Raw genomic sequence first — 115,343 nt, 5'->3', positions numbered from 1 at the left:
TGTAGTACTGAACTGCAAGATGGGGATGTCGTCAGAACAGGCACGAGCGATGCATTCGAAGCACAGATGATTGCGATGGATAGAGTACTGCATAATCATGAACTATACTGCACAGTCTGTGATTTCAACAATGGCAACTGTACCGTCCATAATACAGTCAAACAATTAAAAATCGATCATCAGGCGACCCATCAGTCGCCAAAAGGAGCACCTGTCAACCGCGGGAAGTTCTATCGCTATGATCCTGACCAGTGTATCCTATGCGGCCGTTGCGTACAGGCTTGTCAAAATGTACAAGTGAACGAAACATTAATGATCGACTGGGAACTTGAACGTCCACGTGTCATCTGGGACGGTAATGGATCGACGATGATCGATGAATCGTCATGTGTTAACTGCGGCCACTGTTCAACCGTCTGCCCATGTAATGCGATGATGGAAGTCGGCATGGAAGGTGAAGCCGGATTCCTGACGGGTATGCTTAAAAATGCTTTTCGACCTGCAGTTGACGTAACAAAAGCTGTCGAAACAGGTTACACACCGCTGATGGCGATATCAGACATTGAAGCAGAGATGCGTGAAGATAGAATCAAGAAGACAAAAACAGTTTGTACATACTGCGGGGTCGGCTGTTCATTTGAAGTATGGACAAAAGGTCGAGACATTCTTAAAGTCGAACCGTCACCCGATGCCCCTGCCAATCAGATTTCTACGTGTGTCAAAGGTAAGTTCGGCTGGGATTTCATCAATTCCGGCGAACGATTGACAAAGCCGTTGATTCGTGAAGGCAGTGAATTCAGAGAAGGTACTTGGGACGAAGCCTATGATTTAATTGCTAAAAACTTCATGGATATACTTAAAACTCGCGGACCAGAACGTCTCGCATTCATCACTTCTTCCAAATGTACAAATGAAGAATCCTATTTAATGCAGAAACTTGCCCGTGCTGTAATCGGCACTAATAATGTGGATAACTGTTCGCGCTACTGTCAGTCGCCCGCGACGTTGGGCTTATGGCGTACAGTCGGTTACGGCGGTGACTCTGGTTCTATTACAGATATCGGCAGTGCTGACCTCATTATCGGTATCGGCACTAATACAGCTGAAGCCCACCCCGTCATTGCTACGCGTGTCAAGAGCGCTCAAAAAGTACGTGGTTCAAAACTTATCGTTTCTGATTTACGCAAACATGAACTGGCAGAACGTGCTGATATGTTTATCCGTCCTAATCCGGCTTCCGATTTAGTATGGTTGAATGCTGTTACTAAATACATCATCGATAACGGCTGGCAGGACCAGGCATTTATCGATCAGCATGTTAATCATTTCGATGAACTCGTCAGCAGTCTCGAAAAATATACATTGGATTATGCAGTCAAACATACAGGGCTGACTCAAGAAGAATTAATTGAAGTAGCAACGATGATTCATCAGTCCAAATCTACTGTGATCATGTGGGCAATGGGAATCACTCAGCAGCGCGGCGGCAGCGATGCCTCTACAGCTATTTCAAACCTGCTGCTAGTAACAGGAAATTATATGAAACCTGGTGCAGGAGCTTATCCTCTTCGCGGTCATAATAATGTTCAAGGTGCAAGTGATATGGGCAGCATGCCTGACCACCTGCCTGGTTACCAAAAGATTACGGATGAACAAGCGATAGCTAAGTTCAGCGAAGCATGGGGCGTCACATTAAATACGACTATAGGCCAGAATAACCATCAGATGGTCGATGCCATGCATGCTGGTGAACTAGATGTGCTCTACTTAAAAGGTGAAGATATGGGAATTGTCGATTCGAATATCAACCATGTAAGAGCAGGTTTTGAGAAACTTAAGTTCATGGTCGTCCAGGATATATTCTTCTCTAAAACATGTGAATATGCAGATGTCGTCCTGCCTGCTTCTCCAAGTTTTGAGAAAACGGGCACATTCTCAAATACAGAGCGACGAATTCAGAGATTATATCAAGTGCTTGAACCGTTGGCAGGATCTAAGCCGGACTGGATCATTATTCAGGATATCGCGAATCGTTTAGGGGCTGAGTGGAACTATTCACATCCAAGTCAGATTATGGACGAAATTGCGTCGTTGACACCAATATATGCAGGTGTGACTTATGACCGTCTAGAAGGATTCAATAGTTTACAATGGCCGGTCCACGCTGACGGCACTGATTCACCGCTGCTCTTTACAGATGGCTTCCCATTCGATGACAAGAAAGCACGTCTCTATGCTGTTGACTGGACGCCGCCGACAGATTACGAAGAAGAATATGATATTCATGTTAACAACGGTCGACTTCTTGAACATTTCCATGAAGGCAACATGACTTACAAAGTCGCTGGATTAAAACTGGAAACACCTGAGACATTCCTTGAAGTGTCACACGAACTGGCAGCAGAACGCGGTATTAAAGATGGGACTCTAGTACGTCTTCAGTCACCTTACGGCAAGGTCGAGGTCAAAACCATTGTGACCGACCGCGTATTCGGCAGAGAAGTTTTTTTACCGATGAATGATGCCGGAGATGCCGCTATCAACTTGCTGTCGAGCTCTATCGCCGATAAAAATACGTCTACCCCTGCCTATAAAGAAACAAAAGCAAAAATGACAATATTGGAACGCGGTGGCAGCTCTCCTCTTCCATCGACTAATTTCCGTTACGGACACCCTGTTCCACAGTTCGGTGTGAATATTGCACAAAAGTGGGCTCGTCCGGATTACATTTTCCCAGGAGATATCGTCAAAGAAAGAAGAGGTGAACGCTGATGGCACAGCCGACGAAAATCATCAGAAGATCAGAAGTCGATGTCAATGAATTAAGAGAGCAAGAACTGCACGAACTGGAAGAGCAGCTATTGATGCATAAAGATACTCTACTTAATCTCTTCCGCTTACTTGAACAACTCGATGATCATGAAGTGTTCAATGCACTAAATGCAGCACTTGCCAAAAGTGATCCTATATTAACACGTGTTCTCAAAGCACTAAATGAAACTGAACTCGACAAAGCTATCCGCAATCTCCTGCTTATCAGTCAAGGTCTCGGCAAGTTCAAATTGGATGAACTTGAACCGATGACCTTAAAGATCAATAAAGGATTTGAACGCTCAACAAAACAGCATCAGACAATGGGCATATTCAGCCTGATGAAAGTACTTGTCAGTCCGACTTTTATCAAAGGCGCCTTATTTCTTACCACTTTTGTTCAAGGATTCGGCTATGACGCTGAGCAGTTGAAACAAGAACAAGGAATTGTGGATCCCGTCCAGACAGATACTGGAGATTTAAAACAGCACAAAGTGGAACACACGCGTCGCAACTCGAATGTATGGATGGATGTCACGTTAGGCGCTGCTGTGCTTTCTACAAGTATTCTGCTATACAAAAAGTTCAATCATTAATCAAAAGACGACTCTCGTGTTCCGAGGGTCGTCTCTTTCGTTTATCTGGTTTTATTGACAGGTGTCAGCGGATGTTCTCCGTTGATCACATATCTTGCGTTATCAATACACAGTTGAATCATGGCATCTCTTGTTTCAACAGATGCGCTGCCGATGTGCGGCAGTACGACGATGTTAGGCTCATTTAAGAAGGGATGATCACTATCAATCGGTTCTGCAGCAAGAACATCCAGTCCAGCTGCCAAAATCTCCTGATTTTTGACAGCATGCAGCAGATCTTCTTCTACTACGTGTCCGCCACGTCCGATATTGATGAATATCGCATCACTTTTCATCTGTTTAAATACTTGCTGATCAAATTTGTTTCGAGTTTTCTCTGTCAAAGGTGCTGTACAGACTACATAGTCACTCCTCGCAATCAGTTCATCAAAGTCAGCATACGTGACACCAAGTTCATGCTCTGCTTGCTCATGTCTTGAGCGGTTATGATAGAGAACAGTCATTCCAAAACCAGTACAACGTCTAGCGAACGCCTGGCCGATTGCACCCATGCCGTATATTCCGACTGTTTTGCCGTACACATCTTTACCTGCCATCAAATAGGGTGACCAGCCTGTCCATTCACCGTTCTGAACCATAGCTGCAGCCTCTATAATCCGTCTCGCTGTGACAACCATCAATGTAAATCCAAGCTCAGCTGTCGTCTCTGTCAATACGTCCGGTGTATTGCAGATAACAATGCCTTTTTGAGCAGCATAGTCAACATCAATATTATCATAACCGACTGCCAGGTTGATGACCGCTTTCAGGTCCGGGCAGCTATCCAAATATTCCTTGTCTATTTGATCACTTAACATCGTAATCACAACCGTTTTATCCTTGCTTTGAGCGAGAAGTGCTTCCCGTGGCATCGGCTTCTGTTGTTCTGGATACATCTCAACATCTGCCACTTGCTTCAAGTCAGTCAAAAACCGTTCAGGAACTTCTCTTGTAATCAATACTTTATTCATCAGTATCCCTTCCTTCATAAAAATCAATCACTTCAAGTAGATTTTTAACTGAATAAGTCGGCGGGATCTTTTCCTTCATAATCGCCTCATAAGTGGTGACACCCGTCTGTACATGCAGTGTATCGATGCCACTGTTAATGCCGGACATAATGTCAGTCATGTACAAATCACCGATCATCACTAAATCTTCTTTCGGGAGACCGATTAACTCTACAGCCTTGTTCATAATATGCTGCTCCGGTTTACCGATAAATATAGGGTCAACGCCTGTTGAGACCGCAACTACGCTTGTTAATGCACCATTACCCGGCAGGAATCCGCGCTCTGTCGGAATAGATACATCCGGATTGGTCGAGATGAATTTGGCACCGTTACGTACAGCAAGACAGGCCACCGCATATTTTTCATAACTGATATCTACATCGAGACCGATGACAACATAGTCGACGTGCTCATCATCCTTAAGCACAAGCCCCTCATCTTCCAGAGCTGTTCTAATACCGCTTCCGCCGATGACAAATACACTTGCACGGGGCTTTTCTTCAGCAATATACATAGCAGTTGCCATAGCTGATGTCACTACATTGTCAGGTGAACTTACAAAACCCATACCGGTCAACTTGTCTGATACTTCTTCAGCAGTTTTTGATGCATTGTTCGTGACAAATAAATAAGGAAGGTTATGATTCGCTAAATAATCGATGAATTCCTTTGCACCTTCAATCAATCGTGTCCCTGCATACATTGTCCCGTCTAAATCCAGCAAATATCCTCTATACTTTTTCATGCTCTACCTCCTTTGCCGAACGCAGATACCGGCCCCAGTTCCTTATCAATAAATGTCAGTACAGAAGGTTTAAATGATTCAAAAGCTGAAAGCTGGTCAGCGAATTGCTGTTTAAGTGCTTGATGATTAATCGCTGTATAGTCTCGTACCATCCACTGTCGAAGTGGTAGTGTCTTTGAAATAGCTTGAGCTTCAGTCGTTGTAATGACTTTCTCCATCTCAAGAATATCAACCACATCTTGATAACTTCCAGGATCCCGCATAATGAATCCATCAATAATCATATTGCCGACATCAACGACACTCTCAATCAACATATGACATATACGCTCCAGCCCATACTGCTCTGCTGCGTTGAAGCTTTGAGTGAGCTGTTCAATGTAATCGAGCTTCCGATTCAATTCTTCTCTATCCACAAAATACATACTATCGCCTCCATCACTAGTGTATCAAATTTCATGACTGCCTTCACGATGTATAGGCTCAATGACCACTTAATCATTTACTTAAGTTTAACTCCTGCTTATGTAAGGTATAGATTGAGAAATATATGAAGGAGATGACATAATGGCTCTATCCAATGACATGACAAAAGAAATATTATCAGTGTTAGAACATAACAGTGATTTAGGATTCAGTGATGTTGCAGAAATCAGCAACCGAATCAAAGCAAATAACAGTAGTTTCAACAGGACAGATGCAGAACTGGAACAGGCCTTGAACACATTATATGAGCAACGACATATCGAAAGTATCAAAATGACATTCGGTGAAACAGGACAGAATGATTTTGAAGCAATCGGTTTAACTGACAAAGGAAGACAACTCCTTTCAAATCTGATTTAACGTCATCATTCGTCCCTTTGAAAAATCAATGATTACATTATATAATGTTGAGAACTGGAGGGACTACATATGATTGAGATGTTTTTATATGACGATACAGATAAAGCAAATATCAGATTTGTCAGCTTTATCGGAGAATCGCGCTATGACTTGACTTTAATACAGACAGACCGACACTACGGTAAGACGATTGTGTTGAACACGCAGTCAAACAAATTTGGCATTATTGGCAGAGATGATCTGCAAGAAGACGGCTATGTTGCCTATGCTCTTGGTCTTAATGAGACAGAAGCCTTGGATGTCATTGAGTTTTTATCGGATATTATCTCTTAAAGAACGCGCTGCGTTCTTTTTTTAATAAAAAAAATAGCTGCCTGAGCAGCTATCTTAAAAAATGTTTTAATGTTTTGGTAGAATCATCTGAATCCTCTTGTGCTTCATGATCCTGTGCCTCAAATGTCTGTTCTTCCACAATTTCAGGCGTAGTGAATTCGTCTTTGACAATCGACATTTCCTCTGTATCATCTGCTGTCATTCGAACAACTTCATGCGCTGTCAGTCGACGTAAAACGAAATAAGGACAGCCAAAATTACAGTATTCCATGAGATAATCCTGAATACTTGAAAACCGTTTACTAATATCCGCTTTCTTATTTCGATCTTCATAAAAGCCTTTTAGCCTCAGTTGTTCAAATCCTATATCTCCGACTATGACTGGGTATTTATCCAGCACTTCTGAATAGCGGGATTCGAACTGTTCTGCATTATACGCATCGCGATAATTCTCAATGATTTCGAAGTAGTTAGCTCCTATTTTAATGACCATATATCCACCTATTCAGTGATTTCTCCCATCGCTTGACGCGCTTTAGCCGCTTCATTGACCTGCTCATCAGCATGATATGAACTACGCACCATAGGACCTGCCTGACAATGTTTAAATCCTTTTTCCATTGCTATTTTGCGCAGCTTGCCAAATTCAAGCGGCGTATAATATTTCTGAACTTTTAAATGTTTGCGGGACGGCTGCAAATACTGCCCAATGGTCATAATATCGACATCGTTGGCACGAAGGTCATCCATCACATCAAGAATCTCTTCCCACGTTTCACCAAGACCAAGCATAAGGCTTGATTTAGTTGGAATGTCTGGATAGAGTTCTTTAGAACGACGTAACACTTCAAGTGAACGATCATAAGTGGCACGTGCACGGACTCTTGGTGTCAACCTGCGAACGGTTTCAATGTTGTGATTCAATATATCCGGCTTGGCGTCAAGCAGTGTCACCCAGTTATCAAATGAACCGCCCATATCAGATGGCAGCACTTCAATCGTTGTATAAGGATTACGTTCACGCACTTTACGTATCGTCTCAGCATAGACATGTGAACCACCGTCTTTTAAGTCATCACGTGCCACTGCGGTAATCACGACGTGTTTTAAATTCATCAGTTCCACTGATTCAGCAACGCGTTCCGGCTCTTCCAGGTCCAACTCATTCGGCAGTCCTGTTTTGACTGCGCAGAAACGACATGCGCGCGTACATATGGCGCCCAGTATCATAAAAGTCGCGGTCCGTCGCTCACCCCAGCATTCATGTATATTAGGACAGCGTGCTTCTTCACATACTGTATGAAGATTTTTTTCACGCATCATTTTCTTAAGGCCTGTATAGTTCTTATTGGTGTTAAGTTTGATTTTCAACCATTCAGGTTTTCTGAGTATCTCTTCATTCTTTGTAACCACTGCAACATCCCTCCATTGAATTACACTATCATTATAACGAATATTCAACTAAATATAAATACAATGTTTCCTTTAACAGTTGTCCAGTGCTATTTTCATTACATCTCTCAAAAATTCAGGCATAAAATACTCTTTCTCGTTCTGTACGAACTGAGGGAAAAAACGGCCGAATGTATACATATCTAACGTGGCCAATGTATAGTCTTCATGCGGATCAATCAACCGGCCATTGACAAAATACTGCCGTTCTGACTCCATCATACCGATGTTATCCATCACATACATACCAAAGATATCACCTCTGAATCCAAAGCCTTTGACAATGTCATCACGATATTCATGCTTCATACTCATCGCTATCACTTCCATCAGCTCACGACCTGACAATGTAATTTTCACTGGATTGATCGGATGTGGCAGCATTTGATGTAAATCATATTTAGTAAATTCAGTGCCTTCGTACCCTGTCACAATCAGCCCGGAATTAATGAGTGAACAGTCTGCATCCAGCAATACTCTCAGTTCACGGGCAAGCAATGCCGTAGTATAAGAAGCACTGTACAGTCGTCTTGGCAGCACAATTGCGCCGTTATGGATCACTTCATCCAGCAATACTTTCCCTTGTTCGTAATAATCTTCTTCGCTGTAGGCAAGTTCATCTGTATTAATGAGTGTCGCTTGTTTTTTAATGAGTGTTGTATCATCGAATGTTAATGTCATCTCACCGATATACTCACCGTAACGGCCCGCAGCTCCAATCAGCACCCCATTGACCAAGTCTCCGTTATCAAAGTGATGATGGGTATGCGCCCCTAGTATGATATCAATGTCCGGCACCTCTTCTGCAATACGCTGGTCAGCAAACTTCCCGAGATGACTAAGAACGACAACGACATCACACTTTTCTCTCATGACCTCCACTTGTCCACGTATCGCTTCAATAGGTTCAGTTACTGTCCAACCCAGTGCCTTATAGAAAGGTGTAAATTCTGCCGTTGCTCCGACAAAACCAAATGTAACTCCTTCGATGATTTCCATGACATGTGGTACTATGTGACGCGGCAGCTGTCCATCATGATCAAATACATTACAGCAAGTAATCTGGAAGTCCGCTTTATCGTAGAGCTGTTCCAGATCTTGATGAGTCAATGTAATTCCTTCGTTGTTGCCGATGGTCACTACACCTGCCCCCGCTCTATTCAGTAGTTCAACATTCCCTTTTCCTAATGTTCCTTCTGTATAAGGATGACTACGGTCTACATGATCGCCTAAATCAACATAGTAGGTAGATGGAAGCTGTGCACGTTTATCGTCAAGAAAGCGAATAATTTTTTGATAAGTTGTTAAATGACTATGAACATCATTCGTATGGTATAACTTCAGTTCCATTGTGTTTCACCTCTATAACAGACTCTTAATAATTAAATAGACGCCTAACAGCAGCATGATACTTCTAAGAACGAGAATCACAGTATCAGATTTCATCTTTTTATTAATCTGAACACCGACTTTTGCACCGATATAGCTCGCTATAATCAATATAACCGCATAATACCAGATGACATTTCCTTGTATGATATGACTGACAGCACCAGACAGGCTTGAGAAGAAAATCATCAGCATGCTTGTCCCCACTGCAATATGAGGTGGAAATCTAAACACAATGATCATCAGCGGTGTCATTAAAGCACCGCCGCCAATGCCGAACAGGCCAGTGAGACAGCCGACTAAAAACGTCGCGATAATAGCAGGCACAGGTGCAATGCTGTAATGATGTTCGACACCTGACGAATCGATAAACACACGTTCATTGTTTTTGTTCTGGAACCATTGAATCGGCTTGATTTTATTGCGGATCATTAACACAATACTGATAACTATCAAAAAAATACCAAAGTACAGATTGAAACTATCAAGTGTTAAATATTTGCTTAAATAGGCACCCACTAAAGCACCTGGAACAATCCCTATCAAGAAAAATAAACCAGATTTCAAGTCAACCTGCTTCGCCTTGATGTATCCAACGGTAGCAGACAAACCTGTTGAGATTAATATGACTGTAGATGTTCCAATTGCTTTTTGGGGAGTAATGCCTTCAAGTATTCCCGCCTGCATACCGAGGAATATCAATGTCGGTACAATAATAATACCGCCACCAATCCCGACAATAGCTCCGATAATTGATGAAAATACTCCTAACAAGATTAAAATTATAATGGACATGTCGGACACTTCCTAAAATAGTTTGAGTTGCTGAAAATTAAGACCTCTATATTCTATATCCAATAGCTCTATCATCCGCTTAGCATTGGCCGCGGCATGGCCGCCTGAATTATTGTTGAATATCACGTAGACATCTTCAGCCTTTTGATCTAATATTTTAATTTTACGGGCGAGCTCCTGCAGCTCCTGTTCATTATAATCATACAAATAACGGACCTCCCGCCATTCCTGATCAGTCAGATCTTTCTTTGTCCAACCTGCAACATTGCGCCCATGAAATCTCATCAAAGCCGTTTGATGGGTCACTCGGTTGACCATAGGAATAGAACCGTGTCCACTCTGAGGTTCGTCACAGACCGAATGAATCAGTCCATGCTCATGCAGAAAACTGAGTGTATGTTCTTTCATATCAGCTGTAAACCAGCTGTCGTTTCTAAATTCTATCGCCAGAGGCATCGAAATTAAATATTTCTTCAAATATAGGATATAATTAATATTTGCAGTGCTGCAGTCAAACCACGGTGGAAACTGTATTAACACCATGGCCAGTTTGTCTTCTTCAATCAGCGGTCCTATCATTAAATTGAACTGCTCAATTAACTGCAAACGAGTATCTGCGTAATCTTCGACTGATGCGTGCCCTGTAAGTGCCTGATGAATTTTGACGACAAACTTAAAGCGCTCAGGTGTTTCACTGATCCATTTTCTGATATTGCGCTCAGGCTGTATTGAATAATAAGTAGAATCAAGTTCGACGGTCGGGAAATGACTGCCGTATGCCAGCAATTTGTCTTTTTTGTTGGTCAAATCTGCATACAGTGCATCGTGGTCTCCCCACCCAGTAAGCCCTATTGTTATCATGTTATCACCTGAATTTATCATACCATAAACCATTACTTTATATAAAAAGGAGTATCCTTATGTCAGCCATCGAATTGAAAAATATCAGTTATACAAAAAATGACAGAGACATCCTCCGTCATATTAACTGCACATTCAAATCTGGACGTATTACAGCGCTCATCGGTCCGTCAGGCGCAGGAAAGACATCTCTGCTTAAATTATTGAACGGGCTTCACAGTCCGGTTGATGGAGAAATCTATATAGACGGACACTCAATAGATACAATGAATCTTATTGAACTTAGGAAACAAGTAGGGATGGCGCTGCAAAGTGCACCGATAATCAGCGGCACTGTTTTTGATAATTTAAATCTGCCAAAAGCATTGTTCGATGAATCATTGTCTGAACAAGAAGCACGGCAGCTGCTGAATCAAGTCAATTTGAATGTTCCGCTTAGTCAGCTTGCAAAAGACCTATCAGGCGGACAGAAACAACGGCTGTCCATCGCAAGAACATTAGTCAATCAGCCGGACATACTGCTTCTTGATGAAATTACATCCAGTCTAGATCCCGCAAGTGTGAAAGAAGTAGAAAAATTAATAGCAGCGATCCATCAAAGCTTTCATACAACGATTATCTGGATTACTCACGATGTCAATCAGGCAGCCAAAGTGACGGATGACTATATCATGCTTGAAGACGGCCACTTCATTACGAGCGGTTCTTCTAAAGACATGATGCATTCTCAAAATGAACGGTTGAATCTTTATTTGGCAGGTGAACTCGAATGACACTGCTGCAACTTAGCTTAACGATTATTTTTGTCATGATTCCGCTTCTATTAAGCAGCTATTTGAAGCTTGGACTGGAAAAAGACATAGTCATTGCTACTATAAGAAGTATTGTACAGCTGTTTTTTATCGGCTATTTGCTGACATTTGTATTTGACGGGGAGCATCCTGTCTATATCCTTCTCATGATATTACTGATGATTGCAGCCGCAGCTCAGAATATCATCAAAAAAGGAAAAGGCATTAAAGGTATCACCTGGAAGATCGTACTGACTTTAGTGACAGTTGAAGTGGTCACTATGGGCATACTCCTTAGTTTTCATATCATACCGTTTGAAGCGCGTTATATCATTCCAATCAGCGGTATGATGATTGGCAATTCCATGGTTCTGTCGTTACTCTTCCTCAATCGATTTCTCAGTGAGATCAATGCTTCTGATGAACAAATCGAACTCATCCTGTCATTAGGAGGCAGCAAGAAACAGGCTATACACCGCAGTCTGATGTCAGCTATTCGCAGTTCTATGATACCGACGATAGAAAGTCAGAAAACGATGGGACTTGTTCAGCTGCCCGGCATGATGAGTGGTCAGATCATCGGCGGTGCTGACCCGATTATTGCTGTACAGTTCCAGCTGCTGATTCTCTTCTTACTTCTGACAGCAGCAACGATTTCAAGCATCATGGTAGGATTTTTGAGCTATCCGACACTGTTCAACGACAAAGAACAATACCTGGGTGAATATAGAGCGCCATAATAAAAATTAAAAATATCAGCTTCAATATCATGTTGGAGAGAATAAAAAAACCTGTGTCTCAAATTGAGACACAGGTTTTTGTTAACCGATTGAACCTTCCATTTCAAACTTGATCAGGCGGTTCATTTCTACTGCATATTCCATTGGTAATTCTTTTGTGAATGGTTCGATAAAGCCCATAACAATCATTTCAGTCGCTTCTTCTTCTGAAATACCACGGCTCATCAAGTAGAACAGCTGTTCTTCAGAGACTTTAGAAACTTTCGCTTCATGCTCCAGTGAAATGTTGTCATTCATGACTTCATTGTAAGGGATGGTGTCTGATGTTGATGCATTATCCATAATGAGTGTATCACACTCAATGTTGGAACGTGCACCTTCTGCTTTGCGGCCGAAGTGTACGATACCACGGTAAACAACTTTACCGCCTTGCTTAGAGATAGATTTTGAAACAATCGTTGATGATGTATTCGGTGCCATGTGCATCATTTTCGCACCAGCATCCTGAACCTGACCTTTACCTGCTAATGCGATAGATAATGTCATACCACGTGCACCTTCACCAAGTAAGTAACACGCTGGATATTTCATCGTCAGCTTAGAACCGATGTTACCATCAATCCATTCCATCGTTCCATTTTCGTAAACGAATGTTCTTTTAGTAACTAAGTTGTAGACGTTGTTCGCCCAGTTTTGAATCGTAGTATAACGGCAGTATGCATCTTTTTTAACGATGATTTCAACAACTGCTGAATGCAATGAATTCGTTGTATAGACTGGTGCTGTACAACCTTCAACATAGTGGACACTCGCACCTTCGTCAACGATGATCAATGTCCGTTCAAATTGACCCATATTTTCAGAGTTGATTCGGAAGTACGCCTGCAGCGGTGTTTCAAGCTTAACGTTTTTCGGTACATAGATGAATGACCCACCTGACCATACCGCTGAATTCAACGCTGCAAATTTGTTATCTGCTGGTGGAATGACTGATGCAAAATATTCTTTGAATAAGTCTTCATTTTCTCTTAATGCAGAATCTGTATCTTTGAAGATGATTCCCTGCTCTTCTAAATCTTCCTGCATATTATGGTAAACTACTTCAGATTCATACTGAGCAGATACCCCTGCAAGATACTTCTGTTCAGCTTCTGGAATACCAAGTTTGTCAAATGTCTGTTTGATTTCTTCCGGTACTTCATCCCATGAACGTTCAGTATGCTCAGACGGCTTGACATAGTAAGTAATCTCATCAAAGTTCAGTTCTGACAAGTCACCGCCCCACATCGGCATCGGCATTTTGTAGAATTGTTTCAATGATTTGAGACGGAAGTCCAGCATCCACTGAGGTTCTTCCTTCATTTTAGAAATTTCTCTGACGATTTCTTCGGTCAGACCTCTTTCTGAACGGAATATCGATACATCTTTATCGTGAAAGCCATATTTGTAATCGCCAACATCTGGTGCTTTTTTAGCCATTTGATTCACTCCTTATTCTTCTTCTTTTGTTCCTTTTTCAAGTGCTTTCCATGCGAGCGTTGCACATTTAATTCGAGCCGGGAACTTAGCAACGCCTGATAGCGCTTCAATATCGCCCATTTCTTCGCTGATTTCGTAATCTTCTCCGAGCATCATCTGGCTGAATTCTTTACTCATATGAAGTGCTTCTTCGATAGTATGACCTTTGATTGCCTGTGTCATCATTGAAGCACTGGACATAGATATAGAACATCCTTCGCCTTCAAACTTAGCATCTTTGATGATTTCATCTTCCATATTAAGAGTCAAACGTATACGGTCACCACATGTCGGATTGTTCATATCGATTGTCATCGTTCCATCTTCTATGATCCCTTTGTTACGCGGATTTTTGTAATGGTCCATAATCACAGAACGATATAACTGGTCGAGATTGTTAAAACTCATAACTGAAAAACTCCTTTGTCTTTTTCAGACTGTCAATCAGTAAATCGACTTCTTCTTTTGTATTATACACGTAAAAGCTTGCGCGTGCAGTGGATGACTGATTCAACCATTTCATCAGTGGCTGGGCACAATGATGGCCGGCACGAATCGCGATGCCGTCCGCATCAAGTGCTGTCGCCAGGTCATGTGGATGAACCCCCTCTAAGTTAAAGGTAATTAATCCTGCTCTTTTGTCCGGCCCAGGACCATAAATTTCAAGTCCCTCAACTTCAGACATTCGCTCATAAGCATAACGTGTCAACTCGTGTTCATATTCTAAAACATGAGTCATACCTAGTGACTCAAGATAATCGATTGCAGCATGCAGTCCGATAGCTTCAGCAATCAGCGGTGTCCCTGCTTCGAATTTCACTGGCAGTTCTGTCCATGTTGAATCCTGCAGACCTACAAAATCAATCATATCGCCACCGAATTCAATCGGTTCCATCTGATTCAATAATTTGCGTCGGCCGTATAATACACCGATTCCAGTCGGTCCAACCATTTTGTGTCCACTGAAAGCATAGAAGTCAACATCTAAATCTTGTACATCCACAGCCATATGCGGAACAGCTTGAGCGCCATCTGCTACCATCACTGCACCATGACGATGAGCAGCAGCCGCAATGGCTTTAATATCATTGATAGTCCCTAAGACGTTTGATACGTGAGCAACTGAAACAATTTTCGTTCGATCAGTGATTGCTGATTCGACGTCTGAGAGCTGTATAGTTCCATCTGATTGCAGCGGAATATATTTCAATACTGCTTGTCGACGTTTAGCAAGCATCTGCCACGGGACTAGATTGGCATGGTGTTCCATTTCAGTGATGACGATTTCATCACCTTCGTTGACTACCATATCTCCGTAACTATGTGCTACTAAATTAAGTGCAGTCGTTGTCCCGCGCGTAAAGATGATCTCTTCAAAATATTGCGCATTGATGAAACGGCGTACTGCTTCTCTCGCATTCTCGTAGCCGTCAGTCGCTCTCGTACCGAGCGTATGCACCCCGCGATGAACATTGGCATTCATCGACTCATAGTAACGATTCATAGTATCAATCACTACTTGAGGTTTCTGACTGGTTGCTGATGAATCAAGATAGACAAGTGGATTACCGTTCACCTGTTCTTTTAATATAGGAAAGTCAGCTCTGACTTTACTGCTGTCTAACACGGTCATATTATCAGGACCTTTCTATTAGCTCTAGTTCTTGCTTGTTACCTTCTGTTCGATAACTTCTGTCAACTGACGTTTGACCGCTTCAATCGGCAGATCGTTAACGACTGGTGCGAGGAAGCCATGAATGACAAGACGTTCTGCTTCCTTCTTAGAAATACCACGACTCATCAAATAGAAGAGCTGCATCGGATCTACACGACCTGCTGAAGCTGCATGACCTGCTGTCACGTCATCTTCGTCAATCAGTAGAATTGGATTGGCATCTCCGCGTGATTTTTCAGATAGCATTAAGACACGTGATTCCTGCTGTGCATCTGCTTTTGTTGCACCATGTTTAATATGACCGATGCCATTAAAGATTGATGAAGCAGAGTCTTTCATGACACCATGTTTTAAAATATGGCCTGCTGAATTTTTGCCGTATTGAATAATTTGCGTCGTAAAGTTCAATTTCTGTTGACCGCGACCGACCACTACAATTTTCAGGTCACTTGAAGAATTATCGCCCATCAAGTAAGTCGTATTGTCGTTAATTGTATCTCCGTCGTTCATTAATCCTAATGCCCAGTCAATCGTTGCATCTTTATGTGCAATACCACGGCGAATGACATGACCTGTAAATCCTTTGCTGAGGAAATCTACTGTACCGTATGTGATTTTAGCGTTATCTTTAGCAATGACTTCTGAAATAACATTCAGCTGCCCTTTTGAACGGCCGATAGCTGAAATATAGTTTTCAACATATGTCACTTCGGCGCCTTCATCAGCGACAATCAGTACATGGTTATATAAATTGACTTCTTCATTGTCATGAAGTAAGACCATTTGAATCGGTGACTCGACGATGACGTTTTTAGGTACATAGACAAACAATCCACCGTTCATTAATGCTGCATGCAGCGCTGTCAAACGATGTTCATCTACTTTGACGCCTTCAGTCATGAAATACTGCTGTACTAAATCACTGTGCTCAGCCATCGCTGTATGGATGTCCTTAATGATGACCCCTTGAGCAGCGAGTTCAGGACTTACTTTTAGTAGTGCCGGCGTATTATTGTGCTGCACGTATAAATTATCAATTGTCTCTGTATCGACTAATTTCGTCACTTCTTCCGGCAGCGTATCTACAGAACTATACGCAGCGCTGTCAATCACTGTATGTTTAACAGAATAGAAGTCCCATTTGTCTAATTTTGTTTTATCTGGTTTTGGCATTTCAATAGTATTTAATCGACTGAATGCATCACTACGAACAGCCGTCATCCATGATGGTTCTTTTTTTGATTGTGAAAATTCCTGAATCATGTCCAGGTTCACGTCAAACGTTTGACTCATTTCAAATCCTCCTCGTGGTTTAATCAGATATTATTCAGCGTTGACAGTTTCGTCTTCAATGTTCAATTCTTGTTTGATCCAGTCATAACCTTCTGCTTCAAGACGTTGTGCCAACTCTTCTCCACCTGATTTAACAACACGGCCCTGCATCATCACATGAACATGATCAGGTGTGATGTAGTTCAACAACCGTTGATAGTGGGTAATAATCAAGCAGCCGAAGTTTTCTCCGCGCATTTGATTGATTCCTTTTGATACTACTTTAAGCGCATCAATATCAAGACCTGAGTCAATCTCATCTAAAATCGCAAATTTAGGTTCCAGCATCATTAACTGCAGAATTTCATTACGTTTCTTTTCGCCGCCTGAGAAACCTTCATTTAAGTAGCGCTGTGCCATATCAAGGTCCATCTCAAGAAATTCCATCTGTTTGTCTAATTTTTTGATGAACTGCATTAAGTTGATTTCCTGACCTTCTTCGCGTCTAGAGTTGATCGCTGAACGTAAGAAGTCTGCGTTAGTCACACCAGAAATTTCAGATGGATACTGCATCGCAAGAAATAGACCTGCCTGTGCTCTTTCGTCTACTTCCATCTCAAGTACGTTTTCACCGTCTAATAAGACTTCGCCTTGTGTCACTTCATACTTTGGATGACCCATGATAGCAGATGATAAAGTAGATTTACCTGTACCATTCGGTCCCATGATTGCATGGATTTCTCCCTGCTTGATTGTCAGATTCACACCTTTTAAGATTTCTTTATCTTCGATTGAAACGTGTAAATCTTTGATTTCTAAAACTGATGCCATGTGTATTCCCTCCAGATATATATATAAATTTTCATCTCTATTAGTTTATAATAATTTTAATCTACGGTCAAAGCCAGATAAATTAAATCACAATAATTATTATAACTTAAATATGGTATATAATAAATTAATTGAATTAAAATATAGCTGACGTATTGAGAATGAAGCAGCTGTTATTGAAAATACCGCCATATAACAACAAGCAGCCAAATTTGGCTGCTTGTTGTTATATGGCTTATTTAGCTGGAATGACTGCACCGTCATAATTGTCTTCAATGAATTTAACGATTTCGTCAGATTGAAGAGCTTTGACTAATGCTTTGATTTTAGCATCATTCTTGTGTCCTTGCTGCACTGCGATTAAGTTTGCATATGGTGAATCTTTGTCTTCAAGAGCAATAGAATCTTTGACCGGACTTAATTCATTTTCAATGGCAAAGTTTGAATTGATGATAGTAGCATCGCCCTCACCATTCTGATAAGTTTTAGGAACAAATTCTCCTGCTTGTTTATTATTGAACTTGATATCTTTTTTATTCGTTTTAATATCCTGGAATGTCGCTTTGACTGGATCTGTACCTTCTTTCAGTTCAATTAAACCAGCTTTAGTGAAGAATGATAAGAAACGGCCTTCTTCTGCGGGATTATTAGAAACATATACTGTAGCCCCTTTAGGAAGATCTTCTAAAGATTTATATTTTTTAGAGTAGACCGCCATAGGTTCGATATGGACGTTTCCTGCTGACTCAATCTTGTAGCCTTTTGATTTCTTTTCTGTTTCAAGGTAAGGTGTGTGCTGGAAGAAGTTAGCATCCAACTCTCCTTCATCTAACAGACGGTTTGGCGTTGTATAGTCATTAATGGTTTTGATTTCTAAATCATAACCTTCTTTTTCAAGAATCGGCTTTACTTGTTCAAGGAGTTCAGCGTGAGGTGCAGGTGATGCACCGACAACGATTTTTTTATCTTCCTTAGAACCTGACTTTTTATTTTCTGACTGCTTATCAGATGAACCGCATGCAGTGAGTACAACTGCAAATAATAATGTAAGAACGAGTGCAAATAATTTTTTCATAGTAAGTCTCCTTTATTTTTAATATATTAACGCTTATCGATGCGTTTAGTAATGGTATCACCGATAAACTGTATGACAAAAACAATGACAAGAATTAACACTGTTGATACTAAAATAACGTCGTTCTGGTTTCGAGTGAAACCGACAAGATATGCTAAGTTACCAAGTCCACCGGCACCAATGACGCCGGCAATAGCGGTTGAACCGACTAAAGCGATAGCTGTGACCGTGACACCAGATACAAGTGCCGGCAATGATTCGCGCAGCAGCACTTTCGTAATCAATGTCCAGCGCGTCGCCCCCATCGCTTCCGCTGCCTCTATTACACCTTTGTCGATCTCTTTCATACCGATTTCTACAAGGCGTGCATAGAACGGGGCAGCTCCGATAATCAACGCCGGCAGCGCGCCTTTTACACCGCTGATTGTGTTCATCAGCAGATTGGTGAACGGAATCAGCAGGATGATTAAGATGATGAAAGGAATCGCCCGAAATAAGTTCACTAAAAAGGCTGTGATCTTATAGATGACCTGGGCACCTTTAGATTGACTTCTAGAAGTCAGAAATAAAATAGTACCGATAATCAGACCGAGAAAAAACGTGAAGAACGTTGATACGATTGTCATGTACAATGTTTCATACACCGCTGTCCAGACATCCGGCCAGATGACGTTTTTAAAGCTCAGCATTTCCTTCAGAATGTCAATGAAACTTTTATCCACGTCGTTCCACCTCCACTTTGACGCCGTGCTGCTCGAATTCGTTGAACAACTCTTTTGTCGGTTCAGGTACATGGACAATCATATGACCAAACGCACCAGAGGATGTATGACTGACATTGCCGGATATCACATTGATATCCATATCATACTTTCTGATGATTCTAGAGATAATCGGCTGTTCCGTTGATGAACCGGCAAATTTTAATCTTAAAATCGCACCCGTCGGATATGCCAGCTTAATGTCGTCCATCGCTGCTTCTGATTCGCTGTCTTTTAAGTCATCTTTGACAAATCGCTGTGTGACACTTGACTGCGGATTTTGAAAGACACTGAGTACCGGTCCTTCCTCAACGATGCGACCATTTTCCATGACTGCGACTTTATGACAGATTTTACGGATGACATGCATTTCATGTGTAATCAATATAATGGTCAAACCTATTTTCTTGTTGATGGTGACCAGCAGCTCTAAAATTTCATCTGTTGTCTGAGGATCAAGCGCACTTGTCGCTTCATCACATAGCAGTACTGTCGGATCGTTAGCAAGTGCACGCGCAATACCGACACGCTGCTTCTGGCCGCCGGACAACTGGGAGGGGAAAGCTTTTTCTCTGCCAGTTAAACCTACCATTCGAATTAATTCATTTACCTTTTGGTCTCGTTCTGTTTTACTGACCCCGGCAATCTCCAGCGGAAACGCAATGTTATCGAACACTGTACGGGACCAGAGCAAGTTAAAGTGCTGGAAGATCATGCCGATTTTCTGTCTTTTTTTGCGTAAGTCTTTCATGCCAAGCTGCGCAATATGATCACCGCCGACAACGACATCACCGGTAGTTGGTTTCTCAAGCCCATTGAACATTCGAATCAATGTACTTTTGCCTGCACCTGAAAATCCGATGACGCCATAAATTTCACCATCATGAATTTGCAGATTGACATCATCTACAGCAGTCAATGGTCCTTTTTTTGTTGCAAATTGCTTTACCACTGATTGTAAAGTAATCAATGACTAACCTCCTTTAAACGAATAAAGCGTCTTTCCCATAAAAAGAGAAAGACGCAATGATATAAACGTCTCTCATCTTCTAAAGCACTGGGCTTTATGTGAATTGGCACCATGTCTGACGACGGTTGCCGGGCTTCAAAGGGCACATCCCTCCACCTCTCTTGATAAGAGCTTAACTATTAAATTATTTTCTAATCATAGACCATCCTAATCGTTACGTCAATAATTTGTTGACGATTTCATATAAATTTGTCACAGATTCGAACTTGAACACTTCCGCTGTCACCTTGTCATCATTGACAACAAGTAATACAGGGACGCTCATCACTTTGAATGCCTGTACCAATTCAGGTGTATAATTCATATCGAGTTTGACCACAGGCTGTTTTGTCAAAACTGCGAGAACATCAATCATCCGTTCCGCTACTTTACATGTGCCACAAAGCGGCGTATATCCAAATATTAAATAAGACTCACCAGGCGGACTGCCAGGCAAATACTGTTTGACGCTCATGTGCTACATTCCCATCTTTCACTTCAAATTCATGTTTCATCAGAACTTTCGCTAAATAATCATGAGGACATCGACTGACTTCACCATATTTCGGATCAATGTAAATATGACGGCTCTCGCTTAAATGACGTTTGAACCAGTTGCGAATGATTTTACCTGCTTTGTCAGCGTCAGTCATAATATAGACTTTATGACCAATCAGTTCTTCCAGAATGGCATCTAATTTTGAAATACCCATGGTGCCGTTAGTGCAGATAATATGTACGGGCTCAGATAAGACTTCCTGTAACTTCTTCTTGTCGGATTTACCTTCAACAACGATGACTTTACTAATGACAGCCACACTCATCACCTTCTCATATGCGATTATAAAAAATTCCTTGATAATCAGATTATCAAGGAAATTATAACATTTATGCGTTAATCATTTCATCATATTGTGCTTGGTCTAACAACTCAGTCAGTTCATCGTCATTAGATGCTTCGACTTTGATCAGCCATGCATTGTCATAAGGAGATTCGTTAACAAATTCAGGACTGTCTTCAAGTTCACTGTTCACTTCAACGACTTTACCACTGATAGGAGCGTAAAGTTCTGATACTGTTTTTACAGATTCTACACTACCGAATGGCTGCCCCGCTGTAATTTCATCGCCTGCTTCAGGAAGTTCAACGAAGACGATATCCCCTAGTTCTGATTGAGCAAAATCAGTAATACCAATCGTATTTATATTTCCTTCTGTTCTTACCCATTCGTGATCTTTAGAAAATTTTAATCCTTCTAATGATGCCACAAAAATCCCTCCTCTAAGTTTATATATTAATAATGACATAGCATATATTTTTATTCAATCTTTTTTATAACCATGTGCTCATGTAATCCTGCTCTTTAAATCCTAACGTTATTTTACCATCATTGACCGCAAGCGGACGTTTAACCAGCATGCCGTCTGATGCAAGCAGTGCCAGTTTGTCTTCATAGCTCATATGAACTAGTTTGTCCTTAAGTTGTAATTCACGGAACTTCGTCCCTTGACGGTTAAACAGCTTGTCTACATCTATATCTGTCTGTTTAACAATGCGATCGAATTCCCCAGCTGTCGGTGTATGTTCCTTCAAGTTGATCGGCTGAAAACTGACCCCATTTTCTGTCAGGAACTGACCTGCCTTCTTACATGTTGAACAATTAGGAATCTGAAAAAATTTAATCATGTAGAACCTCCATCTCTGTTGATAATTTAATAGTATCAATATTTGACCATGCCCACAATTAACTTCTTAAAGCAGTCCGTTTAATCATTCAGCAAAAATGGTATATAATATAATAAACTATGTAGAGGAGCATTACTATGAGAACAATAAGTCAGTATGCAGAATTTAAGGAAATTATTAACCAGGACGAGCAGATGATTGTTAAGTTTTTTGCAGATTGGTGTCCCGATTGTGCAAAGATGGACAACTGGATTGACCCGATTGTTGATGAATATCATGACATTACATGGTATAAAATCAATCGAGACCAAGTTCCTGAAGCTGCCACAGAAAATGATGTCATGGGTATACCGAGCTTATTAATATTTGAAAACGGCAAAAAAACAGCACACTTACATTCTGCCAATACGAAAACACCTGAAGCGGTTAAAGCATTTCTACAGGAAAATATTCGCAAATAAAAAAACTCCCGATGTTAATCGGGAGTTTTTTTGTAGATGGGGTCACCATTCAGTCAGGAGTTCTGTATTTTTACGTTCTTTGATTGGTGCTGAGCCATCCGCATCTGTCAAATAGATTAAACTATAAATCATTTCATCCGCTGATATGCTGAGAGCATTATTAAAGCCCGGCACTGTCAATACACCAGGTGTTTTAATACAGCTGCCTATTCCTGATTCATGGAATAATAAGGAGAGGTTCTGAATATAAGCACCAACAGCCAGTACATCTTCAAGAAACTGTTTCTGTCTTCGGTCATATTTACCGACAACAATGAGTACACCACTTAACTGACTAAGCGTTTCAATATGCTTCTCTTTCTTGTCAGGATCGTTCTTAAATGCATGATCGGCGAACAACGCTGCAAATTCAGCAAGCCGATTTTTCTTAATCCAGATGACACGCCACGGTTCACGCATGCCATGGTTAGGTGCATAACTTGCCAGCTGTATCATCTCTTTAATAATTGAGTCATCTGCCGTTGTATGATGATTATATGTCTTACAGCTTCTTCGTTCAACAATCGCTTTTTGTAATTCCACAGAAAAACCCCTCTTATAATTGATAACTATTATCAATTATAAGAGGGGTTCAATAAAATGTAAATCTTTATTGATAAATTTCCATCAAAGACTTAAGTTGTTTCACATGCAGCTGCCCTGGTGCTGCCTCTTTACCGATATGGCCATACGTCAGACTAGAGCCAAAAACACCGCCTGCTAGACGACTCAGTTTCCCTTGTTCTCCCATTGCTATACCGACGATATGATTATCGCAGTCCTGCTTTGTTTCATAGACTGCAAGCAGCAGCTTTAATACATCACGACCATCTTCAGGCATCACAGCAAGTTTGCTGTAATCAGCTCCCAGCTTCTGCATGCGGGCATAGTTCGCCTTCAATTCTTTAATATCCGGCGTATGCTCAAATTCATGATGGGAAATCAACACTTCTACATCGTGGTTTCGTGCTTCGTTAATTAATTCATCCATCAAATCTTCATATAACAGAAGCTCAATATCAATAATATCAATGGCGTCAGCTGACAAAACTTCATTTACAAGTTCGAAGTATGCATTAGGTTCTTTGTCACCGTTACCACCCTGACCTTTTGAGCGGTAAGTAAAGATCAATGGAAGAGTAAACTGCTCTTTTAACATTTTTAACTGGCTGATGTAATCTTCGGGGGTTAATTCACCGCATAAATCTGCTCGGTATTCAATGATATCAATAGATTGAAGATTATCAGTCAGACATTGAATGGTTTCATCCCATTCATTGTTAGCTGCACTTAACGTGACAACAATTTTTGGTGTTACATTACATTTATCCATTACGCGTCCCTCCTGTCACATTAATCATATACCATTGAAATAATAGCTGTAAACGAATAACAATATAAAAAAAACACGCTACTCAACGGTAGCGCGGTTCACATATGGAGACGGCGGGAGTCGAACCCGCGTCCAAAGATCCTGCAATTGATACTTCTACGTGCGTAGTCGCATTGTTAAGGTTTCACTATTAAGCTGACAATGGACAATCTACTTAATAACTAGCCCGATTGATCTCTTCTGTTCAGACTCCAGGCGGAAGTGAACAGCGTATCCTACTTAAGGTTGAACCTCTACATCAGGCACATAGGCGATGCTTGAGAGAGGTGCAGAGTGCGATTAGGCAGCTACTGCGAAGTTGTTTGTTTTGCCAGTTATTATAACTGTTGTGTTGATGACGAAGACAACCCTCCGGCACGCTATACCAACCCAAGTGACCCCTGTCGAATCCGTAACGCCCCCTGAATTATAAGTATTATTTTAACTAGCACCATATAATATAACAAATAGTGAAGACAGGTGCAAATACATTGCACCCGTTTGATTAATATTTCCCTTTTAATGCGCGGTCCATCTCACGTTTTGCTTCTTTCGCTTTCAGACTATGTCGTTTGTCATAATCTTTTTTACCTTTCGCAAGTCCTAATAACATCTTGCAGTAACCATTCTTGATATACAGTTTGAGCGGAATCAGCGCGTAGCCCTGCTCACGCGTTTCTCCAAACAATTTATCAATCTGTTTACGTTTTAGAAGGAGTTTGCGTGTTCTGAGTGGATCATGGTTGAAGCGGTTCCCCTCTTCATAAGGCGCGATATGCATATTATAGACGTACATCTCACCCTGGTAGACACGGGCGTATGAATCTCGGAGATTCGCACTGCCCCGTCTGATGGATTTGATCTCTGTCCCTTTTAACTCTATCCCCGCTTCGATCGTTTCTTCTATTGTATAGTCATGACTCGCTTTTCTGTTCTGAGCGAGTGTTTTGCCACTACCTTTCGGCATTTATCTCACCTCTATTTCTTCTTGGCACGTCCTGCATTTTTCACCGATTTTGCTTTGTAGAACGGTTTATTATTTTTTGAATGACTTCTATTGTTATCTCTACCTTTTCCTCGGCCTTTGCCACGCGGTTTATGGTTATCATCTTTCGCTGGTTTTTTCTCCGTACGGATGACAGTCCCGCGCGATTTGCGTTCGACTTGTCTTGGCTCCATACCGACGATACTGAAATCAATCTTGCGCTCATCGACATTAACACTTAAGACTTTGATTTTTACTTTGTCACCAATGCGGAAAACTTTAGCGCTCCGTTCTCCGATCAGTGCCATCTGACGCTCATCGAAGTTATAGTAGTCATCTGTCATATTGGTGTTATGGACCATGCCTTCAATTGTATTGTCAAGCTCTACAAACATACCGAAGTTCGCAACAGATGAGATGATACCTTCGTATTCTTCACCGACATGCTGCAGCATGTATTCCGCTTTTTTCAGGTCATCTGTATCACGTTCTGCATCGACAGCACGTCGTTCTCGTTTTGATGTATGGTCACTGATTTCAACAAGTGCCTCTTCCCATCTGTCTTTCGCTGCTTCGTCCATAGAACGTTCGATCAAATACTTACGAATCAGTCGATGGACAACCAAGTCAGGGTAACGACGGATAGGTGATGTGAAATGGGTATAATACTGAGCAGACAAACCGAAATGTCCGAGCGACTGTTCAGAATATTTCGCCTGCTGCATGCTGCGGAGCATCAATGTCGAGATGACCATCTCTTCAGGTTTACCTTTAATTTCCTTGGCAATAGTCTGCAGCGTCTTAGGATGAATATTCTCTGTACCACCGCGCACTAAAATACCGAAGTTTGCAATGAATTCAAAGAAACGCTTAATTTTATCTGCTTTCGGTTCTTCATGAATACGGTAGATGAACGGTACTTTCATCTGATGAAAATGTTCTGCTACCGTCTCATTCGCCGCCAGCATGAACGATTCAATCAGACGCTCACCCTTGCCGCGTTCACGAATTGCGACGTCATAAGGCAAGCCGTCTTCATTGACCAGAATTTTTGCTTCCTTGAAATCAAAGTCTACTTCACCGCGGCGTTTACGCATCATCGCTAGAATGGTATTCAGTTCCTGTGCATCTTCAATCATCGGTACGATATGTGCATATTTATCGCGTAATTCTTTATCACCATCCAGAATCGCATTGACGTCAGTATACGTCATTCGTTCGTCGGAATAAATGACACTATCATATATCTCATGACGGACTACTTGACCATTCGGATTAATCTCCATCTCACAGCTTAAGGTCAGACGGTCAGCATGCGGATTCAGTGAACAGATACCATTTGACAGACGGTGCGGAATCATCGGAATCACACGGTCCACTAAGTAGACACTTGTACCACGTTCATAGGCTTCCCGGTCCAGGGCTGATCCTTCTGTCACATAATGACTGACGTCAGCGATACTGACAGTCAGAATATAATTTTCACCTTTACGTTCGATACTGATGGCATCATCGAGGTCTTTTGCATCCGCACCGTCAATCGTAATCGTCAGTTTGTCACGCAGATCACGTCGGCCTTCGATTTCAGACGGACTGATTTCGTCAGGTACTTGTTCTGCTTCTTTAATGGCATCCGGTGCAAAATCAATATTGATGCCGTGCTGATAAATAATCGATAAAATATCAACACCTGGATCGTTTTTATGACCAAGAATCGCTGTGACGTGTCCTTCAGGATTACTTGTCCCGTCCGGATAGGCCGTCAGTTCAACAAGGACTTTATGCCCTTCAACCGCACCGAGATTCTGATTCTTCGGAATAAAGATATCCTGAGTGATACGCTTGTCGTCCGGCAGCACGAAGCCGAAATGCTTGGCTTCTGTATAAGTGCCCACCACTTGAGTAATCGCACGTTCCTTAATTTCCTTGATGACGCCTTCTTCGCGGCCGTCACGCCCTTTAGACACTTTCACGACAACTGTGTCACCATCCATGGCCTGATTGATAGCATTCGGTGGAATGAAAATATCCTCAATGCCTTCCATCAGTGGACGTACGAATGCAAATCCTTTTTTATTCTGACTGATAATGCCTTCTACAAGATCAGAATCATTGAGCATGTAGCGGTCTTCCTTCGTGCGTTTGATTTTTCCCTTTTGTTCTAAATCTACCAGCTCTTTAACAAGCTCTTTAAACTCATCTGCAGTCGATAAATTGAGCAGCTGTTCGATATCACTGATAGACAGCACCTCTTTTTTTCTCGTCTGAAATAATATTAATAATTCATTGTTTAATGTCATAGTCTTCTCCTTTCGTTAGTGAGACCATTCAAGCCCTTCAAGAAATTGATAGTAATCTTCAAAGAGCTGTTCTTTTTCCTTATCTATAGTAATGACGTGGCCGGACTGCTCATACCAGTGAATCTCCTTGACGTCGCTTGATACCTCATTGTAAATAATATTAGCTGAATCCGGATTGATCATCGTATCCAGTTTACCCTGTGCAACGAAAAGGGGCGCGAATACATTATCTACAGATTCTCTCACTTTAATGATCGTCTGCTGCAGTTCTTCCAGCAGCTCCGTCGGATGAAAGGCACTCATCTCGCGCTCAATCAGTTCATCATTCTTACCTTCACGCTTCTTAAATTCACGTGCATACTCAAGAACTCCCTCAAACATATTTCCGGTCGTCTTGATATACATCGGTGAGCACATTGTCGCCACGCTGTTGACATCACGGTTCTGGCTGAGACGAAGAGCAAAATCACCCCCAAGTGATAAGCCTGCCACTGCAATATCATGATAGCCTTGTTCTTTAAGAAAATCGTATGCTTCGAGAACCTGTACCCACCAGATATGTGGACTCGACTTCAGGAGTTCTTCAGGTGGTACACCATGCCCTTCGTAATGCGGTGCATAAGATGTATACCCTTTCTTCTGCAGAAATCGTCCTAATTGTCTGACGTCAGAGGAATTGCCGGTGAAGCCATGCAGCAAGAGTACTGCACGAGGTCCCTCCTCAAAAAAGAATGGTTCAGGAAATCGAATTTTCATGATAATAACTCCTTTTCATGTGTTACTTCTATTGTATGTGTTTTTAATGACTAAGCAAAATAAAAAAGTCCGGTCATGACCGGACTTTGTCTTATAAATCGAAATAAGTTAATGCCAGCATAATCAAGAAAAATAAAACTGACAACACAATTGTCGTACGCAGGAGCACCAGTTCGACACCACGTGTCTTCTGTTTACCGAACAGCGTCTCAGCACCACCACTGATTGCGCCTGATAAACCATTACTTTTACCCTCTTGTAATAAAACGACTGTAATCAATCCGATACAAACAATGACCAATAAAATCATTAAGAACGTATGCATGGTTGGCCCTCCTACTCATAATCACTTTGTCAATTTTATCACAAAGCGAAGTAAAAGGGAATGTTTATACTTTGATCATTATTCAAAAAAGGACACGGCGTCCCGTGTCCTTAAAGCATTTCTATTTTTTTAAGTTATAAAAAGATTTAAGTCCTTCAAACTTAGCTGTTTCGTATAACTCATCTTCAATACGAAGTAACTGGTTATATTTCGCGATACGATCAGTTCTAGATAATGAACCTGTTTTAATTTGTCCAGCATTTGTTGCAACAGCGATATCAGCAATGGTAGTATCTTCTGTTTCACCTGAACGGTGTGAGATGACCGCTGTGTAGCCTGCTTTTTGAGCCATTTCAATCGCTTCAAATGTTTCAGTCAAAGTACCGATCTGATTAACTTTAATCAGAATTGAGTTACCGATTCCTTTTTCGATACCTTCAGCTAATATTTTAGTGTTCGTAACGAATAAGTCATCGCCGACTAACTGTACTCTGTCACCTAAACGTTCAGTAAGTGCTTTCCAGCCATCCCAGTCATTTTCATCCATACCGTCTTCAATAGAGATGATCGGATATTTATTGACTAACTCTTCCAGGAAATCAACCTGTTCAGCAGATGTACGTCTCGCGCCGCCTTCACCTTCGAATTTAGCGTAATCATAAACGCCGTTTTCGTAGAATTCAGAAGAAGCACAGTCAAAACCTAAGAATACGTCTGTTCCAGGCTTAAGCCCAGCTGCTTTGATTGCTTCTAAAATTGTTTCAACAGCATCTTCAGTACCGTCAAATGTTGGTGCAAATCCACCTTCATCACCAACCGCTGTTACTAATCCACGAGATTTTAAGATCTTCGCTAAGTTGTGGAAGATTTCAGCGCCCCAGCGCAATGCTTCTTTGAAGTTTTTAGCGCCGACTGGTAATACCATGAACTCCTGGAATGCGATTGGCGCATCAGAGTGAGAGCCACCGTTAACGATGTTCATCATAGGCACTGGTAATTGAGTACCATTGAAGCCGCCTAAGTATTTGTACAATGGCTGTCCAAGGTAGTCAGCCGCAGCACGTGCTACTGCCATAGAGACACCAAGAATAGCGTTAGCACCAAGTTTACCTTTGTTTTCTGTGCCATCCAGTGCAATCAGCATTTTGTCGATAGATACCTGCTCTAAAACACTGAATTCTCCTTCGATGATTTCTGGTGCGATAATTTCATTTACGTTCTCAACAGCTTTTTCTACACCTTTACCTAAATAACGTGATTTGTCTCCATCACGTAATTCAACCGCTTCATGTTCACCAGTAGAAGCACCAGATGGTACTAAAGCTCGGCCGAATGCACCGCTTTCTGTTAATACTTCTACTTCGATTGTAGGATTCCCACGAGAGTCAAGGACTTCGCGAGCATATACGTCTGTAATAATTGGCATAGTTAAAACTCCTTTGAATGTATTTTCATCTTATATTATTGATGATAGTAGTGAATATAGCAACTATTTAACTTACGATCTTGCGATCAGTGTTTCGCCTGTCATTTCTTCTGGTTTGTTGACATCCAGCAGGTCAAGCAGCGTTGGTGCAAGATCTGCTAATCTACCGCCGCTTCTCAATGTCACATCCTTATCCGTTAAAATAACGGGTACTGGATTCGTCGTATGAGCAGTCATCGGCTGATCGTCCATTGTGATTACTTCGTCTGAGTTGCCGTGGTCAGCAGTAATAACAGCACGGCCGCCCATTTCTAAAATACGGTCAACCACTTCTCCCAGACACTCATCCACTGCTTCAATGGCTTTGATTGTCGGTTCTAATTTACCGCTGTGCCCCACCATATCCGGGTTCGCGAAGTTTAGGAGAATCAGATCAAGATCTCCTTTAGCTAATTCAGCGAGTAAAGCGTCTTTAACTTCATAGGCACTCATCTCAGGTTTCAAGTCGTAAGTAGCGACTTTCGGAGAGTCGATTAATACCCGACGCTCACCATCAAACTCATTGTTGCGACCGCCGCTCATGAAATAAGTGACATGAGGGAATTTCTCAGTTTCAGCGATTCGCAGCTGTTTCATTCCTTGACCAGCCACTACTTCTCCGATTGTATTGATTAAATCTTCTTTTTCAAATACTACTTCCGCTTTCACGTTATCACTATATTTAGTAAATGTAACGAAGTTAATACCTATCAGTCGTTGGTCCATTTCGAAACCGACAAATTCTTCGTGTGTATATATTTCTGACAACTGAGCAGCACGGTCAGGTCTGAAATTGAAGAAAATCATAGAATCGCCATCATTGACTCCCGTGTTCTCTGAACCTGCCTCATGGTCTTTAACGACAAACGGAACAACAAATTCATCCGTTACGCCCTCAGCGTAACTAGCTTTTACGCCTTCTGCAGCTGTTTTAAATTCTTTACCTTTACCATAAGTCATCGCTTCATAAGCGAGTTGTTCGCGTTCCCATCGTTTATCACGGTCCATCGCATAATAACGTCCGGATATTGAAGCGAACTGACCGACGCCCACGTTTTTGAACTGCGCTTCTGTTTCCTCAATGAATTCTAGTGCTGTTTCCTGACCAACATCACGACCGTCTAAAAATGCATGGACATAAACTTTTTCGACCCCTTGATCTTTAGCGAGTTTAAGCAGTGCAAACAGATGTTTGTAATGACTGTGAACCCCTCCGTCAGACAATAATCCCATAAGATGAAGTGCACTGTCATGCTCTTTGACATGTTTCATCGCATTCAGCAGCACATCGTTTTTAAAGAAATCGCCATCTTCGATAGATTTATTGATCCGCGTCAAACTCTGATAGACGACTCGTCCTGCACCAATATTCAAATGGCCGACTTCTGAGTTACCCATCTGTCCTTCTGGTAATCCAACATCCAGTCCGCAGGCCATCAGTTGATTGTGAGGGTATTCTTTATAGTAGCGGTCAAAATTGGGCTTGTTAGCTTGCGCCACGGCATTACCTTTTACTTCATCCCGGCACGCAAAGCCATCAAGAATAATTAAAGCTGTTGGTTTTTTCATTATTTCGCACCTTCTAACAATTTAACGAATGAATCAACTTCTAAAGAAGCACCGCCGACTAGAGCACCGTCGATATCTTCCTGTGCCATATACTCCTTAATATTATCAGGTTTCACTGAACCACCGTACTGAATTCTTACAGCTTGTGCAGCATCAGTTGAAAAATCTTTTTCGACAACTGTGCGGACAAATCGACACATTTGCTCTGCGTCTTCTACTGACGATGATTTACCTGTACCAATCGCCCAGATAGGTTCATAAGCGATTACCGCTTGTTTTACCTGTTCTTCAGAGAATCCTTTTAATGCTGCAGATACTTGATCGCCGACAACTTGCTCAGCAGTATTAGATTCACGTTCTTCCAACGTTTCACCGACACAAATAATAGGTGTCATACCATATTTGAAAACAGCAAGTGATTTTTTATTGACATCTTCATCTGTTTCGTGGAAATATTGACGACGTTCTGAATGTCCTAAAACAACATATTTAACACCAAGGTCCTGCAATGCTGCCGGGCTTGTTTCACCAGTAAAAGCGCCGCTTTCCTCAAAATAAGCATTTTGAGCACCGATATTTAGATTTTCTACATCGGCTGATACAAGTGCATCAAGTTGAATAGCTGGTGCACAGATGACCGTATCTACTTCTTCAGCAGCCGGTAGAGCCGGAAGATTGTTGATGAAATCTTTTGCTTCCGCCACTGTTTTATTCATTTTCCAGTTTCCTGCGATAATTGGTTTTCTCAATGTAAACACTCCTTATTATTTGTCTGAGATAGCTTTGATGCCTGGAAGTTCCTTACCTTCCAGATACTCAAGTGATGCGCCGCCGCCAGTTGAGATATGCGTAAATTGATCAGCAAATCCTAACTCCATCGCTGCTGCAGCTGAGTCACCACCGCCGATAATTGTTGTTGCATCATCTAATGCAGCAATCGCTTCACAGACTCCGATAGTCCCTTTAGCAAAGTTGCTCATTTCAAATACACCCATTGGACCATTCCAGACAACTGTTTTAGCACCATCCAGTTCTTGTTTGAACAGTTCAATTGTGTTTGGACCGATATCTAGAGATTCCTGATCAGCTGGAATATCATCGATGGATACTTCAGTGATTTCTGCGTCATTTGAGAATTCTTTCGTTACTTTGCCATCAACAGGCAGTACAATTTTATCTGCGCCGCGTTCAAGTAAATCTTTAGCGAGATCAATCTTATCTTCTTCAAGAAGTGATTTCCCGATTTCTTTACCTTGAGCTTTCAGGAATGTATAGGCCATACCGCCGCCGATCAATACTTTATCAGCGATTTTAAGCAAGTTTTCAATGACACCGATTTTATCTGAAACTTTTGCGCCGCCCAAAATTGCTACAAACGGGCGCTCAGGATTTTCTACAACGCCGCCGATGAATTTAATTTCTTTTTCCATCAGAAAGCCGGCTGCTGTTTCAAGATGAGACGCAATACCTACATTTGATGCGTGGGCACGATGGGCTGTCCCAAATGCATCATTGACGAACACATCACCAAGTGACGCCCAGTACTTGCCAAGTTCTGGATCATTGCCGCTTTCTTTTTTGCCATCTACGTCTTCAAACCGTGTGTTTTCCACTAAGAACACATCACCAGGTTTTAAGTTGCTTACTGCTGCTTCTAAATTCTCACCGCGAGTTTCAGTTGCAAAGCCGACTTCTGTTCCTAATAATTCAGCTAAGCGAACTGCTACAGGTCGTAACGATAAATTCTTTTTATCTTCTTCTGTTTTGACTTTTCCTAAATGAGAGAAGATAATCGGAATACCACCTTGTTCCACAATATATTTAATTGTCGGAACAGCTTCAACGATACGATTATCGTTAGTAATTTCTCCATCCTTCATCGGAACGTTAAAATCTGCACGTACAAGAACTTTTTTGTCTTTGAGTTGTAGATCTGAAACAATCTTCTTAGCCATTTTGTATGCCTCCAGTTTAGATAGTGATCATAAAAATAAACGGGAGAAGCGTATCTTCTCCCGCTTACTCAATTAAGCAAATATTATTTAGCTTGAGCTTGCTTTGCTAAGTATTCTAATGTACGCACTAATTGTGCAGTGTAACTCATTTCATTATCATACCAAGCTACAGTTTTAACCATTTGGTGTTCTCCAACTGTCATGACACGAGTTTGAGTTGCATCAAACAATGAACCGTAAGTGATACCGATAACATCAGAAGAAACAATCTCATCTTCAGTGTAACCGAATGATTCGTTAGTTGCTTCTTTCATCGCCTGGTTAATTTCTTCAACTGTTACTTCTTTTTCAAGGATTGTTGTTAACTCAGTGATAGAACCAGTTGGTACTGGTACACGCTGTGCTGAACCATCTAGTTTACCTTTAAGTTCAGGAATAACTAAACCGATTGCTTTAGCTGCACCTGTTGAGTTAGGAACGATGTTGTTAGCTGCTGCACGCGCACGACGGAAGTCACCTTTTGGATGTGGTGCATCCAATGTGTTCTGATCGCCTGTGAATGCGTGAACTGTCATCATTAAGCCTTCGATGATGCCGAATTTGTCATGTAATGTTTTAGCCATTGGCGCTAAGCAGTTAGTTGTACATGAAGCACCTGATACGATTTCTTCTGTACCGTCAAGAACATCATGGTTAACGTTGTAAACTACTGTTTTCAAGTCGCCTGTCGCTGGAGCAGAAATCAATACTTTTTTAGCGCCTGCTTTAATATGAGCCTGTGCTTTTTCTTTGTCTGTGAAGAATCCAGTACATTCTAACACTACATCGATGTCAAGATCTCCCCATGGAAGTTCTTCAGGTTTTGGATTAGAAAATGATTTGATTTCGCGTCCGTTAACAAGGAAACCACCGTCAACGACACGTACTTCTTCTTTGAAACGACCTTGAGTTGTATCATATTTAAGTAAGTGAGCTAACATTTCGTCATCTGTTAAGTCGTTTACTGCTACAACTTCAATTCCTTCAACCTCTTGTAATCTTCTGAATGCTAAACGTCCGATACGTCCAAATCCATTAATTGCTACTTTAACTGCCATGAATAATGGCCTCCTTTATTTCTATTAATATTTTTAAAGGCTTTTAACCTTTAATAAATAACTTGCTACTGCTTCGTCTGTAATTAAGATAGTCTGTTCAGGTGCGATTCTCAAATAAGCCTCTATCGCCTCAGCTTTACTCCTGCCGCCCGCAACAGCAACAATATGCTGTTTCGCTGGAAGATCTTCGAGCTGCAGGCCGATTGTTCGCACCTTATGAATGATATTACCCGATTTATCGAAATAATAACCAAAAGCTTCACCGACCGCCTGTTTATCCATCAGCAGTTTTTTAATGTCAGGTGATGTTGACCGGCGTTCAGCCATCTTCATGGCATCTCCAATCCCGTGTATCACTACTTCCGCTGATTTCACCTGCTGCAGAACTTTACTCACTGCAGGTTCCTTGAGCAGACTGTGATAGGTTGAATCGCTGACTAAGTCCGGAACATACAGCACTTCATAAGTTCCGTCAGTTTTAGCCGCCATGCTCGCAACAATGCTGTTAGCCTGCTGCTGCAGGTGCTCCCCGAGTCCGCCACGAGCAGGTGTAAACTTCACCTCAAATGGCATCGGTGTCAGATGCTTAGAAACACTGGCCATTGTTGATCCACCAGTAACAGTGACGACCATACCAGGTACCAGTATCTCCTGCAGACAACGACTCGCTTCACTGCCAAGCTTATCAGCAGCTGTGCTGTCATCATCTGCATTACCTTTGACCACCATGACTTTCTTAAGTCGATACATCTCTTTAAGCTGTCGACCAATGGCACTTAAATTACCGTAGCTCTTCAAGTAATGTGATAGCTGTTCAAGAACATCTTCACCATCTGAAGTGACCGTCATACCTTTTGAATGAATCTCAATTAAATATCCGTCCTTTAATATATTCACTTCAGTCCGCAGTACGCGTTCCGTAAGATTAAGTTGCTCACTTAAGGCCCGCCTCCCTATAGGCTGAAGCTGATATATAGTAGACAAAATATTAAATCGCCGATACATTTTTTCGATTAAATCAGGAATCAGTCGCTGTTGTACTGCAAGAATATTATCCATTGACGTCCTCCTTGCAACAAAGAGTGACCCTACCGTGACACAAATCGACCCGCATGGGACAAAAAAGTACTCTCGCTACAAATTCATCATAACAAGAGCAGACAATTAATGCAAGAAAATAACTTCAGTCTTTAATCAAATTATTCAGTTCTTCAACAACAGTTACAAAATCGATGATTCCTTCTTGAATGATGACATCTTGATATGTAATAACCGGGACCCTGATCTGCCATCGTTCCATCAATTCGTCATCCTGATTGATATCAATTTCACGGTAAGTAAAAGGAATTTCTTCCCTTGCAGCTTCAAGTTGAATTTTGGCGTCATCACACAGACTGCAGTGAGGCTGTGTATACATGATTAGTTCAAGCGGCTGATTATTACTGCTCATAAACCCAGTCCTTTAATTGCTTATTATTATAATTGTCAATATAATCTGCCTCGAACTCATTATCGTGCAGCATCGTTTCGAGCTTCAGACGTCCAGCTTCTGTAATTTCAATGTTTTTCAACACAACAACATCTTCATCAACTATTTCGCCGGATAAAAACCCCTGCTCTTTCATCGCACTTAAAGTACCTTCTAACACATTGACATCAATCCAGCCAAAGAAGTCAGCGAGCACCGTCCCATTTTTCAGCTCATAAAGAATCACAAATTCCAAACGTTCTACATTCATCATCACGTCAACTCCTCTGTTTTTTTTAACTATACCCAAAAACAAAAGAAAAAAGCCTACATCACTGCAGACCTTTAGTTACGCCCTCGGAGGGGATCGAACCCCCATTTTAAGAACCGGAATCTTATGTGTTATCCATTACACCACGAGGGCATGATAAATTCTATTATAACGATACTTTTAAAAAAGATAAATATGCAATAATACAATTTATGCTATGTAATAAACTTTTGTCATCTTTAATTCGTATGAATAAAGGGTAGATACCTATAGAAAAATAATTTTTGAAAGCTGAAGTTTATCTTTTGACTATTTTTGACCTTCCATAGTATATTATAGCTAAACCTATTATCAAGGAGGATTTACAAATGAATTTAATCCCAACAGTCATTGAAACAACAAACCGAGGAGAACGTGCTTATGACATCTACTCCCGCTTACTAAAAGACCGCATTATTATGCTTGGTTCACAAATTGACGATAACGTTGCGAATTCAATCGTTTCTCAATTGCTGTTCCTGCAGGCGCAAGATGCTGAAAAAGACATCTACTTATACATCAACTCACCAGGCGGCAGCGTGACAGCCGGTATGGCAATCTATGATACGATGCAGCATATCAAACCAGACGTCCAAACGATTTGTATCGGGATGGCAGCTTCAATGGGTTCATTCCTTTTGGCAGCCGGCGCAAAAGGCAAACGCTTTGCACTGCCGAACGCTGAAGTCATGATTCACCAGCCATTAGGTGGTGCTCAAGGACAAGCTACTGAAATTGAAATCGCTGCCCGTCATATTTTGAAAACTCGTGAGAAATTAAATCGTATTTTATCAGAACGCACGGGTCAGCCTATCGAAAAAATCGAAAAAGATACGGACCGTGATAATTTCTTAAGTGCTGAAGAAGCAAAAGAATACGGCTTGATTGATGACGTTATGAACCCAACAGAAACAAATAAATAACAATGATCTGCTGACAGTTTAATCACTGTCAGCTTTTTTTATGAAAATTTACATTCTTTTTACACAACAACTGAATATAATTTACAAATAATTGATAGATTATTGTTGTACTTATAAAACTTAGGAGGAATTATTCCGTGAAAACTTTTAACAAGGTCATCGCGTCATCTGTTATTGCTGGTCTCTTCTTATCATCAATGCCTAATGCTGCGTCGCTGCACTCTAAAACAGCAGAAGCTGCCAAGACATGTAAAGTATCATCCAAACAGACTCCAAAGAATATTATCTTCATGATCGGTGATGGCATGGGACCTTCATACAACACGGCTTACCGTTATATGCAGGACAAACCACAGACAAAAGGTTTAGACAAAGTTTCATTCGATAGTTATCTACTTGGAACTCAGCGTACTATTCCTGAAGATGAGCACGAAAACATCACGGACTCAGCGTCTGCTGCAACAGCTATGAGTGCTGGTGTCAAAACATACAATAATGCCATTGCTGTTGATAATGATAAGACGCCTGTCAAGACTGTTTTAGAGCAGGCAAAAGCAGTCGGAAAATCTACTGGATTAGTAGCGACTTCTGAAGTGACTCACGCAACACCTGCTGCTTACGGTGCGCACGATGAATCACGTAAGAACATGTCTGCCATTGCTGATGATTACTTCGATGAAATGATCAACGGTAAACACAAAGTAGATGTGATATTAGGCGGCGGAAAAAATTACTTTAAACGTGACGACCGTAACTTGATCAAAGAATTCAAGAACGATGGTTACAAATATGTCAGCACTAAAAAAGGATTGCTAAAAGCAGCCTCTAATTCAAAAGACAAACAGATTCTCGGTCTATTCTCACCTGGCGGCATGCCGAAAATGATTGACCGTGATGCTCATATGCCATCATTAAAAACGATGACATCTACTGCCCTAAAAAAATTGAGCAAAGACAAAGATGGTTTCTTCTTGATGGTCGAAGGTTCACAGATTGACTGGGCCGGCCATGCTAACGATATTACAGGTGCGATGAGCGAAATGAGAGACTTCGATCTTGCATTCCAGGAAGCTATCAACTATGCAAAAAACGATTGCAATACACTCGTCATCACAACAGCTGACCACTCAACAGGCGGTTTCTCTATCGGGGCGCGCGACGAATATAACTTCTTCGTAGAACCTATCAAACAGATGAAACACACCCCTGAATACTTACGCGCTCAGCTGATGAAAGATGGTGCTGACGTAGACAGTATTCTCAAAGAAAATATTGGTTTCGAATTGACTGCGGATGAAGTTAAATCAGTTAAAGATGCTGTAGCAGCTAAAAATGCAACTGCCATTGAAGATGCGCTTGAACGTCCTGTCGATACGAGAAGTTATACAGGTTGGACAACAGGCGGACATACTGGTGAAGATGTTAATGTATACGGTTATGGTCCAGGCAGCGATTTATGGAGAGGTAACATGGATAATACCGACAGTGCCAAACGAATTTTTAAATTCTTGAAATAATTCATGACTTGTTTCACTTAAGTCTGGGACAATGGTCTCAGACTTATTTATATGATTAAAGGAGTATCCTTATGAAATACATAATAAACATCATCATCCTGCTTGTGTTGACGGGATGTGCGTCGGGAACTATCGACAAACAGCAGACACAACAGCACGTGAAGACCTATCCGCTGACAAAGCTAAAAACAACAAACGTCAACCAAACTGTAAAAGTATTGGATAATGACACTATGATCTATACAGAAGATACGGGTCACGGCATTCCTACGAAACCTGCTGGTGAAGGCCATACATTTCATGCGATATTAAAAATTACCTACAACAATCTGAGTATGTATATGCTGGATGACGGCACATTTATTACAGCGGATCCGAAACATGTTTCCGTTGAACAGCAGAATAATGGCAACCCTACCTATCCTCATTATGAGATGCATGAAGATGACGCAGCATACTTGAACAGTCTGAACAAAAAAGATCGGGATTATAAAGCTTATGAACGCTATGTCAAAGAGTTCGGTAAACGCCAGTTCGATTATCAACGGGAACTGCTGATGCATACTGCCATTAACGCGGTTAATCATCGGACGCCTGACAGTTTTGAAATCCCTAAAGAATCATTTATGTCATTCGAGGCCTTTAAACAGCAGTAAAATTTGATTCAACAAGTTCATTGCTGTATAAAAAACCAGCTGAAAGAAATAATTTCAGCTGGTTTTTCGTTATCCAGAGTGTGTATTCTGTTATTTCTTGAATTCGATGTGTTCGCCGTTTCTCAGTTTATCAGCGATTTCATCAAGTTTTCTTAGACGATGATTGACGCCTGACTTTGAGATAATACCGGTCGACACCATTTCTCCTAATTCCTTCAATGAAATATCTTGATGAAGTACACGCAGCCGTGCAATTTCACGCAGCCGCTCAGGCAGTTCATCAATCCCTATTTCCTTGTCAATGAATTCTATATTCTCTACTTGCCTCATGGCCGCACCAATCGTTTTATTCAAGTTCGCTGTTTCACAGTTAACAAGTCTGTTGACTGAATTGCGCATGTCACGGACAATTCTGACATCTTCAAATTTAAGCAGTGCCTGATAACCACCAATTAAACTTAAGAAATCAGAAATACGCTCTGCTTCCTTCATATAACTGATATATCCTTTTTTTCGTTCAAGTGTTTTGGCATTGAGGCCATACAGATTCATCAGCTTCGTCAAATCTCGTGAATGCTCTTCGTACAGTGAGAATATTTCTAGATGATAGGAGGATGTTTCAGGGTTATTGACAGACCCTCCCGCCAGAAATGCGCCTCTCAAATAACTCCTCTTGCAACAGTCTTTTTCGACGAGAGCCTCATCAATTGAGTGAAGAAATGTCCCATCCACCAATATACCGAGTTCAGAGAGAATATCTCTTGCTCTCGTCTTGATCCGACATATATAGACATTATTCTTTTTGAGCTTCATCTTCTTACGGACAAGCAGTTCTATTTCCACACCGAATATTTTTTTGATCAATGAGAAAATTCGTCTTGCAATAGCCGCATTTTCAGACTGTACATTGATGACCCATTCCCTGTTTGAAATACTCAAATTTCCATTCATACGTATTAAAGCAGCGAGTTCCGCCTTATTACAGCAGTCGTCCGCTTCAATACGTGTTAATTCATTTTTCATTTCAGATGCAAATGACACTGTTAATCTTCCTCTCTCTGAGTGACCTGAATCGTGCTTATCTCAGATAAGGCAAGCTCATAGATCATATCTGCAAGTACTTCATTATTATGTCTGACCATGTAATCTTTATTGACGTGCACCAGCTGATCGTTCGTAATCATCTCGATATCCATCGATTTCACTCTCAGTGTATCACAATTGACAAAAGTCGAATTCCTTCTTGCATAATTCGAAGATATTTTCTTATTGACTGTCTTATGATTGGCAATAACAAATTGTATGAACGGCGCGCCGACATGCTTATGTATCGCTTCTATATGATCAGCCACAGAATATCCAGTGGATTCTCCGGGCTGTGTCATAATATTTGCTACATAGAGCTTCTTTGCTTCGCTATCCAGCACTGCCTGTGCCAGTTCATCAAGCAGCAGGTTTGGGATAATACTTGTATAGAGGCTGCCTGGTCCAAGAACTATCAAATCCGCTTCCAAAAGTGCTGTGACGGCTTCTTTCATCGGTTTAATATTAGCTGGCGTCAAAAATACTGAATCAATTCGTTTATTTTTAAGTGGAATCAGAGATTCACCTACTACAATTTCTCCGTCTTCCATAATAGCATTTAATATGGGACTCTTATTGGTAGAAGGGATAACCGTCCCTTTGACATTCAATATTTTGCTCAGTTCACGCACTGCATGGCCGAAGTCACCTGTCACATCCGACATAGCTGCCAACATCAAATTCCCAACAGGATGCCCTCCAAGCGTATTGGAATCAAAACGGTACTGAAACAGCTTTTCGAGCATCGGCTCGACATCACTTAACGCTGCAAGCACATTGCGGATATCTCCCGGCGCAGGTATATCCATGACGTCTCTAATTCTCCCTGTACTACCGCCGTCATCCGCCACAGTGACGATTGCAGTAATATCTACTGGAAAGGCTTTTAATCCTCGGGCAAGAACAGATAATCCCGTTCCTCCGCCGATCAAGCAGATTTTAAGTTGTCTCATGGTTCAATTTACCTTCGATCATGGCATCTCTATGACTTGTATGAACCTCGAATTCAAAGAATTCTTTTAGATCGTGGCTGATTCGTTCGGCAAGCGCTACTGACCGATGCTGTCCACCGGTGCATCCTATCGCAATCACTACTTGTGATTTCCCTTCTCTCATATAGCCGGGAATAACAAACTTCAGTAAATCCATTAACTTATTATAGAATATGGTAGTTTCTTTCCATTTCATCACGTAGGCGTATACGCTCTCATCGAGCCCTGTCAACGGCCGAAGTGTTTCAATATAATAAGGGTTCGGCAGAAATCTGACATCGAATACAAGATCTGCATCTATAGGAATACTGTGTTTGAAACCAAAGCTCATAACATTGATTCTAAATATATTGTCTTTCCCTTGATTGAACAGCTCCATAATATGCGCTCTTAATTCTTTTGATTTCATTTCAGTTGTATCAATGATATATGTTGCGACACCGCGCAAATCAGCGAGCAGTAATCGCTCTTGATGGATGGCTTCAAGCGGTGCACCACCGTCAGCCAGTGGGTGTGTTCGTCTCGTTTCTTTATATCGTGAAACAAGGACTTTATCCTGTGCATCGACAAACAGCACCTGCACTGCTATATCCGTCAGATTAATAATATTCTGAAGTTCTTCGGTTAAGTTATCGAAAAATTCTTTGCCTCTTAAATCAATACCGATTGCAACGCGTGATAATGACTGATTTCCGTCCTGCATCAATTCAATGAATTTCGGCAGCAGAATCGGCGGTAAATTGTCGACACAGAAATAACCTAAGTCTTCAAGGCTTTGTATGGCAACAGATTTTCCGGCACCACTCATTCCAGTCACTACGACAAGTTTCTTCATTAACATTTCATTCATCGGATACCCCTCCTTACACTTATCACATTTATTTTACACGAATTCATAAAAAGAGACACGCCTGAACGGCGCATCTACTGAAACAATCAACTATTTACTTTATCGTTAAGATGTTCGATATAATGCTGTGCATTTTGAGCAGCTAAACTACCATCCCCTGTTGCCGTAACGATTTGTCGCAATGTTTTATGACGTACATCTCCGGCTGCATAAATACCAGGAATTTTAGTTTCCATCTGATCGTTTGTTTCAATGTATCCTGCTTCGTTCGTAATGCCAAGGTCAACAAATGGTGCAGTCAACGGCTGCATACCGATATAGATAAATACACCGTCTGCTTGAACCTCTGTTTCTTCACCCTCTTTATTGATGAGAGTCACGCTACCTACTTTACCGTCTTTTTCATTGATAGATTTTAATGTTGAGTTCCAGATAAAGTCGACTTTTTCATTTTTAAAGGCGCGGTCCTGCAAGATTTTTTGAGCACGAAGTTCATCACGACGGTGAACTATCGTTACTTTGTCAGCAAATTTCGTCAAGTAGACGCCTTCTTCAACAGCTGAATCACCGCCGCCGATAACCATTAAGTTCTTCTGTTTGAAGAACGCACCGTCACATACGGCACAGTATGATACACCACGGCCGCCCAGTTCTGTTTCTCCAGGAACACCGATTTTCTTATATTCAGCACCGGTTGCAATGATAACGACTTTTCCTACTAATTCTTTGTCACCTAATGAGACAATTTTGTCGTCTCCTTCTACGCGGATGCTTTTAATATCACCGTAAGCATATTCAGCACCAAATTTCTGAGCATGATTAAACATCTTAGTAGATAAGTCAGGTCCAGTAATCAAGTCAAAGCCAGGGAAGTTCTCTACATCAGCTGTGCTCGCCATCTGGCCTCCAGGCATCCCTCTTTCCACCATCACTACAGAGAGATCTGCCCGCCCTGCATATAACGCAGCAGTCATTCCCGCAGGCCCTGCTCCGATAATAATTACATCGTATTTCTTGGTTTCAGTCATAATATCCTCCTATATGAATGTTAGTTAATATAGCATATACCAAATCGCTTCAATTAAACATTATTTTGCTTGAAGAAGTCATATGCTTTTGTAAACTGATATTTTGTTGTTTTGAATAATTCTGCACACTTATCCATCGACATAAAAGGACCATGGACTTTTAAATATAAGTAGTACGTGACAGCTGCATAAGCCTCGTAATTGAGCGGCAGTTTTGCAGCAATTACTTCTTCAGCATGATCGATCCATGAAAGGAGCAATTCATGACTGTCATCGACGTGATAGATGGCCTCGAGCCCTTGATGTATGAAATCGAGTTTCACGAGTTCGAGCTGATGAAAGATATAGGATAAGTAGAGTTTCTCATAGTCGCTCATCTGCTCAAGTTCATCCCATAATTCTTTGGAGATCATCGTTTCCTTGTGCTCAAGCTGAGATATAAGGAAAATACCGAGCAGTCTTTTATGCCCGTCATCACTCCGCAGTAATGGAATTACCTGTTCTTCAAGATAATGCATCCCTTGAAATATTTCATGCGGACTCGGGGTATCGCTTCCTGTCAGCTGAACGAGCAGTCTCCACATCTCATCTGAAGCTGCGCGGTTACCTAGTGCATAATAGTTAAAACTAAGAGCGTGATAGAGCTGCACATTTTTCAGCATCCGCTTTTTGTATATGGGAAGTAACAGCGCCTGCGAAGCAGCATATTGTTTCAAATAGCACAAGACAATGCCAAGTTTAAATGATTCATCTTCATTGATGGGATGAAGTTTGTTCAATCGCTGTAAATAGTGCTGATATTGCTCATGCTGATGCGTGTTATATAAGAGCAGCGTGTAATGACACAGTGCATGAATATCCGTTTCATCTTCTTCCAGAAGTTGAACAAGCAGCGCCTCAGCCTCTTGATAACGGCTCATGAATAAATAGGCCATAGCTTTGAGATTCCGCATCTCTTTACGCGACTGCAGCGCTAGTGGCTGATTGCTGATCCAGTCGATGGATTCATTCATTCTACCTCTTGAGAATAAGTACTGAAAAATCTGCTGTGACACAAACAGGGCACTTTCTGCTTCTACTTCCATCTGACTGCTGTAAACTACGTCAAAAGTCTTTTTAAGCTCAGTCATATAACTCTGATCATCTGTCAGCTGAACATAATACAGTCCGAACAAAAAAGCTTTGTTCGGCTCACGTGCTTTCGTGTAGAGCTGACTCAATAAATAGAAATAGTCTTCAAACGCTTCCTCTTTGACAATACAGTCGTAGAGGTAGCCTGCTCCTGTTTCCACTTGCCCGATTTCGGCATAGCACATCGCGAGATCTTTAATATAATCATTCGACTGTTGATGCTCCAGTGCTTTCTTTAAATAAATGATTGCTTCATTGAATGCCAGCTGACTCATCTTCTTCTTAGCGAGCGTGTGATAACTTTCAGCATCATTTGGCAGGCTGACGATTTTATCGTTCATTGTTTCACCTCACTTCTGATCTGGAGAGGGTTACCGAAGGCGAATGCTCCCGCAGGTATGTCTTTAGATACGACGCATCCTGCCCCGATGACAGCACCGTCCCCAATAGTGACGCCTGGAAGAACTATCGCATTTGCGCCAATCATCACCTCATCACCTATGATAATCGGCCCTGTCCGATATTCATGGACTAAATATTCATGACAGAGAAGCGTTGAATGAAATCCTATCACACAATTGCTGCCAATAGTAATCAGTTCAGGAAACATTATATCCGGAGTCACTTTGTAAGCAATTGATGTATGGGGTCCTATCGACATTCCCGTCAATTGATAAAGCTGTCTCTTCAGCTGCATCGACGGAATCAATCTCCCCGTCTCGATGATAATCGTATTACGCAAAACCTTCAGAAACGACACGGTCTTATATAACCGCCATAATGGGTTTGGTCCATTGACAGGTGTCCTAGTGGTACGTCTCATCGCTGCTTCCTTTTAGCGGAACATTGACATCACCGTATTTTGGCAGATGGTAACGGTATGACCGGTAGAGCCAAGTGATGACAGCTGCAACGATAATGACAATTGAAATGACTTGAGCAATTCTTAAGCTGTCTGTCAGCATCAGGCTGTCAGTCCGCAATCCTTCCACAAAGAAACGACCGATGGAATACCATATACCATACAGCAGGAATGTCTGGCCGATTCTCAAATGTTTTCTTACCAGCATCAAGATCACAAAGCCAGTTAAACTCCAGAGCGATTCATAGAGAAATGTCGGATGATAATAACTGCCGTCGATTTCCATCTGATGGATCATCCATTCAGGAAGCATCAAGTTTTCAAGAAATGTCCGTGATACTTCTCCTCCGTGTGCTTCCTGGTTCATAAAGTTGCCCCATCGACCGATCGCTTGAGCAAGAATAATACTTGGTGCGACGATATCAGCAAGCTGGAAGAACGATAGATTTTTGCGTTTGGCAATGATGAACCCCGTAGCAAATGCGCCAATTAATCCACCGTGTATGGCGATACCACCATTCATGATCATAGGTATCTCTGCTAAGTGCGCTTTGTAGTAATCCCACTCAAATGCTACATAGTAAAGGCGTGCACAAATAATAGCCATGATGACCGCCCAGACGACAATATCAATCAACGTATCATCTTCGTAGCCCTTCTTTATAGATTCGCGCTGTGCAACCAAATAACCGATCAATATAGCGGTCGCAATAATGATGCCGTACCATCTGACTGATAATGGTCCGAGTTCAAATGCAATTGGATTAAGTAATAATGTCATATTAGTTTCCTTTCAAAGACTGACTTCTGATTTGGTCGTTCAGACGGTTGTTGAATTCTTCAGCAGTATTGACACCCAGCGCATTCAACCGATAATTCATAGCGGCGACTTCAATGATGACAGCTAAGTTACGACCCGGCCTTACAGGAATCGTTTTTTTAGTAATCTGAGAATCCAGTATAGTCAGTTTTTCTTCCACCAGACCGACGCGATCATACATTTTATCTTTATTCCATGTTTCCAGGTTGATGTTCAGCATGACACGTTTCTCCTGCAGAATGGAACCTGCACCAAACAATGTCATGACATTGATGATTCCGAGGCCTCTAATTTCAAGCAGATGTTCAATCAGCTGAGGGGGCTTACCCATCAGTACATTTTTAGAGATTTCTTTAATTTCTACATTATCATCTGCAACTAGTCGATGTCCGCGTTTCACGAGTTCTAATGCAGTTTCACTCTTACCGACACCGGAATCGCCGGTAATCAGTACACCGATGCCGTAGACGTCGACTAGTACACCGTGGAGACTGGTTTCTGGAGCAAGCTGCGTCTCAAGAAATGAAGTCAGTTTACTGATAAGACTAGTTGTCGCATCTTCAGAAGAGAGCAGAGGGGTCCCTTTTCGGTCGCACGCAGCAATCAGTTCAGGCGGTGGTTCGATGCCTCTTGTGATGATAATACACGGTGTTTCTTTACGACAGAGTTTGTTCATTCTATCGACTTTGTCTTCCTTGCCCAACATTTCAAAAAACGATGTTTCGGTTGTTCCGAGCACTTGAATGCGGTCAGATGAATAGTGGGAAAAATAGCCGGCCATTTCAAGGCCAGGACGGGAGATGTCCGTGTTCATCACGACACGGTCCATGCCTTGTTCACCCGCTAACACTTTCAGTTTAAAGTTAGCATTAATATCATTACTTGTTATCATGAGAAACCTCCTCGTTACTTTCATTCTAAATAACTTCCGCTCTAATTACAATGAAATGAAGAGCGGTCGTCTCCGCTTATCGTATTCTATACTTTGACATAAAAAAGTGCTGAAACCTATGTTGTTCCAGCACTTATATCATTCTATTCGTCTACTTTATTCAACATAACCTATCAGTTGAACTGCTTATGTACACGTTCAACCAGCTGCTTTAAATATTGTCCTGTATACGATTCTTTCGTCTCCATAATGACTTCAGGTGTTCCTTCGGCAATGATTGTTCCACCGCCCGCACCACCTTCTGGTCCTAAATCAATGATATGATCTGCAGTTTTAATCACGTCTAAATTATGTTCAATGATGATGACAGTATCACCATTTTCTACGAGTTGATGCAATACTTTGAGCAGCCTTGCTACGTCATCTACATGCAGTCCTGTTGTCGGCTCATCCAGAATATAAAGTGATTTACCATTGGAGCGTCGATGAAGTTCTGAAGCAAGTTTTACACGCTGCGCTTCTCCGCCTGATAACGTCGTCGCCGGCTGCCCCATCTTGATATAACCGAGACCCACATCGACAATTGTTTTCAGTTTGCGGTTGATTTTCGGAATATTTTCGAAGAAATGATAGCCGTCTTCAACCGTCATATCGAGTACATCTGATATATTTTTGTCTTTGTAAGTCACTTCAAGTGTTTCACGGTTATAACGCTTGCCGTCACATACTTCACACGGTACATAGACATCAGGCAGAAAGTGCATCTCTATCTTAATGATACCGTCTCCACGACATGCCTCGCATCTTCCGCCCTTAACATTGAAACTAAAGCGGCCTTTTTGGTATCCTCTTAATTTAGCTTCATTTGTCTGACTGAAGACGTCGCGGATATCATCGAACACACCCGTATATGTTGCGGGATTGGAACGCGGCGTCCGGCCGATAGGCGACTGATCAATATCAATGATTTTCTCAATATGCTCTGCCCCTTCAATGGACTGGTGCGGTCCTGGTTTTGCCTTAGCCTTATAAATTTTCTGTGCCAGCCCTTTGTAGAGTACGTCATTGATCAGTGTACTCTTACCAGATCCTGAAACACCTGTTACAACAGTCATCATTCCAAGAGGTATATCTACATCAACATGTTTCAGATTATTGCTTGTTGCCCCTCTGACAGATATATAGCGGCCATCAGGTTGACGGCGGGTCTCCGGCAGTTCAATTTTCTTCTTACCGCTCAAATATTGTCCGGTCAAAGATTTCTTGTCTTTCATGACCTGCTTCGGAGTTCCTTGAGACACTACTTCTCCTCCGTGGACGCCCGCTCCAGGTCCAATATCGATCAAATAATCCGCAGCAAGCATAGTATCTTCATCGTGTTCAACGACAATAAGTGTATTACCCATATCACGCATTGACTGCAGCGTTTGTATTAACCGGTCATTATCCCGTTGATGTAAGCCGATGGATGGTTCATCAAGAATATAGAGGACACCGGTCAGTCGCGAACCGATCTGTGTTGCCAGCCGAATTCTCTGCGCTTCTCCACCTGATAGTGATCCTGCCATACGGTTTAGCGTCAAATACTCAAGTCCCACGTTATTCAAGAATGATAGACGTTCTGTGATTTCTTTTAGGATTAAATTAGCAATCGTCTGTTCTTTCTCAGTCAATACTAACGAATCAAAATATTCAACAGATTCACCTATGGAACGCAGAACAGTCTGCCCGATATGTTCTTCGTTAATCTTTACAGCCATAGCCTGTTCATTCAGACGATACCCATGACATGTCTCGCATGTTTCATCTGTCATATATTTACGCATCTGTTCTCTTGTATATTCAGACGGCGTTTCTTTGAAGCGACGTTCAATATTATTGACGATCCCTTCAAATTCCATACTTCTTGTACGGCTGACACCATTGTCCTGCTTAAACTTGAAAGCGATCGTGTCATCGCCGCCGTAAAGAATGATGTGGCGCTCTTTATCTGTCAGATCTTTGAACGGTTTCTTCATATTAATCTTATAGTGTTTACATGCCTGCTTCAGCAAGTTCGGATAATATTCAGAACTGATCGGCTGCCATGGGACAAGAGCACCGTCCTGCAGGCTTTTAGATTCGTCAGGTACGACAAGGCTGACATCTACGGTCAACTTAGTCCCTAATCCATCACAATCCGGACATGCACCGAACGGACTGTTGAATGAAAACATACGTGGTTCAAGCTTATCAATGGAGAAACCGCAAACCGGGCATGCATGATGTTCTGAGAATTTAATTTCTTGCTCACCGATGACATCGATCAAGGCATTTCCATCTGCAAGCTGCAGCGCATTCTCTAGAGAATCTGCCAGTCTGGTTTCAATACCGTGTTTAACAACCAGTCTATCAACTACCACATCAATATCATGCGCATGTGTTTTAGCGAGGTCAATGTCATCGCTGACATCATACATCTCTCCATCAATTCTCAGTCGTGCATACCCCTTTTTACCGATGTCTTCTATTAACTTCTTATGCGTTCCTTTACGGCCTCTCACGAGCGGCGCAATGACTTGAATCTTCGTCCGCTCTTCAAGTGTCATCACATGGTCAACCATTTGCTGGATGGTCTGTGATTCAATCTTAATATCATGTATCGGACAGTACGGCGTACCGATTCTGGCAAACAACAGTCTTAAGTAATCATAGATTTCCGTTACTGTCGCCACTGTACTACGAGGATTATTGCTTGTCGTTTTCTGATCGATGGAAATGGCCGGTGACAATCCTTCTATCGTATCCACATCTGGTTTGTCCATCTGCCCTAAAAACTGTCTTGCATAGGCGCTGAGTGATTCAACATAACGCCTCTGTCCTTCTGCATATATCGTATCGAATGCAAGACTAGATTTACCGGATCCAGACAACCCGGTCATCACAACCAGTTTATCTCTCGGTATCGTAATGTCTACATTTTTTAAGTTATGGGCTCTTGCACCTTTGACTACAATCTCTTTATTCTTCATGGTCTCACCCTTCAGCCTTAAGTTCAAACAGAATGTCACGCAGTTCAGTCGCACGTTCAAAATCAAGCGCTTTAGCTGCTTCTTTCATTTCATGCTCAATACGTTCAATAGTCTGCTGGCGTTCTTTCTTAGTTAATTTCTTCTTCGTTTTCTTTGGTGCTTCAGTCTCGTCAGTTTCAACAGTAGCACTGATGACATCCCGAATTTTCTTATTGATCGTCGTCGGTGTAATACCGTGCGCTTCGTTATAAGCCTGCTGAGTTTCACGTCGTCGTTTTGTTTCACTCAATGCTATTTCCATCGAACGCGTGATTTTATCGGCATACATGATTACCTTGCCGTGTTCATTACGAGCGGCGCGGCCAATCGTTTGGATCAATGACCGTTCAGAGCGGAGGAAACCTTCTTTATCAGCATCCAGAATAGCTACAAGGGATACTTCCGGGATATCAAGCCCTTCTCTCAGTAAATTAATACCGATCAATACATCATAGACACCCATGCGAAGATCACGAATGATTTCAATACGTTCCAATGTCTTGATCTCTGAATGAAGATAGTTGACTTTGACACCCGCTTCTTTTAAGTAAGTGGTTAAATCCTCACTCATTTTCTTAGTTAATGTCGTGATCAGCACACGTTCATTTTTTGTGACACGCTGCTGAATTTCTTCCATTAAGTCATCAATCTGATGCTCAGATTTTCTGACTTCTACGACCGGATCAAGCAGTCCAGTCGGACGAATAATCTGCTCCACCATCTCATCAGTATGCTCAATCTCATATGGACCAGGTGTTGCCGAAACATAGACAAACTGTTTAGCTTTCTCATCAAATTCATCAAATGTCAATGGCCGGTTATCAAGAGCGCTTGGCAGTCTGAAGCCATGTTCTACGAGCACTTTTTTTCTGGCCTGGTCACCATTGTACATCCCGCGCACCTGCGGCAGACTGACATGTGATTCATCAATCATAATCAACCAATCATCACCGAAATAATCAAGAAGTGTATACGGTGTTGAACCTTTAGGGCGCAATGTAAGATGGACAGAATAATTTTCGATACCGGAACAGAATCCCATTTCGCGCATCATTTCAAGATCATAATTAGTCCGTTGTTCAAGTCGCTGTGCTTCAAGCAGTTTATTTTCAGCTCTGAATACTTTGAGCTGCTCTTCCAGTTCGCGTTCTATACGTTCTATCGCAAGAGTCATCTTTTCTTCACGGGTAACGAAGTGACTCGCAGGGAAAATAGCAAAGTGTTCGCGCTCTTTTAATACTTCACCTGTTAAATAATTGATTTCACGAATTCGTTCAATCTCATCACCAAAAAACTCAATTCTAATACACTGTTCATCACGTGAAGCAGGGAAGATCTCAACAACATCCCCTCTCACTCTGAACGTCCCACGATGGAAATCTATATCGTTTCTTGTATACTGCACGTCCACGAGCTTACGCAGCAGCGTATTACGTTCCATCTCCATTCCGACACGCACACTGACAACCATGTCCTTATATTCTTCCGGATTCCCGAGACCATAAATACAGCTGACAGATGAGATGACAATGACATCGTTTCTTTCAAACAATGCACTGGTCGCAGAATGCCGAAGTTTGTCAATCTCGTCATTGATTGAAGCATCTTTCTCGATAAATGTATCCGTTGAAGGGACATACGCTTCTGGTTGATAATAATCATAATAGCTGACAAAGTATTCCACTCTGTTCTCAGGAAAAAATTCTTTGAACTCACTGTATAACTGTCCAGCAAGTGTTTTATTGTGAGCGATGATCAATGTCGGCTTACCTACCTGCTGAATCACATTGCTCATCGTAAATGTTTTACCTGTTCCTGTTGCACCAAGGAGTGTCTGATGTCTCTTACCTTCCTTGATACCCTTTACAAGCTGTTTGATGGCCTCCGGCTGATCTCCCGAAGGCTTAAATTCTGAGTGTATCTTAAATGGATGTTGTTCCATCATACCCCTCCCTTTTGTTATTTATTTTATCAAAATATTTCATACAGGTACAAACATTTGTTCGTAGACACTAGAGATATGCCGCTTGTCTGTTTAGTACGCTTCTATACTGTACCCTCATTAGATAACCAGCAACAATAGACAACACAAAAACGCGGCCTTCTCAATCATTAGAAGACCACGAAATATCGATCATGATTCATGCAGACGAAACCAATCCACTAGAAGATAACCGATAATTAATGACATCGTATCGATAAAGACAATCATCTCTGAACGAAAGAATCCTTTATAGACAGATACACCAATCACAACAGTGGCAAGCAGCAAGCCCGTATATTTATTTCTGACGGCCATACTGAAGACTACAACCATTAATGCAGGTAAAAATAAAGCAAGAACGTACCACGTCACTCAAGAATCCTCCTTATCCAGAATGGCATGCGTAATTTCTCTCAGCTCTGATCGTGGAATAAATTTCTCCTCAAGCATTTCCGGGACAATATTATCCAAAAAGTCCTGAACGGACACAAGATGATCGAACTGTATGATCGTCTTCAAACTTTTCTCATATATTTCGAAGAACAATGGTTCTGGATTTCTTTTTTGAATTTCACCGAACGACTCATACAGCAGGTCAATCTTATCAGCTACAGATAAAATCTGACCTTCCAGCGTATCATCTTTTCCTTCCTGCAGGCGACTGTGATAAATATCCTGATACTCAGGAGGAAATTCCGTCACTATAAATTTATGAATCATCTGTTCTTCCACTTCATTGAACAGCTGTTTCAATTCTTTGGAAGCATATTTGACAGGTGTTTTAATATCTCCAGTGAAGATTTCCGGATAATCATGATTCAAGGCTTTTTCATAGAGTTTTTTCCAGTCGATTGTATTGCCGTGATATTCTTCTACCGTACCTAAATACTGCGCAATCTTTGTCACTTTGAATGAATGGCTCGCCACGTTATGCTCATGATATTTAAACTTTCCAGGACAGCGCACGAGCTTTTCAAGATCAGATAAGCTTTTGAAATATTGATGGACTCCCATTATGTTCCCTCCTCAATTTGTGCAATCAACTGTTTTAGTTTTTGCTGATTCAGCTCACCAAGATACGTCTTAAGTACATTTCCTTGATCATCTACGAATAATGTCGTCGGTAGATGATTGATCTTATATTGTTTTCTGACTGAATCGTCTGCTGTCAACATCGGATAATCCGGTTGATACTGGTCAATGAACGCGTCTCGTTTTTTCTGTTCATCCTGAATGTTCATTCCGATTACCTGGAGATGATTCGGTTTGTTATGGAAATAATCAATGAGTTCAGGCATCTCCCGGTTGCAAGGCTCACACCACGATGCCCAGAAATTAATGATGTTGATATCACCTGTCAGCTGCGCTTTCAGCGGCTGAGCCTGACCTGCAGAATTATAGGATTCCATCGACAATATGTTTTTACCGTTCAAATAGTGCGGATGACCTGCTATTTGACTTGATTCGTCATCAAAGGTCATTACCTGCCATACACTGTAAGCTGCAGCGGCAAGCAGTGCAGCACTAAAAAAAATAATCATGAACCGTTTCATGATATCCCTCCAAATATAATATGGTTACATTATAACAATCAACACTCTATTAATGAACAAATAATCACAGCATCTGTTCTTAGCAGATGCTGTGATGATATTTGACTAGTAAATGTATTTGTATTGTGCGGCTTTTGATTTGGATAACTTGCGGTAAGTTTTCACACCTTGCCTCGGATAATTCATTTCTGACACCAGTATGCTGCCACTTTGGTAGACGCGTTCAACGACTGCTACGTGTCCATAGTAGCCTGCTGTTGATACCATTACAGAACCGTAGACAGGTTTTCTCTTCACTGTATATCCTGAACGTGATGCATTGCTTGCCCAATATCTTGCATTGCCCCACTTGTTTGATACATATCTTCCCATTTGTGCACGGCGGTTGAATGCATAATAAGCACATGACCCCCAGCTATAATAATTGGCTGCTTTATATTTAATTGGATTTCTATATGTAGCGGCTTCAGCTTGATGAGTCATTTTTACTGGCTTGACGTTCAGCTCACCGGCAATTGAAACAAACATGATAATAGTAAGTAATGATAATATTATTTTCTTCATATGTAAGTTCTCCTTAAGTTTCTTTTGCTATTGAATCTTAACATAATAAAAATGGGTTTAAACCAATGTTATAGTTTTGTAATACAAGTGTTACCTTATGCGAGCAAAAACACTTCTTTGGTTACATTTATTCCAGTAGTAATACAGTTCGATGACAAAATGTATCAAAAAAAGTCTGGATCAATGATCCAGACTTGTAGGATTAGTATCTATAATAGCCAGTGACAGAACCGCTGATGTAGCTTACTGCACGCTGTTTTATGCCTTCTGATGGATTGAGTGCGTCAACCATTTGTCCGTTACCAATGTATACACCTACATGTGATCCACCGTTGAAGAATACTAGATCCCCCGCTTGAGGTGTAGAGACTGGTGTACCAGCTGCCATTTGAGCATAAGTAGTACGAGGAATAGATTTACCCATTGAAGCAAGTACTTGCTGGGCAAATGCCGAACAGTCCACTGCTGAGCCGGAGTTCGCACCGTATACATATGTCTTACCACCAGCGATACTGTTAGCGACTGATGCTACATTACCACTCACTGGTGCAGCTGTTTTTGTTTCAGCAGTTGGACGATTGTCACGAGATGCTGCAGCAGTTGAGGTTTGAGTGACTGGTGTTGCTGCTTCGTTAGTTGTCGTTTCTGGTACTTCTCTGCGATTGTCAGAGGCAGCAGGTGCATCAATCCGTTCTAGTCGATCTGCTTTTACGACATTTGATGTTCTTTGTTCTACCGGTTTCATTGGTGTTGCTGCCACAGCTGGTTTCACAGCAGATTTAGCTTTATGGAAACCTTCTTCTGAGATGATGATTTTCTTACCAGCTTTCAATTCAGTAGATGATAAGTCATTCCATCGCATCAGTTCAGCTGTAGAGACATCAAACTTTTCAGCAGTTTCTTTTAACGTATCGCCTGTTTTGATGACATAGAAATCTTTAGATTCAACTTTGATTTTATCGCCGGCAATAAGCCGGCAATAATCAAATCGCTTGTCAATTCGTTAAGTTCTTTTAATTCAGACACTGAAGTGCCGTTTTCTTTTGCAATCGCCCATAATGTATCGCCTGACTTCACTTCATAATCACTCGCTTGAGCTTGGACTGTCGCTATACCTGTGATAGCAGTCACTACTACTGCTGTTAATATTGTTTTTTTCATAATAAAAAAATCCTCCTGATATAGTAAACGGCCATAACGTTCGTTACATGTCGTTGATTACTATATCATAGAGAATTTTCCATTTTATCTTTGTAATATTTTTGTAATGCAATCGTCACTGTTCATCAATACGTTGCATTTTTCTATATTTTCTGATAATCGATTACTTCTGTTTTGCTAAATATTCAGCAATTTTCGCTGCATCTTCGCCTTCAGCCTGACCTTTAGGCATAGCACCCTTACCATTTTTAATAATATCAAGAATTTCTTCTTCAGAATATTTACTGCCGACTTTCTGTAAGTTCGGACCGCTGGCACCTTCCATATCTCTGCCATGGCAACCGACACATGAGTGCTGCTGAAAGGCAGTCTTGCCAGGATCTGACGATGCATTGTTATCAGTCGTCTTAGCTTCCTCTTTTCCGCAGGCAGTAACTAACAATAATGAACTTAACAATACAACGGATAGTGGTTTTCTCATCAAATGACCCCCTTATATTATAAAACGAATCGCTTGCCGCAATGAATTACAACTGGCTCTTTAAATAGGCATCAATAAAGAGAGAGAGATCACCGTCCATTACTGCTCCAGTATTCCCGGTTTCTGCATTTGTGCGGTGATCTTTGACCATGGAATACGGATGAAACACATATGAGCGTATTTGTGATCCCCAGCCGATTTCCTTCTGTTCGCCGCGGATGGCAAGCATCTCTGCTTCCTGTTCCTCAATCTTCCGCTGATAAAGTTTGGCTTTCAGCATTTTCATCGCCTGTTCACGGTTTTTAATCTGCGACCGTTCATTTTGACAAGTTACTACGACACCTGTCGGCTTATGTGTTATACGGACTGCAGAATCAGTCGTATTGATGTGCTGGCCACCTGCACCACTTGCACGATAAGTATCAATATTCAAATCTTCTGCATTGATTTCAATCTCAATATTGTCGTTATCAAACTCAGGTGTCACTTCACATGATGCAAATGATGTATGACGTCTGCCCGATGAATCAAAAGGTGATATCCGGACAAGTCGATGCACCCCTTTTTCTGCTTTAAGGTAGCCATAAGCGTTATGTCCTTTAATCAACAGGGTGACACTTTTAATCCCTGCTTCATCGCCGGGCAGGTAGTCCAATGTTTCCACTTTGAATCCTTGTTTCTCACTGAAACGCTGATACATGCGGAGGAGCATCGCTCCCCAGTCCTGAGACTCAGTCCCTCCTGCTCCTGGATGGAGTTCAAGAATAGCGTTATTGGCATCATGCTCACCACTCATCAACAGTTTCAGTTCGAACTGATCGACTTCTTCCTTCAGTGCAATCAGCTGTTCACTCACTTCCTGCTCCATGTCAGCATCCGGTTCTTCCTTAATCATCTCAACCATTACTTCTACATTTTCTTTGTCTTCAACAAGTCGATGATAACCATTGACCACTTCTTTCAATGCATTGCTTTGATTGATGATATTCTGTGCTTGATTGGAATCATCCCAGAAGCCGGGTTCTGCCATCATTTCATCAAATTCCTGGATGTTCGTCTCTTTTTCTTCTAAGTCAAAGAGACCCCCTAAATGATTGTAATTTCTCTTCTAACTCTGCCAGTTTGTTTTTTATTTCATAAGATTCCATTATTGTTCCTACTCTCTACCATGACAATTTTTATACTTTTTCCCGCTGCCGCATGGACATGGGTCATTTCTACCGATTTCAGGTTCGTTCTGTTTCGGTTGTTTCTTAACTTTTTCTTTGCCGTCGCTTGCAACCATTGCTTCACCTTTAGCGACCTGCTCACGCTCAACCTGTTCATCTTTATCGATGACAGATTTAAGGATATACTTCGCAACATCATCTTCGATATCTTCAAGCATGCCTTCAAACATGCTTAATCCTTCGTTCTGATATTCACGCAGCGGGTTGATCTGACCGTACGAACGCAGATGAATACCTGTACGCAGCTGATCCATCGTATCAATATGATCCGTCCACTTCATATCAATCGTACGGAGCAGAATCATCCGTTCGAATTCATGCATCTGGTCACCAAGCATTTCTTCCTGACGCTTATACTGGTCATCGATGTGACGCATGACAACTTTGAAGATTTCATCGTTATCGCGGCGGGCAATCTCTTCTTCTTTCAATTCCCCTTCAGGGAGATACATATCTTCCACGAAGTTGATGAAGGCTTGATAGTCGTGGTCCTCTTCTGTAATAAAGTGACCACCGACTGCACGACGTACTGATTCCTCAATCATTGAATGAACCTGCTCTGAACAGTCTTCCTGCTCAAGGATTTCATTCCGTTCCTTATAGATGATTTCACGCTGTTTACGAAGGACATCATCATATTCAAGGACACGTTTACGACTGTCATAGTTATTACCTTCCACTCGTTTCTGAGCAGATTCAACAGCGCGTGACACCATCTTAGATTCGATGGGTGCATCGTCATTCATACCAAGACGTGTCATCATTGTCTGCATTTTTTCTGAACCGAAACGCACCATCAATTCATCCTGCAATGATAAATAGAACCGACTGAACCCTGGGTCCCCTTGACGTCCAGAGCGTCCGCGCAGCTGATCATCAATACGTCTTGATTCATGCCGCTCTGTACCAATGACTGCGAGCCCTCCGAGTTCAACGACACCGTCGCCTAACTTGATATCTGTGCCTCGACCGGCCATGTTTGTTGCAATCGTTACCGCGCCACGCTGACCTGCGTTCGCTACAATTTCCGCTTCCCGCTCATGATTTTTTGCGTTTAAGACATTATGTCTGATGCCGCGTTTTTTCAGCAGACCGGAAATATATTCACTCGTTTCAACAGCAACTGTACCAAGCAGTACGGGCTGTCCTACTTTGTGTCTTGCGATTACTTCTTCCACGACAGCCGCAAGCTTACCCTTTTCTGAAGCAAAGATTAAGTCAGACTTATCTTCTCGGGCCACTGGTTTGTTTGTCGGAATTTGAGTAACTACCATATTATATATGCTGACAAACTCTTCTTCTTCCGTTTTAGCGGTACCTGTCATCCCTGACAGTTTGTTATACATACGGAAGAAGTTCTGGAATGTAATTGAAGCCATTGTTTTAGATTCGTTCTGAATTTCAACCCCTTCTTTTGCTTCAATAGCCTGATGAACTCCATCAGAGAATCGGCGTCCCGGCATTGTCCGTCCAGTAAACTGGTCAACAATGACAATTTCGCCGTCCTGAACCACATAATCAACGTTATTCAGCATAGAGCGGTGGGCTTTCAATGCAATATTGATATGGTGCATCAAGTTGACATTTTTTACATCGTATAAGTTATCAACTTTAAACATTCTTTCGGCTTTATCAATCCCTTTTTCAGTCAACTGAATGCCCTTTGTCTTTTCATCGTAATTATAATCTTCTTCATCTTTCAGCATCTTCACAAAAACATTAGCTTGAATATATAATCCAGTGGACTTCTCCGCTTGACCAGAAATAATCAGCGGTGTCCGCGCTTCATCGATTAAGATTGAATCGACTTCATCAATAATGGCAAAATTAAGCGGACGCATGACGCGTTCTTCTACATATGTCACCATGTTATCTCTTAAATAATCAAAGCCAAGTTCATTGTTAGTGCTATACGTGATATCTGCAGCATAGGCTTCACGTTTTTCTTTTGTTGTTTTGCTGTTCAAGTTAACACCGACTGTCAGTCCGAGGAAATTATACAATTGTCCCATTTCTTCAGCCTGCGTACTTGATAAGTATTCATTGACCGTTACTACATGAACGCCGCGACCAGTCAAAGCATTTAAATAAACGGGCATTGTCGCCGTCAATGTTTTACCTTCACCTGTTTTCATTTCAGCAATATCACCACGATGCAGGACTGAACCACCCATAATCTGTACTGGGTGAGGAAATAATCCAAGGACACGCAGTGCGGATTCACGAACAACTGCGAACGCTTCAGGTAATATTTGATCTAAATATTTTTCCTGTTCTTTATAATCAGTAATTCCTTTTAAGTCATTTTGATATTTGACTGTCATCTCTCTTAGTTCATCATCTGTTTTTGCTGCCATTTGTTCTTTGTAGGATTCAACCTGGTCTGCAATCTTAGATAAAGATTTTACATCGCGCTTTGAGCCGTCAAACATCTTTTTAATAAATCCCATGCTGTTCTCTCCTTTAATTACGAAAAACTTTCGTCTACAACATCTAATAATATCACTTATTAGCCGCATATAAAAATATTTAAACAAAAAAGCACCTTCATTAAATGAAGGTGTTTAAAACTGTTATTATGCTTCAGTTGATGTTTCAATCAGTCCGTATTTACCATCTTTACGACGATAAACAATATTAGTGCCATTTGTTTCCGCGTCGTTGAAAATAAAGAAATCATGGCCCAGCATGTTCATCTGCAGAACTGCTTCTTCTGAATCCATTGGCTTTAAGTCGAACTGTTTAGAACGGATAATTTCAATGTCATCACTGCCTTCATCAGCATCTGCTCCAGGAACTGCTGGAAAGACATCTTTCTCTACGCCTTTTTCACGGAATTTACGATTGACTTTTGTTTTATGTTTGCGGACTTGGCGTTCAAGCTTCTCTACAATCAAGTCAACAGCAGCATATAAATCTGCATGTCGCTCCTCAGCCCGCAATGTCAGATTTTTCAGTGGAATCGTTACTTCGACTTTTGCTTTAGAATCTTGATAAGTCTTGATCTTCACATGGGCATTCGCATCCGGCACCTCTGCAAAGTAACGCTCAAGCTTACTCAATTTCTCTTCAATATAGTTCCGAATTGCATCTGTCACCGTAATGTTGTCACCATGAATTTCATATCTGAACATATTGCATCGCTCCTTCTGAAACCAATTTCTATGATGTTTCTTCCTACTTATAGATTACCAAATATTCAGACTCTTGCAAAGGTTAACACACTGACCTTGCTCACATTTTCTTTTCTCAATGTTTCTGCTGCCCGGTGGACGGTTAATCCTGTCGTATATATATCATCGACCAGCAGAATATTCTGTCCTGTTTCTCCTTCGACATAGAACGGATTACCCTCTTTCAGCCGTTCTGCTTTCGTCAGACCTGCCTGTTTGATCCGGTGCTTAGTCTTAAGCGGCATATGAAAGGGCAGTCCTGTCACTCTTATAATTTCGGTGATATGGTCAAAGCCGCGTTGTCGTATTTTTTCGGGACTTGACGGCATCGGAATCAGCATGTCATAGTCCATCTGCTTCATATGAGGCTTCAACAGTTCAGCGAACACTTCAGCAAGAACGATATCTCTATGGAACTTGTATTTAGCGATAAGTTCTTTCGTCCAGTCATCATAATCGTAGAGACAAATATGCTGATTGAGCGGCATAAATATAGTACTCATAAATAAACAGTCGGTACACGACTCTTCTTCAGGCTGCAGTTTCTTATGGCAATGGGGACACCGCCTGACCTCTTCAAAGCAAAATGATTTCCGGCAATGGCTGCATATTACTGACTGCTGTTTGAAGTATGTGTTGAATGATAACTGTTCATATTCTTCAGTCAGACAAATGTGACAGATCATTTCACCCACCCCCGCTTCTTCGCCTCCTTATTCATCTGTTTGATTTCTGCTGAAGCAGCGCGCATACTTTGGGACACTCCGCTATGAAAGAAGATGACTTCACTATCATAATAGTCGCGCTTTCTATCAACTCGTCCTGCCATTTGAATGAGGCATTCATTTGTGAAACTTCCTGCATCGACCACCCACACACTTAATCCGACCATAGTGAAACCACGTTCAAGAATGGTCGTTGTAAAGACGAGGTGATGACGACCCGCTCTAATGGCCTCTACTTTTTCGTGTCTCAACGCATCACCTGCGTACACTGTCAGCGGATGGTAGGCGCTATATTTGTCTGCTGCTTCTTCCATCACTTCAATGTTGTTGAAAAATACTAGTATGGTGCCTTGCTTTATAGCATTCAGCCGTGCAGTAAGTCCACCTTTCAATATCGATCTCACCGACAGATATTTGAACTGAGGAAGGGGAAGAGGACGGCCGTGATAGCGGGCAGGTAACGTAATGATTTCTTGTTGAGCAAATTGCTTCTTCATAAATTTTGGGGGTGTCGCCGTCAAATAAATCATCGTACTGTCGGTCGCAGCTGCTCGATTGACACATTTCATCAGCCGCGGATCAGCTGGTAATGGGAATGCATCCACTTCATCTACAACAATCAGACCGAAGTGTTGATAATAGCGGTAGAGCTGCTGCACTGTACAAATGACAAAGTGACTGCTGTAAGTTAAAGTCTGCCCTTCGTATAACACATCAATAGCTGTATTAAAGTAAGTATTCATTCTTAAATACAGTTCTTTGACGACATCTACCCGCGGTGAAACGAGAGCAACATTCATCCCTCTACTCCGCGCTGTCTGTATCCCTTTTAGTATCATTTCAGTCTTACCGGCACCTGTTACAGCATGGAGCAGACGCTGTCCTCCGTCTATGACAGCATGCTCAATCAACTGCGAGGCATATTCCTGCTGTTCCGTCAGCTCAAAGCCCAGATGATAATCCAGCAATTCTGGAATCAGTTGTTGTTCCGTCAGCTGATACGTTGTTTCCGTCGTTGACCATGTCATCATAATACAGACTCTGCAGTAAGTGATATCCTTTTGGAACTGATGATGGTAGTAAGTATGAAATAACTGTTGATCTTCATTCAGACAGTAATTACATACATAAGTTTTCTTTTTGACGACACCAGTCATTCCTTCGTCTCCTATTTCAAGCAGCATAATAACCTCCATAAAAAAACAGCACACAAATAATGTGTGCTGTTCGTATAATGAAATTAAAATAAGACGATGAACTACATTAAATATTAAGACGTCGTTTCGTTACACCAAACCCTAATGCTTTCTCACCAAGATGAGTGCCGATCACCGGCCCGAATTCTGTTACAATCCAGTTGATTTCCGGATGTTCAGATTCAAGTTTCTGCTTCCATTCAATGGCAGCTGCTTCATCGTTCGCATGAATAATGCAGGCCGTCACTTCTTCCGCCCCGTCAATAAAAGTTTCAATCAGCGATTCGATTTCTTTCATTGCCTTTTTCTTCGTGCGGACCTTGTCAAAAGGAACAATCGCTGTATCTTTAAAAGTCAAAATCGGTTTCACCTGCAGCATACTGCCGATTAACGCCTGAGCACCATTTAAGCGGCCGCCTTTTTGAAGGTTCTTAAGATCATCTACAAGAAAATACGCTGTAGTATCCCGCTTCATCATGTCAAGTTCTGTCATGATTTCTTCAACTGTATGCGTTTTCTTCATTTCATTTGCACGAATGGCATAAAACCCTTGAGGTGTACATGAAATTTCAGAATCAAATGCATGAACGTTGATTCCGTCCACCATCATTCCTGCTGCGATGGCACTTTGGTAAGTCCCGCTTATACCGCTTGATAGATGAACAGCAATGACATCCGTCACGCCTCCATTCATCAGCTGCTTGAGAAGGTTGACATAATCACCGATGGCCGGCTGACTCGTTGAAGGAAGTTCTTTTTTAGTTTTCATCTGGTGATAGAATTCACTGCTGGAAAGCTCTATTATTTCTTTATATGATATCCCATCAAATAGTACGATGAGCGGTATGACATGGATACCTTCATTCGCTGCCAGTTGTTCCGGCAGATAAGCTGTCGAATCTGTAATAACTGCAATGCTCATGATTTTCCTCCTTACCCACAGTTCAATAATACCATGTTAATCCAAAAAATAAAGCACAAAACATTGTGTGAGTAATTACCTTTGACTATACTGTTGTAAACAAATGAATTAAAGGAATGATCTCTTATGACAGACAATTACATTACTATAAAAGACGAAACTGAATACGAAGAAATCATCAACAAATCACGATTTATCACGAATCTTCATCGTGTCGCCACTGAAGAAGAGGCAAAAGAATTCATCGCGCTGATTAAATCACGGCACAAAGGAGCCAATCATCACTGTTCAGCTTATACGATCGGCACTGAACACCACATTCAAAAAGCCAATGATGACGGTGAGCCTTCTGGAACAGCAGGAGTCCCTATCCTTGAAACATTGAAAAAAGAAGATATTCATAATGTCGTGGCTGTCGTCACACGTTATTTCGGTGGTATCAAGCTCGGCACCGGCGGATTAATACGCGCTTATCAGTCGGGTGTCTCTGAAGCGATCCATCAGGTAGGTAAAACTCATATGCAGCAAGCTGAACGTTACGTCATTACTATGAACTATGAGCAGACCGGTAAATTCGAACATCAAATCGAGGCAACACCTTATGACGTCGTTGATCAGTCCTATACAGATAAAGTGAGCTATACCATTGATGTTGTAACAGAACAGGCAGAAGCTTTTGAAGCATTTGTCGGCAATCAGACAAATGGTCAAGCAGCCATCAAAAAAGAAGCATCACTGATGCTTCCCTTTGATTTATGATTTTTTGAAAATCTTAGCATAACTTTTAAGGAGAGGTCTATAACTCTCATCAATAAGACCTGTCAGTTCGACAATCATCTCAATCGTAATCAATATCATGAAACCAATCAGTACAGCACCCCAGCTTGTTGATAAGTATAAAATGATGGAGGCAATGCTGAATAAAATAGCGATGGAATAAATAAGGATGACGGTCTGCGGATGTGTATACCCCAGCTCCAGTAATTTATGATGGAGATGAGATTTATCCGCCTGCATGATCGGCTTCCCTTGACGGTAACGTCTAATCATCGCAACGAGCATATCGATGAACGGCACAGCAAGAATGATAATCGGGAAGAACAATGAAATCAGCGTAATGTTCTTAAAGCCGAGCAGACTGAGTACGCCGATAATATAACCCAGCATCAATGCTCCATTATCTCCGAGGAAAATCTTAGCAGGATAAAAGTTATAGCGGATAAAGCCGAGAATTGAGCCGATCAGTACACTGCAGATCATCATAATAAATATATTCTGCTGTAATATAGAAATAAATCCTATCGTACAAAGTGCGATCAATGACACACCTGCAGCTAATCCATCAAGTCCGTCTATAAGATTGATGGCATTCGTGACAGCCACGATCCAAAGAATGGTCATCGGAACACTGAAGATCCCGAATTCAATAATAATGCCAAAAGGTAATGTGATTAAATCAAGCGTAATATCGTAATAGACTACAATGGAACTGATAGCGATCTGCCCGATTAATTTGACGATGGGCTTTAAATCGTATAGGTCATCAATCAGTCCTAGAAAATTGATTAATATGGCACCGATCACTATAGGTAAATATTCCCGTTCAAGAGGATGACCGATGACTAGACCGACTAAAAAGGAAATCAGCAGGACGACACCACCGAGCATGGAAACAGGAACTGTATGCACTTTTCTTTTATTAGGTTTATCAAGTGCTCCAATCAATGGAGACACCTTAATCATGAGCGGAGTTATAATTAATGAGATAACAGCCGTTATGAAGATTAATTTTAATGTAAACATAGGCCACCCCAACGTTCAAACTATTATATAATATAGCATATTAAAAACTATTTAGGTATTATTTTTATGATTCAGAAGCTGGGAAAGATTGACGAAAAACAGGATTTGATACATAATAATACGGTTAATATAAATATCATCTGTTGAAGATAAAATCATTAATACATTGACTGAGTAACTATAATCGATGACTGTTAATGACAGTTGACTGTCAAAGAGTAAAGCTCTCGCTTTACTCTATTTTTTAGGGACTAAACATTAAGGGGATACGCATTATGAAAGCTCTGGACTATTTATACACTATCATCGGCTCCATTCTTGTTGCCTTGAGTTACAATTTATTTTTACTGCCTTCACAACTTGCTGCCGGCGGTATTTCAGGTATTAGTACGATATTAAATGAAATGTTCCAAATAGAGCCTTCGATCGTTCAGGCTGTCATCAATATACCGATCTTTATTGCGGGCTGGATCATTCTTGGGCGAGATTTCAGCTTGAAAACGATTGTCGCGACTTTTCTTATTCCATTTATCATCTTTATAACATCTGACTTTGTAGACAACGGCATTCACAATTCATTGCTGGGTGCCATCTATGGCGGCATCATTTTAGGATTAGGCTTAGGACTCGTCTACAGAGGGAATGGTTCCACAGGTGGTACAGCGACACTTGCTCAAATCGTCAAAAAATATACCGGCTTATCCAGTGGCTTCTGTCAGTTGATAGTCGATGCTTTTGTCGTGATCGCCAGTGCCTTTGTCTTCGATTTTGAGCTCGCTCTTTACGCTTTGATCTCCATCTACGTGACCAGCAAGGTCATTGATTTTGTACAGCTGCATGCCGGCGATAACAAACTTGTTTTCATCATTACGGATCAGGAACAGACGGTTACCCAGTTAATCTATGATTCTGTTGAACGGGGCGTGACCCGGGTCAGTTCGTTCGGCAGCTATTCAAATACTGAAAAAGCACTGCTGTTTTCTGTCATGGAACAAAAAGAAGCGATATACTTCAAACAGGCAATCACGCGTACGGAACCCGATGCATTTGTCATATTTCTGAATGCATCTGACATCATCGGCCGCGGATTCACCAAGTCAAAATGGTATGGCACAGATTAAACAGAATTATAATGCTTAGGAGTGGTTTTATGATCGAAGCAGTTATTTTTAATATTGCTGTTGCTATCAGTGGCATCTATCTTTTTCATCGGATGCAGTTCTTCGAAGAAAAAGAAATTGTTTTCTCTAAAAATTATATAACAATACTGATGACATTGATCAGTTTTTTGTTGATGACTTACCCGATTGAATTCCAATCTATCTCATTTAACCTTGCGTTTGTTCCGCTGTTATTTCTTGGACGCTATACCAACGCCTTATATACGTTCACCAGTGCAATTGTTCTGGCAATACTGCAGCTCGTTGTATTTAACGCTGGATGGATCGACAGCTTAGTTCTTTTAGCTATCGGCATTGCTGTGGGTATAGTCGGACCGTTCATTCAAATGAGCCATTTCGCCAGCATCCAATTATTGAACAGTATCGCATTAAGCGTTATATTAATCAGCCTTCTGTTCCGCGATATGGCCGATGGACTGCTATTTGCTGCATTATTGATTTCTATATCATTTATTATGACCATCTGCAGCGGGTTAATGTTCGTTGATATTTGGCAGATTTCAAAGCTCATCCAGCGCTATGAAAATGAAGAATCCATCGATTATTTAACAGGACTCGGCAATGTCCGTGAATTTGACCGCCAGCTCAATGCGACCAGCCGCTATGAACATCAAGCCATCAGTCTGTTGTTGATTGATATTGACGAATTCAAAGAAGTGAACGACCAGCACGGCCACGTAGCCGGTGATGCAGTTTTAAGACAAATTGGTCAAGTGCTCATCAACTATATTCCAGTGCATACACAGGCCTTTAGAAACGGCGGCGAAGAATTCTCAGTGATTCTTGTAGACGTCACACTTGATACAGCGATTAAACTGGCTGAGAGCATTCGTCAAGGGGTCAGAAATACGACATTCCATCTTCCGAATAAAGAAACAATTTCATTGACTGTCTCTATCGGTGTCGGTTATCTTCAAAAAGAAGAAATGAAATCTCACCGTAAAATCTTCAAAGATGCAGATGATATGCTGTATGCTGCAAAGGAACAGGGTCATGATACGGTCATGTTCAATCCCATCATCAAATAACGGAAAGTCACACTTTCTGTTATTTTTTTTATTCATGAGGAGGTTATGATGACGAACTACGATACAAATAAAATTATTGATGTAATTATGCTCGCCGGTAAAATTCTTCTTGAGAACGGCGCAGAAACCTATCGCGTGGAAGACACAATGACGCGTATTGCTTCGCACTATGGATTGAACAATACGCATAGTTTTGTCGTACCTACTGCTATCATCTTCTCGCTGAGCGATAAATCAGAGACGCGGTTGATGAGAATTGATACACGAATCACTGACCTTGAAAAAATAGCCGAGACCAATTCCATTTCAAGGGCCATCACGGCAGACACTATCTCTCTTGACACTGCCAAGCACTCTTTGCAGGAACTGGATGCGGCCGATCTGCAGTTTGCTTTATGGCTCAAGGTTCTGGCTGCTGGACTCGTCAGCTTCTTCTTTCTATTGATGTTTGAAGGCACCTATATCGACTTATTGCCTGCCTTTCTAGCAGGAAGTGTCGGATTTTTACTTGCTGAATTGATACAGATTCATACACGCATCAAGTTCTTCTCTGAATTTGCAGCGGCCATTGTCATTGCGTTGATTGCTCATTTGTTTGTGCTTCAACTGGGCAGTGAATCCATTAATAAAATCATTATTGCAGGCGTCATGCCGCTTGTTCCAGGTGTATTAATTACGAATGCCATCCGCGATTTAATGGCTTCTCATCTGCAGGCAGGCATCATTAAAGGAGTAGAAGCAGGATTAACTGCTTTTGCAATAGGTGCGGGGGTGGCATTATGCTTAACGATATTTTAGCAGTCTCGATTCAAGTGCTGTTTCAGTTTGTCACGAGTTTTTTTGCGACGTTATTTTTCTCAATCATTTTCAATGCACCGAAACGCCTGTTAGTTCCTTGCGGTATTGTCGGAGCAGTGGGCTGGGTCGTCTATTACTTCACCCTGCAGTTGATGACGAATGTCGGTGCATCATTTCTTAGTGCTTTCTGTCTAGGCGCGATGGCCCATCTAATGGCACGCTATTATAAGCGGCCGGTCATCATCTTTTATGTCTCCGGCATCATTCCACTCGTTCCTGGCGGTCTTGCTTATGATGCCACTAAATCAATGATCATCCATAACTACGATGCAGCGTTACAGAAGAGTTTTGAAGCGATGATGATATCTGGTGCCATTGCTTTTGCGTTAATTGTCGTTGAAATTATTTTCCAGTCATATTTTAAAGTGCGAAGAAGAGTGCAATTATATCGAAATCCGATATAATATAATTATCAATGATTAGGGGGCATTAATTTGAAACAGCAAATAATTGAACGATTGACGCGTTATGTGAAAATCGATACACAGTCTGATGCATTCAGTGAATCAACGCCGTCAACAGACAAACAATGGGATCTGCTTCGTCTGCTTGAAGCAGAGATTCAAGCACTTGGTCTTGACGTCTCTATTGACGACAAAGGATATTTGATGGCCACTCTGCCGGCAAATACCGACAAAAAAGTCCCGGTCATCGGGCTGCTCGCACATGTAGATACAGCGACTGATTTCACAGGAACAAACGTTTCTCCACAAGTGATTGACAACTATGATGGTGAAGATATCACATTGTCAAGCAGCCTTGTCATCGATACAGCAACATTCCCGGAACTGAAAAATTACAAAGGGCATACTCTGATGACGACAGATGGAACAACACTTCTTGGTGCTGACAATAAAGCTGGAATTACAGCTATTATGGAATCCGTAATTTATTTACAGGCACACCCGGAAATCAAACACGGTGACATTCGTTTTGCCTTTACACCTGATGAAGAAATTGGCCGCGGGCCCCATCATTTCGATGTTGCACGTTTTGCAGCAGATTTCGCTTATACTATTGACGGGGGACGTCTCGGTGAACTGCAGTACGAGAGCTTTAATGCAGCAGGTGTAGAAGCACGTTTCTACGGCGTCAATGTCCATCCAGGTTCTGCGAAAGACAAGATGATCAATGCATTGACACTCGGTATCGAATTTAACAGTGCACTGCCGGTAGACGAAGTTCCTGAGAAAACTGACAACTACGAAGGATTCTATCATTTAATGGCGATGGAAGGATCTGTAGAAGAAGCAGTGCTCCGCTATATCATTCGTGACCACGACAAAGAAAAGTTTGCTGCACGTAAAACATTGATGGAGCAGGCAGCAAAAGATATCGCCGTGAAATATGGTGATGACAAAGTTAAGTTGACTATTGAAGATCAATACTTCAATATGGGTGAAAAAATCACTCCACATCCTGAACTTATTGAAATCCCGCAGCAAGTGATGAATGAACTTGGTATCGAACCGATTGTTGAACCAATCCGTGGGGGTACAGACGGGTCACAATTATCTTACATGGGATTACCGACGCCAAATATCTTTACGGGTGCTGACAATTTTCATGGACCGTACGAATTTGCTTCAATCGATGATTTGGAAAAGTCAGTTCAGACAATCGTCGGCATTGTTTCTAAGTTTGAAGCTAATGCTTAATATTGCTATACAAAAAAGACATTCAAACAGCGTTTGAATGTCTTTTTGATTTCACATCATTAACTTCAGTATTGTCTTGATAGTGTTTTGCAACTGTATACCGATCTGCAGGTCATTCGTTTCACTAGTCATCTCTGGATAGACATTCAAATGATAGATGTGGTCAGCATCACTAGGCAGCTGACTCCCTGCTGTCAAATAGATATATATTTTATCCGGCTGACTGTGTGCCATGAATGCCTGAGAGACAAGTGAACCTTTTGAAGCAGTCTCTGTACCACCACCAAAAATAATCATATCCGCTTCTTCAATCAGTCCTTCAATATCCGTCTCTCGGAATATCAGTTCTTTTGATGTCAGGACTTCAGCTGACAGCACTTCACTGAATACTGCTCGCAGCCCCCCGCCATCTCCACCGTCTGATGGTCGAGTAAGATTAATACCTATTTTCTTGAACTGTTCATTCAAATACCAGATAGTGTTATCGATACTTTTCTGATCTTCTTCATCGATCGTCAAATCTGCTACATGGCTGTGATTACCATATAAATAATAGGACCGGTCGCTGATAACAGTGAACTTGCTCGTATGAAGCCGGTCATCCAAATAAGAGAGATCAATATTTCTGATTTTCTTAATATCAACAGCAGATAACGGTCCAGTCATCTGATCTCCGTTCATATCATAAAATCTCGCTCCTAACAGCTCGAGCATACCTACGCCGCCGTCCATAATGGTAGTACGTCCAAGTGCAATGGTGAATGATTCATAACCTAGATCAAGGCCATTTAAGATGACCTGCCCAAGTCCAGCTGACGACGTTTCCTTAAGATCGATGACGTCATCAAACAATGTCGAGCAGTCGATGAACAGTTTCTTGTCGATTCCTGCGATGACGACTCGTTTCTGCTGCAGATGACCCCCTGGTACATTCCATTGATAGCGTTTGCCTGAGTTCCACTGCAGGACACCATCTATCATATCTTTAGTTCCGTCGAATAATGATAACTTGATGACCTCACTGTGTGAGGCGGTTTGTTTGATTCCTTCTTCCACAAAGATATTCGCTGCGTGTGAACTGAGTTTATCACCGAACCGGTCAAGTGCCACTAATATGTTCATGATTTCCCTCCAAAATAAATAACTAATAGCCTCAGCTATTAGTTTATATGGTTTGTTATTCCTCTGCTGCTGAGAGAGAATGGACTGTTATCTGATTATGACTTGCATTCCAGACAGCCTTCTGATTAACAAAGTAAAAGGCTTGCGGTGATTCATGCTTAATATCAGTCTGCTCAGCAATATAGTTGGATAGTTCGCGTGCCTCTTGAACAGTCAAGTAATAGCCGTCCATATCACGTTCGTATAAAAAGTTGTTATACTGGTCAAATGCATTCATTGAAATAGGACAAGTAGTCGAATGTTTCATCAGAAAAAACTTATCCTGTTCCTGTAGTAAATTATCAAATTGTTCTACACTATTAATTTTTATTACCATCTTTTCACCTCATCAAATAGGTTAACTATTTGTTTTTCATATGACCTTTTTTTAATTTAATACCCTTAATGACTTATAATTAGTCATGCTATAATAATAAGAAAGGAGGTATTAAATTGAATAGAACTCAGTTACCTGTTAAGCGCTGGAGCTTTCTTGATACGATCAATCTCTGTCTGATGATATTTGTGATTTTATTTGTCATCGACTTTAACAATAACGCTATGATTTCCTGGCTGGTCATCACTGCTTTCGGAATCTGGATATTAACAGTTATTGCGAGAAATGTCTACATTTCAAGAAATCATGATAAGCAATAAGCGAAGAGAAGGTCTTATGCCTTCTCTTCTAATTTGTTCAATGCATCGTAATATTTTTCGTCGATGGATTTGATCTGTTTTGTATTTTCGAGAATACGTTGAATCGGCATGTTCTGAAGCTGCTCTTCAATACCCATCGCATGTTTACGTTCTTTGTAGTAATTGATGAGACTGTAATAGATTTCAGTCTGAGCTTTACGCATCTGTATCACGTTGGACGAACTGATATTGGTCTGATTCAGTTTCTCAACATGTGAGCTCAGCAGCGGCAGTAATGTATCATCGATATACGTCTGCTTCTCTTGAGTACTTGCACTACCCATCAAAAATTCAACCTTACTTTTTAATGATTCACTGTTGGCATTGATGAGATCGGTCAGTGTATTATAATCTGACCGTTCTTTCTTGTTGTCGATGGCACGGTCTGCAAACTTTTCACTCTTCGCCTTGTTTTTCTCGAATACTTCCGTATAGCCGAGTATTTCTTCATTTGATACAATCGACTCATTATATAACTTAATATAATCATATATATCTTTGATAAATTCTTTCTTTTTCTTGAAGTTATCAAGATAAATATCATGAACATCGGCCACTTCTTTAGTTTGAACATCTACAGCATTCAGTTTTTTTTCATAGACAGCCAGCTGCGGCCTGACTTTATTTTCAAGAGATGATTCTATCGATTTCAATTTTTCCTTTTTGGCTTCAGTTACTTCTGTCCCAATTAACTGATCAGCTTTCTCAAGCTTCAGCTGGTCGATTGATTCCACAAGTTTCTTTTCTTCTGATTGAACATCTGTCATCTGGGATTTATAATCATTAATGTCTGACTTGACTTCATTACCGCATGCGGTAAGCACAGTAAGACATGACAGCAGTATTAGATGAATTATTATTTTCATTTATCTTCTCCTTGCTAAAAACATTATACCTAAAATTATAATGAAGTGAAATACTTATCCAAAAACAGAGGTACGACAATGATTAAACAAACACCTAATTTAACGCTGAACGACCATCCCGAACATTTCGTCATCCGATATGAAGCGATTAGAACACTGCTGCTCAATTTGCTGGACTCACCTGTCACAGCCGTTCATCATATCGGCGGAACTGCACTTTCTCATGCACTCACATCGTCTGTCATTGATGTATTGGTCATCGTCCCTAACCTTCATGCCATGACTACTTTGGATGAAAAACGATTGAACAACAGTGGATTTTATAGACTTCATCATCCTTATCAAAAGAAATGTGTTTTTGCGCAATTTACTGATTTACAGACTTTAAATGAACAATGTCGTCTTCATATCGTTGAAGCGGATAGTGATAAGGCAGCACGTTATTTAGCCGCTCATCAGCTGCTTAAAGAACAGCCGGCTCTCATCAACCAGTTCAATGACTTTAAAGAGACGCTTGTCGGACTGACAAAAAAAGAGTATGAGGAAGAGAAATCCAATTGGTTCAGCTCTGCTATCGCCAATCAGTTGAATTGTTGCTATAATAAATAGCAATTAGAATGAAAGGGCGTAACCCATTGACTCTTAATAAACTATACGAATCATTAACACAAGTTATTCCGGCGGCTCTCATTAAAGTAAACGAGCCATTAAAAAAATATACTTACACTAAAACAGGCGGCAATGCGGATTATTATATTTCTCCAGTCCGCTACGAAGAAGTAAGTGCTGTGATGAAATTTGCAAAAGAGCGTCAGATTCCTGTGACTTTTCTAGGTAATGGATCTAACATCATCATTAGAGACGGCGGCATTCGCGGCATTGTTCTCAGCTTGTTGAACTTAAAAGACATCCAAGTGGAATATGATCAAATTATTGCAGGCAGCGGGGCCGCCATCATCGATGTATCAAGAGCAGCGCGCGACCATCATTTGACGGGTCTGGAATTTGCATGCGGCATCCCTGGTTCTGTCGGCGGTGCAGTCTATATGAACGCAGGTGCCTATGGCGGCGAAATCAAAGATTGCATCGATCACGCAAAAGTCATCGATGAGAACGGTGATATATATACGCTCGATACAGAAGCATTGGAACTGGATTACAGAACAAGTGCGATACAAAAACGTCATCTTGTCGTTCTTGAAGCAACTTTCAATTTCAGCCGCGGTGATATTACGGTCATTCAGGCAAAAATGGATGATTTAACGCAGCGACGTGAAGACAAGCAGCCACTTGAATATCCATCATGCGGCAGTGTCTTCAGACGACCTCCCAATCATTTTGCCGGCCAGCTGATACAGGAAGCGGGTCTTCAAGGTCATCGTATCGGTGGTGTTGAAGTATCGAAGAAACATGCTGGGTTCATCGTCAATGTTGATCACGGGACAGCAACAGATTATGAAGAAATGATCGCCTATGTGCAGCGGATAGTGCTGGAACAAACAGGAATCGAACTTCAACCGGAAGTCAGAATCATCGGAGAAAAGACAGCAGAGTGATCTGCTGTCTTTTATTGAATCAATGCATATCCTGCTTAAGGAAGTTATTATAATGAAACAGCAGCAGGCTGATGCCTGCTGCTGTTATTTTACGGTGAACATAGTTTCGGTATGTACATGGAACCCTTCTTTATCTTCCGCATGTCCAGTCACTTCATACGTTCCTGACTGCTTGAAGACCGCTGTTCCTTCGTAAGTTCCTGCTTCTTTTTCTGTTAAATCAATCCACCGCACTTTGCCGTCCGGCTGCTTGACTTCAAGACGTGTCATCGCATCTGATTTCGCACGGCCTTTTTCGTCTTCTACATGAACCGTCACCATTGTTTCTTTGTCTTTCTCGGCTGTAATCGGCATCACATGAATAGTTCCTTCATGATGTGCATGTGTGTGTCCACCTTGTCCGACGACAATTGTCTGGTCGGGCATGGTATGCTGACTTTTTGCAGTGACATGGCTGATTACTTTGTAGCTGCCGTCATCTTTAAATGTGTAATCCAGTTTGTAAATTCCATCTTCAGTTTCTTTTACCGTTTTTTTCACTGAATCATCAGAATTTCCGTCTTTGATGATTTCAAAGATGACTTCATCTGCCTTAATGGCTTTATCAGCTTGTGTGACTTTGGCCTGCAATGTGACTTTCTGATCTGCTTCCCCTTTGTCCGGTACTGTCAAATTCACTTCAACAGGTTCAACAGAAGCACTTTTCGTATGACCTTCATGTGACTCTTCAGTCTGCCCGCAAGCAGAGAGTACGAGTCCTGCTGTTAATAGCAATGCTGTTTTTTTCATTTCTGTTACTCCTTATCCATTGATTCATCACATCACTTATCATAGCGGTATATTGATTAGTTATTCAATGACAGAATCATGACAGTCGGCAGCTTGAATACAATCGTTTTGATTTTAGACATATTTCGTCGTGACATCACGAAAACAGAGACGCGATCATATCACAGAGAAGCTGGTCCCTCTACTTGTTATATCGCAGTGACTCCGCCGTCAATGACAATCTCAGATCCTGTAATAAATTGTGACTCATCACTCGCTAAAAAGACAACGGCCGGTGCTACATCTTCTATTTTCCCAATACGTTTTAACGGCGTTTTATCGATATACCAGTTGTTTGTCTGTTCATTTTCAAGCTGATCTTTAATCATATCCGTTTCAATGAAACCCGGCAGCACCGCATTGACACGTACATTATATTTCGCAAACTCACCTGCTGCTGATTTGGTCATTGTTCGTACAGCACCTTTAGAGGCACCGTACGGACTCAATCCTAAGCCCACCATGCTCGCAATAGACGATACATTAACAATACTTCCTGACTGCTGCTCTTTCATCGCTAAGATGACTGTACGCATGCCGAGATATGTTCCCCATACATTCGTTTCCATGACACTTCGGAATTCATCGAGCGTGGTGTTGTGATAAGATTCAACTTTGCCGATGATACCTGCATTATTAATCAGCACATCGATACGGCCAAACTGTTCCTTAATTTCTTGAACGATACGCTGCCAGTCAATTTCCTTGGAAATATCATGGATCATTATTTTATGGTCTTTGTCTGAAATTCCTTTTAATTCTGATTCAAGTGTTTCAAGTGCCTGGACGTTGACATCTGTTGCTATTACGACTGCCCCTTGTTCTGCACACAGTAGTGCCTCTTTTCTGCCCTGGCCTCCTGCAGCACCTGTAATCAATACAACTTTGTCATTTAAACGCATCCCAACCATCCTCTCTTATAGATTCATTGTAACGTGTATAAGGCAACAAAAAAAGAGGAATTTCTCCTCTTCTTTGCTGTGAGTCTATTCGTATCATTAGAGCTGAGGTACTTTATCTTCATCAAAAATAAAGTCTTCATCTCTTAGCGCTTCGACATTTAATGCGATGACATAGCCGTCACCTTTGACGCTGAAGAAGTCATGGTTCTTCGTGCTCGTATTCAATGCATTTTCAATGATTGGATTGAATCCACGTTCTTCGAAATACGGTTCGAAACCAAGATTTGCGAGTGCTTTATTAGCGTTATATGCAACATAATTCATCACGTCTTGAGTAAGACCAATCTTATCATACAACTTCTTCGTATAACGCTCCTCGTTTTCAAACAATGTTGTCAGTAGATGATACATTTCTTTATCTGCTTTCGTTTTCTCATCATCTGACAGTTCGTTACGAAGGCTTTGTGCATCAAGCCCTGTAAATACACCATGAATACTTTCGTCAAGCAGAATTTTGCGGATGATTTCTCCAGAAGTTGTCATACGACCTTGTCCTGCTAAATATAATGGATAATAAAAACCTGAATAAAATAAGAATGACTCAAGGAAGACACTCGCGACTCGTGCCATGTACTGGTCATAAACCGTTGACTCCTGATGCCACAACTTGTGATAGCGTTCAAGAATCATGTCGGATTTAATCTTCAGTTCAGGTTGTTCTACAACCCAGACATCCAGCAGCTCATTAGTTTCCTGTGAAGACAACAGCGTAGTAAAGATATGCGAATAACTTTTCGCATGAATCTGTTCCATCATTGCCATGAATGAATAGACCGCTTTTTTTCGAAGATCTTTCGTATGCAGCATAATCAGCGGCATTCCATCATCTGCTTGATGCGTGTCAAGACCTGTCAGTCCTGACAATACTTTTTTGAATGTATCCTGTTCATCAGCGGATAATTCTTTCCAGCTTGCGATATCCTTAGAGACTTTAAATTCAGATTCAACCCACATTTGAGAGATGTTCTGACGCCAGAACATATTGGTCATATCTTCCTGCGTGTTCCAATTGACAGCCTTCATAGTAACCCTCTTTTCTTTTTATACAGCACAGCTTGTACATTCTTCTACACTTAACAGTTTGTTTCTAGTGTAATACAGTGATTTTAAGCCTTTATGGTGTGCGTAGACATATAGTCTTGATAATTCTCTTGTTGATATTTCAGAATTGACGAATAGAATAGTTGAGATGCCTTGATCCACATGTTCTTGTATCGTCGCAATCAAGTCGATAAGTTTCATCTGATTTGTTGTGAATGCTGATTTGTAGAACCACATCGTTTCAGGAGAAAGAAACGGCATCGGATAGAACGTTTCTGCATTTCCATAGGTACGACGTTCGATCTGATCAACAATCGGCATCACTGAGCTTGTTGCGTTTTGAACATAAGAAATACTTTGAGTAGGTGCAATAGCTAGTCGATAGGCATGGAACAAACCGAATTGTTTCACTTTGTCACGCAGTTCCGCCCAGTCTGCTTCGGTCGGCACATCAATACCATCAAATAACGCGCTCACTTTTTCAAATTTCGGTGCAAAACTTTGAGCTGTATATTTGTCAAAGTAGACGCCGGATGCATAATCAGATTTTTCAAAGTCTGTATATCGCTCTCCGCGTTCTCGAGCTATCTCCATGGAACGTTCAATTGAATAGAAGTTCATCATCATGAAGAATGCATTCGCAAAGTCTTTCGCTTCATCGGATTCATAGGCAATCTTATTCTTAGCAAGGAACCCGTGAAGATTCATTACTCCCAGACCTACTGAATGCAGTTCGCGGTTCGCCTTAGCAACACCAGGTGCATTTTTAATATCCGCTTCATCACTCACCGTTGTCAGTGCGTCCATCCCGATATGAACAGATTCTTTCACTTTTTTGGATTCCATGACGTTCACGATATTCAGCGATCCTAAGTTACATGAAATATCACGCTTAATATCGTCATCTGTTCCGTAATCATTAATCACTGATGTTTCCTGCAGCTGGAAGATCTCTGTACACAAGTTACTCATTTTGATCTGACCGATATTGCTGTTTGCATGCACTTTATTAGCATTGTCTTTGAACATTAAATAAGGATACCCTGATTGCAGCTGTGTCTGAGCGATTGTATTTAACATTTCACGTGCATCTTTTGATTTTTTGATGATATTTGGATTTTCAACGAGTTGATCATACATTTCATCAAGATTGATATCATCAAGTGTCTGACCATATTCCTGCTCGACAGTATGCGGCGCGAACATGAAGAAGTCTTTGCCATCACGTGCCAGTTCAAAGAATTTTGACGGTACAATCAGACCAGTGGAAATTGTTGATAGACGTAAATCTTCATCAGCATTTACCTTTTTTGTGTCTAAAAATTCAAGGACATCATAGTGGAAAATATTTAAATAGACCGCACCGGCACCAGGACGTTGTCCAAGCTGGTCAGCATAACCGAAACCACCCTCCAATGCCTTGGCAACTGGAAGCACACCTTTTGCAACGCCTTTAATGCCTTTAATAGCTTCTCCGCGGGCACGTAACTTGGATAAGTTGATAGCTACACCGCCACCGATTTTAGAGAGCTGCTTAGCAGTTGAATCAATATAGTTGATGGAATTCAAGCTGTCATCTACTTCAAGCAGGAAACATGAAACAAGCTCTCCTCTACGAGCGCGTCCAGCATTTAAGAACGTCGGTGTTGCAGGCTGGTAGCGCTGCTCTACCATCGCATTCACTAGTTCTTTCGCTTGAACTGTGTCTCCTTTAGCTAAATACAGGCTGACGATGATGACATGCTGTTTATAATCTTCCAGATATTGTTTTTTGTCATTTGTCTTCATGGCATAGTCCTTGAAGAACTTGCTTGCTGACATGTAGCTTGCAAAAGTAAAAGGCAGCGTTTCAGTATAATTGATGATCTCTAGAACATCTTCTTCTGAATACTGTTCGAACAGATTATAGTAAAAATTGTTGTCTACCAGATAATGCAGTCGTTCAAGCGGGGAATCAAAATGGATAGTTTTATCATTTATTTCTTCTAGATAGACACTGAGCGCTTCCTGGTCTTTCTCAAGATCGAAGAAGCCATCCTCACGACGCTTCGTCACCTGATTGTTCAGTTCAATATGATTGTATTTTTTCTCGTCTAGTATTTTCATCTAACTCCGCCACCTTTTCTATGAATAATCTTGAGTCATGTGCATTGCCATGCAGTTCAAATTTCATGAGGAGAGGCACATTGTACTGTGCTGATATAGTATCTCCTGCCTTACCAAAGTTCTGACCGAAATTTTTGTTGCCGCTCACTGCTACACCTCTTAAGAAGGTATGATGAAGTGTTAAAAAATCAGCAACCGGCTTAGGGACTTCGCCGAATCCAAATGTACCTGTCACTAAAATAAACGGGTCATGTAGTTCATGAACTTCAGCAAGCGGTATTGCGTCGATACCTGCTCTGCTAAGAAATCTTGCAATATTTCCTGTTAATGAGTAATAAATAATCTTCATAATCATCACTCCGTTATGTATACAGTGCTGTTACCCCTTTTTTCAGTGTGTAACACTATATATAGTGTTACACATTAAAAATGGGCACAAGATATACGAATTATTATAGCACGTTTGTTCCCTCTTTCAATCCATAGTAACCTAAAAAAAATAAAATATTAACCTTGACTTTCTTTAAAATCGGCGAACCCTTTGCCACTCGTACGTTTTAAAAATTGATAAAATTTTTGTGACTAAAGAAAAGTTTTTTATTCAGAAAGGTTATATTTTTAAGCCGTTCTATTTTGTCATCGACCTATAAATATATGGTAGAATAAGAGGTAAATTTTTTTTAATTGCACTTAAAAAAGGAGCTTACATTATGAATAATCAGCAGAAGGGCATTCTATGGCTGGTTATCGCTTCACTTGGTTTCAGTCTGATGGGCATGTTTGTTAAAATATCGGGTGATCTTCCGGTCATGCAGAAGTCCTTGTTCCGTAATCTAGTCGGTATGGTGATTCCGTTATATTTTGTTATCAAGTATAACGAACCATTATTCGGTCATTTGAAGAATCAGCCGCTATTGATGGCACGCAGTACATTTGGCCTGGTCGGTGTACTGCTCAATTACTATACAATAGACCGGATGGTATTAAGTGATGCTGATATGCTCAATAAGCTCAGCCCGTTTTTTACGATTATCTTATGTGCCATATTCCTAAAAGAACGTGTAGAGAAATATCAGGTAATCGCCATTATGATTGCATTTTTCGGAACGATCTTTATCATTAAGCCAAGCTTCTCAAGCGATATTTCAGTTGCACTGATTGGTATTCTTGGTGCGTTATTTGCAGCATTTGCCTATACGACCCTTAGAGTGCTTGGGCCAAGAGAGAAGTTCTATACAACGGTGTTCTATTTTTCGTTCTTCTCTACCGTTGTCTTACTGCCGTTTGTCATCTTCAACTATGAGCCGATGACAACGACTCAGCTTATCTATTTATTGTTATCCGGCGTATTTGCTACAGTAGGACAGTTCGGTATTACAATTGCTTACCAGTTTGCCCCGGCTAAAGATATTTCTATCTTTTTCTATGCCACTGTACTCTTCAGCGCGATTATTAGTCTTATTATCTTTCAGGAATATCCTGACATATTCAGCTATATCGGTTATATTGTTATTTTCAGTGCTAGTTACTATATGTTTCAAAAAGCCAAAACTAAAGGAGAGTCATGATGACAGGAAGAACAAACGAAGAATTACAGGATATCACATTGCTCGGCAATCAGAATAATACTTACGAATATCATTATAATCCCGGGATATTAGAATCATTTGACAACAAGCATCCAGGACGCGATTATTTCGTTAAATTTAACTGCCCTGAGTTCACTAGTCTATGCCCGATTACCGGCCAACCGGATTTCGCAACCATCTACATCAGTTATATCCCAGATATTAAGATGGTGGAATCCAAATCACTTAAACTTTATCTGTTCAGCTTTAGAAATCATGGGGATTTTCATGAAGACTGCATGAATATCATCATGAATGATTTAATTGAACTCATGGACCCCCGCTACATTGAAGTATGGGGTAAGTTCACACCGCGCGGCGGAATATCGATCGATCCGTATACAAACTACGGCAAACCCGGCACACACTATGAAGAGATGGCAGCTTACCGTCTGATGAACCATGATTTATATCCCGAAACAATTACAAACAGGTAATTTTTCATTTATCATTGTCTAAAAAATCAAAAAAGAGTAGAATGATAAAGTTGTTTATTTTATATCATTGAAATTAGAATTCCCTTTGTCATTAGTCAAAGATTCATGATATACAGACATCACATTAATTGAATAATTGATAAGGGGGGAGGAATAATTCAATATTCCGTCCCCCTTGAAGTTTTCAAAATATTTTAACAGTTAAGGAGAGGTAAAGTGATGAAATATTCAAGAGAAGAGATGGTGAACAGTGTTCCGCATACGGGATTCTTCGGCCATCCTAAAGGACTCGGCATATTATTCTTCGTAGAGTTCTGGGAGCGATTCAGCTACTACGGTATGCGCGCCATTCTCGTTTATTATATGTATGATTCTGTAGTAAATGGCGGTCTCGGTATGGACCAGACTACTGCAGCAAGTGTGGCATCGATGTACGGTGCATTGATCTTTATGACTGGAATTATCGGCGGCTGGCTTGCTGACCGGGTCATCGGTTCTAGAAAAGCACTGCTATACGGGGCCATATTGATTATGGGCGGCCATATCGCGATGAGCCTGCCATTCGGAGTTCCAGCGTTCCTTGCGTCGATGTTTCTGATCATCGTCGGTTCCGGCCTGATGAAACCGAATATTTCTAATGTTGTCGGTGGACTCTATGACAAGAAGGACAATAGAATGGATGCAGGCTTTGTCATCTTCTACATGTCTGTTAATATGGGTGCCTTATTGTCACCATTTATCGTAGGAGCACTGCAAAAAAACTATAACTATCATATGGGCTTCCTCGCTGCTGCTATCGGTATGGCTCTTGCTCTAGTCGTCTATGTCATTTTTAACAGACGTTCACTAGGGTTAGTCGGTCTTGAACCGACACATCCTTTGACTGCTGACGAGAAGCATCGTTACAAAAAAATAATAATCGGGGCTGTCATTGCTGTAGCTGCTGTCATTCTCATCTCTCAGCTGACTGGTATTCTGTCGTTCAACACATTCTCATTAGTCGTCACTGTACTCGGTGTTGTCCTGCCTATTCTCTACTTCTTGACAATGTATAGAAGCAATGATGTTACTACAGTGGAACGTTCACGGATACTTGCATACGTGCCGTTATTCATCGCAGGCGTGATGTTCTGGTCTATCCAGGAACAAGGAGCAAATGTATTAAGTATCTTTGCTAAAGAAAAAACACAGCTTGATCTGAACCAGATGTTTGGGATTGATTTTACAGTGCCTGCCGCATGGTTCCAGTCACTGAATCCTATTTTTATCGTATTACTAGCACCGGTGATTTCAGCCTTATGGTCAAAACTCGGCAAGTATAATCCATCCACACCATTAAAATTTGCATTCGGTCTATTATTTGCAGGTGCGTCATTCCTGATTATGATTATCCCAACAATCAACGGCGGTGATGCATTATACAATCCTATGTGGCTTGTTGTATCTTTTGTGTTATGTGTCATCGGTGAACTGTGTCTGTCTCCTACAGGATCTTCAGTATCTGTCAAACTAGCTCCTGAAGCGTTCAGCTCACAAATGTTAAGTCTATGGTTCCTGACTAATGCGAGTGCCCAGGCTATTAATGCCCAATTAGTAAAACTAGTTGATATCGTTGGTTATACTAATTATTTCGGAGTGATTGGCGGTCTTGCCATTGTTCTGTTTGTACTGATGATCATTTTAAATCGCTGGATTTCTAAACATATGGAAGGGATTCACTAAAAACATGCGCTGCGGCGCGTGTTTTTTATTTTAAAAAAGGGTATTTAATACAAACGAAAAATCGAGGTGTGATTATGATAAGCTTTACACATGGCGTATTATTTTATCATAAAGGTGCGGGTCAAGGTGAAGTCGTAGAAATCATCGGTGAAGTGACTAAACAACTCGTCACCATCTGCCAGCAACTGACTATTTACAAAAGTCAGGAAAAAGGAGACATCATTAAATATTGTCATCAAATAAAAGATGAGTCGCTGTCTATTGATGTCATCTATTTATTAGGTGGTGATGGTACTATCCATGAACTCATCAATGGGGTCATGCAGGCAGAACTTAATCTTCCGATCGGCATACTGCCAGGCGGCACATTCAATGATTTCACTAAAACATTAAATCTCCCCCCTCAGCCAGTAGCCGCAGCAATGACGCTTCAAAATGCGGCAGTCAAACATATTGATGTCATGAAAATCAACGATAGATATGGACTGAATTTTGCAGGAATGGGATTGATCGTAGAAAATTCTGAAGGTGTGGCAGAAAATGCAAAAAGTAGAATCGGCAAATTCAGCTACTTGATGTCAACGTTAAGAAGTGTGACTAATCCGACGTTCTTCAATTATAAAGTCACTGTTGATGGAGAGGTCTATACAGGAAACAGTTCAATGATTATCACCGCCAACGGTCAGTTTGTCGGCGGTAATCGGATCCCGCTTACCGAATTGGCAGCTGATGATGGTACTCTTGACGTCTTTATCTTCAAAGAATCAGGTATCAAATTGTTTACGGAACTATTGACTGAAAAAAGCACTGAAAATTGGAATGACATCAGTAATAATATCGAACATTATTCAGGAGGCAGTATTACGATAGAAACAGAAAACACGATGGCTGTTGATATTGATGGTGAAATAGACATCGAGACACCATTACAGATCGATATACTGACTAAACGTCTGCGCATGTTCGTCGGTCCAGAAGACATATAAAGTGAAAGGTCCTGATGACGTCGTCATCAGGACCTTTTTATTACTTATCTGTCAGAAAATATTCTTCTACTTCCTTCCAGCTGTGTACCCGGTCAAATCCTTCTTCATTAACATTATGAGACGCATGATACATGATACCTGTTCCCTTAAAGGCACGCAGCTGCTTTGGATTATCATCAATTAGATAATCTGTTCCAACTACACCTTTATTGCCGCAGAAAATAAAGTTCTGTGGATCCAGGAACTTAAAATGCTCAATGAGCCATTCATATTTCGCATCAAATGATGTCGGAACATCCATTGCTGCAGTAGCAATGTAGACATCATAATGTTCGGTCAGACGTTCAACAACCCGCACCGCATCTGGAAAGACTTCGAGGTCTCTGAAGAACTCACGGTCGAGCAGGAGATTCGATAACGTTTCTGCATGCTGCGGATGTATATCTCTTAGTTTGATTCCTTCAAGCTGCTCAAGTGTGACTGTCTCCCCAGACTCTTCATTGAATTTGAATACTACTTTCTTGAGTGTATCTGCTAGAACTTCATCCATATCAATGGCAATTGATTGTCTTGTCATGTGGTTCATCCCTTCTCATTTTGTACTGAAATAGTTTTCCAACGCTTTGATGACTACTGTGTTCTGTTCAGCTGTTCCAATAGTAATTCTAACGCCGACGGGTGTTGGTCTTGCAATGATACCGAACGTCAGCAGGTAATCATTTAGTTCATTGATGTCATCTGTCTTCACAAGCACAAAATTGGTTTGTGACGGAAGAAGATAGTGACTGATATTTGATGCATAAAACCGTTGTCTTTCTACCGCATTGTTTTGTCGAACGTCTGTTAAATACTCCTGATCCTTCAATGCCGCTTCAGCCGCTTTCAATGACAATGATGTCACATTGAACGGTAGTTTGACGCGATGCCAGATCGATGTCCATTCGTCTGATGATATCGCATACCCTACACGTAGTGAAGCAAGTCCATAAGCTTTTGAAAATGTTCTTAAAATGATGATGTTTGGATGTTTTTCACGTAACGAGAAACTATCCGGATAATCTTCTGCAGTCACATATTCCGCATAGGCCTCATCCAGTACTACAGGTATTTCACCTGCTTTAGTCAAAAATGCTGACAGCTCGGACTGATTAAAATAATTGCCTGTCGGATTATTCGGGTTGCACAGCCAGATGAGGGTCGTGTGAGCCGTAATTTTTTCTGCAAGCGCCTGTAGATCAAATTTTCCTGTATCTAGCGGCGCAGTCACTATACGACAGTCTTCAATGACGGCATGATGCTGATATTGGACAAATGTATTTTCGCATGTCAATATATCATCACCCGGCTTCAAAACAGCCCGGGACAGCATCATAATCACTTCATCGAGGCCGGAACCAAGTAGTATAGACTCTTCTTTCACTTTGTAATGCTCAGCAATCGCTTGTTTCAGCACTGTACCATGACTATCCGGATATTCGTACAGTAAGTTCAGTGATTGCTTTAAAGTACGTGTCACTTCTGGAGACGGGCCATAAACATTCTCATTTGAAGAAAGCTTCATCATGTCTCCTGCGATGCCTAACTCTGACTTGAGTTCATCTGCAGTCTTACCTGCTTGATAAATACTTAGTTGTTTCAGCTGTTCTTTCAACAAGCACCCTCCTATTTAATCAACCCTTGTTTTTCAAGATACTCTCGTGCAACATCTTCAGATTTCTTACCGCCATAAGCGACATCATAATTCATCTGCTGCATTTCTTCATCTGTAATTTTGCCGGCTAATATATTCAATGCATCTACTAATTCAGGATGTTCTTTAATTGTTTCATTCATGAACAGTGGTGCTCCTTGGTATGGCGGGAAGAGATGTTTGTCATCTTTCAGCACAACCATGTCATATTTACGCAGTTCAGCATCTGTAGAGTAAGCATCAATCACATCAATAGCTCCACTTTCTACAGCTTGATAACGGATTTTAGGTTCCATCGTTTTAATATGATCCAATGTGATTCCGTATTTTTTCTGAATCCCTTTATAACCATCTTCCCGGTCATTAAATTCCAATGTGAAGCCCGCATTGATGTCGTCTTTCACTTTATCAAGATCAGATATTGTTTTCAAACCGTACTTTTCTGCATAGTCCTTTTTGACGGCAAGCGCATAGGTGTTATTATATTTCATTGGTTTTAAGAGCGCCATGTCTGCTTGTTCATCTATTGATGTTTTAGCCTGCTCATATACTTCTTGTTCTGTCGTGCCTTCTGGAGTTTCCTTCGTCAACTCGCCAAGAACCGTTCCAGTGAATTCCAGATAACCGTCAATGTCTCCTGATTTCAGTGCATTATATAAGAAGGCGGTCTTGCCGAGTCCTGGTTTCACGTCGACTTCAAGATCCGTCTTATCTTCAATGACGAGTTGATACATATTCGTGATAATCTCGGGTTCTGTCCCTAGCTTGCCGGCCAGTTCCAATGTGTCATCACTGCGGTTAAATAATGGCAGCAGGGCCACTATAAGACAAATTAAGACGAGTATCCCTAATATAATCGCGATGCTCTTATATGACATGCGTTCCATCCAGCGCAGAATACTATCAAAAAAGACAGCGAGTATCGCGGCTGGAATAGCTCCAAGTAAAATCAGCGGTGTATTGTTACGGTCTATACCGAGTAAAATCAAGTCGCCTAGTCCACCTGCTCCGATAAATGCAGCAAGTGTTGCTGTCCCAATGATCAACACCATCGCCGTACGGATCCCTGCCATAATGACAGGCATCGCAAGTGGTAGTTCTACTTTCGTCAACCGTCTTAATGGATTCATACCGATACCACTCGCTGCTTCTTTCAACGATGGGTCGACTTCCTTAATCCCAGTGTATGTATTTCTTAAAATCGGCAGTAATGCATAGATAATCAGTGCAATAATGGCAGGTACCCGCCCAATGCCGAACAGCGGAATCATCAGACCTAGTAGTGCCAGCGATGGAATGGTCTGAAGAATCGCTGTGACATTGATGATGGGTTCAGCTAACTTTTGTCGTCGTGTCAACAATATGCCGAGCGGCACAGCGATGAGCATCGCAATGAGCAGTGCGATGAATGACAGTTGAATATGTTCCAGTAGTGCTGTAAGGAGCTCCCCTTTACGGTCGTTCAACGTATCAATGAATGCATTCATCAAGCAGTCACTCCTTTACTCAGCTGTTCAAACGCTCTGTTTCTTGTAATGGCACCCACATAACGATCACCTGCCATAACATTGACACGGTCATGCTGCTGCAGCATTCGAAAGACTTCTTCTATTTCAGAATCTGCCTGAACGGTTGGATAACGATCATCATACGGTGTATTATCAACATAATCGTCTGCATAAGTACGCTTTATATCACCGATGAACGACTTCACAAAATCACTTTTCGGGTGTCTCAAAAACTCCTCAGGTGTGCCAATCTGCTCAATCCGTCCTTCATTCATCAGACAAATACGGTCACCTAACTTAAATGCTTCAGCAATATCATGTGTGACAAAAATAATCGTCTTGTTGATCTTGGACTGAAGATCAAGCAGGTCATCCTGCAGTTTTTCTCTGCTGATGGGGTCAAGCGCACTGAATGGTTCGTCCATCAGTATAACCGGTGGATCGGCTGCCAGTGCTCTGACTACACCTACCCGCTGCTGCTGACCGCCTGACAGTTCGTCCGGCATGCGGTTACGATATTGTTCCGGCGGCAGACCAACCATGCCGAGCAACTGATCGACTTGCTGATCGATGTCCTGCTGGGACCATTGCTTCATGAGTGGTACTTGAGCAATATTATCGCGTATCGTCATATGGGGAAATAATGCAATTTGCTGCAGCACATAACCGATGTCCCAGCGCATTTCGTCAAGTTTATAGCTGCTGATCGGTCGGTCTTTGAAATAAATATAACCGGTCGATAATGGAATTAACCGGTTGATCATCTTTAATGTCGTCGTCTTACCACAACCGGACGGTCCAATCAGCACAAAGAACTCCCCTTCTTGTATTTCCATAGAGATATGATCGACTGCATGCTTATCCCCGTATACCTTTGAAACATCTTCGAACCTTATCATAACGTCACCTCACCTTTATCGTTACAGCCTATTGTAAACTTATAATCTTTATCTTGCCAGTGACAGATAGTCATTAATGCATGCCATGAAGTGTGGACAGTAATGTTTCAGTTTATAGCTTCCCACGCCTTCAATATGAATCATCTCCTGCTTCGTAGTCGGCATTTTCTTGGCAAACAGCGTCAAAGTATGATCCGAAAAAATAGTGAACGGGGGGACACCCAGTTCCGATGCCAGTTGCTTTCTTACCGTCTTCAACAAGTTGAAGAGCTGTTCATTGACTTCAGATACCGTTTTAATAATCACTTTTTCGTTGTAGCTGATCGGCTCATAATGAGTCATCACTTGTGTTTTGTTGAAGATGACGTCCTTGGCAGAAGAATGACAGAGCATCTTGCCGTGCTGTTCATGAATATAACCATTGAACAGCAGTGTATCAATAAATCTGGAAATATCTTTAGTTTCATAGTCTTTCAGCAGACCATAAGTACTTAACAGATCATAATGATGGTCTTTCACTTCAGAATCATTTTCTCCTCTTAGTACTTTAGTCAGTACTAGTCGGTTGACAGGTTCTTTCATTCGAATCAAGCAACTTAAAATTTTCATTGCTTCTGTTGTCATGTCATATGAGCCTTGTTTCAGACAGTTACTGCACTTACCGCATAACTGCAGATGCTCATCCGGATTAAAGTAATTGATAATCGTCCCTTGAAGACATTGTGTAGTTTTAGTGTAATGAACCATCTTCTGCAGTTTTTCTTTCTTTTTCTCCTGAATAGATTCATCACTCGTACTGATAAAAAACTGCTGGAGCCGAATATCCTGTTCGCTGAACATCAATATACATTCACTGTCCAGTCCGTCCCGACCTGCTCGGCCAGCTTCCTGATAATAGGACTCAATGTCCTGAGGCATATTGTAATGAATGACGTAGCGGACATTGGATTTGTCAATTCCCATACCAAATGCATTCGTCGCAATCATGACAGGACAATCATCATTGACGAATTTCGCCTGATTTTCTTCACGTTCACTTTTCGGCAGACCGGCATGATAGATGGTGTGATTGATATTCAGTTCACTGAACTGCTCATGGAGTGCATCAACCTGTTTTCTCGTACCAGCGTAGATAATGCCTGAGTCATCAGGATGTGACTGGATATATTCGCGGACAACCTTCTCTTTTTGAAAAGAGGGGTCCACTTTGAATGCCAAGTTTTCGCGTCTCGTACTCGTTTCAACGACATGGTCATCTGCGATATTCAACAGTGACTGAATATCTTTTTTTACATCGATAGTCGCTGTCGCTGTAACTGCCAGAAACGGACAGTCGAACAGATCTAAATAGTGGATCACTTGACGGTAACTTGGTCTAAAGTCATGGCCCCATTTGGAAATGCAGTGCGCCTCATCAAATGCAATCAACCGGATATCCAGTTGAGTCAACATCTGCCTGAAGGTCAGCTGATTGAACCGTTCAGGTGCTACATATAGAAACTGATAGCGATGATAAGCAAGACCGGTCATGATGTCACGCTCTTCTGCGGCTTTCAGATTACTGTTCAAATATGCTGCGTTGATCCCAGAGGCATTCAGTGTATCTACCTGGTCTTTCATCAACGAGATGAGCGGACTGATAACGAGCGTCAACCCTCCTCTGATCAATCCAGGCACTTGATAACAGATTGACTTCCCGCCACCAGTCGGTAGAATACCAAGAGCTGATTCATGATTCACTGCATAAGTGATAAGTTCCCGCTGTCCTGTCCGGAATGTCTTGTAACCAAAATAACATTGTAATATGTCTTCCAATTGCCTTCTACTCCATCCGTTCTGCTAATTCGCTCCATTCAAGAAATGCTTCGTCATAGCGTAAAGTCAATGCTTCCCGTTCGGCTGTCAGTTCATTCAATCGTTCATAATTAGTAGTCTCTGCCGCAATTTGAGCATCGATGTCTTCCAGTCTGACTTCCAAATCTTCTATTTCGCCGCCCAGCTGTTCGAACTGGCGCTTATCCTTATAGGAAATACGGCTCTGCTTTGGTTTTTCGGTTACCTGCCCGGATTTCACAGCTGCCACTTGATTGTCCTTCTTAGCTGTCAAGTAGTCTTCAAAATCACCAAGCAGCTGATCAACATGCTGATCATGTAAATACCAGTATTTGTTGACTACTTTATCAAGGAAATAACGGTCGTGGCTGACTGTCAGTACAGCACCGCTGAATTCTGCTAAATAGCGCTCCAGAATCGTCAACGTTTCGGTGTCCAGATCATTGGTCGGTTCGTCCAGCAGTAAAACATTCGGCCCTTCAATCAATATACTGAGGAGATACAAGCGTTTTTTCTCCCCGCCAGACAGCCGGTGAATTAACGTGCCGTGCATACTGGATGGAAACAAAAATCGTTCAAGCAGCTGCGTGACTGATATTTTAGAACCGTCAGATTGTGTCGCTTCTTCTGCTTTTTCACGCAGAAAATCTATGACACGCAACTGCTCATTCATTCTGGCATTACTCTGTTTATAGTAGCCCACTTTAACAGTCTGACCGACTTTGAGGTTACCTCTAGAGTGCTTCAGTTCCATCGCTAATATATTAAGTAACGTTGATTTACCAGAACCGTTTTCACCGACGATTCCAATTCTATCAGTAGTCTGAACAATCGTAGTCAAGCCGTCAAACAACGTTCTATCGCCAAAAGCAATACCAACGTCCTCCAGTTCAAACACTTGCTTGCCGAGACGTTGATGGTTCAAGTCTACTGACATTTCATCCGTTGAGATATGTCCGGCGACTTTGTCTTCGATTGACTTAAATCGTTCAATCCGCGCCTGCTGTTTAGTAGAACGCGCCTTTGCGCCTTTACGCATCCATGCAAGTTCCTGCTTATAGAGCTGTTTCTCCTTATGCTGTATACGCTCCTGCGTCGCTTCTTCTTCGGCTTTGCCGGCGATATAAGCATCGTAGTTCCCTGAATAGAGAAATGTCCGCCCGTTTCTCAGTTCAATGATTCTATCAGCTACTTCATTTAGGAAATAACGGTCGTGAGTGACAACGAGCACTGATTTACTGTAACTTTTAATGAACTGAATCAGCCAGGCAATGGATTCGAAGTCCAGGTGATTGGTCGGCTCATCAAGAAGCAGTAAATCAGGTTTTTCCAGCAATGTTCGAGCGAGTGCCACACGCTTTTGCTGACCACCGCTCATGGTTTCAAGATTTGACGTATGATCCATGATTCCAAGCTTTGTCAAGATCGTCTTAGCTTCGGCTTGATAGCTGAAGCCGTCAACCGCATCGAGCTGCTGCTGCAGTTGATTGAACCGGTCCATCACTTCATCTGATGTGTCTATAGACATACGTTCTACAATGGCATCATAATCATTTAACAGACGAACTACTGGACTTGACTGATCCAGTACGTTTTTCAGTGCGTTCTCATCAAGTGCAAGTCGGGGTTCCTGTGCTGCGTAGCTGATTTTATAGCGGTTAGGATGCGTCACGACGCCGTCATGCGGCTCAATTTCAGCAATGCATTTAAGGAGGGCGCTTTTTCCGGTCCCATTAATACCGACCAGTGCCACTTTCTCGCCTTCAGAAATACTGAGGCTGACATCATGGAAAATGGTTTTATCACCATATTGCTTTGATAAATGTTCAATTTTATATGCTTCCAAGGTTTATCCTCATCTCGTCTAATGTGATATAATTTATAAATGAAAATCTCAATATAATATTATACACTTTTTCTTAACAAGGAGGTATGTATGTTCGAATGGTTTAGTGAATTATCACCTGTCATTCAAGCGCTCATCGCCGGAATCTTTACTTGGAGCTTGACTGCTGCAGGCGCGGCAGCTGTGTTCTTTGTACGAGGCGTCAACAACAAGCTATTGAATACAATGCAGGGATTTGCAGCTGGAGTGATGATTGCTGCTTCTTTCTGGTCATTGCTCGCACCTGCTTTAGAGTTCAGTGAAGAAGCAGGCCGTATCCCGTGGATACCTGCTGCGGTAGGTTTTCTGCTTGGAGGATTATTTATTCGATGTCTGGATTTTGTAGTCCCTCACATGCACATTAAGGGGACTGACGGCCATCAAAAAGAAGGCGTCAAAAGTAATTTAAAGCAATCCACATTGCTGCTGCTTGCGATCACTTTACATAACATTCCTGAAGGATTGGCACTCGGTGTCGCTTTCGGCTCAATCATCCAAAACGACAGTGCAACGTTAATGGCAGCGATTGGACTTGCCATCGGTATCGGTATTCAAAATATTCCTGAAGGAACTGCGCTTAGTCTACCATTATATGCAGACGGCAAATCAAAAGGAAAAGCATTCCAGCTCGGTCAGGCATCTGCACTTGTGGAACCGCTGTTTGCAGTCATCGGTGCGGCAGCTGTTCTGCTGATTACGCCGATACTGCCCTATGCACTCGCATTTGCAGCAGGAGCGATGATATTTGTAGTAGTGGAAGAATTAATACCTGAATCTCAATCTGGTAATAACACCGACCTTGCTACACTTGGATTAATGCTCGGCTTTACAATTATGATGATACTTGATGTTTCATTAGGATAGACAAAGATCCACCGGACGCTTGCGTCCGGTGGATCTTTGTTTAATGATTGTAACGCACGGCATAAAAATAAGACCCTCCAAGAAGCTGGAGGGCCTGACACAATTATTTACTGACCGAGCCGTTATCATAGCTGTATTTCATTGGATCGATTGCTTTGAACTCAGGGTTTTTATAGAACCGCAGCAAGTCGCCGTTAATCAAGCTGTCTGATAATTCAAGTTCAGTTTCGACTTGTTTCTTAATTTTTACTGCTTTTGCTTTGTCTGCTTCAGCAGTAATCGGCTGGTTGGTCGTGTTGTCATAATAAATGCCGTTGATTGATTTGTAGTCCGGTGTAATAAAGTCACCATTTCTAAACACTACCATCTGGTGATGTTTATTAGACAATAAGTCGGTACCAAACACAACATAAGGTTTTGCATCAATACCTGTCAAATGAAGCAAGGTCGGTACGACATCCACTTGACTGGCATACGTAGAATCAACATGTCCTTTAATGCCAGGAACTTTCAGGAATAAACCTGTACGCTGCAAGTCCATGAATTTAGTCGGTGTAATCTCTTCACCTAACAGCTTCGACATCGCTTTATTATGATTTTCTGAGATACCATAATGGTCACCATAAATCATAATGACTGAATCATCATACAGCCCTTCTTTTTTCAAGTCTATAATGAACTGTTCAACTGACTCATCCAAGTAACGAGCCGTCTGAATATAGCCGTCCACCGTTGGGTTACCTGTACCAGGAGAAGCGATGGTTGCATCTTCCGGCTTAACTGTAAATGGATAGTGATTGGTCAGTGTCATTAAGTGCGAATAGAACGGCTGTTTTTCAGCTTTTAAATAAGGAATTGATTCTTTGAAGAATTCCTTATCCTTCAATCCTAAATTCTCAAGATTTTCAGGGCTCATATCGTAGTAAGTCGCGTCATAGAACTTATCGACACCGAAGTGTTTGTAGATTTGATCTCTATTCCAGAATGTTTTGTAATCCCCATGCATGACTGAAGTTGAATAGCCTTGCTGCTGATGTAATATAGCAGGCAGTGACTGATAGGTGTTATCACCTTTCATTGAAAATGCAGACCCTTGCGGCAGCCCATATATACTATTATCCATCGTCAATTCTGCATCGGACGTTTTACCCTGCCCTGTAGAATGGAAGAAGTTGTCGTAATAGATGAAATCATCATTTCCAGTTGCTAATTGATTCAGGAAAGGAGTGACTTCTTCACCATTGATTTTTTTACCGATGAGAAATGTCTGAAAGCTTTCCAAGTGAATTTTAATGATGTTCTTTTCTTTAGCAATACCGAAGTATTCTTTGTTCGGCTCAACATATTTTGTTTTTGTATATGATCTGACTTTTGCCAGGTCATCTTCGCTTGCCAAAGCTTTCTGCTGATTGTTTTGAATAGTTTTAATACCGTCATATACTGTGAAGTTATACGGTCCTAAATATTTCACTAAATATTTATGGTCGAACGTACGAGTCAATAATTCAGGACGGTCAGTTTCAGCGAATGCTAAGTTCAAGAAGAACAAAGCAACAGCCATACCCATCATAACAGGAACAAATTTACGCTGAAATCCTTTTGTATCCAACCATTGTTTTTTGAACAGCAGTATAAATAGATAGATGATAATATCCAGGAAATAGACAAAGTCATACCACTGGAATGAACTCCAGATGGCACCTGACATCGAATCAACGTTACTCACTTGATTTAATGTACTGAATGTAATGAAGTCAGAGAAAAATCTGAAGTAGACAACGTTAGAATAAAGCAGTGATGTCAATAACAATCCACCTGTGAAGATAAACCAGAATGCTTTACGTCCTTTAAAAAACAGGAATACACTTAAAATAAGCGCGACAAAGCTGTATGGATTCATCAATAATATTAAGTTTTGTACAATACCTTTTACACCCAGTGACAAGTCTATATAGTAAGCGAAATACGTTTTTAAAGAGACAGTCAATACAGTCAGCAGGAAGAAGACAAAAATACTTATTTTACGTTCCTTCATCAGTTTTCCTCCATTTAATGTAGTCATATAATTTACATATCGTTAAAATTGTTAATCTTTAAGCAAAAAAATGTGGTACAACATATTAATTTAAACCTTTTTTTAGCAAAATTCAATCAAAATAACACATTTCACATTAAAATTGTGTAAAATGTGAATTTAACGTGTCATTTTTGTAAATGTTAGTTGTTTTTTAAATGATAATCAATTTGCAGCATCAGACTTTTTACCCATGAATCATATGATTTTTGAGACGTCTTATACTCTTCTTGTGATTCCCATTTAAACAGCAGCTTTGAACCTGGTCTTTTCTGTGACAACTTAGGCAGATGGTAGGGCGCAATGGTAGCTATCTGCGGAAATTTACCAGGCTGTTTGACATCATTTTGGATGACAATCAGTTTTCCTTCCGGATTGATCTGAATGGCACCTCTACAAATCGGCTGCATCTCACATTCAATGTGACGGTCAATAGTATCCCCTTCCAGAATGAATCCAGTACGATCAAACTGCTTTGATACTTCGTACATATCTTGCGTCATCAGCTGTTTTTCTTCATCAGTCAACAAAGCAGTATGCTCAGTCTCGTTGATATGGTATACATCTGAATAGTAAATACGCGCCAGACTATAATTATCAATTCCCCAGCTGCTTTCTTTTTGATGAATCAGCTGAAACAATAGTGATTTCTGCAGAGTGCTGTATTGACGACGGAGTTCAAAAACATCGCCGTCTTTAATGAGGCCGGTCAGGCCGTCAAGTGAACCAGCGGAATCTATCCGTTTCTGCAGCTGCATACCGCCGCCGACAGCCATATAGGCACGTGTCCCTTTAGAAGGAAGATGGAATGACAGCGTATCTCCTTTTTCCATTAAATGCAGCTTAAAAGGGGCGATTTGTTTATCTTTTGTATATGCTTTAAAATCGGCTCCCGTCAGTGCTATCAACGTCGGTTCATCAAAATAAATCACTGGTGCTACGAAAGTGATTTCAAGTGTCGCAGTGCCAAGTGGATTACCTACTAAGGCATTCGCCAGCGTATGTGCTAGTGGATCACTTGCCATATTTTCATGAAATGTCGAGAACATCCCCGCTTTTTCAAAAATCATAACAGTCCCTCACTCTTTACTTTAAATTATAGTCTCATCGAATAATATACGACCTTAGACCGAACTATCAAAAAAGTGCTCTACCTAACTTCGGTAGAACACCTCTAACACATTCAGTAGTTGTTCTCTCAACCCAAATACCAGGAAACCGACTATAATCACTGAAGTAATCATGGTTAAATATAGCCAGATAAGCACTTTATCCATATTACCTTTTTTAAGTAATAGCTGTACCTGCTGGTTACAGTAGTACACCCAGATACATAATCCAATGAGAAGCAGTAAGCTTATAATCATAATTTTCTCCTATAATGTTTCGAGATTAATAATTTTATTCTACGCTTTTCTGACGCGAATTGCTATTAATTATTTCCAAATGACGATCCAGATGAATTTCTGTCCACTCTCTCAATGAATTAATCATCCATAATTTGATGTGCGTTTGATGACTGAGCAATGCATCGACCGTCAGATTCCTTATGCTGATGATTTGACGATCCAGCAGCTCTTGACGCATACAGCCGCGCAGCATTTGTGGGACATCTGGAGTATATAACTTTCCGTCAAGTTCATAGACTAAGTTACCGATGTTGAATTCGGTGATGATATTGTCTTTATTATAATAGAGGGAGAGTGTCTGCGATTTAGTGACATAATGATGACGGATTGATGTCTTATGCTGCAGTCTATCACTATCTTCTTCCAGCATAGGCATCAGTACAGCATGACATGAGGTCGCAGGTATATCACGCAGCTCATACAACAATCGTCCTTCTGAAGCCGTCACTCTCAGCATTTTTGTCTGAGCTGCCGTTAAAGACAGCAGCGCTTCTAACTGTACAGGATCATACGACAGGTGAAAATGATTCAGGCTGTCAAGGAGACGTTGACGGTGGTAATCGCGTCTTTTAACTCCATTTTCATCGACCCGCATCGTCTCTATTAAATGAAAATCAGCAGGTGCAAGTGCAGTCAGTATTTTAGTTTTTGCTATCATTTCGTCGTATTCTTTTTCAGGAATAGAATCAATGGTAATACCTCCACCGACACCATAAGCATAGGTCCGTCCTTGTTTCTTAAGGGTGCGGATAGGTACATTGAATATCATCCGACCGTCAGGCAGCATCATACCGACAGCGCCGCAGTAGACATCCCGAGCTTCTTCTTCCAGCGCATCGATAATTGCCATCGTACTGATTTTAGGGGCCCCTGTAATAGAGCCGCACGGATACAAAGCTGAGAATATATCTACCAGTGATGCGCCCGTGACATCGGCTTCAATAGTCGAAGTCATTTGATACACTGTTTCGTATGCTGTGATTTCAAACAACGAGGTCACGGCGACTGAATTTTTAATTGCAATTCTGCTGAGGTCACTCCGCAGCAGGTCGACAATCATGACATTCTCAGCCTGATCTTTCAGTGATTTTTTAAGAAGACGCGCGTTCTTGTCATCCAGTCCGTTACGCGGCATAGTTCCTTTCATAGGTTTCGTATATATATGACCGCTGTTCTTGTCATACTCAAAGAATAGTTCAGGAGAAATACTGATGACTGCTTCTTCACCATCTTCAATGTATGCCGTATATTGACCGTTATGTTCAGTCGTGAGCCGCTGATAGACCGCATACGGCTGATTGTCACTCTGAGCTGACAAACGGACTGTATAGTTGACTTGATACGTGTTACCTTTGATGATTTCACTTTTAATCGTTTCTATCTGTGACATGATATATGGTGGTGACGTGTGAAACTGAAATTCCATCGGCATCATGAGCATCGTTTCTTCAAAAGGTTTGACCGGTTCAGAGAACACATAAAATTTAGCATATGTCTCTACCGATTTCGTTGTCATTTTATTGGAGAACGCAGCAGCAGCCTCGTAAGCGGTGTAACCGACTACATAATGTTCAGAGCTGTACTGTTCTGCCTTTTTAATGACTGATTTCACTTCTTCTGTCGTCTTCGCTGTCAGCACTGCGACAGGATCCTTGAAATAAAGTTCCACTGGTTGGTTATCTGTTAATGACATGAAATGCACACATGCTCTAATCATTTGCATACCTCACTATAAAATGATTCAACTGCTCTCGCCCATAATCTGTCAGTATGGACTCCGGATGATACTGCACCGCCTCTATCGGCAGTGTCACATGTTTGACAGCCATCACGATGTCACCAGCTGTTGCAGTCACCTTCAAACAGTCAGGAACATGTGCTGCCTGCAGTGAATGATACCTCCCGACAGACAGCGGTGACGGCAGTCCGGTGAATAGCCCCGTGCCGTCATGTGTGATTGCCTGTTGATGACCGTGAACCGGTGGACCTTCAACCACTTCTCCTCCGAAAGCAGTGACAATCACTTGAAATCCGAGACATATTCCTAGTATCGGATATTCCCGGCATTGCTCCACCACATCAAGACAGAGTGCTGCCTCAGTCGGATGACCCGGCCCAGGCGACAAAATAATCACGTCTGGATTCAATCCTTTAATCATCTCAATGGTGAGCTCATCAGGTGTACGAACTAAAACCTCATAATCCAATCCTTCTAAATAATGAACGATATTATATGTAAATGAATCGTAGTTATCTATCATCAGCAGCATCATAATCATGCCCTTCTCATTAATTTCTTTTAGTATAAACGTTTTTCTGTTACAATGATAAACGAATTTAATCAGAGGTTCCTAGCATATACCCTCTCTAAAAAACTAGTCTGACATCTTGCTAGGGAAAGATGTCTTTTTTTATGGGAAAAGGTGGAATTATGGACAAACAATTATTACATGATAAGGCATTAGTTGTTTTCAGCGGCGGACAAGACAGCACGACCTGTCTCTTCTATGCCCTGCAGCATTTTAAGGAAGTAGAACTTGTGACTTTCGACTATGGACAAAGACACGTCCTTGAAATCGATGTGGCAAAGAATATTGCTGCAGACCAGCAGTTAAAACATCATATATTAGATATGTCTTTACTGTCACAGTTATCACCGAATGCATTAACAGACCATACAATAGAGATTTCAAGTGAAGCAGCGATACCTAATACGTTTGTCCCGGCTCGCAATCTTTTATTTTTGTCATTTGCTGGAGCACTTGCCTACCAGATCGGTGCCAAACACATCATTACCGGTGTATGTCAAACAGACTTTTCCGGTTATCCTGATTGTCGGGATATGTTTATAAAATCTCTCAATGTATCTCTTAATTTAGCGACTGATAAAGATTTTGAAATCCATACGCCATTGATGTGGCTCGACAAAAAAGAGACATGGGCGCTTGCTGATTCGCTCGGTCAGCTGGAGTACATTAGAAATAACACATTAACTTGCTACAACGGCATTATTGCTGACGGCTGCGGCACATGCCCGAGCTGTCTTCTACGAAATAACGGGCTTCATGCCTATATGAAAGAGAGAGATTAAATGATACAGCAGATTTATCCCCAAGTCGCCCATAACTATCGCTTCGAACTTAATAAAGATATGAACTTTTCAAGCGCTCACTATATTCCACATCCTGATGCGGGTGCATGCGGCAGAGTTCACGGTCATACGTATTTCCTCAATCTCACTATCGCCGGCAATACGCTTGATGATGCAGGATTTCTTGTGAATTTCAGCACGTTGAAGCAGCTGGTTCACGGCCGGTTTGATCATCAGTTACTCAATGACCTTCCAGATATCAATCACATCATGCCGTCAACTGAAAAGCTGGCAGAATATATTCATGAAGTTGTTCAGAATTATCTCAGCTCATTACCCAATCAAGCCGTCTGTCTTCAAGTGTTTTTAAGAGAAACCCCTACAAGCTATGTCATCTATAGAGGGGTGCATCAATGAAAATCCCTGTCATGGAAGTATTCGGTCCTACTATACAAGGCGAAGGAATGGTGATTGGTCGAAAAACGATGTTTGTCAGAACTGCCGGCTGTGACTTTAGATGCAGCTGGTGTGATTCTAAGTTTACATGGGATGGCACAGCAAAAGAGGACATCCGGATGATGACAGCTGAAGAGATCATGAATGAACTGAAGGCGGTCGGCGGTGATCGTTTTGACCATGTGACCATTTCAGGAGGAAACCCTGCTTTAATCAAAGGCGTAGGTTCTCTCATTACACTTCTTCATCAAGAGGGGTGTGAAATTGCGCTTGAAACTCAAGGGACTAAATTTCAGGAATGGATGACTGAAATTGATCAGATGACTATCAGTCCGAAACCTCCTTCTTCCCATATGAATCACGACTTAAATCAGTTATCTGCTATCATCAGTCAGCTTAATCAGAATCAGATCAGTTTAAAAGTAGTGGTATTTAATGAAGAGGATTACCGATTTGCCCAAAGCATTCATGCCCATTATCCAGACATCCCTTTTTATCTTCAAGTCGGCAACCCTTATCTTGATGATGCTGTCGAACACCATACAGAAAAATTGCTGACACGTTATGAAAAGCTGATTGAACGTGTCATGATAGATGAACAAATGAATGGCGTTTTTGTGACGCCACAGCTTCATACATTGCTATGGAGTAACAAAAAAGGTGTATAGCGGCTGTTAAACTGATATAATCGCTTTAATGTTTAGTTATGGGAGCGTGGGTCATGGTTATTTTAATGTTAATCGGCTGCATGATTGCGAGCGCTCTTTTTTATGTGTACTATACGTATTTTAATCATTACTTACTATTATATATGCCGTCAGCCGTTACATTGACTGCGCTAGTCATATACCCACTTTCCGGTGAGGGAAATTTCATCAACCGGATATTTCTGCTGACTATGATCAGTGTTCTTTCCGTAGTTATCATATTATACAACAACCAGCTGCTGCATCTTTCCATTAAAAAACCATTCGAGTTATTAGTGATCACTGTATTCATCTGTATGTTAATCCCGCTGCTGTTTGCTACAAGCAGCGCATCGATTTTTATTGCCTCTGCTTATTTGAGTGTATCGGTATTTATTGCTGGTTACATCCTGTTTACACTTGGAATCATCGACCAACAGGATCCAGACAGTCCATATAGTATTTATCGGTTGATGAAACATCCTGTCCGTATAGGACTACTGTTAATGTACTCTACCGTCGTTCTTCTTACTATTTTCATGCCTTATAATTATTTATATGGTCTATGGTTTATACTGTTCTGCTTCTATATTTTAAGATCTGAGTCGTTAAATTAGTATAAAATTTAATTTAAATGTTTATCCTGTATAAATAGTGGTATATTTAGAACATGAGAGATTTCTCATCAGAATTTAATGTTCTTATTATTATTATTAGGAGGAAATACACATGGGCTTACTTCTTACATTAATCATGGGCGGTCTTATTGGTTGGATTGCTGGAATGATTATGGGTACTGATATTCCTGGAGGAAAAATCGGTAACATCATCGCAGGTTTACTCGGTGCAGCACTTGGCGGCTATTTATTAGGCGACTGGGGTCCTGATGTTTGGGGCGTTTCAATTTTACCAGCATTAGTTGGTACTATCTTATTAATTGCGATTGTTTCAATTGTTTTAAACATGATGAACCGTCGTTAGTTAAAGGGCCTTAGGGCTCTTTTTTTTGTGTTGATTTCTCCGTTTTTGTTCGACAGGTCATTCATTGATTTGTATACTTGTCATATCAGGGAGGAGAATACTCAATGAACAATCATGAAATAGATTACAAAATTTACGGTGATGATATTCAGTATGTAGAAATTGAACTGGATCCAAACGAAACAGTGATTTCTGAAGCAGGCAGTATGATGATGATTAATCCTTCCATTCAAATGGAAACTATTTTTGGTGATGGGGCATCTTCCGGCGGCTCCGGCTTTATGGATAAACTATTTGCAGCGGGCAAGCGAACATTAACCGGCGAAAGTTTATTTATGACGACTTTTACCAACCGAGGCTCAGGAAAAGAACATGTGTATTTAGCGGCACCTTATCCAGGGAAAATCATTCCTATTGATTTAAGCCGAGTCGGTGGAGAGTTTATCTGCCAAAAAGATGCCTTTCTCGGTGCGGCAAAAGGCGTTTCAGTCGGCATTGCGATTCAGAAGAAAATTGGTGTCGGCTTCTTTGGCGGCGAAGGATTCATCATGCAGCGACTAAGTGGAGATGGAATGGCTTTCATTCATGCAGGTGGCGCTATCATCAAAAAAGACTTACGCGCAGGAGAAGTACTGCAAGTAGATACTGGCTGCTTAGTCGGTATGACCAGCAGTGTCAATTATGATTTAGAACGTGTACCTGGCATTAAAACAAAGATGTTCGGCGGAGAAGGTATATGGTTTGCACGACTAGAAGGACCTGGAACAGTCTATATTCAGTCACTACCGTTCTCTAGATTAGCAAGCAGAGTATTTGCTGCGGCACCAGCGACAGGTACGAATCGAGGAGAAGGCAGTTCACTCGGAGGTTTCTTTGATTTACTCGGCGGTGATAATTAATTCACTGTCCCATTAATAAAAACGGAAAGCTGAAATTGTCAGCTTTCCGTTTTTATCTCTTTGGGTGATAATCCAGTTGTTTGAACAATTCGTCGCGCTCCTCGTTGTTTAAGTCCTGCCATTCCCCTGTCTTCAGACCATCTACTAAAATGTTCATCACTCGGACACGTTTTAATTTCCTCACATTATAACCTAATGCTTCACACATTCTTCTAATCTGTCTGTTCAAACCTTGCGTCAGCACAATGTTAAATGTATAGTCATTAATTTTGGTGACTGCGGCGGGCAGCGTCACGGTATCAAGAATCGCTACACCTTCTGACATATGTTTCAGAAATTCATCAGTCATTTTACGATCGACTGTTACTATATATTCTTTTTCGTGCTTGTTTTCAGCCCTGAGAATTTCATTGACGATATCTCCATCATTCGTCAGCAGGATCAAGCCTTCTGAATCTTTATCCAGTCTGCCGATATGAAATATCCGCTCCTGGTGTCCGACAAAATCGACAATATTCCCTTTAATATGTCGTTCAGTGGTAGAAGTAATTCCTCTCGGCTTATTGAGTTTCAAATAAACGTAACCTTTGTTTAATAACACCGGCTGACCGTCTACTACTACTGAGTCTCCTTGTTCGACTTGACTGCCGAGTTCTGCGAGCCGGCCATTAATCAGAACACGACCATCATTGATCATTTTATCAGCACCCCGTCTTGAAGTGATGCCTGATTCTGATAAATATTTATTGATTCTCATCATTAACCTCCAAAAAAAGAGAGACCATCGTCTCTCGCTTGATCATTTATGCCTATCATACGGTTTTGTGAAGTTCTTAATAAAACGTTCTATCATTCTTCCTCATTAGTAGGATGATGGCGGGAAGAATTAAATTCTTTATGCAGCGCTACTGATTTAATCTGATGATTTTCAGCATCGAGCACAACCCATTTATCAAATTCTGTATCGACATAGTCATCAATATCGATATCGGGATTTTGAGATTGCAGCCAGCCACCGATTGTATCGATATCATCTGAATCTTCAAAGACAATGCCAAACTGCTCTTCAATCTCATCGAGCAGTACACGCCCATTAATCTGATAAGTATTTTCTCCTGTACGAATGATATCGTTCACTTCATCATCATCGAATTCATCACGAATCTCTCCGACGATTTCTTCTAAAATGTCTTCCATTGTGAGAATACCGGCTGTTCCGCCGTACTCATCAATAACGAGTGCCATATGTACACGTTCCCGCTGCATTTTAATCAATGCATCGCTGATTCGAGTGACCTCATGAATCAACGGCAGTTCATGAATATGTTCCTTAATTCTGACCGGGTCACCTGATGCATACTTTGTCAGGAATTCTTTGACATTGATAAAACCCACAATATGGTCTTTATCGCCATCTTCTGATATAGGATAACGTGTAAATTGATGTTCGTTGACCACTTCAAGTAAATCTTCAATATTGAACGGCTGCGTCATAGTAATCATCTGAGTACGCGGCACCATAATATCTTTTGCCAGTCGTTCATCAAATGAGAAGATGTTCTGCATATATGCAAGTTCAGTATGATTGATTTCTCCACTCTGATAACTCTGAGTCATAATAATTTTGAGTTCGTCTTCGCTCATCGCCTGTTCATGACCTACAGGCTGAACGCCGAATATACGTAGAATCAGACGTGCTGCTCCGTTCATAGACCAGATAATGGGTTTCATAATGATTCCAAAGAAATATAACGGACGGGCAAAAGCCAGTGTCATTCGTTCTGCATATTGGATCGCGAGCGATTTAGGTGCAAGTTCACCTATGACCACATGTATAAAAGTAACGATGGCGAAGCTTAGTGCAATTGTAATAGGTTTAGCAAGATCGGTCGGTACATTCAACATATGGAGTACAGGATGAATGACTGATTCAAACGTAGATTCCCCGATCCACCCAAGTCCAAGGGCAGTTACTGTGATGCCGAGCTGACATGCTGATAAATAATAATCCAGCTCGTGTACCATGTGCTGAACTGTTTTCGCTGACTTATTTCCTTCTGATACAAGCTGATCGATACGTGATGTACGAACTTTCACTAAACTGAATTCAGAGCCGACGAATAATGCCGTCATTGCGATAAGAAAAACAAATAATAATAAACTCGATATGGTCGATATGTCCAATTAATTCCCCGAAATTAGGGATTCACCTCCGGTAATAGTTGATGTGAGTGCAAGAGTCAGGTTGTAAGATGTTAAGACCTTCCCAATGCAGTCACCTCCTTAAAGCGCGTGATAGATAGTATTATTTTACCACAATTACTTCATCATTTGGTAATTTTCGCATTTGCATTGTATTCTCAATCGACTGGACAAAGTGTGAAGTGATTTTATTGAATTTGTCCGGTTGATCAATATTACAGACATGACCACTATCAGATATGAGTTCACATATAAAATTTTCGTGTTCCTCTGTCACTTGTCTGACCGGCGGAATGAACAGATAATCTTCTTCCCCCATGATAAACAGCGTCGGAATGTTAGAGGTTGAAATCTGGAGGTGACTCAAATAAGGATTGATCAACCTAGTGAGCGTGAACCATTTAACAAACTGCTTCTGACTCATCTTTTTCGCTTCATTGATAAAAGCAAGCCTTGATTCTTCATGTGCCTTTTTCGGCATAATAATGTACGCAAAAAGTTTGTAGAGCAGCATGTACGGGATGATCTTTCTCAAATTTCTTCCGATGAACAGCAGTATTTTTGTTCTGACATCAAGTGCAAGAATCGCTCCTCCAAGAACAAGTGACTGAACACGTTCAGGATATTTGTCAGCTATCGTCTGAGCAACGATAGTGCCGAGACTCATTCCAATCATATGTGTCCGTTGAATATTCAGATAATCCAACACTTCAATGATTTCGTCAGCAAGATCTGAAAATGAATCGCCTTTTTTCCAGCGGTCTTCCTGAGACTTCCCATGTCCTCTTAAATCAAGTAGTAAAATATTATAATCATGTCTGAAGTAACGGATTTGTTTGAACCAGATGGTTGAACTCCCGCCCGCACCGTGAATAAACGTCAGCCAAGAAGCACGTTCATCTTTAATATAAGTTTTGTAGTATAACATTAATTTACAGTCCGTCCTTAATATATTTTATCTTATATCATATTAGACCTTGCCCTATAAAACAAATAATAACCATTGCCCATGTGGACAAAAATAGGCGGTCCTCAAAAGTCACTTGAGGACCGCTCGTTCATGTTAAACCATCAACATGGATCATTTATGCTGCTGCAGCACGTTCTGTATCCATTTCCTGTGCCAATTCTTCTTCTGACAATTTCGGTTTAATCAAGCCATAAACAACAGCAGAGATTAATGTTCCGACTACTAACGATAACAGGAAGCCGCCGAGATGAGCCATGTCTAACCCTGCCACCCATAATCCACCATGCGGAGCAGGAATTCGACATCCAAATGCCATCGCTAGTGCACCTGCAGTAGCACTACCCGCAACCATTGAAGGAATGACACGCAGTGGATCTGCGGCTGCAAATGGGATAGCACCTTCAGTAATAAATGATGCACCCATAATTAAGTTGGACAATATTGAACCGCGCTGTGATTTTGTATATTTGCGTTTGAAGATCATCATTGATACTGCAATGGCAAGTGGCGGCACCATCCCGCCGATCATTGCAGCTGTTATCGGTGCATAGTTTTCTCCGGCAATCGCAGCAATTCCGAAAGCATAAGATGCCTTGTTAATAGGACCACCCATATCTACTGCCATCATCCCGCCTAAAACTAATCCAAGCAGCACAATGTTTGCACCGCTCATACCACTCAATGTTGTATTCATCCATTCATTCAACCATTTAGTTGGAGGATTAACGATATAATACATGATCAGCCCGGTAGTTAACACGCCAAGTAACGGATATAACAAGGTAGGTTTTGTACCTTCAAGTGCTTGAGGCAATTTGCTTAACACCTTTTTGATACCTTGAACTAAATAACCTGCCAGGAACCCTGCGATTAAACCGCCGAGAAATCCTGAACCACCGCTGACTGCCAGCATACCGCCCACCATACCTGGTGCTAGTCCAGGACGGTCAGCAATACTCATTGCGATGAAACCAGCTAAAATCGGAATCATCAGTGCAAATGCACCACCGTTACCAATCGCCCATAATGCTTCAGCAAATGGATTGTAATCATCCTTCGTAGGATCAAATGATGTTATACCAAACATAAATGCAACGGCCATCAATATACCACCGGCTACAACGAATGGCAGCATGTTGGATACACCGTTCATCAAATGTCTATAGAAACCTGTTTTCTCGCTGCCGGTAGATGCCGCTCCTGCTCCACCTTTTGCGACAAACTTAGGACGTGAGTCATCTTGAGCCATACGAATCAGCTCTTCAGGACGTTTAATACCGTCAGCTACTGGAACCATAACTACATTTTTACCGTCGAATCGTGCTGTATTGACATTGACGTCTGCTGCAACAATGATACCTTTAGCACGTCTGATTTCATCAGCAGTCAATTGATTCTTCACGCCGCCTGAGCCATTAGTTTCCACTTTGATCAGGACACCCATTTTTGCAGCTTTGTTCTTCAATGAATCCGCTGCCATATAAGTATGTGCGATACCAGTCGGACAAGCAGTGACTGCTAGTACTAAATTATCATCATTAGGTTGTTGAACGGCTGCAGCAGCTACGTCTTCACGTTTGTCTTCCGGCTCATCATGTGCATCGATAATCGCAAGTACTTCATCTTTTGTTTCCGCATTTAACAGCTGCGCTCGAACATCTTCATTCATCAATATCCCTGACAGCTTCGCAAGAGCATCCAAATGTGTCTGTGCCCCACCCGCTGGTGCTGCAATCATAAAGAACAGATGTGCAGGCGTACCGTCAAGAGATTGATAATCGACACCTGATTTAGATTTACCGAACGCAATCGCAGGTGTTTTCACTGCGTCTGTCTTTGCATGCGGTATAGCAATTCCTTCGCCGATTCCTGTCGTACTCTGTGATTCACGCGCGTGAATCGCATCATGGTATTTCACTTTGTCATATAGTTTTCCAGCTGACCATAGTGTATCAACCAGTTCATCAATGACAGCATTTTTTGAAGATGCATTTAAATCAAGAGCAATCGTTGATTCTGTCAATAAGTCTGTAATTCTCATCTACTTACCTCCGTTAATGTTGTAATCGTTATTTGTCCAATCATTTCTTCAATATCCTGCTGTACTGCCAAATCTTCTGTAAAGGCTGTGGCTGTTCCAGATGCCACTGCTCTTCTGAAGCTGTTTTCCAGCGTTTCGTTACAAGACAGTCCAGCCACCATACCAGCTACTGTTGAATCTCCCGAACCTACTGTATTGACTACCTGCCCTGTCGGTACTTCCGCTTTAAGAACAACGCTGTCAGTAACGAGAATAGCTCCGTCTCCTCCAAGAGAAACGAGCACTTTCTTGGCCCCTTTTTCCATTAATTGTACAGCACAGCGGGTAATGGCCGCGTCATCAGTCAATGTTTCACCGAACATTTCTTCAAGTTCCACTTTATTCGGCTTAATAAATTCAGGACCATACGGCAGTACCGATTCGAGGAGTGTTTTCTCAGCATCTACTACAAATTTGATCTTTCTCTCACTGCAGCGTTCAGCCATCTGCTGATAGATAGATGAATCAACAGCACCAGGGATACTGCCTGAAATAATAACTATATCATCAGCTGTCAGCTGCTCCAGCTGTGTTAACAGCTCAGCCTGCTGGTCAGCTGAAATATCAGGTCCAGGTGCATTGATTTCAGTTTCATTCGACCCTTTCAGTTTCACATTAATGCGTGTATCTCCGTCGACATGTATAAAATCGGTGTTAATACTGCTGTTAGCCAGCTCCTCTTCAATGAATTTCCCTGGAAATCCTCCAGTAAATCCAAGGGCGGTCGATTCCACGCCATGTTCTTTTAAAACTCTTGATACGTTGATACCTTTGCCTCCAGCAAACTTAAAAGTACTGTCGGCGCGGTTCAAACTTCCGAGGTTGAACTGAGACGTGAACATGACGTAATCAATGGATGGATTTAATGTTACTGTATAGATCATGAATGTTCCTCCTTATTTGATAAATGCTTTGTATTTTGCATAGTATGGATTGTTTTTATTCGTTATCAGCTGTACTTCTTCCAAATCACAGATTTTAGCAAATGTCGTTTCATTAAACTTTGAATCATCGACAAGAAAATAACTGTTGCGACTTTTTCTGATGGCTGCGGTCTTAATGGAAGCTTCTTCGATGTCAGGCGTTGTCAACCCATGTTCAATATCAACACCGTTTGCTCCCATAAACGCCTTGTCAAAGCTGAACGAATCAAGCATCGTTCGCGCCTGCACACCTACGTGCGCATAAGTACTGCTCTTGACATAGCCGCCGATCATATATACTTCGATGCCTTTTTCAACGAGTGGCGGCACATGAGTCAGACCATTGGTCACAACCGTTAAGTGCTGCTGATGCAAATAAGGAATCATTGCGAGTGTTGTACTTCCAGCGTCCAGATAAATACAGTCATTATCCTGAACTATGGCAGCTGCTCGTTTGGCAATTTCATTCTTTTCAGCGACGAACTTTGTTGTCTTTATGGCAAGCGCGACATCACGATGCTTTTCTACAGCTCGCTTAGCTCCTCCGTGAATGCGGATAAGCTTGCCGTCTTTCTCTAAAGTAGATAAATCACGTCTTATAGTAGATTCACTGCTGTTCGTTTCATCCATAAGCAATTGAAGTGATACCACCTCATGTGTGCTGAGAAGACCCAGTATCATATCATGTCTCTCAATCGTCAGCATCCAACCATCCCCTTAGCATACTTAATATTAATGTCAACGCTTACAAAAGTCAACCATAAACATCCAAAAACATTCATCCACAGTTAAAAAAATAAACAGTACAATGAGAAATGTACTGTTTATTCATTGATTACAAAATGTCTCTACCTAACTTCTGTTTATAAATTTCAAACCATTCATTGTCGGTCAATTGAATGTCTTTTGCTTTAAGAGCAACATCCGAACGCTCAATTGAACGCGACCCGACAATCGGTTTGATGGCATAGGGCATGTGATATAACCAGGCATATGCAATGACGTCAGATGTCGTTTGATGTTTTTGAGCGATTTCTTCAAGTTGCTGTACTACTTGTTGAGTAGCGATATGCTGCTGATCAAACAGCTTACCTCCACCTAATGGACTCCACGCCATAATGGATACATGATCTTTGTGCATCCAGTTGATAGTTCCGTCTTCTAGATTTTCAAGTTCAGCCGCTGATATTTCAAGCTGATTGACAGTAATACTGAGCTTTTGATCCTGCATAGCTTCTTTCAACGGAAGATATTGATGAACTTTGAAATTAGAAACGCCAAACTGTCTAACTTTGCCTTGCTGCTGCAAAGTTTTCAGTGTTGCTGCTACTTCATGCGGGTCCATCAACGGCGACGGACGATGCAGCAATAATGTATCAATATCGTCCACCTGCAGTTCCTTCAAACTGCGATCGACAGAATTCATGATGTGGTCTTTTGAATAATCATACTTATGATAATCAAATCCCATTTTCTCTGACGGCAGCACGATACCGCATTTTGTGATGATATGCATCTCTTTTCGAATGCCTGGTGTGATACTGAGCGCATCACCAAATAACGTTTCACATTGATAATTACCGTAAATATCTGCATGATCCATCGCTGTAATTCCTCTATCTATCAGTTCATGCAACATACGATTGACTTCTTTGTTACTGTATTTCCATTCAGCGAGACGCCAGAACCCCTGAACAACGTCAGACATCGTTACCATTTCACTCATTGCTTCACCTCATTCATTTATTTTCAGCCGAACTGCAGTCGGTCCAGTTGATCCAGCAGCCGATTCTTGTCCAGTGACTCCCCGATAATGACTAATGTCAAAGGCATGTTCATGATCTCCGGCTCGTACTGCGGGATGCCATAAGCATATTGGAATAAGATCACCTGACTTGGATTGTCATGAAACTTAATAAAACCTTTCACTCTCAGTACAGCGGACGGCAGGTTTCGCAGCCACTCTACATATTTCCTGCTGTCTATCGGCCCTGCAAAAGTATAGACGAGTGACTGTATACCATGATGATGCATCCGAGCAGCAAACGGACGCCCCGTCACTCCTTCCAGCTGAGCTATATCTACAGCAGAATATTGAGTGGTAATGATCGGTGCCTGACTGTTGAGAGCGGTGATATCATTCGTCAGCTGAACAATATCATGTTGTTCAAGCAAATCACTTTTATTCAACAGTAGTATATGCGCGAACTGAATCTGCTCTTCCATCAATCGTCTTGTCGTGACACTGTACTGATGCCGTCCAAGAAATCTCGGTCCGTCTACAAGCGTTATGACGCCTCTAATATCCATAATTTTTGTCAATGAGGGCGCCGTGCATGCATCATATATTTCTACAGGATGTGCTACACCCGTCGCTTCAATAATGACAATATCCGGATGATGTCTATGTCTAATGTCATGCAGCTGCACCTCAACATCACTTTTTAAATCGCAGCAAATACAGCCATTCAATAATTCATTCATCGGAACATTGTCACCCAATATTTTTGAATCGACATTGAAGCTCCCGTATTCATTCATTAAAACAGCTACTTTTTTGTCCTGCCACTGTTCGATTAAATGGAGCAGTAACGTCGTTTTGCCACTGCCCAGAAATCCACTGATAATATACACCTGCATTTTCTCCATAACTATCCCTGCTTTTCATCCATTTATATTTTAAAGTTCATTAAATTGTTTACTTTTATATGCGATATTACTTGAAATGTCCACTTCTTTATACTATGTTATTTAAGTAACATGTTTTGCACGTTCTAAATCACTGTACAATAAATCATCATATCATCTATTATCATAAATAATAAGTCTGTATGGAGGAAATGAATGACTAATAATTTAAAACTAGATAAACAGCTTTGTTTTAGTTTATATAATGCACAACGTCAGATGAACCGTTATTTTTCGAATAAAATATTCAAAAAATATAGTTTGACTTATCCCCAGTACTTAGTGTTATCTATTTTATGGGAATCATCGCCGGTCAATGTTAAGACGCTTGTCAATGAGCTGGCGCTGGACACGGGTACAGTATCCCCTTTATTGAAGCGCATGGAGTCAAATGACCTGATTAAACGTGAGCGTTCTGAACTCGACCAGCGCGAAGTCTTCATCCATCTAACGGATAAGAGTAAAGCGATGCAGGATGATCTGGAAGACTGCACTGAAGTGGTTCAGGAGGCAGCTGACTTAACAGATAACGAATTTTCAGAACTGAAGGAACTCCTTGATAAACTCATCGTTAATATATCCAATACAAAAAATTAAACCCCGGCTCATGCTGGGGTTTAATTTTTTGTTCTCAACCAACCGATACCCACTGTGCCATAACCTGTATGAACTCCTGCAACGGGTACGAGTGGTTCTTCATGAATTAACAGTTCTGGATAAAGTTCTTTTAAAGCAGACGTGTATTTTTTTGCTTCTTCCTTATCTCCCGCATTCATCACTGAAATTTCTGTCAGACCGAACTTATTAATATTTTCACTTGCAACAGCCATCATACGTTCAAATACTTTCTTCTTAGTTCGCACTTTTTCAAACGGCATGACCTTACCATCTTCAAAATGAAGTATTAATTGAATATTCAGCAAGCCGGCAAGGAAACTTTGCGAAGCTGACAAACGTCCGCTTTTTCTGAGCTGCTGCAAACTTTTTGGCTGGAGAAGCAATTGCGCTTTGACAGGAAAAGATTTAACCAACTCAACCACTTCTTCAAACGTTTTCCCTTCCTCTACAGCCTTCATACCTTCCAGTACCATTTTTTTATACGGAAATGCACCAATTCTAGAATCAATGACAGCAGACTTGATATCCACTTCACTGCTGGCTGCCACTGAATTTTGATATGAGCCAGTCAACTCACTGGATGGATGAACAGCAATGACCTCATCATAGCCTTGTTTCTTAATTTCTTCGTACGCTTCCAGCATTGACTGAAAATTAGGCTGTGTTGTTTTAGCGCCTTCACCGTACTGATTGAGCAATTCATAAAAACGCTCTGTTGATAATTCCTGCTGATCGACATAATGTGTGCCATTGATAATAACACCCATAGGAACGACGAATAGCGGATATTTATCAATCTCTTCCTGCGTAAAACCTGCTGCTGTATCTACTAACCATGCTAATTTACTCATTGTATACCCCCATTTTTTTCATCATATCATATTTAATTTGATATGAATAATATTTTTCTAGATGATGCTTTCCTCCTGTGCCATGAAACGTACAAAATAATCATTGTCTCTCTGAAGTTCCTCGTATGTGCCGGAGCGGACGATTCTACCTTCATTCATAATATAGATTCTATCAAAATCTTTTAACAGCTCAACTTCGTGACTGATAACCACCACTGCTGCATCAAGTTTGAGCAGTTGATCAAGCATCGTCTCTTTACTTAACATATCAACCCCATTAAATGGTTCATCAAGCAGCCACAGGTCACGCGTCCGCATCAGCAATCTAATGAAATGCAGTCTTCGTCGTTCTCCACCTGACAGTTGTGCCCCGAACTCATTGATTTCACTGTCAGTTGTATACGGCAGTTTAAAGTAGTCAAGATAGTGTTCAATAGTTTCTCTGTCATCACTGAACAAATTCTCTTGAATGGTTCCTTGGAAGAAATGATTATGCTGCTGCATCACATTCAACTGCTGGAAGTAAGCATCTCTATCCAGTTCGGTAATCGGTACACCTGCTGCAGTTAAATTACTGTCATATAAACCTGTGATGAGATTGATTAATGTTGTTTTACCTGAACCGCTTCCTCCAATGATTCCTATCTTTTCGCCAGCATCAACATGCATCGAAATATGTTGAAGTGTCGGACGTTCCTGATCAGGATATCGAAAAGTCAGATCGTGCAATTTAAGTGGTAGAATGTGATGAGGCATGCGTCCGCTCTTGTGATCAACTGAGGCAAGTGCATTAATGTGATTCATTGCTTTTTTAGTCTCCTGATGATAAAAAGGAAAGTTTGTCATAGGTATAGCAAATTCAAATAATGTGATAGTGACCATGATGACACTTGCATACATCATTACGTTATCATTATCCGCCATCACATAAAGTACGCCCCATATCGCAAGCATACTGATTACATTGAGAAGAAAATCATACAGAACAAGAGTGCGTTTCTCTTTTGCGACTGAATGTTCATAGTTCATTCTCGAACATTCCATTATTTTCATATAGCGTCCTTGTGGATCGAATACAGCGATATCTTCCTGGCCCAGCTGATAATCAGTGAGCCGCCTCATAAACTCTGAACGGTGAATTTGCGTGCTATTTGTCAATCGTTCCAAATAACGACTGAACATCAACGGCAGCACAAAAAGAATCGTCATCATCGCAGCGATAATAACAAGTACAGCTTCAAAACTGTAAAATGAATAGATGATGCAGACGATAACCGTCGTAAGAAATGTCACTACCGGTGGATAAATCACCCGGAGTAATATATTCTGAAGCTTCTCGATGTCATTGACCGTTCGTTCAAGCAGCGTCGATAGCTGCCATTTGGAATGAAGGCCGACGAAATCATTGATCAGTCTATCAAATGTTTCCACTCTAATATCTTTCAACATAGTAAAAGTGGCTTCATGGCTGATCAGTCGTTCTAAATAACGTGCCACTGCTCTAATGACACCAAACAGCTTAATTGTCGCAACAAGCACCATCAACGTATATAACGGCACTTTGAATGCACTTTTTGAGATCATAAGACCACTTAGACTGAACATACCGATGGCTGTCAATCCACCAACTGTGCCGATAATTATAGAAATGACAAGTGCACGTCTTGTTTCATTGTTAATTAATTTCATTGCATTACCGCCTTTAGAAATGGTTCGTGCCGCAGATCTTCATGCGTCCCTTGTTTGATGATGCCGTCAGTCATGACGATGAGATAAGGCGCTTGTTGAATAGTCTCTTTTTGATGGGCAATGGTCCACACAGTAGAAGTAACCTTCAAACGGTCGATAGCTTGTCTGATGACTCGTTCCGTTTCGCGGTCGAGCATAGCAGTCGGTTCATCAAAAATAATCAGCCGTGCAGGATTCAACAGCATCCTCATCAACATTAAACGATGCGTTTCACCACCTGATAACTGTTCGCCCCCAGCGCCGATCATCGTCTCATAACCTGACTTAAATGCCATAATCCGGTCATGCATATCAACACTTTTTGCGGCTGCTATGACTGATTCACGTGAATGCTCATTAAACATAGTAATATTATTGAAAATAGTCTCGCTCATCACAAATGGCTGCTGTGCCATATAAGCAATGTCATTGTTTAATTCTTCCGGAAAGACAAGATACCCTTGACCATGTGTCGATACACCGGCAATGGTTTTAGCGAATGTTGATTTTCCTGATCCACTTGGTCCGCAGATGACTGTTTCCTGCAACTTAAACGCATCTTGTATCATCAGCTTAAAATGACCGTAATCCACTTCTGCGTTACCTTTAATTGTCGAACAGGGTTCAAAGCGTCTGTCAAGTGACGGCTGCTGTTCGTAATCCAGCAGTTCTGCATAACCTTCTGACTGCTTACCTGTATGAAACGCCATCCCGAGATCTTTAAGTGCATTGTAAAATTCCGGTGCAAGCATCAAAGTGACGACAGCCGTATAGAATGATATTTTATTAAAGACAATCAGACCGAGTCCGATTTCGAGAGCGATGATTCCGATTGACAGCATCGAAATAAATTCCAGCATCAATGTGGAGAGAAAAGCCGTTCTCAGTATGATCATCGTTTTATCTTTGAACTGCTGGGATTTGTCTCGGATGGCCTGCTTGACACTTTGTTCATGATTGAACAGCTTGATGGTGACAATACCGCGAACAGCATCAAGAAAATAGGCGGAAAACTGATTCAGCGCTGTCATCTGATCTGTTGCTTTTTTAGATGTATTGATCCCAATGATGATATAGAATATAGGGATGAATGGCGCAGTAATCAACATAATCCATGCCGCATTGCGGTGAAAGAAGAACAAAAATATAATAATTAACAGCGGAATAAAAGTTGACCGATAAACTTGTGGTAAATAGTCACTGTAAAAACTATCGATCCCTTCTATTCCTTCTGTCGCTAGATTTAACGTTTCAGCTGTCTCTCGTCGATCAGCTATCAAGCGTTGACGCAGCAATGATTTAATTTTACTGCTCATAGTTACACCCAGTCGTTTAAGAAACGACTGAAGCATACTGCG

119 protein-coding genes, 1 tRNA gene, 1 other RNA gene and 1 riboswitch (2 of these 122 cut by a window edge) are annotated in these 115,343 nt (G+C 41.3%); of the genes, 31 read left to right on the top strand and 90 right to left on the bottom strand.

What is annotated here, in order from left to right; translation table 11 throughout:
* Both fdhF and AC3IPL_RS03085 read left to right on the top strand, forming a co-directional pair.
* A protein-coding gene (fdhF, locus tag AC3IPL_RS03090; protein WP_489241668.1) for a formate dehydrogenase subunit alpha crosses the window boundary here: on the top strand, positions 1-2,772 show its 3' portion. It extends 195 nt beyond the left edge of the window; 2,772 of the gene's 2,967 nt are visible here — the last part of the coding sequence; its start codon lies off the left edge, out of view; the stop codon is at positions 2,770-2,772.
* The gene (locus tag AC3IPL_RS03085; protein WP_489241666.1) at positions 2,772-3,407 is read left to right on the top strand and encodes a helical membrane plugin domain-containing protein; all 636 of its coding nucleotides are present in this window, start codon (positions 2,772-2,774) and stop codon (positions 3,405-3,407) included. The genes fdhF and AC3IPL_RS03085 overlap by 1 nt, the downstream gene beginning before the upstream one ends.
* Positions 3,408-3,448: 41 nt before the next feature.
* Here the strand turns inward: AC3IPL_RS03085 and AC3IPL_RS03080 are convergent, their stop codons facing one another.
* The 3 genes from AC3IPL_RS03080 to AC3IPL_RS03070 are packed head-to-tail and all read right to left on the bottom strand — an operon-like array spanning position 3,449 to position 5,629.
* On the bottom strand, positions 3,449-4,417 hold the full coding sequence (locus AC3IPL_RS03080) for a 2-hydroxyacid dehydrogenase (RefSeq protein ID WP_489241665.1): 969 nt from the start codon (positions 4,415-4,417) through the stop codon (positions 3,449-3,451).
* Complete coding sequence (locus AC3IPL_RS03075; protein WP_489241664.1) at positions 4,410-5,204, bottom strand: TIGR01457 family HAD-type hydrolase; 795 nt, start codon at positions 5,202-5,204, stop codon at positions 4,410-4,412. The genes AC3IPL_RS03080 and AC3IPL_RS03075 overlap by 8 nt, the downstream gene beginning before the upstream one ends.
* Positions 5,201-5,629: a DUF86 domain-containing protein gene (locus AC3IPL_RS03070; RefSeq protein WP_489241662.1), complete on the bottom strand. Its 429-nt coding sequence runs from the start codon at positions 5,627-5,629 to the stop codon at positions 5,201-5,203. Before AC3IPL_RS03070 ends, AC3IPL_RS03075 begins: the two co-directional genes overlap by 4 nt.
* Positions 5,630-5,771: 142 nt before the next feature.
* Here AC3IPL_RS03070 and AC3IPL_RS03065 point away from each other — a divergent pair, with 142 nt between their 5' ends.
* Complete coding sequence (locus AC3IPL_RS03065; protein ID WP_489241661.1) at positions 5,772-6,050, top strand: hypothetical protein; 279 nt, start codon at positions 5,772-5,774, stop codon at positions 6,048-6,050.
* A 69-nt stretch (positions 6,051-6,119) separates the two neighbouring features.
* A complete protein-coding gene (locus AC3IPL_RS03060) occupies positions 6,120-6,383 on the top strand; it encodes a DUF3055 domain-containing protein (protein ID WP_489241660.1) in 264 nt (87 codons plus the stop codon).
* Positions 6,384-6,432: 49 nt separating this feature from the next.
* Here AC3IPL_RS03060 and AC3IPL_RS03055 read toward each other — a convergent pair whose 3' ends face one another.
* From AC3IPL_RS03055 to AC3IPL_RS03035, 5 genes are all read right to left on the bottom strand, one after another.
* Positions 6,433-6,876, bottom strand: a complete 444-nt coding sequence (locus AC3IPL_RS03055; RefSeq protein ID WP_489241659.1) for a YutD family protein — start codon at positions 6,874-6,876, stop codon at positions 6,433-6,435.
* Positions 6,877-6,884: 8 nt separating this feature from the next.
* Complete coding sequence (gene lipA / locus AC3IPL_RS03050; RefSeq protein WP_489241657.1) at positions 6,885-7,796, bottom strand: lipoyl synthase; 912 nt, start codon at positions 7,794-7,796, stop codon at positions 6,885-6,887.
* A gap of 72 nt (positions 7,797-7,868) precedes the next feature.
* Positions 7,869-9,185 (bottom strand): bifunctional metallophosphatase/5'-nucleotidase, encoded by a 1,317-nt coding sequence (locus tag AC3IPL_RS03045; RefSeq protein ID WP_489241656.1) that lies wholly within the window; start codon positions 9,183-9,185, stop codon positions 7,869-7,871.
* Positions 9,186-9,197: 12 nt separating this feature from the next.
* Positions 9,198-10,019 carry a sulfite exporter TauE/SafE family protein gene (locus tag AC3IPL_RS03040; protein ID WP_489241655.1) on the bottom strand — a complete coding sequence of 274 codons (822 nt, stop codon included), beginning with the start codon at positions 10,017-10,019 and terminating at the stop codon, positions 9,198-9,200.
* 12 nt (positions 10,020-10,031) lie between these two features.
* Positions 10,032-10,880 (bottom strand): DUF72 domain-containing protein, encoded by an 849-nt coding sequence (locus AC3IPL_RS03035; RefSeq protein ID WP_489241654.1) that lies wholly within the window; start codon positions 10,878-10,880, stop codon positions 10,032-10,034.
* Positions 10,881-10,939: 59 nt separating this feature from the next.
* Here AC3IPL_RS03035 and AC3IPL_RS03030 point away from each other — a divergent pair, with 59 nt between their 5' ends.
* Both AC3IPL_RS03030 and AC3IPL_RS03025 read left to right on the top strand, forming a co-directional pair.
* Entirely contained in the window at positions 10,940-11,653 is a 714-nt protein-coding gene (locus AC3IPL_RS03030; RefSeq protein WP_489241653.1) for an ABC transporter ATP-binding protein, read from the top strand.
* The gene (locus AC3IPL_RS03025) at positions 11,650-12,411 is read left to right on the top strand and encodes an ABC transporter permease (RefSeq protein ID WP_489241651.1); all 762 of its coding nucleotides are present in this window, start codon (positions 11,650-11,652) and stop codon (positions 12,409-12,411) included. The genes AC3IPL_RS03030 and AC3IPL_RS03025 overlap by 4 nt, the downstream gene beginning before the upstream one ends.
* 81 nt (positions 12,412-12,492) lie before the next feature.
* Here the strand turns inward: AC3IPL_RS03025 and sufB are convergent, their stop codons facing one another.
* From sufB to AC3IPL_RS02965, 12 genes are all read right to left on the bottom strand, one after another.
* Positions 12,493-13,890 (bottom strand): Fe-S cluster assembly protein SufB, encoded by a 1,398-nt coding sequence (sufB, locus tag AC3IPL_RS03020; RefSeq protein WP_489241650.1) that lies wholly within the window; start codon positions 13,888-13,890, stop codon positions 12,493-12,495.
* Between the two features lie 12 nt (positions 13,891-13,902).
* A complete protein-coding gene (gene sufU / locus AC3IPL_RS03015; RefSeq protein WP_489241649.1) occupies positions 13,903-14,337 on the bottom strand; it encodes a Fe-S cluster assembly sulfur transfer protein SufU in 435 nt (144 codons plus the stop codon).
* Positions 14,327-15,562: a cysteine desulfurase gene (locus AC3IPL_RS03010; RefSeq protein ID WP_489241648.1), complete on the bottom strand. Its 1,236-nt coding sequence runs from the start codon at positions 15,560-15,562 to the stop codon at positions 14,327-14,329. The genes sufU and AC3IPL_RS03010 overlap by 11 nt, the downstream gene beginning before the upstream one ends.
* A gap of 24 nt (positions 15,563-15,586) precedes the next feature.
* On the bottom strand, positions 15,587-16,897 hold the full coding sequence (sufD, locus tag AC3IPL_RS03005) for a Fe-S cluster assembly protein SufD (protein WP_489241647.1): 1,311 nt from the start codon (positions 16,895-16,897) through the stop codon (positions 15,587-15,589).
* Positions 16,898-16,927: 30 nt separating this feature from the next.
* Complete coding sequence (sufC, locus tag AC3IPL_RS03000) at positions 16,928-17,707, bottom strand: Fe-S cluster assembly ATPase SufC (protein WP_489241646.1); 780 nt, start codon at positions 17,705-17,707, stop codon at positions 16,928-16,930.
* A gap of 235 nt (positions 17,708-17,942) precedes the next feature.
* The gene (locus tag AC3IPL_RS02995) at positions 17,943-18,782 is read right to left on the bottom strand and encodes a MetQ/NlpA family ABC transporter substrate-binding protein (protein WP_489241645.1); all 840 of its coding nucleotides are present in this window, start codon (positions 18,780-18,782) and stop codon (positions 17,943-17,945) included.
* Positions 18,783-18,808: 26 nt separating this feature from the next.
* Entirely contained in the window at positions 18,809-19,504 is a 696-nt protein-coding gene (locus AC3IPL_RS02990; RefSeq protein ID WP_489241643.1) for a methionine ABC transporter permease, read from the bottom strand.
* Positions 19,497-20,513: a methionine ABC transporter ATP-binding protein gene (locus tag AC3IPL_RS02985; protein ID WP_489241642.1), complete on the bottom strand. Its 1,017-nt coding sequence runs from the start codon at positions 20,511-20,513 to the stop codon at positions 19,497-19,499. The genes AC3IPL_RS02990 and AC3IPL_RS02985 overlap by 8 nt, the downstream gene beginning before the upstream one ends.
* 69 nt (positions 20,514-20,582) lie before the next feature.
* A riboswitch (SAM riboswitch) is annotated at positions 20,583-20,684 on the bottom strand.
* A 43-nt stretch (positions 20,685-20,727) separates the two neighbouring features.
* On the bottom strand, positions 20,728-21,027 hold the full coding sequence (locus AC3IPL_RS02980) for a thioredoxin family protein (protein ID WP_489241641.1): 300 nt from the start codon (positions 21,025-21,027) through the stop codon (positions 20,728-20,730).
* The gene (locus AC3IPL_RS02975; RefSeq protein WP_489241640.1) at positions 20,987-21,370 is read right to left on the bottom strand and encodes a toprim domain-containing protein; all 384 of its coding nucleotides are present in this window, start codon (positions 21,368-21,370) and stop codon (positions 20,987-20,989) included. The genes AC3IPL_RS02980 and AC3IPL_RS02975 overlap by 41 nt, the downstream gene beginning before the upstream one ends.
* Before the next feature lie 70 nt (positions 21,371-21,440).
* Entirely contained in the window at positions 21,441-21,821 is a 381-nt protein-coding gene (gcvH, locus tag AC3IPL_RS02970) for a glycine cleavage system protein GcvH (RefSeq protein ID WP_489241639.1), read from the bottom strand.
* 64 nt (positions 21,822-21,885) lie between these two features.
* Positions 21,886-22,239 carry a Spx/MgsR family RNA polymerase-binding regulatory protein gene (locus AC3IPL_RS02965; RefSeq protein ID WP_489241638.1) on the bottom strand — a complete coding sequence of 118 codons (354 nt, stop codon included), beginning with the start codon at positions 22,237-22,239 and terminating at the stop codon, positions 21,886-21,888.
* 137 nt (positions 22,240-22,376) lie between these two features.
* Here AC3IPL_RS02965 and AC3IPL_RS02960 point away from each other — a divergent pair, with 137 nt between their 5' ends.
* Entirely contained in the window at positions 22,377-22,700 is a 324-nt protein-coding gene (locus AC3IPL_RS02960) for a thioredoxin family protein (protein WP_489241637.1), read from the top strand.
* Positions 22,701-22,742: 42 nt separating this feature from the next.
* On the opposite strand, the gene AC3IPL_RS02955 is transcribed toward AC3IPL_RS02960, so the two are convergent.
* The 16 genes from AC3IPL_RS02955 to AC3IPL_RS02880 all read right to left on the bottom strand — a co-directional run bounded on the left by AC3IPL_RS02955 (position 22,743) and on the right by AC3IPL_RS02880 (position 36,455).
* A complete protein-coding gene (locus AC3IPL_RS02955) occupies positions 22,743-23,282 on the bottom strand; it encodes a nitroreductase family protein (RefSeq protein ID WP_489241636.1) in 540 nt (179 codons plus the stop codon).
* A gap of 67 nt (positions 23,283-23,349) precedes the next feature.
* Positions 23,350-24,072, bottom strand: coding sequence for a type I 3-dehydroquinate dehydratase (gene aroD, locus AC3IPL_RS02950; protein WP_489241634.1), 723 nt, complete (start codon positions 24,070-24,072; stop codon positions 23,350-23,352).
* 102 nt (positions 24,073-24,174) lie between these two features.
* Positions 24,175-24,534, bottom strand: a transfer-messenger RNA (tmRNA) gene (gene ssrA / locus AC3IPL_RS02945).
* 82 nt (positions 24,535-24,616) lie between these two features.
* The gene (gene smpB / locus AC3IPL_RS02940) at positions 24,617-25,078 is read right to left on the bottom strand and encodes an SsrA-binding protein SmpB (RefSeq protein ID WP_489241633.1); all 462 of its coding nucleotides are present in this window, start codon (positions 25,076-25,078) and stop codon (positions 24,617-24,619) included.
* A gap of 11 nt (positions 25,079-25,089) precedes the next feature.
* Positions 25,090-27,396, bottom strand: coding sequence for a ribonuclease R (gene rnr, locus AC3IPL_RS02935; protein ID WP_489241631.1), 2,307 nt, complete (start codon positions 27,394-27,396; stop codon positions 25,090-25,092).
* A gap of 15 nt (positions 27,397-27,411) precedes the next feature.
* Positions 27,412-28,152, bottom strand: coding sequence for an alpha/beta hydrolase (locus AC3IPL_RS02930; RefSeq protein ID WP_489241630.1), 741 nt, complete (start codon positions 28,150-28,152; stop codon positions 27,412-27,414).
* Positions 28,153-28,243: 91 nt separating this feature from the next.
* A complete protein-coding gene (gene secG / locus AC3IPL_RS02925) occupies positions 28,244-28,477 on the bottom strand; it encodes a preprotein translocase subunit SecG (RefSeq protein ID WP_489241629.1) in 234 nt (77 codons plus the stop codon).
* 121 nt (positions 28,478-28,598) lie between these two features.
* On the bottom strand, positions 28,599-29,903 hold the full coding sequence (gene eno / locus AC3IPL_RS02920; RefSeq protein WP_489241628.1) for a surface-displayed alpha-enolase: 1,305 nt from the start codon (positions 29,901-29,903) through the stop codon (positions 28,599-28,601).
* A 72-nt stretch (positions 29,904-29,975) separates the two neighbouring features.
* Positions 29,976-31,514, bottom strand: a complete 1,539-nt coding sequence (gene gpmI, locus AC3IPL_RS02915) for a 2,3-bisphosphoglycerate-independent phosphoglycerate mutase (protein ID WP_489242242.1) — start codon at positions 31,512-31,514, stop codon at positions 29,976-29,978.
* Entirely contained in the window at positions 31,511-32,260 is a 750-nt protein-coding gene (gene tpiA, locus AC3IPL_RS02910) for a triose-phosphate isomerase (RefSeq protein WP_489241627.1), read from the bottom strand. Before tpiA ends, gpmI begins: the two co-directional genes overlap by 4 nt.
* Before the next feature lie 15 nt (positions 32,261-32,275).
* A complete protein-coding gene (locus AC3IPL_RS02905; protein WP_489241626.1) occupies positions 32,276-33,466 on the bottom strand; it encodes a phosphoglycerate kinase in 1,191 nt (396 codons plus the stop codon).
* An 83-nt stretch (positions 33,467-33,549) separates the two neighbouring features.
* Positions 33,550-34,563, bottom strand: a complete 1,014-nt coding sequence (gap, locus tag AC3IPL_RS02900; protein ID WP_489241625.1) for a type I glyceraldehyde-3-phosphate dehydrogenase — start codon at positions 34,561-34,563, stop codon at positions 33,550-33,552.
* A gap of 33 nt (positions 34,564-34,596) precedes the next feature.
* A complete protein-coding gene (locus AC3IPL_RS02895; RefSeq protein ID WP_489241624.1) occupies positions 34,597-35,622 on the bottom strand; it encodes a sugar-binding transcriptional regulator in 1,026 nt (341 codons plus the stop codon).
* A gap of 124 nt (positions 35,623-35,746) precedes the next feature.
* On the bottom strand, positions 35,747-36,013 hold the full coding sequence (locus tag AC3IPL_RS02890) for a glutaredoxin family protein (RefSeq protein WP_489241623.1): 267 nt from the start codon (positions 36,011-36,013) through the stop codon (positions 35,747-35,749).
* Positions 36,003-36,305 (bottom strand): hypothetical protein, encoded by a 303-nt coding sequence (locus AC3IPL_RS02885; protein WP_489241622.1) that lies wholly within the window; start codon positions 36,303-36,305, stop codon positions 36,003-36,005. The genes AC3IPL_RS02890 and AC3IPL_RS02885 overlap by 11 nt, the downstream gene beginning before the upstream one ends.
* 78 nt (positions 36,306-36,383) lie before the next feature.
* Positions 36,384-36,455: transfer RNA gene (locus AC3IPL_RS02880), tRNA-Arg, on the bottom strand.
* Positions 36,456-36,670: 215 nt separating this feature from the next.
* Here AC3IPL_RS02880 and clpP point away from each other — a divergent pair.
* From clpP to AC3IPL_RS02865, 3 genes are all read left to right on the top strand, one after another.
* Positions 36,671-37,264, top strand: a complete 594-nt coding sequence (clpP, locus tag AC3IPL_RS02875) for an ATP-dependent Clp endopeptidase proteolytic subunit ClpP (protein WP_489241621.1) — start codon at positions 36,671-36,673, stop codon at positions 37,262-37,264.
* A gap of 137 nt (positions 37,265-37,401) precedes the next feature.
* Positions 37,402-38,781 carry an alkaline phosphatase gene (locus tag AC3IPL_RS02870; protein ID WP_489241620.1) on the top strand — a complete coding sequence of 460 codons (1,380 nt, stop codon included), beginning with the start codon at positions 37,402-37,404 and terminating at the stop codon, positions 38,779-38,781.
* Between the two features lie 71 nt (positions 38,782-38,852).
* Positions 38,853-39,437, top strand: a complete 585-nt coding sequence (locus AC3IPL_RS02865; protein ID WP_489241619.1) for a hypothetical protein — start codon at positions 38,853-38,855, stop codon at positions 39,435-39,437.
* A gap of 90 nt (positions 39,438-39,527) precedes the next feature.
* On the opposite strand, the gene whiA is transcribed toward AC3IPL_RS02865, so the two are convergent.
* The 23 genes from whiA to AC3IPL_RS02750 all read right to left on the bottom strand — a co-directional run bounded on the left by whiA (position 39,528) and on the right by AC3IPL_RS02750 (position 63,133).
* Positions 39,528-40,478 (bottom strand): DNA-binding protein WhiA, encoded by a 951-nt coding sequence (whiA, locus tag AC3IPL_RS02860; RefSeq protein WP_489241618.1) that lies wholly within the window; start codon positions 40,476-40,478, stop codon positions 39,528-39,530.
* Positions 40,479-40,480: 2 nt separating this feature from the next.
* Entirely contained in the window at positions 40,481-41,473 is a 993-nt protein-coding gene (locus tag AC3IPL_RS02855) for a gluconeogenesis factor YvcK family protein (protein WP_489241617.1), read from the bottom strand.
* Positions 41,460-42,362, bottom strand: coding sequence for an RNase adapter RapZ (gene rapZ, locus AC3IPL_RS02850; protein WP_489241616.1), 903 nt, complete (start codon positions 42,360-42,362; stop codon positions 41,460-41,462). The genes AC3IPL_RS02855 and rapZ overlap by 14 nt, the downstream gene beginning before the upstream one ends.
* A gap of 86 nt (positions 42,363-42,448) precedes the next feature.
* Positions 42,449-43,390 carry a thioredoxin-disulfide reductase gene (gene trxB, locus AC3IPL_RS02845; RefSeq protein ID WP_489241615.1) on the bottom strand — a complete coding sequence of 314 codons (942 nt, stop codon included), beginning with the start codon at positions 43,388-43,390 and terminating at the stop codon, positions 42,449-42,451.
* A 53-nt stretch (positions 43,391-43,443) separates the two neighbouring features.
* Positions 43,444-44,862 (bottom strand): tetratricopeptide repeat protein, encoded by a 1,419-nt coding sequence (locus AC3IPL_RS02840; protein ID WP_489241614.1) that lies wholly within the window; start codon positions 44,860-44,862, stop codon positions 43,444-43,446.
* The gene (locus AC3IPL_RS02835; RefSeq protein ID WP_489241612.1) at positions 44,859-45,344 is read right to left on the bottom strand and encodes an acyltransferase; all 486 of its coding nucleotides are present in this window, start codon (positions 45,342-45,344) and stop codon (positions 44,859-44,861) included. Before AC3IPL_RS02835 ends, AC3IPL_RS02840 begins: the two co-directional genes overlap by 4 nt.
* The gene (lgt, locus tag AC3IPL_RS02830) at positions 45,328-46,164 is read right to left on the bottom strand and encodes a prolipoprotein diacylglyceryl transferase (RefSeq protein WP_489241611.1); all 837 of its coding nucleotides are present in this window, start codon (positions 46,162-46,164) and stop codon (positions 45,328-45,330) included. Before lgt ends, AC3IPL_RS02835 begins: the two co-directional genes overlap by 17 nt.
* Position 46,165: 1 nt before the next feature.
* Positions 46,166-47,095, bottom strand: a complete 930-nt coding sequence (gene hprK / locus AC3IPL_RS02825) for an HPr(Ser) kinase/phosphatase (protein ID WP_489241610.1) — start codon at positions 47,093-47,095, stop codon at positions 46,166-46,168.
* Between the two features lie 173 nt (positions 47,096-47,268).
* Positions 47,269-50,106 (bottom strand): excinuclease ABC subunit UvrA, encoded by a 2,838-nt coding sequence (gene uvrA / locus AC3IPL_RS02820; protein ID WP_489241609.1) that lies wholly within the window; start codon positions 50,104-50,106, stop codon positions 47,269-47,271.
* A 4-nt stretch (positions 50,107-50,110) separates the two neighbouring features.
* Positions 50,111-52,090, bottom strand: a complete 1,980-nt coding sequence (gene uvrB, locus AC3IPL_RS02815) for an excinuclease ABC subunit UvrB (RefSeq protein ID WP_489241608.1) — start codon at positions 52,088-52,090, stop codon at positions 50,111-50,113.
* A 189-nt stretch (positions 52,091-52,279) separates the two neighbouring features.
* Positions 52,280-52,501 (bottom strand): DUF2198 family protein, encoded by a 222-nt coding sequence (locus AC3IPL_RS02810; RefSeq protein WP_489241607.1) that lies wholly within the window; start codon positions 52,499-52,501, stop codon positions 52,280-52,282.
* A complete protein-coding gene (locus AC3IPL_RS02805; RefSeq protein ID WP_489241606.1) occupies positions 52,502-53,143 on the bottom strand; it encodes an HD domain-containing protein in 642 nt (213 codons plus the stop codon). It lies immediately after the preceding gene.
* Positions 53,143-53,682, bottom strand: coding sequence for a TlpA family protein disulfide reductase (locus AC3IPL_RS02800; RefSeq protein ID WP_489241605.1), 540 nt, complete (start codon positions 53,680-53,682; stop codon positions 53,143-53,145). The genes AC3IPL_RS02805 and AC3IPL_RS02800 overlap by 1 nt, the downstream gene beginning before the upstream one ends.
* A 105-nt stretch (positions 53,683-53,787) precedes the next feature.
* Positions 53,788-54,246 (bottom strand): CHAP domain-containing protein, encoded by a 459-nt coding sequence (locus tag AC3IPL_RS02795; protein ID WP_489241604.1) that lies wholly within the window; start codon positions 54,244-54,246, stop codon positions 53,788-53,790.
* A gap of 202 nt (positions 54,247-54,448) precedes the next feature.
* On the bottom strand, positions 54,449-55,108 hold the full coding sequence (locus AC3IPL_RS02790) for a C40 family peptidase (protein WP_489241603.1): 660 nt from the start codon (positions 55,106-55,108) through the stop codon (positions 54,449-54,451).
* Between the two features lie 41 nt (positions 55,109-55,149).
* Positions 55,150-55,407 (bottom strand): LysM peptidoglycan-binding domain-containing protein, encoded by a 258-nt coding sequence (locus AC3IPL_RS02785; protein ID WP_489241602.1) that lies wholly within the window; start codon positions 55,405-55,407, stop codon positions 55,150-55,152.
* Between the two features lie 163 nt (positions 55,408-55,570).
* Positions 55,571-55,888, bottom strand: a complete 318-nt coding sequence (cccB, locus tag AC3IPL_RS02780) for a cytochrome c551 (RefSeq protein WP_489241601.1) — start codon at positions 55,886-55,888, stop codon at positions 55,571-55,573.
* A 46-nt stretch (positions 55,889-55,934) separates the two neighbouring features.
* A protein-coding gene (prfB, locus tag AC3IPL_RS02775; RefSeq protein ID WP_489241600.1) for a peptide chain release factor 2 occupies positions 55,935-57,036 on the bottom strand; the annotation gives its coding sequence in 2 pieces (ribosomal slippage) (positions 55,935-56,972 and positions 56,974-57,036; 1,101 coding nt in all).
* An 8-nt stretch (positions 57,037-57,044) separates the two neighbouring features.
* Positions 57,045-59,567: a preprotein translocase subunit SecA gene (secA, locus tag AC3IPL_RS02770; RefSeq protein WP_489241599.1), complete on the bottom strand. Its 2,523-nt coding sequence runs from the start codon at positions 59,565-59,567 to the stop codon at positions 57,045-57,047.
* A gap of 126 nt (positions 59,568-59,693) precedes the next feature.
* Positions 59,694-60,251 (bottom strand): ribosome hibernation-promoting factor, HPF/YfiA family, encoded by a 558-nt coding sequence (gene hpf / locus AC3IPL_RS02765; protein WP_489241598.1) that lies wholly within the window; start codon positions 60,249-60,251, stop codon positions 59,694-59,696.
* A gap of 65 nt (positions 60,252-60,316) precedes the next feature.
* Positions 60,317-60,976 (bottom strand): ComF family protein, encoded by a 660-nt coding sequence (locus tag AC3IPL_RS02760; protein ID WP_489241597.1) that lies wholly within the window; start codon positions 60,974-60,976, stop codon positions 60,317-60,319.
* Positions 60,973-62,199, bottom strand: coding sequence for a DEAD/DEAH box helicase family protein (locus AC3IPL_RS02755; protein ID WP_489241596.1), 1,227 nt, complete (start codon positions 62,197-62,199; stop codon positions 60,973-60,975). The genes AC3IPL_RS02760 and AC3IPL_RS02755 overlap by 4 nt, the downstream gene beginning before the upstream one ends.
* Positions 62,200-62,278: 79 nt before the next feature.
* The gene (locus tag AC3IPL_RS02750) at positions 62,279-63,133 is read right to left on the bottom strand and encodes a DegV family protein (protein WP_489241595.1); all 855 of its coding nucleotides are present in this window, start codon (positions 63,131-63,133) and stop codon (positions 62,279-62,281) included.
* A gap of 126 nt (positions 63,134-63,259) precedes the next feature.
* Here AC3IPL_RS02750 and AC3IPL_RS02745 point away from each other — a divergent pair, with 126 nt between their 5' ends.
* Positions 63,260-63,892, top strand: a complete 633-nt coding sequence (locus AC3IPL_RS02745; RefSeq protein WP_489241594.1) for a YigZ family protein — start codon at positions 63,260-63,262, stop codon at positions 63,890-63,892.
* Here the strand turns inward: AC3IPL_RS02745 and AC3IPL_RS02740 are convergent.
* On the bottom strand, positions 63,887-64,936 hold the full coding sequence (locus AC3IPL_RS02740) for a glycosyltransferase family 4 protein (protein WP_489241593.1): 1,050 nt from the start codon (positions 64,934-64,936) through the stop codon (positions 63,887-63,889). The two genes, AC3IPL_RS02745 and AC3IPL_RS02740, sit on opposite strands and share 6 nt — an antisense overlap.
* A gap of 275 nt (positions 64,937-65,211) precedes the next feature.
* Between AC3IPL_RS02740 and AC3IPL_RS02735 the strand changes: the two genes are divergently transcribed.
* The 5 genes from AC3IPL_RS02735 to pepT are packed head-to-tail and all read left to right on the top strand — an operon-like array spanning position 65,212 to position 69,661.
* The gene (locus tag AC3IPL_RS02735) at positions 65,212-66,057 is read left to right on the top strand and encodes a YitT family protein (RefSeq protein ID WP_489241592.1); all 846 of its coding nucleotides are present in this window, start codon (positions 65,212-65,214) and stop codon (positions 66,055-66,057) included.
* 29 nt (positions 66,058-66,086) lie between these two features.
* Positions 66,087-67,145, top strand: coding sequence for a GGDEF domain-containing protein GdpS (gene gdpS, locus AC3IPL_RS02730; protein WP_489241591.1), 1,059 nt, complete (start codon positions 66,087-66,089; stop codon positions 67,143-67,145).
* A gap of 45 nt (positions 67,146-67,190) precedes the next feature.
* Positions 67,191-67,943, top strand: a complete 753-nt coding sequence (locus AC3IPL_RS02725; protein ID WP_489241589.1) for a threonine/serine exporter family protein — start codon at positions 67,191-67,193, stop codon at positions 67,941-67,943.
* The gene (locus AC3IPL_RS02720) at positions 67,925-68,407 is read left to right on the top strand and encodes a threonine/serine exporter family protein (RefSeq protein WP_489241588.1); all 483 of its coding nucleotides are present in this window, start codon (positions 67,925-67,927) and stop codon (positions 68,405-68,407) included. Before AC3IPL_RS02725 ends, AC3IPL_RS02720 begins: the two co-directional genes overlap by 19 nt.
* A gap of 30 nt (positions 68,408-68,437) precedes the next feature.
* Positions 68,438-69,661 (top strand): peptidase T, encoded by a 1,224-nt coding sequence (pepT, locus tag AC3IPL_RS02715; protein ID WP_489241587.1) that lies wholly within the window; start codon positions 68,438-68,440, stop codon positions 69,659-69,661.
* A 51-nt stretch (positions 69,662-69,712) separates the two neighbouring features.
* Here pepT and AC3IPL_RS02710 read toward each other — a convergent pair whose 3' ends face one another.
* Positions 69,713-70,783, bottom strand: a complete 1,071-nt coding sequence (locus AC3IPL_RS02710) for a glycerate kinase (protein WP_489241585.1) — start codon at positions 70,781-70,783, stop codon at positions 69,713-69,715.
* A gap of 55 nt (positions 70,784-70,838) precedes the next feature.
* The gene (ytxJ, locus tag AC3IPL_RS02705; protein ID WP_489241583.1) at positions 70,839-71,159 is read right to left on the bottom strand and encodes a bacillithiol system redox-active protein YtxJ; all 321 of its coding nucleotides are present in this window, start codon (positions 71,157-71,159) and stop codon (positions 70,839-70,841) included.
* Positions 71,160-71,275: 116 nt separating this feature from the next.
* Here ytxJ and AC3IPL_RS02700 point away from each other — a divergent pair, with 116 nt between their 5' ends.
* Positions 71,276-71,479, top strand: a complete 204-nt coding sequence (locus tag AC3IPL_RS02700; RefSeq protein WP_489241582.1) for a hypothetical protein — start codon at positions 71,276-71,278, stop codon at positions 71,477-71,479.
* A gap of 14 nt (positions 71,480-71,493) precedes the next feature.
* Here AC3IPL_RS02700 and AC3IPL_RS02695 read toward each other — a convergent pair whose 3' ends face one another.
* A complete protein-coding gene (locus AC3IPL_RS02695; RefSeq protein WP_489241581.1) occupies positions 71,494-72,384 on the bottom strand; it encodes an EMYY motif lipoprotein in 891 nt (296 codons plus the stop codon).
* A 78-nt stretch (positions 72,385-72,462) separates the two neighbouring features.
* Here AC3IPL_RS02695 and AC3IPL_RS02690 point away from each other — a divergent pair, with 78 nt between their 5' ends.
* Positions 72,463-72,993 (top strand): GrpB family protein, encoded by a 531-nt coding sequence (locus tag AC3IPL_RS02690; protein WP_489241580.1) that lies wholly within the window; start codon positions 72,463-72,465, stop codon positions 72,991-72,993.
* Between the two features lie 26 nt (positions 72,994-73,019).
* Entirely contained in the window at positions 73,020-73,940 is a 921-nt protein-coding gene (murB, locus tag AC3IPL_RS02685; RefSeq protein WP_489241579.1) for a UDP-N-acetylmuramate dehydrogenase, read from the top strand.
* 84 nt (positions 73,941-74,024) lie between these two features.
* Here murB and AC3IPL_RS02680 read toward each other — a convergent pair whose 3' ends face one another.
* The 5 genes from AC3IPL_RS02680 to nrdI form a co-directional block, all read right to left on the bottom strand.
* Positions 74,025-74,729 (bottom strand): FixH family protein, encoded by a 705-nt coding sequence (locus tag AC3IPL_RS02680; RefSeq protein WP_489241578.1) that lies wholly within the window; start codon positions 74,727-74,729, stop codon positions 74,025-74,027.
* Positions 74,730-74,917: 188 nt separating this feature from the next.
* Positions 74,918-75,670 (bottom strand): SDR family NAD(P)-dependent oxidoreductase, encoded by a 753-nt coding sequence (locus AC3IPL_RS02675; protein WP_489241577.1) that lies wholly within the window; start codon positions 75,668-75,670, stop codon positions 74,918-74,920.
* Between the two features lie 96 nt (positions 75,671-75,766).
* Positions 75,767-76,753, bottom strand: a complete 987-nt coding sequence (gene nrdF / locus AC3IPL_RS02670) for a class 1b ribonucleoside-diphosphate reductase subunit beta (protein ID WP_489241575.1) — start codon at positions 76,751-76,753, stop codon at positions 75,767-75,769.
* 18 nt (positions 76,754-76,771) lie between these two features.
* Positions 76,772-78,877, bottom strand: coding sequence for a class 1b ribonucleoside-diphosphate reductase subunit alpha (gene nrdE / locus AC3IPL_RS02665; RefSeq protein WP_489241573.1), 2,106 nt, complete (start codon positions 78,875-78,877; stop codon positions 76,772-76,774).
* The gene (gene nrdI / locus AC3IPL_RS02660) at positions 78,840-79,226 is read right to left on the bottom strand and encodes a class Ib ribonucleoside-diphosphate reductase assembly flavoprotein NrdI (protein ID WP_489241571.1); all 387 of its coding nucleotides are present in this window, start codon (positions 79,224-79,226) and stop codon (positions 78,840-78,842) included. The genes nrdE and nrdI overlap by 38 nt, the downstream gene beginning before the upstream one ends.
* 361 nt (positions 79,227-79,587) lie before the next feature.
* On the opposite strand from nrdI, the gene AC3IPL_RS02655 reads away from it, so the two are divergent.
* The 4 genes from AC3IPL_RS02655 (at position 79,588) to AC3IPL_RS02640 (ending at position 83,650) form a co-directional block, all read left to right on the top strand.
* Positions 79,588-80,445 carry a DMT family transporter gene (locus tag AC3IPL_RS02655; RefSeq protein ID WP_489241570.1) on the top strand — a complete coding sequence of 286 codons (858 nt, stop codon included), beginning with the start codon at positions 79,588-79,590 and terminating at the stop codon, positions 80,443-80,445.
* On the top strand, positions 80,445-80,942 hold the full coding sequence (queF, locus tag AC3IPL_RS02650; protein WP_489241569.1) for a preQ(1) synthase: 498 nt from the start codon (positions 80,445-80,447) through the stop codon (positions 80,940-80,942). The genes AC3IPL_RS02655 and queF overlap by 1 nt, the downstream gene beginning before the upstream one ends.
* A gap of 219 nt (positions 80,943-81,161) precedes the next feature.
* On the top strand, positions 81,162-82,664 hold the full coding sequence (locus tag AC3IPL_RS02645) for a peptide MFS transporter (protein ID WP_489241568.1): 1,503 nt from the start codon (positions 81,162-81,164) through the stop codon (positions 82,662-82,664).
* Positions 82,665-82,738: 74 nt separating this feature from the next.
* Positions 82,739-83,650, top strand: a complete 912-nt coding sequence (locus AC3IPL_RS02640) for a diacylglycerol/lipid kinase family protein (protein ID WP_489241567.1) — start codon at positions 82,739-82,741, stop codon at positions 83,648-83,650.
* 40 nt (positions 83,651-83,690) lie between these two features.
* Here the strand turns inward: AC3IPL_RS02640 and AC3IPL_RS02635 are convergent, their stop codons facing one another.
* Genes AC3IPL_RS02635 through AC3IPL_RS02610 form a run of 6 tightly spaced genes read right to left on the bottom strand, consistent with a single transcriptional unit; the run spans position 83,691 to position 91,426 of the window.
* A complete protein-coding gene (locus AC3IPL_RS02635) occupies positions 83,691-84,227 on the bottom strand; it encodes a 5' nucleotidase, NT5C type (RefSeq protein ID WP_489241565.1) in 537 nt (178 codons plus the stop codon).
* A gap of 15 nt (positions 84,228-84,242) precedes the next feature.
* Positions 84,243-85,301, bottom strand: a complete 1,059-nt coding sequence (gene hisC, locus AC3IPL_RS02630) for a histidinol-phosphate transaminase (RefSeq protein WP_489241564.1) — start codon at positions 85,299-85,301, stop codon at positions 84,243-84,245.
* Positions 85,302-85,312: 11 nt separating this feature from the next.
* On the bottom strand, positions 85,313-86,827 hold the full coding sequence (locus AC3IPL_RS02625; RefSeq protein WP_489241563.1) for an ABC transporter permease/substrate-binding protein: 1,515 nt from the start codon (positions 86,825-86,827) through the stop codon (positions 85,313-85,315).
* Positions 86,827-87,747: an ABC transporter ATP-binding protein gene (locus tag AC3IPL_RS02620; RefSeq protein ID WP_489241561.1), complete on the bottom strand. Its 921-nt coding sequence runs from the start codon at positions 87,745-87,747 to the stop codon at positions 86,827-86,829. The genes AC3IPL_RS02625 and AC3IPL_RS02620 overlap by 1 nt, the downstream gene beginning before the upstream one ends.
* Before the next feature lie 48 nt (positions 87,748-87,795).
* Positions 87,796-89,562, bottom strand: coding sequence for a DNA helicase RecQ (gene recQ / locus AC3IPL_RS02615; protein WP_489241560.1), 1,767 nt, complete (start codon positions 89,560-89,562; stop codon positions 87,796-87,798).
* Positions 89,563-89,569: 7 nt separating this feature from the next.
* Entirely contained in the window at positions 89,570-91,426 is a 1,857-nt protein-coding gene (locus tag AC3IPL_RS02610; RefSeq protein WP_489241558.1) for an ABC-F family ATP-binding cassette domain-containing protein, read from the bottom strand.
* 90 nt (positions 91,427-91,516) lie between these two features.
* Here AC3IPL_RS02610 and AC3IPL_RS02605 point away from each other — a divergent pair, with 90 nt between their 5' ends.
* The gene (locus AC3IPL_RS02605; RefSeq protein ID WP_489241556.1) at positions 91,517-92,329 is read left to right on the top strand and encodes a ZIP family metal transporter; all 813 of its coding nucleotides are present in this window, start codon (positions 91,517-91,519) and stop codon (positions 92,327-92,329) included.
* Positions 92,330-92,432: 103 nt separating this feature from the next.
* Here the strand turns inward: AC3IPL_RS02605 and ltaS are convergent, their stop codons facing one another.
* The 5 genes from ltaS to AC3IPL_RS02580 all read right to left on the bottom strand — a co-directional run bounded on the left by ltaS (position 92,433) and on the right by AC3IPL_RS02580 (position 98,085).
* Positions 92,433-94,364, bottom strand: a complete 1,932-nt coding sequence (gene ltaS, locus AC3IPL_RS02600) for a polyglycerol-phosphate lipoteichoic acid synthase LtaS (RefSeq protein ID WP_489241554.1) — start codon at positions 94,362-94,364, stop codon at positions 92,433-92,435.
* Between the two features lie 182 nt (positions 94,365-94,546).
* Positions 94,547-95,473 (bottom strand): 5-oxoprolinase subunit C family protein, encoded by a 927-nt coding sequence (locus AC3IPL_RS02595; protein WP_489241552.1) that lies wholly within the window; start codon positions 95,471-95,473, stop codon positions 94,547-94,549.
* A gap of 84 nt (positions 95,474-95,557) precedes the next feature.
* A complete protein-coding gene (locus AC3IPL_RS02590) occupies positions 95,558-95,770 on the bottom strand; it encodes a hypothetical protein (protein ID WP_489241550.1) in 213 nt (70 codons plus the stop codon).
* Positions 95,771-95,804: 34 nt separating this feature from the next.
* Positions 95,805-97,529 (bottom strand): chorismate-binding protein, encoded by a 1,725-nt coding sequence (locus tag AC3IPL_RS02585; protein ID WP_489241548.1) that lies wholly within the window; start codon positions 97,527-97,529, stop codon positions 95,805-95,807.
* Positions 97,522-98,085 (bottom strand): anthranilate synthase component II, encoded by a 564-nt coding sequence (locus AC3IPL_RS02580; RefSeq protein WP_489241546.1) that lies wholly within the window; start codon positions 98,083-98,085, stop codon positions 97,522-97,524. The genes AC3IPL_RS02585 and AC3IPL_RS02580 overlap by 8 nt, the downstream gene beginning before the upstream one ends.
* A 158-nt stretch (positions 98,086-98,243) precedes the next feature.
* On the opposite strand from AC3IPL_RS02580, the gene queC reads away from it, so the two are divergent.
* The 6 genes from queC (at position 98,244) to AC3IPL_RS02550 (ending at position 101,925) form a co-directional block, all read left to right on the top strand.
* Positions 98,244-98,903 (top strand): 7-cyano-7-deazaguanine synthase QueC, encoded by a 660-nt coding sequence (queC, locus tag AC3IPL_RS02575; RefSeq protein WP_489241545.1) that lies wholly within the window; start codon positions 98,244-98,246, stop codon positions 98,901-98,903.
* Positions 98,904-99,320, top strand: a complete 417-nt coding sequence (gene queD / locus AC3IPL_RS02570; protein ID WP_489241544.1) for a 6-carboxytetrahydropterin synthase QueD — start codon at positions 98,904-98,906, stop codon at positions 99,318-99,320.
* Positions 99,317-100,027, top strand: a complete 711-nt coding sequence (queE, locus tag AC3IPL_RS02565; RefSeq protein ID WP_489241542.1) for a 7-carboxy-7-deazaguanine synthase QueE — start codon at positions 99,317-99,319, stop codon at positions 100,025-100,027. The genes queD and queE overlap by 4 nt, the downstream gene beginning before the upstream one ends.
* 53 nt (positions 100,028-100,080) lie before the next feature.
* Positions 100,081-100,662 carry a hypothetical protein gene (locus AC3IPL_RS02560; protein ID WP_489241541.1) on the top strand — a complete coding sequence of 194 codons (582 nt, stop codon included), beginning with the start codon at positions 100,081-100,083 and terminating at the stop codon, positions 100,660-100,662.
* A gap of 112 nt (positions 100,663-100,774) precedes the next feature.
* Positions 100,775-101,026 (top strand): GlsB/YeaQ/YmgE family stress response membrane protein, encoded by a 252-nt coding sequence (locus AC3IPL_RS02555; RefSeq protein WP_489241539.1) that lies wholly within the window; start codon positions 100,775-100,777, stop codon positions 101,024-101,026.
* A gap of 104 nt (positions 101,027-101,130) precedes the next feature.
* Positions 101,131-101,925 (top strand): AIM24 family protein, encoded by a 795-nt coding sequence (locus AC3IPL_RS02550; RefSeq protein ID WP_489241538.1) that lies wholly within the window; start codon positions 101,131-101,133, stop codon positions 101,923-101,925.
* 52 nt (positions 101,926-101,977) lie between these two features.
* On the opposite strand, the gene AC3IPL_RS02545 is transcribed toward AC3IPL_RS02550, so the two are convergent.
* The 8 genes from AC3IPL_RS02545 to AC3IPL_RS02510 all read right to left on the bottom strand — a co-directional run bounded on the left by AC3IPL_RS02545 (position 101,978) and on the right by AC3IPL_RS02510 (position 110,749).
* Positions 101,978-102,682, bottom strand: coding sequence for a pseudouridine synthase (locus tag AC3IPL_RS02545; RefSeq protein ID WP_489242241.1), 705 nt, complete (start codon positions 102,680-102,682; stop codon positions 101,978-101,980).
* Positions 102,683-102,774: 92 nt separating this feature from the next.
* Positions 102,775-104,109 (bottom strand): hemolysin family protein, encoded by a 1,335-nt coding sequence (locus AC3IPL_RS02540; RefSeq protein WP_489241536.1) that lies wholly within the window; start codon positions 104,107-104,109, stop codon positions 102,775-102,777.
* A 121-nt stretch (positions 104,110-104,230) separates the two neighbouring features.
* Positions 104,231-105,055 (bottom strand): alpha/beta fold hydrolase, encoded by an 825-nt coding sequence (locus AC3IPL_RS02535; RefSeq protein WP_489241535.1) that lies wholly within the window; start codon positions 105,053-105,055, stop codon positions 104,231-104,233.
* Positions 105,056-105,212: 157 nt separating this feature from the next.
* Positions 105,213-107,138: a PTS fructose transporter subunit IIABC gene (locus AC3IPL_RS02530; RefSeq protein ID WP_489241534.1), complete on the bottom strand. Its 1,926-nt coding sequence runs from the start codon at positions 107,136-107,138 to the stop codon at positions 105,213-105,215.
* Complete coding sequence (pfkB, locus tag AC3IPL_RS02525) at positions 107,135-108,061, bottom strand: 1-phosphofructokinase (RefSeq protein WP_489241533.1); 927 nt, start codon at positions 108,059-108,061, stop codon at positions 107,135-107,137. Before pfkB ends, AC3IPL_RS02530 begins: the two co-directional genes overlap by 4 nt.
* Positions 108,062-108,073: 12 nt before the next feature.
* Complete coding sequence (locus AC3IPL_RS02520) at positions 108,074-108,805, bottom strand: DeoR/GlpR family DNA-binding transcription regulator (protein WP_489241531.1); 732 nt, start codon at positions 108,803-108,805, stop codon at positions 108,074-108,076.
* A gap of 130 nt (positions 108,806-108,935) precedes the next feature.
* Complete coding sequence (locus tag AC3IPL_RS02515) at positions 108,936-109,826, bottom strand: aldo/keto reductase (protein WP_489241529.1); 891 nt, start codon at positions 109,824-109,826, stop codon at positions 108,936-108,938.
* A gap of 23 nt (positions 109,827-109,849) precedes the next feature.
* Positions 109,850-110,749, bottom strand: a complete 900-nt coding sequence (locus tag AC3IPL_RS02510) for a CobW family GTP-binding protein (RefSeq protein WP_489241527.1) — start codon at positions 110,747-110,749, stop codon at positions 109,850-109,852.
* A gap of 195 nt (positions 110,750-110,944) precedes the next feature.
* Here AC3IPL_RS02510 and AC3IPL_RS02505 point away from each other — a divergent pair, with 195 nt between their 5' ends.
* A complete protein-coding gene (locus AC3IPL_RS02505) occupies positions 110,945-111,385 on the top strand; it encodes a MarR family winged helix-turn-helix transcriptional regulator (protein ID WP_489241526.1) in 441 nt (146 codons plus the stop codon).
* A 20-nt stretch (positions 111,386-111,405) separates the two neighbouring features.
* Here AC3IPL_RS02505 and AC3IPL_RS02500 read toward each other — a convergent pair whose 3' ends face one another.
* The 3 genes in view from AC3IPL_RS02500 to AC3IPL_RS02490 are tightly spaced (at most 57 nt apart) and all read right to left on the bottom strand, a layout consistent with a single transcriptional unit that may run on beyond the window.
* Positions 111,406-112,257: a DegV family protein gene (locus AC3IPL_RS02500; RefSeq protein ID WP_489241525.1), complete on the bottom strand. Its 852-nt coding sequence runs from the start codon at positions 112,255-112,257 to the stop codon at positions 111,406-111,408.
* A 57-nt stretch (positions 112,258-112,314) separates the two neighbouring features.
* Positions 112,315-113,946, bottom strand: coding sequence for an amino acid ABC transporter ATP-binding/permease protein (locus AC3IPL_RS02495; RefSeq protein ID WP_489241524.1), 1,632 nt, complete (start codon positions 113,944-113,946; stop codon positions 112,315-112,317).
* Positions 113,943-115,343: the 3' portion of an ABC transporter transmembrane domain-containing protein gene (locus AC3IPL_RS02490; RefSeq protein ID WP_489241523.1), read on the bottom strand. It continues 192 nt past the right edge of the window; 1,401 of the gene's 1,593 nt are visible here — the last part of the coding sequence; the start codon falls outside the window, past its right edge — the gene reads right to left on this strand; its stop codon occupies positions 113,943-113,945. Before AC3IPL_RS02490 ends, AC3IPL_RS02495 begins: the two co-directional genes overlap by 4 nt.

The organism is Macrococcus sp. GL_134, from assembly GCF_057834705.1.
Note: the sequence above shows the minus strand (reverse complement) of the source record. Positions and strands in the feature narration are given on the sequence as shown.

Coding starts and splice junctions, on each gene's coding strand:
- AC3IPL_RS02595 (WP_489241552.1), bottom strand. CDS start 95,473: ATGATTTTTGAAAAAGCGGGGATGTTCTCGACATTTCATGAAAATATG.
- AC3IPL_RS02585 (WP_489241548.1), bottom strand. CDS start 97,529: ATGATTAGAGCATGTGTGCATTTCATGTCATTAACAGATAACCAACCA.
- AC3IPL_RS02750 (WP_489241595.1), bottom strand. CDS start 63,133: ATGAGCATTGCAGTTATTACAGATTCGACAGCTTATCTGCCGGAACAA.
- cccB (WP_489241601.1), bottom strand. CDS start 55,888: ATGAGAAAACCACTATCCGTTGTATTGTTAAGTTCATTATTGTTAGTT.
- AC3IPL_RS02865 (WP_489241619.1), top strand. CDS start 38,853: ATGAAATACATAATAAACATCATCATCCTGCTTGTGTTGACGGGATGT.
- AC3IPL_RS03075 (WP_489241664.1), bottom strand. CDS start 5,204: ATGAAAAAGTATAGAGGATATTTGCTGGATTTAGACGGGACAATGTAT.
- AC3IPL_RS02895 (WP_489241624.1), bottom strand. CDS start 35,622: ATGGATAATATTCTTGCAGTACAACAGCGACTGATTCCTGATTTAATC.
- lgt (WP_489241611.1), bottom strand. CDS start 46,164: ATGACATTATTACTTAATCCAATTGCATTTGAACTCGGACCATTATCA.
- AC3IPL_RS03070 (WP_489241662.1), bottom strand. CDS start 5,629: ATGTATTTTGTGGATAGAGAAGAATTGAATCGGAAGCTCGATTACATT.
- AC3IPL_RS03030 (WP_489241653.1), top strand. CDS start 10,940: ATGTCAGCCATCGAATTGAAAAATATCAGTTATACAAAAAATGACAGA.
- AC3IPL_RS03060 (WP_489241660.1), top strand. CDS start 6,120: ATGATTGAGATGTTTTTATATGACGATACAGATAAAGCAAATATCAGA.
- AC3IPL_RS03045 (WP_489241656.1), bottom strand. CDS start 9,185: ATGGAACTGAAGTTATACCATACGAATGATGTTCATAGTCATTTAACA.
- AC3IPL_RS02680 (WP_489241578.1), bottom strand. CDS start 74,729: ATGAAAAAAACAGCATTGCTATTAACAGCAGGACTCGTACTCTCTGCT.
- AC3IPL_RS02645 (WP_489241568.1), top strand. CDS start 81,162: ATGAAATATTCAAGAGAAGAGATGGTGAACAGTGTTCCGCATACGGGA.
- gdpS (WP_489241591.1), top strand. CDS start 66,087: ATGATCGAAGCAGTTATTTTTAATATTGCTGTTGCTATCAGTGGCATC.
- AC3IPL_RS02505 (WP_489241526.1), top strand. CDS start 110,945: ATGACTAATAATTTAAAACTAGATAAACAGCTTTGTTTTAGTTTATAT.
- AC3IPL_RS02545 (WP_489242241.1), bottom strand. CDS start 102,682: ATGAGAATCAATAAATATTTATCAGAATCAGGCATCACTTCAAGACGG.
- rapZ (WP_489241616.1), bottom strand. CDS start 42,362: ATGAATGAAATGTTAATGAAGAAACTTGTCGTAGTGACTGGAATGAGT.
- AC3IPL_RS02635 (WP_489241565.1), bottom strand. CDS start 84,227: ATGACAAGACAATCAATTGCCATTGATATGGATGAAGTTCTAGCAGAT.
- sufD (WP_489241647.1), bottom strand. CDS start 16,897: ATGAGTCAAACGTTTGACGTGAACCTGGACATGATTCAGGAATTTTCA.
- aroD (WP_489241634.1), bottom strand. CDS start 24,072: ATGGATAAATGTAATGTAACACCAAAAATTGTTGTCACGTTAAGTGCA.
- pfkB (WP_489241533.1), bottom strand. CDS start 108,061: ATGATCTATACAGTAACATTAAATCCATCCATTGATTACGTCATGTTC.
- uvrA (WP_489241609.1), bottom strand. CDS start 50,106: ATGAAGAATAAAGAGATTGTAGTCAAAGGTGCAAGAGCCCATAACTTA.
- AC3IPL_RS02695 (WP_489241581.1), bottom strand. CDS start 72,384: ATGAAAATAATAATTCATCTAATACTGCTGTCATGTCTTACTGTGCTT.
- trxB (WP_489241615.1), bottom strand. CDS start 43,390: ATGACTGAAACCAAGAAATACGATGTAATTATTATCGGAGCAGGGCCT.
- queE (WP_489241542.1), top strand. CDS start 99,317: ATGAAAATCCCTGTCATGGAAGTATTCGGTCCTACTATACAAGGCGAA.
- AC3IPL_RS02855 (WP_489241617.1), bottom strand. CDS start 41,473: ATGAGACAACTTAAAATCTGCTTGATCGGCGGAGGAACGGGATTATCT.
- AC3IPL_RS02890 (WP_489241623.1), bottom strand. CDS start 36,013: ATGAGCAGTAATAATCAGCCGCTTGAACTAATCATGTATACACAGCCT.
- AC3IPL_RS02520 (WP_489241531.1), bottom strand. CDS start 108,805: ATGCTGACGATTGAGAGACATGATATGATACTGGGTCTTCTCAGCACA.
- AC3IPL_RS02500 (WP_489241525.1), bottom strand. CDS start 112,257: ATGAGTAAATTAGCATGGTTAGTAGATACAGCAGCAGGTTTTACGCAG.
- sufU (WP_489241649.1), bottom strand. CDS start 14,337: ATGAGTTTTAACAATCTCGACCAGTTATATCGTTCTGTGATTATGGAC.
- ltaS (WP_489241554.1), bottom strand. CDS start 94,364: ATGAAGGAACGTAAAATAAGTATTTTTGTCTTCTTCCTGCTGACTGTA.
- AC3IPL_RS02960 (WP_489241637.1), top strand. CDS start 22,377: ATGAGAACAATAAGTCAGTATGCAGAATTTAAGGAAATTATTAACCAG.
- AC3IPL_RS02530 (WP_489241534.1), bottom strand. CDS start 107,138: ATGAGAATTACAGACTTATTGACAGAATCAACGATTGCTCTTGATTTA.
- secA (WP_489241599.1), bottom strand. CDS start 59,567: ATGGGATTTATTAAAAAGATGTTTGACGGCTCAAAGCGCGATGTAAAA.
- nrdE (WP_489241573.1), bottom strand. CDS start 78,877: ATGAAAATACTAGACGAGAAAAAATACAATCATATTGAACTGAACAAT.
- AC3IPL_RS02605 (WP_489241556.1), top strand. CDS start 91,517: ATGTTCGAATGGTTTAGTGAATTATCACCTGTCATTCAAGCGCTCATC.
- AC3IPL_RS02720 (WP_489241588.1), top strand. CDS start 67,925: ATGCTTAACGATATTTTAGCAGTCTCGATTCAAGTGCTGTTTCAGTTT.
- AC3IPL_RS02760 (WP_489241597.1), bottom strand. CDS start 60,976: ATGATCTGTCACATTTGTCTGACTGAAGAATATGAACAGTTATCATTC.
- AC3IPL_RS02840 (WP_489241614.1), bottom strand. CDS start 44,862: ATGAACGATAAAATCGTCAGCCTGCCAAATGATGCTGAAAGTTATCAC.
- queF (WP_489241569.1), top strand. CDS start 80,445: ATGACAGGAAGAACAAACGAAGAATTACAGGATATCACATTGCTCGGC.
- AC3IPL_RS02790 (WP_489241603.1), bottom strand. CDS start 55,108: ATGCGATGGAATGACTTATCATCTACTGAATTGAAAGCTGGTAAGAAA.
- AC3IPL_RS03035 (WP_489241654.1), bottom strand. CDS start 10,880: ATGATAACAATAGGGCTTACTGGGTGGGGAGACCACGATGCACTGTAT.
- AC3IPL_RS02980 (WP_489241641.1), bottom strand. CDS start 21,027: ATGAGCGTCAAACAGTATTTGCCTGGCAGTCCGCCTGGTGAGTCTTAT.
- AC3IPL_RS02745 (WP_489241594.1), top strand. CDS start 63,260: ATGACAGACAATTACATTACTATAAAAGACGAAACTGAATACGAAGAA.
- AC3IPL_RS03040 (WP_489241655.1), bottom strand. CDS start 10,019: ATGTCCATTATAATTTTAATCTTGTTAGGAGTATTTTCATCAATTATC.
- nrdI (WP_489241571.1), bottom strand. CDS start 79,226: ATGAAGATTATTTATTACTCATTAACAGGAAATATTGCAAGATTTCTT.
- AC3IPL_RS02495 (WP_489241524.1), bottom strand. CDS start 113,946: ATGAAATTAATTAACAATGAAACAAGACGTGCACTTGTCATTTCTATA.
- AC3IPL_RS02560 (WP_489241541.1), top strand. CDS start 100,081: ATGGTTATTTTAATGTTAATCGGCTGCATGATTGCGAGCGCTCTTTTT.
- AC3IPL_RS02805 (WP_489241606.1), bottom strand. CDS start 53,143: ATGGGAGTCCATCAATATTTCAAAAGCTTATCTGATCTTGAAAAGCTC.
- AC3IPL_RS02590 (WP_489241550.1), bottom strand. CDS start 95,770: ATGATTATAAGCTTACTGCTTCTCATTGGATTATGTATCTGGGTGTAC.
- AC3IPL_RS02555 (WP_489241539.1), top strand. CDS start 100,775: ATGGGCTTACTTCTTACATTAATCATGGGCGGTCTTATTGGTTGGATT.
- AC3IPL_RS02515 (WP_489241529.1), bottom strand. CDS start 109,826: ATGAGTGAAATGGTAACGATGTCTGACGTTGTTCAGGGGTTCTGGCGT.
- AC3IPL_RS02755 (WP_489241596.1), bottom strand. CDS start 62,199: ATGCTGCTTGAAATAGGAGACGAAGGAATGACTGGTGTCGTCAAAAAG.
- AC3IPL_RS02710 (WP_489241585.1), bottom strand. CDS start 70,783: ATGAACATATTAGTGGCACTTGACCGGTTCGGTGATAAACTCAGTTCA.
- uvrB (WP_489241608.1), bottom strand. CDS start 52,090: ATGATGGAACAACATCCATTTAAGATACACTCAGAATTTAAGCCTTCG.
- smpB (WP_489241633.1), bottom strand. CDS start 25,078: ATGCCGAAAGGTAGTGGCAAAACACTCGCTCAGAACAGAAAAGCGAGT.
- hprK (WP_489241610.1), bottom strand. CDS start 47,095: ATGATAACAAGTAATGATATTAATGCTAACTTTAAACTGAAAGTGTTA.
- AC3IPL_RS02655 (WP_489241570.1), top strand. CDS start 79,588: ATGAATAATCAGCAGAAGGGCATTCTATGGCTGGTTATCGCTTCACTT.
- eno (WP_489241628.1), bottom strand. CDS start 29,903: ATGCCAATTATTACAGACGTATATGCTCGCGAAGTCCTTGACTCTCGT.
- AC3IPL_RS02835 (WP_489241612.1), bottom strand. CDS start 45,344: ATGAGACGTACCACTAGGACACCTGTCAATGGACCAAACCCATTATGG.
- gap (WP_489241625.1), bottom strand. CDS start 34,563: ATGGCAGTTAAAGTAGCAATTAATGGATTTGGACGTATCGGACGTTTA.
- AC3IPL_RS02740 (WP_489241593.1), bottom strand. CDS start 64,936: ATGTTTACATTAAAATTAATCTTCATAACGGCTGTTATCTCATTAATT.
- AC3IPL_RS02930 (WP_489241630.1), bottom strand. CDS start 28,152: ATGAAAATTCGATTTCCTGAACCATTCTTTTTTGAGGAGGGACCTCGT.
- AC3IPL_RS02735 (WP_489241592.1), top strand. CDS start 65,212: ATGAAAGCTCTGGACTATTTATACACTATCATCGGCTCCATTCTTGTT.
- AC3IPL_RS02675 (WP_489241577.1), bottom strand. CDS start 75,670: ATGCGTTTAAATGACAAAGTTGTATTGATTACAGGTGCTGCAGGAGGC.
- sufB (WP_489241650.1), bottom strand. CDS start 13,890: ATGGCTAAAAAAGCACCAGATGTTGGCGATTACAAATATGGCTTTCAC.
- hpf (WP_489241598.1), bottom strand. CDS start 60,251: ATGTTCAGATATGAAATTCATGGTGACAACATTACGGTGACAGATGCA.
- sufC (WP_489241646.1), bottom strand. CDS start 17,707: ATGGCATCAGTTTTAGAAATCAAAGATTTACACGTTTCAATCGAAGAT.
- AC3IPL_RS03055 (WP_489241659.1), bottom strand. CDS start 6,876: ATGGTCATTAAAATAGGAGCTAACTACTTCGAAATCATTGAGAATTAT.
- AC3IPL_RS02725 (WP_489241589.1), top strand. CDS start 67,191: ATGATGACGAACTACGATACAAATAAAATTATTGATGTAATTATGCTC.
- AC3IPL_RS02795 (WP_489241604.1), bottom strand. CDS start 54,246: ATGAAGAAAATAATATTATCATTACTTACTATTATCATGTTTGTTTCA.
- AC3IPL_RS02535 (WP_489241535.1), bottom strand. CDS start 105,055: ATGTTATACTACAAAACTTATATTAAAGATGAACGTGCTTCTTGGCTG.
- AC3IPL_RS03025 (WP_489241651.1), top strand. CDS start 11,650: ATGACACTGCTGCAACTTAGCTTAACGATTATTTTTGTCATGATTCCG.
- ytxJ (WP_489241583.1), bottom strand. CDS start 71,159: ATGGTAATAAAAATTAATAGTGTAGAACAATTTGATAATTTACTACAG.
- AC3IPL_RS03080 (WP_489241665.1), bottom strand. CDS start 4,417: ATGAATAAAGTATTGATTACAAGAGAAGTTCCTGAACGGTTTTTGACT.
- queC (WP_489241545.1), top strand. CDS start 98,244: ATGGACAAACAATTATTACATGATAAGGCATTAGTTGTTTTCAGCGGC.
- AC3IPL_RS02785 (WP_489241602.1), bottom strand. CDS start 55,407: ATGAAAAAAACAATATTAACAGCAGTAGTAGTGACTGCTATCACAGGT.
- AC3IPL_RS02995 (WP_489241645.1), bottom strand. CDS start 18,782: ATGAAAAAATTATTTGCACTCGTTCTTACATTATTATTTGCAGTTGTA.
- AC3IPL_RS02580 (WP_489241546.1), bottom strand. CDS start 98,085: ATGATGCTGCTGATGATAGATAACTACGATTCATTTACATATAATATC.
- AC3IPL_RS02690 (WP_489241580.1), top strand. CDS start 72,463: ATGATTAAACAAACACCTAATTTAACGCTGAACGACCATCCCGAACAT.
- AC3IPL_RS02510 (WP_489241527.1), bottom strand. CDS start 110,749: ATGGAGAAAATGCAGGTGTATATTATCAGTGGATTTCTGGGCAGTGGC.
- AC3IPL_RS02550 (WP_489241538.1), top strand. CDS start 101,131: ATGAACAATCATGAAATAGATTACAAAATTTACGGTGATGATATTCAG.
- AC3IPL_RS03085 (WP_489241666.1), top strand. CDS start 2,772: ATGGCACAGCCGACGAAAATCATCAGAAGATCAGAAGTCGATGTCAAT.
- secG (WP_489241629.1), bottom strand. CDS start 28,477: ATGCATACGTTCTTAATGATTTTATTGGTCATTGTTTGTATCGGATTG.
- AC3IPL_RS02965 (WP_489241638.1), bottom strand. CDS start 22,239: ATGATTAAATTTTTTCAGATTCCTAATTGTTCAACATGTAAGAAGGCA.
- nrdF (WP_489241575.1), bottom strand. CDS start 76,753: ATGAAGGCTGTCAATTGGAACACGCAGGAAGATATGACCAATATGTTC.
- AC3IPL_RS02885 (WP_489241622.1), bottom strand. CDS start 36,305: ATGATGAATGTAGAACGTTTGGAATTTGTGATTCTTTATGAGCTGAAA.
- AC3IPL_RS03010 (WP_489241648.1), bottom strand. CDS start 15,562: ATGACCGTGTTAGACAGCAGTAAAGTCAGAGCTGACTTTCCTATATTA.
- clpP (WP_489241621.1), top strand. CDS start 36,671: ATGAATTTAATCCCAACAGTCATTGAAACAACAAACCGAGGAGAACGT.
- AC3IPL_RS02625 (WP_489241563.1), bottom strand. CDS start 86,827: ATGAATGCATTCATTGATACGTTGAACGACCGTAAAGGGGAGCTCCTT.
- AC3IPL_RS02800 (WP_489241605.1), bottom strand. CDS start 53,682: ATGAAACGGTTCATGATTATTTTTTTTAGTGCTGCACTGCTTGCCGCT.
- queD (WP_489241544.1), top strand. CDS start 98,904: ATGATACAGCAGATTTATCCCCAAGTCGCCCATAACTATCGCTTCGAA.
- AC3IPL_RS03065 (WP_489241661.1), top strand. CDS start 5,772: ATGGCTCTATCCAATGACATGACAAAAGAAATATTATCAGTGTTAGAA.
- rnr (WP_489241631.1), bottom strand. CDS start 27,396: ATGACATTAAACAATGAATTATTAATATTATTTCAGACGAGAAAAAAA.
- AC3IPL_RS02905 (WP_489241626.1), bottom strand. CDS start 33,466: ATGGCTAAGAAGATTGTTTCAGATCTACAACTCAAAGACAAAAAAGTT.
- AC3IPL_RS02640 (WP_489241567.1), top strand. CDS start 82,739: ATGATAAGCTTTACACATGGCGTATTATTTTATCATAAAGGTGCGGGT.
- AC3IPL_RS02620 (WP_489241561.1), bottom strand. CDS start 87,747: ATGATAAGGTTCGAAGATGTTTCAAAGGTATACGGGGATAAGCATGCA.